This is a genomic window from Burkholderia sp. BCC0506 (genome assembly GCF_902833145.1).
Lineage (GTDB): Bacteria > Pseudomonadota > Gammaproteobacteria > Burkholderiales > Burkholderiaceae > Burkholderia.
On the sequence record NZ_CADFEN010000008.1, the window covers coordinates 113226 to 224875 of the forward strand.

The 111650-nt window shown below is 68.4% G+C and carries 101 protein-coding genes (2 of these 101 cut by a window edge); 60 read left to right on the forward strand and 41 right to left on the reverse strand.

Features of this window, described 5'->3' with window-relative positions:
• The 5 genes from HWX62_RS19655 to dapF all read right to left on the reverse strand — a co-directional run.
• Positions 1-813, reverse strand: the 5' portion of a protein-coding gene (locus HWX62_RS19655) for a LysR family transcriptional regulator (RefSeq protein ID WP_175985211.1). Its footprint begins 192 nt before the window's first position; 813 of the gene's 1005 nt are visible here — the first part of the coding sequence; its start codon is at positions 811-813; its stop codon lies off the left edge, out of view.
• A 111-nt stretch (positions 814-924) separates the two neighbouring features.
• Positions 925-1329, reverse strand: a complete 405-nt coding sequence (locus HWX62_RS19660) for a cupin domain-containing protein (RefSeq protein WP_175931127.1) — start codon at positions 1327-1329, stop codon at positions 925-927.
• A gap of 76 nt (positions 1330-1405) precedes the next feature.
• Positions 1406-1885 carry a carboxymuconolactone decarboxylase family protein gene (locus tag HWX62_RS19665; RefSeq protein ID WP_175931128.1) on the reverse strand — a complete coding sequence of 160 codons (480 nt, stop codon included), beginning with the start codon at positions 1883-1885 and terminating at the stop codon, positions 1406-1408.
• Positions 1886-2079: 194 nt separating this feature from the next.
• Positions 2080-2964, reverse strand: a complete 885-nt coding sequence (locus tag HWX62_RS19670; protein ID WP_175931129.1) for an RNA polymerase sigma-70 factor — start codon at positions 2962-2964, stop codon at positions 2080-2082.
• On the reverse strand, positions 2961-3773 hold the full coding sequence (dapF, locus tag HWX62_RS19675; protein WP_175931130.1) for a diaminopimelate epimerase: 813 nt from the start codon (positions 3771-3773) through the stop codon (positions 2961-2963). Before dapF ends, HWX62_RS19670 begins: the two co-directional genes overlap by 4 nt.
• A gap of 269 nt (positions 3774-4042) precedes the next feature.
• On the opposite strand from dapF, the gene HWX62_RS19680 reads away from it, so the two are divergent.
• The 3 genes from HWX62_RS19680 to HWX62_RS19690 all read left to right on the forward strand — a co-directional run bounded on the left by HWX62_RS19680 (position 4043) and on the right by HWX62_RS19690 (position 7169).
• Positions 4043-6121 carry a carbon starvation CstA family protein gene (locus HWX62_RS19680; RefSeq protein WP_175931131.1) on the forward strand — a complete coding sequence of 693 codons (2079 nt, stop codon included), beginning with the start codon at positions 4043-4045 and terminating at the stop codon, positions 6119-6121.
• Between the two features lie 12 nt (positions 6122-6133).
• Positions 6134-6340, forward strand: coding sequence for a YbdD/YjiX family protein (locus HWX62_RS19685; protein WP_011881067.1), 207 nt, complete (start codon positions 6134-6136; stop codon positions 6338-6340).
• A 208-nt stretch (positions 6341-6548) separates the two neighbouring features.
• Positions 6549-7169, forward strand: coding sequence for a hemolysin III family protein (locus HWX62_RS19690; protein ID WP_175931132.1), 621 nt, complete (start codon positions 6549-6551; stop codon positions 7167-7169).
• Positions 7170-7228: 59 nt separating this feature from the next.
• Here the strand turns inward: HWX62_RS19690 and HWX62_RS19695 are convergent, their stop codons facing one another.
• Both HWX62_RS19695 and HWX62_RS19700 read right to left on the reverse strand, forming a co-directional pair.
• Positions 7229-7654 (reverse strand): nuclear transport factor 2 family protein, encoded by a 426-nt coding sequence (locus HWX62_RS19695; RefSeq protein WP_175931133.1) that lies wholly within the window; start codon positions 7652-7654, stop codon positions 7229-7231.
• Positions 7655-7772: 118 nt separating this feature from the next.
• Positions 7773-8126 carry a DOPA 4,5-dioxygenase family protein gene (locus HWX62_RS19700; RefSeq protein WP_175931134.1) on the reverse strand — a complete coding sequence of 118 codons (354 nt, stop codon included), beginning with the start codon at positions 8124-8126 and terminating at the stop codon, positions 7773-7775.
• A 487-nt stretch (positions 8127-8613) separates the two neighbouring features.
• Between HWX62_RS19700 and HWX62_RS19705 the strand changes: the two genes are divergently transcribed.
• The 5 genes from HWX62_RS19705 (at position 8614) to HWX62_RS19725 (ending at position 12499) form a co-directional block, all read left to right on the forward strand.
• Positions 8614-8991, forward strand: coding sequence for a hypothetical protein (locus HWX62_RS19705; RefSeq protein ID WP_175931135.1), 378 nt, complete (start codon positions 8614-8616; stop codon positions 8989-8991).
• A gap of 223 nt (positions 8992-9214) precedes the next feature.
• A complete protein-coding gene (locus HWX62_RS19710; protein WP_175931136.1) occupies positions 9215-9694 on the forward strand; it encodes a hypothetical protein in 480 nt (159 codons plus the stop codon).
• Positions 9695-9851: 157 nt separating this feature from the next.
• Entirely contained in the window at positions 9852-10112 is a 261-nt protein-coding gene (locus tag HWX62_RS19715; RefSeq protein ID WP_175931137.1) for a hypothetical protein, read from the forward strand.
• Positions 10113-10485: 373 nt separating this feature from the next.
• Positions 10486-12129, forward strand: a complete 1644-nt coding sequence (locus HWX62_RS19720) for a tyrosinase family protein (protein WP_175931138.1) — start codon at positions 10486-10488, stop codon at positions 12127-12129.
• Positions 12130-12139: 10 nt separating this feature from the next.
• Positions 12140-12499 carry a hypothetical protein gene (locus HWX62_RS19725; RefSeq protein WP_175931139.1) on the forward strand — a complete coding sequence of 120 codons (360 nt, stop codon included), beginning with the start codon at positions 12140-12142 and terminating at the stop codon, positions 12497-12499.
• Positions 12500-12604: 105 nt separating this feature from the next.
• On the opposite strand, the gene hpnH is transcribed toward HWX62_RS19725, so the two are convergent.
• Both hpnH and ispH read right to left on the reverse strand, forming a co-directional pair.
• Positions 12605-13765 (reverse strand): adenosyl-hopene transferase HpnH, encoded by a 1161-nt coding sequence (hpnH, locus tag HWX62_RS19730; RefSeq protein ID WP_006480287.1) that lies wholly within the window; start codon positions 13763-13765, stop codon positions 12605-12607.
• A 12-nt stretch (positions 13766-13777) separates the two neighbouring features.
• A complete protein-coding gene (gene ispH / locus HWX62_RS19735) occupies positions 13778-14719 on the reverse strand; it encodes a 4-hydroxy-3-methylbut-2-enyl diphosphate reductase (protein ID WP_175985213.1) in 942 nt (313 codons plus the stop codon).
• A 402-nt stretch (positions 14720-15121) separates the two neighbouring features.
• On the opposite strand from ispH, the gene HWX62_RS19740 reads away from it, so the two are divergent.
• Complete coding sequence (locus HWX62_RS19740) at positions 15122-16309, forward strand: glycosyltransferase (protein WP_175931141.1); 1188 nt, start codon at positions 15122-15124, stop codon at positions 16307-16309.
• 110 nt (positions 16310-16419) lie between these two features.
• Here the strand turns inward: HWX62_RS19740 and HWX62_RS19745 are convergent, their stop codons facing one another.
• Positions 16420-17811, reverse strand: coding sequence for a phage tail protein (locus tag HWX62_RS19745; protein WP_175931142.1), 1392 nt, complete (start codon positions 17809-17811; stop codon positions 16420-16422).
• Positions 17812-17919: 108 nt separating this feature from the next.
• A complete protein-coding gene (gene hpnA / locus HWX62_RS19750; protein WP_014900809.1) occupies positions 17920-18927 on the reverse strand; it encodes a hopanoid-associated sugar epimerase in 1008 nt (335 codons plus the stop codon).
• Positions 18928-19079: 152 nt separating this feature from the next.
• Between hpnA and HWX62_RS19755 the strand changes: the two genes are divergently transcribed.
• The 3 genes from HWX62_RS19755 to HWX62_RS19765 all read left to right on the forward strand — a co-directional run bounded on the left by HWX62_RS19755 (position 19080) and on the right by HWX62_RS19765 (position 21824).
• Entirely contained in the window at positions 19080-19376 is a 297-nt protein-coding gene (locus HWX62_RS19755; RefSeq protein WP_050013378.1) for an acylphosphatase, read from the forward strand.
• Positions 19377-19392: 16 nt separating this feature from the next.
• Complete coding sequence (rarD, locus tag HWX62_RS19760) at positions 19393-20292, forward strand: EamA family transporter RarD (protein WP_175931143.1); 900 nt, start codon at positions 19393-19395, stop codon at positions 20290-20292.
• A gap of 407 nt (positions 20293-20699) precedes the next feature.
• On the forward strand, positions 20700-21824 hold the full coding sequence (locus HWX62_RS19765; RefSeq protein ID WP_175931144.1) for an OpgC domain-containing protein: 1125 nt from the start codon (positions 20700-20702) through the stop codon (positions 21822-21824).
• A gap of 43 nt (positions 21825-21867) precedes the next feature.
• On the opposite strand, the gene HWX62_RS19770 is transcribed toward HWX62_RS19765, so the two are convergent.
• Together HWX62_RS19770 and HWX62_RS19775 are read right to left on the reverse strand one after the other, a co-directional pair.
• A complete protein-coding gene (locus tag HWX62_RS19770; RefSeq protein WP_175931145.1) occupies positions 21868-22074 on the reverse strand; it encodes a hypothetical protein in 207 nt (68 codons plus the stop codon).
• Positions 22075-22194: 120 nt separating this feature from the next.
• Positions 22195-23715, reverse strand: a complete 1521-nt coding sequence (locus tag HWX62_RS19775; protein ID WP_175931146.1) for a peptide MFS transporter — start codon at positions 23713-23715, stop codon at positions 22195-22197.
• A gap of 498 nt (positions 23716-24213) precedes the next feature.
• Here HWX62_RS19775 and HWX62_RS19780 point away from each other — a divergent pair, with 498 nt between their 5' ends.
• From HWX62_RS19780 to HWX62_RS19810, 7 genes are all read left to right on the forward strand, one after another.
• Positions 24214-24792 (forward strand): cupin domain-containing protein, encoded by a 579-nt coding sequence (locus HWX62_RS19780; RefSeq protein WP_011548888.1) that lies wholly within the window; start codon positions 24214-24216, stop codon positions 24790-24792.
• A 179-nt stretch (positions 24793-24971) separates the two neighbouring features.
• Complete coding sequence (locus HWX62_RS19785; protein ID WP_175931147.1) at positions 24972-26585, forward strand: peptide ABC transporter substrate-binding protein; 1614 nt, start codon at positions 24972-24974, stop codon at positions 26583-26585.
• A gap of 11 nt (positions 26586-26596) precedes the next feature.
• Positions 26597-27535: an ABC transporter permease subunit gene (locus HWX62_RS19790; RefSeq protein WP_175931148.1), complete on the forward strand. Its 939-nt coding sequence runs from the start codon at positions 26597-26599 to the stop codon at positions 27533-27535.
• 13 nt (positions 27536-27548) lie between these two features.
• Entirely contained in the window at positions 27549-28451 is a 903-nt protein-coding gene (locus tag HWX62_RS19795) for an ABC transporter permease subunit (RefSeq protein WP_175931149.1), read from the forward strand.
• Position 28452: 1 nt separating this feature from the next.
• Positions 28453-29445 carry an ABC transporter ATP-binding protein gene (locus HWX62_RS19800; RefSeq protein ID WP_175931150.1) on the forward strand — a complete coding sequence of 331 codons (993 nt, stop codon included), beginning with the start codon at positions 28453-28455 and terminating at the stop codon, positions 29443-29445.
• Entirely contained in the window at positions 29442-30464 is a 1023-nt protein-coding gene (locus tag HWX62_RS19805) for an oligopeptide/dipeptide ABC transporter ATP-binding protein (protein WP_175931151.1), read from the forward strand. The genes HWX62_RS19800 and HWX62_RS19805 overlap by 4 nt, the downstream gene beginning before the upstream one ends.
• 160 nt (positions 30465-30624) lie before the next feature.
• Entirely contained in the window at positions 30625-32094 is a 1470-nt protein-coding gene (locus HWX62_RS19810; RefSeq protein ID WP_175931152.1) for an OprD family porin, read from the forward strand.
• 54 nt (positions 32095-32148) lie between these two features.
• On the opposite strand, the gene HWX62_RS19815 is transcribed toward HWX62_RS19810, so the two are convergent.
• From HWX62_RS19815 to HWX62_RS19825, 3 genes are all read right to left on the reverse strand, one after another.
• Positions 32149-33141 (reverse strand): DedA family protein/thiosulfate sulfurtransferase GlpE, encoded by a 993-nt coding sequence (locus HWX62_RS19815; protein ID WP_175931153.1) that lies wholly within the window; start codon positions 33139-33141, stop codon positions 32149-32151.
• 154 nt (positions 33142-33295) lie between these two features.
• Entirely contained in the window at positions 33296-33565 is a 270-nt protein-coding gene (locus HWX62_RS19820) for a hypothetical protein (RefSeq protein ID WP_006480304.1), read from the reverse strand.
• Between the two features lie 273 nt (positions 33566-33838).
• Positions 33839-36166: a phospholipase C, phosphocholine-specific gene (locus HWX62_RS19825; protein ID WP_175931154.1), complete on the reverse strand. Its 2328-nt coding sequence runs from the start codon at positions 36164-36166 to the stop codon at positions 33839-33841.
• Between the two features lie 584 nt (positions 36167-36750).
• On the opposite strand from HWX62_RS19825, the gene HWX62_RS19830 reads away from it, so the two are divergent.
• Together HWX62_RS19830 and HWX62_RS19835 are read left to right on the forward strand one after the other, a co-directional pair.
• Entirely contained in the window at positions 36751-37251 is a 501-nt protein-coding gene (locus HWX62_RS19830; RefSeq protein ID WP_175931155.1) for a GNAT family N-acetyltransferase, read from the forward strand.
• Positions 37252-37510: 259 nt separating this feature from the next.
• Entirely contained in the window at positions 37511-39106 is a 1596-nt protein-coding gene (locus HWX62_RS19835; RefSeq protein ID WP_175931156.1) for a thioredoxin family protein, read from the forward strand.
• Positions 39107-39145: 39 nt separating this feature from the next.
• Here HWX62_RS19835 and HWX62_RS19840 read toward each other — a convergent pair whose 3' ends face one another.
• Entirely contained in the window at positions 39146-39397 is a 252-nt protein-coding gene (locus HWX62_RS19840; protein ID WP_175931157.1) for a DUF4148 domain-containing protein, read from the reverse strand.
• A gap of 367 nt (positions 39398-39764) precedes the next feature.
• Positions 39765-41168 carry a GntP family permease gene (locus HWX62_RS19845; protein ID WP_175931158.1) on the reverse strand — a complete coding sequence of 468 codons (1404 nt, stop codon included), beginning with the start codon at positions 41166-41168 and terminating at the stop codon, positions 39765-39767.
• Between the two features lie 316 nt (positions 41169-41484).
• Here HWX62_RS19845 and HWX62_RS19850 point away from each other — a divergent pair, with 316 nt between their 5' ends.
• The 5 genes from HWX62_RS19850 to HWX62_RS19870 all read left to right on the forward strand — a co-directional run bounded on the left by HWX62_RS19850 (position 41485) and on the right by HWX62_RS19870 (position 47235).
• Positions 41485-42972 carry a sigma 54-interacting transcriptional regulator gene (locus HWX62_RS19850; protein WP_175931159.1) on the forward strand — a complete coding sequence of 496 codons (1488 nt, stop codon included), beginning with the start codon at positions 41485-41487 and terminating at the stop codon, positions 42970-42972.
• Between the two features lie 54 nt (positions 42973-43026).
• Complete coding sequence (locus HWX62_RS19855; RefSeq protein ID WP_175931160.1) at positions 43027-43554, forward strand: BON domain-containing protein; 528 nt, start codon at positions 43027-43029, stop codon at positions 43552-43554.
• 61 nt (positions 43555-43615) lie between these two features.
• Complete coding sequence (locus tag HWX62_RS19860; protein WP_012493616.1) at positions 43616-43888, forward strand: hypothetical protein; 273 nt, start codon at positions 43616-43618, stop codon at positions 43886-43888.
• Between the two features lie 104 nt (positions 43889-43992).
• Complete coding sequence (locus tag HWX62_RS19865) at positions 43993-44298, forward strand: H-NS histone family protein (protein ID WP_175931161.1); 306 nt, start codon at positions 43993-43995, stop codon at positions 44296-44298.
• 579 nt (positions 44299-44877) lie between these two features.
• Entirely contained in the window at positions 44878-47235 is a 2358-nt protein-coding gene (locus HWX62_RS19870; protein WP_175931162.1) for a GNAT family N-acetyltransferase, read from the forward strand.
• A gap of 652 nt (positions 47236-47887) precedes the next feature.
• Here HWX62_RS19870 and HWX62_RS19875 read toward each other — a convergent pair.
• Both HWX62_RS19875 and HWX62_RS19880 read right to left on the reverse strand, forming a co-directional pair.
• Positions 47888-48439: a hypothetical protein gene (locus HWX62_RS19875; protein ID WP_175931163.1), complete on the reverse strand. Its 552-nt coding sequence runs from the start codon at positions 48437-48439 to the stop codon at positions 47888-47890.
• A 174-nt stretch (positions 48440-48613) separates the two neighbouring features.
• A complete protein-coding gene (locus HWX62_RS19880) occupies positions 48614-49435 on the reverse strand; it encodes an IclR family transcriptional regulator (protein WP_175931164.1) in 822 nt (273 codons plus the stop codon).
• Positions 49436-50097: 662 nt separating this feature from the next.
• On the opposite strand from HWX62_RS19880, the gene HWX62_RS19885 reads away from it, so the two are divergent.
• Entirely contained in the window at positions 50098-50946 is an 849-nt protein-coding gene (locus tag HWX62_RS19885) for an ureidoglycolate lyase (RefSeq protein ID WP_175931165.1), read from the forward strand.
• A gap of 189 nt (positions 50947-51135) precedes the next feature.
• Here the strand turns inward: HWX62_RS19885 and HWX62_RS19890 are convergent, their stop codons facing one another.
• Positions 51136-51519: a VOC family protein gene (locus tag HWX62_RS19890; protein WP_175931166.1), complete on the reverse strand. Its 384-nt coding sequence runs from the start codon at positions 51517-51519 to the stop codon at positions 51136-51138.
• Between the two features lie 257 nt (positions 51520-51776).
• On the opposite strand from HWX62_RS19890, the gene HWX62_RS19895 reads away from it, so the two are divergent.
• Positions 51777-52430, forward strand: a complete 654-nt coding sequence (locus tag HWX62_RS19895; RefSeq protein WP_175931224.1) for an ABATE domain-containing protein — start codon at positions 51777-51779, stop codon at positions 52428-52430.
• 15 nt (positions 52431-52445) lie between these two features.
• Here HWX62_RS19895 and prpR read toward each other — a convergent pair whose 3' ends face one another.
• Positions 52446-54428 carry a propionate catabolism operon regulatory protein PrpR gene (prpR, locus tag HWX62_RS19900; RefSeq protein WP_175931167.1) on the reverse strand — a complete coding sequence of 661 codons (1983 nt, stop codon included), beginning with the start codon at positions 54426-54428 and terminating at the stop codon, positions 52446-52448.
• A gap of 170 nt (positions 54429-54598) precedes the next feature.
• Here prpR and prpB point away from each other — a divergent pair, with 170 nt between their 5' ends.
• The 5 genes from prpB to HWX62_RS19925 all read left to right on the forward strand — a co-directional run bounded on the left by prpB (position 54599) and on the right by HWX62_RS19925 (position 61977).
• Positions 54599-55492 carry a methylisocitrate lyase gene (gene prpB, locus HWX62_RS19905; protein WP_175931168.1) on the forward strand — a complete coding sequence of 298 codons (894 nt, stop codon included), beginning with the start codon at positions 54599-54601 and terminating at the stop codon, positions 55490-55492.
• A gap of 38 nt (positions 55493-55530) precedes the next feature.
• Entirely contained in the window at positions 55531-56703 is a 1173-nt protein-coding gene (gene prpC / locus HWX62_RS19910; protein ID WP_034205934.1) for a 2-methylcitrate synthase, read from the forward strand.
• Between the two features lie 85 nt (positions 56704-56788).
• Positions 56789-59383, forward strand: a complete 2595-nt coding sequence (gene acnD / locus HWX62_RS19915; RefSeq protein WP_175931169.1) for a Fe/S-dependent 2-methylisocitrate dehydratase AcnD — start codon at positions 56789-56791, stop codon at positions 59381-59383.
• A 27-nt stretch (positions 59384-59410) separates the two neighbouring features.
• On the forward strand, positions 59411-60601 hold the full coding sequence (prpF, locus tag HWX62_RS19920; protein ID WP_175931170.1) for a 2-methylaconitate cis-trans isomerase PrpF: 1191 nt from the start codon (positions 59411-59413) through the stop codon (positions 60599-60601).
• 323 nt (positions 60602-60924) lie between these two features.
• Positions 60925-61977, forward strand: coding sequence for a CaiB/BaiF CoA-transferase family protein (locus tag HWX62_RS19925; RefSeq protein ID WP_175931171.1), 1053 nt, complete (start codon positions 60925-60927; stop codon positions 61975-61977).
• 123 nt (positions 61978-62100) lie between these two features.
• Here HWX62_RS19925 and HWX62_RS19930 read toward each other — a convergent pair whose 3' ends face one another.
• The gene (locus tag HWX62_RS19930; protein WP_175931172.1) at positions 62101-62544 is read right to left on the reverse strand and encodes a PaaI family thioesterase; all 444 of its coding nucleotides are present in this window, start codon (positions 62542-62544) and stop codon (positions 62101-62103) included.
• A 327-nt stretch (positions 62545-62871) separates the two neighbouring features.
• Here HWX62_RS19930 and HWX62_RS19935 point away from each other — a divergent pair, with 327 nt between their 5' ends.
• Positions 62872-64491 (forward strand): methyl-accepting chemotaxis protein, encoded by a 1620-nt coding sequence (locus HWX62_RS19935; RefSeq protein WP_175931173.1) that lies wholly within the window; start codon positions 62872-62874, stop codon positions 64489-64491.
• Here the strand turns inward: HWX62_RS19935 and HWX62_RS19940 are convergent.
• Positions 64464-65573 carry an AGE family epimerase/isomerase gene (locus HWX62_RS19940; RefSeq protein ID WP_175931174.1) on the reverse strand — a complete coding sequence of 370 codons (1110 nt, stop codon included), beginning with the start codon at positions 65571-65573 and terminating at the stop codon, positions 64464-64466. The two genes, HWX62_RS19935 and HWX62_RS19940, sit on opposite strands and share 28 nt — an antisense overlap.
• Before the next feature lie 115 nt (positions 65574-65688).
• Between HWX62_RS19940 and HWX62_RS19945 the strand changes: the two genes are divergently transcribed.
• The 4 genes from HWX62_RS19945 to HWX62_RS19960 all read left to right on the forward strand — a co-directional run bounded on the left by HWX62_RS19945 (position 65689) and on the right by HWX62_RS19960 (position 68830).
• The gene (locus HWX62_RS19945) at positions 65689-66387 is read left to right on the forward strand and encodes an MgtC/SapB family protein (protein WP_175873154.1); all 699 of its coding nucleotides are present in this window, start codon (positions 65689-65691) and stop codon (positions 66385-66387) included.
• Positions 66388-66479: 92 nt separating this feature from the next.
• Positions 66480-67853 (forward strand): flagellar hook-length control protein FliK, encoded by a 1374-nt coding sequence (locus HWX62_RS19950; protein ID WP_175931175.1) that lies wholly within the window; start codon positions 66480-66482, stop codon positions 67851-67853.
• 174 nt (positions 67854-68027) lie between these two features.
• Positions 68028-68183, forward strand: coding sequence for a hypothetical protein (locus HWX62_RS19955; RefSeq protein ID WP_167361908.1), 156 nt, complete (start codon positions 68028-68030; stop codon positions 68181-68183).
• 167 nt (positions 68184-68350) lie between these two features.
• Positions 68351-68830 (forward strand): GNAT family N-acetyltransferase, encoded by a 480-nt coding sequence (locus tag HWX62_RS19960; protein ID WP_175931176.1) that lies wholly within the window; start codon positions 68351-68353, stop codon positions 68828-68830.
• A 150-nt stretch (positions 68831-68980) separates the two neighbouring features.
• On the opposite strand, the gene HWX62_RS19965 is transcribed toward HWX62_RS19960, so the two are convergent.
• The gene (locus tag HWX62_RS19965; RefSeq protein ID WP_175931177.1) at positions 68981-71779 is read right to left on the reverse strand and encodes a heavy metal translocating P-type ATPase; all 2799 of its coding nucleotides are present in this window, start codon (positions 71777-71779) and stop codon (positions 68981-68983) included.
• Positions 71780-72271: 492 nt separating this feature from the next.
• On the opposite strand from HWX62_RS19965, the gene HWX62_RS19970 reads away from it, so the two are divergent.
• Together HWX62_RS19970 and HWX62_RS19975 are read left to right on the forward strand one after the other, a co-directional pair.
• Positions 72272-73708 (forward strand): DUF1254 domain-containing protein, encoded by a 1437-nt coding sequence (locus HWX62_RS19970; protein ID WP_175931178.1) that lies wholly within the window; start codon positions 72272-72274, stop codon positions 73706-73708.
• A gap of 152 nt (positions 73709-73860) precedes the next feature.
• A complete protein-coding gene (locus tag HWX62_RS19975) occupies positions 73861-77688 on the forward strand; it encodes a DUF748 domain-containing protein (RefSeq protein ID WP_175931179.1) in 3828 nt (1275 codons plus the stop codon).
• A 69-nt stretch (positions 77689-77757) separates the two neighbouring features.
• Here the strand turns inward: HWX62_RS19975 and HWX62_RS19980 are convergent, their stop codons facing one another.
• A complete protein-coding gene (locus HWX62_RS19980; protein WP_011548933.1) occupies positions 77758-77979 on the reverse strand; it encodes a hypothetical protein in 222 nt (73 codons plus the stop codon).
• 250 nt (positions 77980-78229) lie between these two features.
• Between HWX62_RS19980 and HWX62_RS19985 the strand changes: the two genes are divergently transcribed.
• Complete coding sequence (locus HWX62_RS19985) at positions 78230-79906, forward strand: alkaline phosphatase family protein (RefSeq protein WP_175931180.1); 1677 nt, start codon at positions 78230-78232, stop codon at positions 79904-79906.
• A gap of 124 nt (positions 79907-80030) precedes the next feature.
• Here the strand turns inward: HWX62_RS19985 and HWX62_RS19990 are convergent, their stop codons facing one another.
• From HWX62_RS19990 to HWX62_RS20000, 3 genes are read right to left on the reverse strand one after another with little or no spacing between them, the layout of a single operon-like run.
• Positions 80031-80210, reverse strand: a complete 180-nt coding sequence (locus tag HWX62_RS19990) for a hypothetical protein (protein WP_175931181.1) — start codon at positions 80208-80210, stop codon at positions 80031-80033.
• A complete protein-coding gene (gene cydB / locus HWX62_RS19995) occupies positions 80182-81189 on the reverse strand; it encodes a cytochrome d ubiquinol oxidase subunit II (protein ID WP_175931182.1) in 1008 nt (335 codons plus the stop codon). Before cydB ends, HWX62_RS19990 begins: the two co-directional genes overlap by 29 nt.
• A gap of 29 nt (positions 81190-81218) precedes the next feature.
• On the reverse strand, positions 81219-82631 hold the full coding sequence (locus HWX62_RS20000) for a cytochrome ubiquinol oxidase subunit I (RefSeq protein WP_175931183.1): 1413 nt from the start codon (positions 82629-82631) through the stop codon (positions 81219-81221).
• 481 nt (positions 82632-83112) lie between these two features.
• On the opposite strand from HWX62_RS20000, the gene HWX62_RS20005 reads away from it, so the two are divergent.
• The 3 genes from HWX62_RS20005 to ltaE all read left to right on the forward strand — a co-directional run bounded on the left by HWX62_RS20005 (position 83113) and on the right by ltaE (position 85132).
• Positions 83113-83439: a hypothetical protein gene (locus HWX62_RS20005; RefSeq protein WP_175931184.1), complete on the forward strand. Its 327-nt coding sequence runs from the start codon at positions 83113-83115 to the stop codon at positions 83437-83439.
• Between the two features lie 13 nt (positions 83440-83452).
• Positions 83453-84001 carry a hypothetical protein gene (locus HWX62_RS20010; RefSeq protein ID WP_175931185.1) on the forward strand — a complete coding sequence of 183 codons (549 nt, stop codon included), beginning with the start codon at positions 83453-83455 and terminating at the stop codon, positions 83999-84001.
• A 117-nt stretch (positions 84002-84118) separates the two neighbouring features.
• Positions 84119-85132 carry a low-specificity L-threonine aldolase gene (gene ltaE, locus HWX62_RS20015; protein WP_175931186.1) on the forward strand — a complete coding sequence of 338 codons (1014 nt, stop codon included), beginning with the start codon at positions 84119-84121 and terminating at the stop codon, positions 85130-85132.
• A 102-nt stretch (positions 85133-85234) separates the two neighbouring features.
• On the opposite strand, the gene HWX62_RS20020 is transcribed toward ltaE, so the two are convergent.
• The gene (locus HWX62_RS20020) at positions 85235-85447 is read right to left on the reverse strand and encodes a DUF1059 domain-containing protein (RefSeq protein WP_175931225.1); all 213 of its coding nucleotides are present in this window, start codon (positions 85445-85447) and stop codon (positions 85235-85237) included.
• 163 nt (positions 85448-85610) lie between these two features.
• On the reverse strand, positions 85611-86516 hold the full coding sequence (locus HWX62_RS20025; protein WP_175931187.1) for an HTH-type transcriptional regulator ArgP: 906 nt from the start codon (positions 86514-86516) through the stop codon (positions 85611-85613).
• 307 nt (positions 86517-86823) lie between these two features.
• Between HWX62_RS20025 and HWX62_RS20030 the strand changes: the two genes are divergently transcribed.
• The gene (locus tag HWX62_RS20030; protein WP_175931188.1) at positions 86824-87894 is read left to right on the forward strand and encodes an MBL fold metallo-hydrolase; all 1071 of its coding nucleotides are present in this window, start codon (positions 86824-86826) and stop codon (positions 87892-87894) included.
• A 124-nt stretch (positions 87895-88018) separates the two neighbouring features.
• Positions 88019-88678: a glutathione S-transferase family protein gene (locus tag HWX62_RS20035; RefSeq protein ID WP_175931189.1), complete on the forward strand. Its 660-nt coding sequence runs from the start codon at positions 88019-88021 to the stop codon at positions 88676-88678.
• Between the two features lie 102 nt (positions 88679-88780).
• Here the strand turns inward: HWX62_RS20035 and HWX62_RS20040 are convergent, their stop codons facing one another.
• Together HWX62_RS20040 and HWX62_RS20045 are read right to left on the reverse strand one after the other, a co-directional pair.
• Positions 88781-89473 (reverse strand): phosphatase PAP2 family protein, encoded by a 693-nt coding sequence (locus HWX62_RS20040; RefSeq protein ID WP_175931190.1) that lies wholly within the window; start codon positions 89471-89473, stop codon positions 88781-88783.
• Between the two features lie 427 nt (positions 89474-89900).
• Positions 89901-91139, reverse strand: a complete 1239-nt coding sequence (locus tag HWX62_RS20045; RefSeq protein WP_175931191.1) for an MFS transporter — start codon at positions 91137-91139, stop codon at positions 89901-89903.
• Positions 91140-91240: 101 nt separating this feature from the next.
• Here HWX62_RS20045 and HWX62_RS20050 point away from each other — a divergent pair, with 101 nt between their 5' ends.
• Positions 91241-92224: a LysR family transcriptional regulator gene (locus HWX62_RS20050; RefSeq protein ID WP_175931192.1), complete on the forward strand. Its 984-nt coding sequence runs from the start codon at positions 91241-91243 to the stop codon at positions 92222-92224.
• Positions 92225-92253: 29 nt separating this feature from the next.
• Here the strand turns inward: HWX62_RS20050 and HWX62_RS20055 are convergent, their stop codons facing one another.
• Both HWX62_RS20055 and HWX62_RS20060 read right to left on the reverse strand, forming a co-directional pair.
• Positions 92254-92892: a 2-hydroxychromene-2-carboxylate isomerase gene (locus tag HWX62_RS20055; RefSeq protein ID WP_175931193.1), complete on the reverse strand. Its 639-nt coding sequence runs from the start codon at positions 92890-92892 to the stop codon at positions 92254-92256.
• Positions 92893-93037: 145 nt separating this feature from the next.
• Positions 93038-93856 carry an IclR family transcriptional regulator gene (locus HWX62_RS20060; RefSeq protein WP_175931194.1) on the reverse strand — a complete coding sequence of 273 codons (819 nt, stop codon included), beginning with the start codon at positions 93854-93856 and terminating at the stop codon, positions 93038-93040.
• 171 nt (positions 93857-94027) lie between these two features.
• Here HWX62_RS20060 and HWX62_RS20065 point away from each other — a divergent pair, with 171 nt between their 5' ends.
• The 4 genes from HWX62_RS20065 (at position 94028) to HWX62_RS20080 (ending at position 98807) form a co-directional block, all read left to right on the forward strand.
• Positions 94028-95014, forward strand: a complete 987-nt coding sequence (locus HWX62_RS20065; RefSeq protein WP_175931195.1) for a hydroxymethylglutaryl-CoA lyase — start codon at positions 94028-94030, stop codon at positions 95012-95014.
• The gene (locus HWX62_RS20070; protein ID WP_175931196.1) at positions 95011-96303 is read left to right on the forward strand and encodes a CaiB/BaiF CoA-transferase family protein; all 1293 of its coding nucleotides are present in this window, start codon (positions 95011-95013) and stop codon (positions 96301-96303) included. The genes HWX62_RS20065 and HWX62_RS20070 overlap by 4 nt, the downstream gene beginning before the upstream one ends.
• A gap of 82 nt (positions 96304-96385) precedes the next feature.
• A complete protein-coding gene (locus HWX62_RS20075; protein WP_175931197.1) occupies positions 96386-97690 on the forward strand; it encodes an MFS transporter in 1305 nt (434 codons plus the stop codon).
• A 1-nt stretch (position 97691) separates the two neighbouring features.
• Positions 97692-98807 (forward strand): amidohydrolase family protein, encoded by a 1116-nt coding sequence (locus HWX62_RS20080; RefSeq protein ID WP_175931198.1) that lies wholly within the window; start codon positions 97692-97694, stop codon positions 98805-98807.
• Positions 98808-98822: 15 nt separating this feature from the next.
• Here HWX62_RS20080 and HWX62_RS20085 read toward each other — a convergent pair whose 3' ends face one another.
• From HWX62_RS20085 to HWX62_RS20095, 3 genes are all read right to left on the reverse strand, one after another.
• A complete protein-coding gene (locus HWX62_RS20085; RefSeq protein ID WP_175931199.1) occupies positions 98823-99299 on the reverse strand; it encodes an SRPBCC family protein in 477 nt (158 codons plus the stop codon).
• Between the two features lie 119 nt (positions 99300-99418).
• Positions 99419-99904, reverse strand: coding sequence for an SRPBCC family protein (locus HWX62_RS20090; protein WP_175931200.1), 486 nt, complete (start codon positions 99902-99904; stop codon positions 99419-99421).
• Positions 99876-100241 carry a metalloregulator ArsR/SmtB family transcription factor gene (locus HWX62_RS20095; protein WP_175931226.1) on the reverse strand — a complete coding sequence of 122 codons (366 nt, stop codon included), beginning with the start codon at positions 100239-100241 and terminating at the stop codon, positions 99876-99878. The genes HWX62_RS20090 and HWX62_RS20095 overlap by 29 nt, the downstream gene beginning before the upstream one ends.
• Positions 100242-100444: 203 nt before the next feature.
• Here HWX62_RS20095 and HWX62_RS20100 point away from each other — a divergent pair, with 203 nt between their 5' ends.
• Positions 100445-100975 carry a GNAT family N-acetyltransferase gene (locus HWX62_RS20100; RefSeq protein WP_175931201.1) on the forward strand — a complete coding sequence of 177 codons (531 nt, stop codon included), beginning with the start codon at positions 100445-100447 and terminating at the stop codon, positions 100973-100975.
• 162 nt (positions 100976-101137) lie between these two features.
• Positions 101138-101716 carry a hypothetical protein gene (locus HWX62_RS20105; RefSeq protein ID WP_175931202.1) on the forward strand — a complete coding sequence of 193 codons (579 nt, stop codon included), beginning with the start codon at positions 101138-101140 and terminating at the stop codon, positions 101714-101716.
• Positions 101717-101763: 47 nt separating this feature from the next.
• Here the strand turns inward: HWX62_RS20105 and HWX62_RS20110 are convergent, their stop codons facing one another.
• Positions 101764-102348 carry a TetR/AcrR family transcriptional regulator gene (locus tag HWX62_RS20110; RefSeq protein ID WP_175931203.1) on the reverse strand — a complete coding sequence of 195 codons (585 nt, stop codon included), beginning with the start codon at positions 102346-102348 and terminating at the stop codon, positions 101764-101766.
• A 347-nt stretch (positions 102349-102695) separates the two neighbouring features.
• Between HWX62_RS20110 and HWX62_RS20115 the strand changes: the two genes are divergently transcribed.
• Positions 102696-103400 (forward strand): SDR family oxidoreductase, encoded by a 705-nt coding sequence (locus HWX62_RS20115; protein ID WP_175931204.1) that lies wholly within the window; start codon positions 102696-102698, stop codon positions 103398-103400.
• Between the two features lie 58 nt (positions 103401-103458).
• On the opposite strand, the gene fabV is transcribed toward HWX62_RS20115, so the two are convergent.
• On the reverse strand, positions 103459-104661 hold the full coding sequence (gene fabV, locus HWX62_RS20120) for an enoyl-ACP reductase FabV (protein WP_175931205.1): 1203 nt from the start codon (positions 104659-104661) through the stop codon (positions 103459-103461).
• A 163-nt stretch (positions 104662-104824) separates the two neighbouring features.
• On the opposite strand from fabV, the gene HWX62_RS20125 reads away from it, so the two are divergent.
• From HWX62_RS20125 to HWX62_RS20150, 6 genes are all read left to right on the forward strand, one after another.
• Complete coding sequence (locus HWX62_RS20125; protein WP_011548968.1) at positions 104825-105358, forward strand: MarR family transcriptional regulator; 534 nt, start codon at positions 104825-104827, stop codon at positions 105356-105358.
• An 88-nt stretch (positions 105359-105446) separates the two neighbouring features.
• A complete protein-coding gene (locus HWX62_RS20130) occupies positions 105447-106769 on the forward strand; it encodes an SDR family oxidoreductase (protein WP_175931206.1) in 1323 nt (440 codons plus the stop codon).
• Positions 106766-107236: a DUF2269 domain-containing protein gene (locus HWX62_RS20135; RefSeq protein ID WP_175931207.1), complete on the forward strand. Its 471-nt coding sequence runs from the start codon at positions 106766-106768 to the stop codon at positions 107234-107236. Before HWX62_RS20130 ends, HWX62_RS20135 begins: the two co-directional genes overlap by 4 nt.
• Positions 107237-107324: 88 nt before the next feature.
• Entirely contained in the window at positions 107325-108194 is an 870-nt protein-coding gene (locus HWX62_RS20140; RefSeq protein WP_175931208.1) for a DUF393 domain-containing protein, read from the forward strand.
• The gene (locus HWX62_RS20145; protein ID WP_175931209.1) at positions 108191-109690 is read left to right on the forward strand and encodes a TIGR01777 family oxidoreductase; all 1500 of its coding nucleotides are present in this window, start codon (positions 108191-108193) and stop codon (positions 109688-109690) included. Before HWX62_RS20140 ends, HWX62_RS20145 begins: the two co-directional genes overlap by 4 nt.
• A gap of 72 nt (positions 109691-109762) precedes the next feature.
• Positions 109763-110386 carry a glutathione S-transferase gene (locus HWX62_RS20150; RefSeq protein ID WP_175931210.1) on the forward strand — a complete coding sequence of 208 codons (624 nt, stop codon included), beginning with the start codon at positions 109763-109765 and terminating at the stop codon, positions 110384-110386.
• Between the two features lie 78 nt (positions 110387-110464).
• Here the strand turns inward: HWX62_RS20150 and HWX62_RS20155 are convergent, their stop codons facing one another.
• A protein-coding gene (locus HWX62_RS20155; RefSeq protein ID WP_175931211.1) for a serine hydrolase crosses the window boundary here: on the reverse strand, positions 110465-111650 show its 3' portion. 236 nt of this gene lie beyond the right edge of the window; the window shows 1186 of its 1422 coding nt (coding positions 237-1422); its start codon lies off the right edge, out of view — the gene reads right to left on this strand; it ends in the stop codon at positions 110465-110467.

Below are 111650 nucleotides of genomic sequence, written 5' to 3' on the forward strand. Positions count from 1 at the left end.
GTCGGCGAGCAGGTCGCACACCTGGTACGCGGGCAGTTGCGCGATGCCGAGCCCGTCGAGCGCCGCGCGCACGACGAGGTCGATGTCGTTGAACGTGTGATGCGCGGCGAGCTGGCGCTGTTGCGTCACCCCGTCGATCCTGAATTCCCATTCCGTCACGCGGCCCGATGCGGTGCACAGGTTGATGCAGCGATGCTGCATGAGGTCGTCGACGTGGCGCGGCAAGCCGTGCCGGTGCGCGTACGACGGCGATGCGCAGACGATCATCTGCATCGGAATCAGCCGGCGCGCGACGATTGCGCTGTCCTCCATGCGGCCGTCGCGAAACGCGACGTCGATGCAGTCGGCGGAGAAGTCGGCCGGGCGGTCGTTCAACAGCAGGTCGAGCGTGATGTCCGGATACCGCGCATGGAAATCGCGCAGCAGCGGCGCGACGACCTTGCGGCCGAAGCCCGGCGTCGAACCGATGCGCAGGTGTCCGCTGGGCGGCCCGCTGCGCAGCTCGCGCATGTCCTCGAGCGCCTGCGCCAGATGCTCGATGCCGGGCCGGCAGTTCTCGTAGAAGAGCTCGCCTTCGCGCGTCAGCGACATGCTGCGTGTGGTGCGCTGGAACAGGCGTGCGTCGAGCCGGTCCTCGAGCCGTTGCACGTGGCGGCTGACCGACGAGCGCCCGACGCCGAGACGATCGGCGGCGCGCGCGAAGCTGCCCTCGGTGACGACGGCGAGGAACGTGACCACGCCGGCATAGCAGGTCGAGAAGCTGCGCGCGAACGGGTCGTCGGCGTCGGGGCGGCGGATGGAGGTATCAGACATGGAGGCGCTGGAATCGTGGTGTCCGTATGCGACTAGACGTTTCAGCGCTGCCGCCTGTGACACCGCCCGCCGCATTTCTTCAAAAAAAGGGCGTGGCGGCGTGCGAGCCGGTTATTTTTCCGGCACGAGCACGGGCGCGCCCTTGTCCTTCAACAGCAGCACGATGAACTTCGCGGGCCGCGTCCGGCTCGCGTTGCGTCCGACCGTGTGCAGGTCGTTCGGGCCCTCGTAGAAGGTCTGGCCCGGTTTCAGCGTGACGGGCGCGCCGCCCTTCACCTGCATCACGATCGACCCTTCGACCACATAGACGAACGCGTCGGCGTGGTGACGGTGGACCGGGTCGACCGCGCCGGGCGGATACTCGACCGAGATCATCGTCGCTTCCTTGCCCGGGTACGCGTCGAGCGGCTTCGTCATCAACGGCGTGACGATGGCCGAGGGCGCCGCGCGAACGGCGCCGGTCGCGGCGCCCGCGATGACGAGCGCGGACGCGATCAGCTGTTTCATGCGAATCATGGTGGTGGCTTCCGGTGGGCCGCCGGCCGACGGCCGGCAGCGAGGGAGGGGCGTGGCCTGCCGTCGGGCGCGCCCGTCAGGCGAGATTGGCCTTGTCGAGGCCGAACGCCTTGTCGGACGAGCCTGGCACGGTCCGGAACGCGACATTGGCGCGGTTCCAGCCGTTGATCGCCACCACTTCGAACGTCAGGTCCGACAATTCCTGCTCGGAGAACTGGCCGCGCACGCGGTCGTAGAGGTCGTCCGGCACGCCGTGCGCGGGCAGGGTCGTCAGCACCTCGGTCCACGCGAGCGCGGCCCGTTCGCGCGGCGAGAAGAGCGTCGATTCGCGCCACGTCGCCAGATGATGCAGGCGCAGCTCGCGCTCGCCGTGGATGCGCGCCTCCTTCACGTGCATGTCGACGCAGAACGCACAGCCGTTGATCTGCGAGGCCCGGACGGACACGAGATCGCGGATCGATTCCTCGATCGCGCTGTTGCGCAGCAGGTTGCTCAGTTCGAGGAATTTCCGGAACAGCTCGGGCGACTGTTGAATGTAGTTGAGACGCTGCGTCATGATTTCTCCTGGCGACGAAGAGGCTGGCCCGCGTGGCGCGGGTGTCGTGGGCGGCAGGGCGCCGCGCGAAATCATCTTAGGAGTGTGCACCGGGGCGCGGTAGCCACGCACAGGGACGCATCGTGTTGCGCGCGCTGCACCAATCCGGGCTCGACGGCGAGCGCGGCCAGCGCCGGCGCGCGGCGATGCGCGAGTCAGCCGGCGGCGCAGGCGCTCGCGATCCGGGCGAGCTTCTCCGGGTTGCGCTGCACGAGAATCCGGCCGATGCGCGTGCCGTCGGTGTCGAACGACATCGCCGCTTCGAGTTGCCCGTCGATGAAACGCAGCAGCGCCCACTGGCCGTTCAGCACGACCGGCCGCATCTCGACACCGCTGCCGCAGCGCAACCAGGTCGCATAGAACAGTTGAGCGATCCGCCGGCCGCCGACCATCGGTTTCGGGAAGCTCTGGACGTGACCGCCGCCGTCGCCGATCAGCATCGCGTCTTCGGCGAGCAGCGCCTGGATCGACGGGAAGTCGCCTTGCGCGAGTGCATGCGTGAACGTCTGCAGCAGCCGGCGATGCGTTTCGTGCGGCACCGCGTGCCGCGGCTGGGTATCGTCGCGCAGCCGCGCGCGGGCCCGGCTGACGAGCTGACGGCACGCGGCTTCGGTCTTGCCGATCGCGTCGGCGATCCGGTCGTAGTCGAATTCGAAGATTTCATGCAGCAGGAACGCCGCGCGCGCTTCCGGCGTCAGCCGTTCGAGCAACAGCAGGTACGCGACCGATACGTCGTTCGCGCGCTCCATCATTTCCTCGGGCGTCGCGGGCGATTCGCCAAGCTCCGGTTCGGGCAGCCACATACCCGTATAGTGCTCGCGCCGGAGCTTCGCCGCGCGCAGGCGATCGATCGACGTCCGCGTCGTGACCGAGACGAGCCACGCCTCCGCGTTCTCGATACCGTCGTGCGCCGCGTCGTGCCAGCGCAGCCATACGTCCTGCACGATGTCCTCGGCATCCGCGACGGAGCCGAGCATCCGGTACGCGATCTTCTGCAGGCGCGGACGCAGCGCGTGGAAGATTTGTGCGTCGTCGGTCATGACAGCCACACCCCGCTGAACCCGAACGTCACGGGCCCGCTCAGGAACACGCTGCCGGCGCCATGCCATCGAACGACGACGTCGCCGCCGTCGCATGTCACGCGCACGGTCTCGTCGAGCAGCCCGCGCCGGATGCCGTTGACCACCGCGGCGCACGAACACGAGCCGGAGCCGAGCGGCACGCCGCCGCCGCGTTCCCAGATACGCAGACGAATGTGCGTGCGATCGATCACCTGAACGACATGCACGTTGGTTTTCAGCGGAAACAGCGGATGCGTTTCGGTCGACGGACCGAGCGCTTCGAGGTCGACCGCCTCGGCATCGTCGACGAAGAACGTGCAATGTGGATTGCCCATGCTGCACGCGGCCGGCGCGCCGGGCAGCGGCAGCGCGAGCGTATCGACGGCTTCCGAGACCGGCACGTCCTGCCAGTCGAGCCGCGGCGCGCCCATTTCGACCTGGATCAGCCCGTCTGCCTCCTGCGCACAGTGCAGGCGCCCGCGATTCGTGCGCAGCACGACCGACGCCGCGCCGGTTTCCCGCATCAGCTTCCACGCGACGCCGCGTGTCGCGCTGCCGCAGGTATCGAGCGCCGAGCCGTCCGGGTTCCGGAATGCGACGCGGGCCGCCGCGTCGTCGCAGTCCGAGATCACCGCGAGCTGGTTGAAGCCGATGCCGCGATGCCGATCGCCCATGCGCCGCGCGAGGTCGCGATCGATGCGCTGCGCGGGATCGTGTCCCTGCCCGCGCAGGTCGACGATGACGAAGTCATCGCCATTCGCGTTCATCTTCTGAAATGCGAGCGGCATGGCGGTTCCGGAGTGGGGGCAGGCGAATACTGTACGTGGCTCGCCGGTCGCGGGCAATCGTCGCCCGACGAGGCGCGCGCGCCAACGATCTACGTAATTCTACGTAGATCCTCATACGTAGTTATCCGCTTGTAAGCGGCCCCCGTCGCGCGGAATACTACGGCCCATCGTCGCGGCTTCTGCGAGGCCGCGGCACGACGCATCGACGTCACGCGGGTTCGGCCCCTCGCCGCATCCACTCAAAAACACATTGGAGACCAGGAGACGCCATGAATCGGGCTTCCAGTACCCTGCTCTGGATCGCGGTCGCGCTGCTCGGCGCGTTCGCATTCGGCACGATCGCACTCGCGCACGGCGAGCGCGTCAGTGCCCTCTGGATCGTGATCGCCGCAGTCTGCGTGTATCTGATCGCGTATCGCTTCTACAGCCGTTTCATCGCCAGCAAGGTCATGCAGCTCGACGGGCTGCGGATGACGCCGGCGGTCAAGTACAACGACGGCCTCGACTACGTGCCGACCAACAAGTACGTGCTGTTCGGCCATCACTTCGCCGCGATCGCCGGCGCTGGTCCGCTCGTCGGCCCCGTGCTCGCCGCGCAGATGGGCTACACGCCGGGCATGCTGTGGATCCTCGCCGGCGTCGTGTTCGCCGGCGCGGTGCAGGACTTCATCGTGCTGTTCATCTCGACGCGCCGCGACGGCCGCTCGCTCGGCGATCTCGTCAAGATGGAGCTCGGTACGGTGCCCGGCGTGATCGCGCTGTTCGGCGCGTTCCTGATCATGGTGATCATCCTCGCGGTGCTCGCGCTGATCGTCGTGAAGGCGCTGACCAATTCGCCGTGGGGCACGTTCACCGTCGCCGCGACGATTCCGATCGCGCTGTTCATGGGCGTCTATACGCGCTACATCCGCCCGGGCCGCATCGGCGAAGTGTCGATCATCGGCTTCGTGCTGCTGATGGCGTCGATCGCGTTCGGCCAGACCGTGCACGATTCGCCCGCGCTCGCCGCGTGGTTCACGTTCAGCGGCACGCAGCTCACGTGGATCCTGATCGGCTACGGCTTCGTCGCGTCGGTGCTGCCGGTGTGGCTGCTGCTCGCGCCGCGCGACTACCTGTCGACGTTCCTGAAGATCGGCACGATCCTCGGCCTCGCGATCGGCATCCTGGTCGTCGCGCCGGAACTGAAGATGCCCGCGCTGACGAAGTTCGTCGACGGCACGGGCCCGGTGTGGTCGGGCAACCTGTTCCCGTTCCTGTTCATCACGATCGCGTGCGGCGCGGTGTCGGGCTTCCACGCGCTGATCTCGTCGGGCACGACGCCGAAGCTGATCGACAACGAAACCAACGCGCGCTTCATCGGTTACGGCGCGATGCTGATGGAATCGTTCGTCGCGATCATGGCGCTGGTCGCCGCGTGCGTGATCGAGCCGGGCATCTACTTCGCGATGAACGCGCCGGCCGCCGTCCTCGGCTCGACGCCGGAAGCGGTCGCGAACACCGTCACGCAATGGGGCTTCGTGCTGACGCCCGACATGCTGACGCAGACGGCCAAGGCCGTCGGCGAAACGACGATCATCGCGCGTGCGGGCGGCGCGCCGACGCTGGCCGTCGGCATGGCGCACATCCTGCACCAGGTGATCGGCGGCGAAGCGATGATGGCGTTCTGGTATCACTTCGCGATCCTGTTCGAGGCGCTGTTCATCCTGACGGCCGTCGACGCGGGCACGCGTGCGGGCCGCTTCATGCTGCAGGACCTGCTCGGCACGTTCCACCCGGCGCTCAAGCGCACCGAGTCGCTGCCCGCGAACCTCGTCGCCACCGCGCTGTGCGTGGCCGCATGGGGCTACTTCCTGTACCAGGGCGTGGTCGATCCGCTCGGCGGCATCAACACGCTGTGGCCGCTGTTCGGCATCTCGAACCAGATGCTCGCGGCGATCGCGCTGGTTCTCGGCACCGTCGTGCTGTTCAAGATGAAACGCGAGCGCTATGCGTGGGTGACGATCGTGCCGACCGCGTGGCTCTTGATCTGCACGCTGACGGCCGGCTGGCAGAAGATTTTCGACGCGAACCCGAAGGTCAGCTTCCTCGCGCACGCCGCGAAGCTGCAGGCCGCGGTGGACGAGGGCAAGGTGCTCGCGCCGGCGAAGTCGATCGCGCAGATGAAGCGGATCATCTTCAACGACTACATCGATGCGGCGCTGGCCGGGTTGTTCATCTTCGTCGTCGTGAGCATCGCGGTGTACGGCCTGCTCGCCGTGCTGCGCGCGCGCCGCGAGTCGAAGCCGACCGTGCGCGAGACGCCGTACGAAGCGATGCCGGCCGCGCAGGCGCTCGGCAGCGGACGCTAACGGGAGGCCGCGATGTTCACCGATCTCGGTAGCGACTTGCGCAGTGCGGGGCGTTACCTCGGGCAGGCGTTGCGGCTGATGGTCGGCCTGCCCGACTACGATACCTACGTCGCGCACATGCGCGACACCCATCCGGACCGCGAGCCGATGACGTACGAGGAATTTTTCCGCGAGCGTCAGAATGCGCGGTACGGGTCGGGCGCCGGGAAGTGTTGCTGAACCGGGCCGTTTCAATGACCTGACGAATCGGTTCGGTTATCGAACGGGAAGCGCCGCGACGGATGTCGCGGCGCTTTTTCTTTGGTGGCGCCGGCGGCACACCTCGCACGGCGGCTGGGCGCCGTTTGCCCGGGCGCAGCACGGCGATATCCGGCCGCCGGTATCATGGAGCTCCCTCTTTTTCCGATGGACCGCAGGAGAACACGTCGTGCATGTCGGTGAGCGTTTCAACAGTATTTCCCATCTCGTCGGCGCGGTGCTGTCGGTGGCCGGCCTCGTCGCGCTCGTGACGATGGGCGCGCTCGAAGGCGACCCGTACAAGGTGGTGAGCTTCAGCGTGTATGGCGCGATGCTGATCCTGCTCTACGCGATCTCGACCGCATATCACAGCGTGCGCAACCCGCGCCTGAAGGCGATCCTGCAGAAATGCGACCATTCGGCGATCTACCTGCTGATCGCCGGCAGCTATACGCCGTTCACGCTGGTCACGTTACGCGGCCCGTGGGGCTGGTCGCTGTTCGGCGTCAGTTGGGGGCTCGCGGTGTTCGGTATCGTGCAGGAGCTCACGCTCGGGCGCCGCACGCGCCTGCTGTCGATGATCCTGTACGTGCTGATGGGCTGGCTCGCGCTCGTCGCCGTGCGGCCGCTGCTCCATGCGCTGCCGCCAATCGGCACCGCGTGGCTCGTGGCCGGCGGCGTGATCTACAGCGCGGGGATCTACTTCTTCGTCAACGACGAACGCATTCGCCACGGGCACGGCATCTGGCATCTTTTCGTGCTGGCCGGCAGCCTGTGCCAGTTCGTCAGTGTCGCGATGTATGTCGCGTGAGCGGCGTGGGGCGATGAGCCTGTCATGCTCCGCGCGTGGCGAGTCGGCCGGAGAATGCGCTACTGACGCGCGACGGCCCGCAGCGCGCTGAACCCGATCCACCCCCAGTAAACGCGATGATGCGCGATCAACCCGTCGCGCAGGTCCATCACCTCGACGAGATCCACCTGGTCGCCGTTCGGCGTTGCGCGCGGGTATTCCCAGACGAGCTGGCGACCGTTCGAGAAGAACAGCCCGGTCCGGTACCAGCGTCCGAGCTTGTTGTCCGGATTGCGCAGGCCGGCCGCGAAGAACGCGCCGATCGCGGCCTTGCCGTGCAGCACGCCCGAGCCGTGCGCGGGCAGCGTGGCGACGACGAGCGGGGTTTCGAGCACCGCGTCGTCGGCATACAGCGACATCAGTGCGTCGAGGTCGCGGGCGACGACGGCTGCGTGCCAGTCTTCATGGATGCGCCGGGCGTCGGCGTTGGTGTCTGCGGCTGTCATGGCGGGTTTCCGGAAATCGATCACGGAAACCACTGTAGGAGCGCGCCGCCGCGAGACGTTTCACGTCGACCCGAAACGTGGATGCACCACCGCGGTGGAGGCGGTCGGCCGTCGGCCCTTAGCCGGTCAGCGCGTCGAGATTCAACACATATGACTTGCCGATCCATACCGCGCAATCGCGATGGTCGCGCAGTTCGTCGTGCGTATTCGGATGCAGGAAGATGTCGAGCCCGCCGTGGTTCAGCACGAGCCACGGCACGATCTCGTCGAATCGCGCGGCGTCGAACGCGATCTGGTACGACCAGGCCGGGTGCGGGCCGACGAGGCGTTCGTGAAAGCGGCCGAGTTCGATGACCGCGCCGAAGCGCGCATCGACGACCTGGCGAAATGCCCAGGCCGCGTCGCGGCTCGCCGCATCGAAGTAGACGTGCGCGTGCCAGCTGTCGATGGCGGTATTGTCGAGGGCGACCATGGAGAGGCTCGGTTAAAAATGAAAACGCATGAGATGCCGTGCGAAACGGCCGATGCGTGATTATCGCGCGTCCTTGTCGCTTGCGTCGTGTCGCAATTCGGCAAGCCGATGCGGATGATTTGTCCGGCATCGGAAGATCTGATGATCCGATGAAACCGTTTCGGCGCTGTCCGCGTGCGCGATATCACGACGAAAGCCTTGCCGGCAGGCGCGCGGGCCGCAATCGCGCCGGCAACACGTCATTTCGGAAATTGAAAGAGCGCAGGCGCGCCCCATCGGATCGCCGGTAAAAATCCGATCATATCGTTGAATGAAATAAAGAAATTCCGTTTCGAAGGGATGCGCGAATGACGCGGCTCGTACGCCGAATGCACGGCTGAAAATAACAATTGCGGATTCGGCTATTCAAGCGGGATGCGGCCCGACATACGATGATTTCAACGCATCGATGCTGGATCGATGCGGGGACAACCATCTGGAGGCCATTATGCGATCCCTCGTTCCCGTTGCCGTTCTTTCCTGCGCACTCGTTGCGCTGCCCGCCGTCAGCTTCGCGCAATCGATCGGCGCTGGCGACACCCCGAATGCCACGCCGTTGACCTGGTCGGCGGCGCGTGCCGAAACCGACGCGCAACTGATGCAGATGACGCGTGCCGGTTATCGGGCGACGACGGCCGGCAACCAGAACTATCCGCTCGCGATGCAGCGTGCGCTCGAGCGCGTGTACAACCCGGTGCCCAACCGATGGCCCGAAGAGAAGGCCGCGATGGAAGCGCGGGCAGCCCGCGACGCGCAGAGCGGGCATCCGGTGAAGGCGTTCTTCGTGAAAACCGCGTACTACCTGAAGGGCGAGAACACGTTTTGAGGCAGGAGGCGAACATGGCATGCCCCAACCGATCGGCCGGCGCGTGGCGTGCGTCGGCGATACGCAGGCTGCCGGAAGCGGGCGCGATGCGACGGCGCGCCGATTTGCACGGCATGCGGCGCCGGACGCACGCCCTGCGCGACGCGGGCCGCAGCGCCGTCGTGTGCCGCGGCGCGTGGCCGGGGTCGGCGGAGGACGACGCGCCTGCGAGCGAGGGCGAATCGTGAAAGCGGCCCGAAAAGGCCCGCGTCATCCGCCTTTGACGCGCGAATGGCTGCTGCCGCTGCCGCCGGCGCATGCACGCGACATCTCGCTGAAATGCCACATGGCGCTGGTCGCGCTGCGCGGCGAGCACGGCAGCGAAACGCTGCTGATGCGGCTGCGCACGAGCGTGTATCTGGTCTTCCTCGCGCTCGACGATGCGGTCGCTCCCGACGCGACCATCGACCTGTGCGTCGACGCGGAGCGCGTGCTCGACGCGAGCATGGCACGCGCGGCGGAAAGCGGCGCATGGACGCTGCATGACGACGAATGCGCGGTGCTCGAACGCATACTGGCCGCGAACGACGCGTGCGTCGCGACGCTCACGCGGCATCGGCTGGCCGAGCTGTGGCGCCATGTCTGCACGTTTGCTTCCGCCGAACAGCCGGGGCTGGTCGCGCAGGCCGCGGCGAAGATGCGGGAGCCGGGCCGGCTGCACTGAACCGTTGCAGTACGACCGGCCGCGGGCCGCGTTTCATACGTGTCCAATTCCCGGGCCGGACTCCGGACGGCCAATATCATCACAGGAGCCGGACGGGTTCGGTCGACGACGATCGTGCGTGTCGGCGCGAACGCATTCGTTTTGGTCAGGAGGAGCGATGGCGCTATACAAGATCGGCGGCTACTTTACGTGCGGAAGTGGCCGCGCCTTCAGCGAGACGCTGCCGCCCGGCAGCGAAGTGACGGTCGCGGGTATCTATCGATGCATCGTATGCGGCGACGAGATCGGCATTGCGAAGTGCCAGACGCTGCCGTCCGAGGACGCGCATCGGCACGATTTCGATGCGCCGTCCGACCCGCTGCTCGGCCCGCGGCCGACCGGGTGGCAACTGATTGCGGCGGCGGAATCGCGGCACTAGGCGAACGGTGCTCGCGCGCGCATCGAGCGATACGCTTTCGATTATTTCATTGTTTCGATACGTCGAACGATAATGGCGAGCGTTGATTTAATGATTCATCGATAAATGCGTTGAGCCTGATTTTCATTAATCAGGTCGTGGCGATATTGATTTTTGTAAATCTCAAAATTACTATCGAAAAAATCGTATTTCGTCGATCGGGATAGTCGTCGGATAAGCCGGGTACGAAAACGAATCCGAAAGGTTCGAATCATGCATGCGTTGGCGTTTCAGAAGTGCTGTGGCACGGAGTGCGCCGGATTCCGAAAGGGCGCATAGGCAGCAGCTGCGGTCGCGGCTGCGGCTCTCATGAAAAAACCAGGAGGATGACCACATGTCAGGCTATACACGGCGGAATTTCCTGACGACGGCCGCGGCTGCCGTCGGTGCTTCGATGCTTGCGCTGGACGGCAAGCGCGTGTTCGCGGAAGACGCCGCGAGCACGGCGGCACGTTACCGACGCTATAACGTGACGAGCCCAGAAGGGCGGCAAATGTTGCGCAGCTATGCACGCGGCGTCAGCGCGATGCTGCGGTTGCCGGCGAATCACCCGCAGAACTGGTTTCGCAACGCGTTTATTCACATGATGGATTGTCCGCACGGAAACTGGTGGTTTTACGTGTGGCATCGCGGCTATATCGGCTATTTCGAGCAGACCATCCGGGCCTTGAGCAACGATCCGCAATTCGCGTTGCCTTATTGGGACTGGACGCAATTGCCGGAAATTCCGCAGGACATGTTCGAAGGCGTGCTCACGCCAACCGATGCCGCGTATCAGCCGTATACCGGTAATCTCGCGCGGTTCACGGCGTTCATCCAACCAGCACTGCAAGCGTACTGGAATACGCTGAGCAGCCCGCAGCGCGAGCAGCTGAAGCTGCGCGGCTACTCGACGTTCGATCAGTTGTGGAACGACGTGACCGGCTACGATCCGAGCCAGGACGCCGGTATCTCGGGCAACATGGCCTACGCGATCACGTGCGGCTCACGCTATCTGTCGCGCGACAATCCGAAGCTCGATCCGAAGACGGCCTACGATGTGTCGGCACCGGTCATTCGCGCCGGTTTGCAGCCGAGGCTCTACAACAGCCCCGACATCACGTTGAGCTTTACCAGCTCGCGCACGCAGTCGCACGTGACCCAGCCGAACAAGGCGACCCAGTTCTCGATCCTCGAAGGCTTGCCGCACAACAAGGTGCACAACTACATCGGCGGTGTCGGACCGGTCTCACCCGGCCCGTTCGGCAACATGACGAACTTCCTGTCGCCGATCGATCCGATTTTCTTCCTGCACCACGCCAACATGGACCGGCTGTGGGACGAGTGGACGCGCAAGCAGATCGCGCTGGGCCTGCCGTCTCTGCCGACGGGCGCGGACTGGACGGCATTCGCGTCGGAACCGTTCCGTTTCTACGTCAGCGGAAGCGGCCAGTACGTGTCGGGCACGGCGGGCAACTACGTGAACATGGCCACGTTCGACTACGACTATCAGCGCCCGTTCGCCACCGACGCGCTGCCGGCGCAGCAGCCGCACGACGGGGCGATGCGCGAGACGCTCAGCATCAAGGGCGCGGCGAGCGCGGCCGGCGCATCGGTCGTAGTGCCGGCCCGGCTGATCCACGCGCTTCTGGAGGACGAGTCGCGGCCGGCCCTGGTCGCGAGCGTCACGGTGCCGCGTCCGCAGGGACTGTCGACCGCGCGCGAGTTCGATATATTGGTGAACGCGCCCGCCGACGTGACGCGGGTCGACGCGAACAGCCCGTACTACGCGGGGACGATTGCGTTCTTCGGTCCGGCGATGCACGGGATGGCGATGTCCCACGACGCGGCGTTCTCGTTGCCGTTGCCGCGAACGCTCGGCGCGTTCGCGAACGTCACCGGCGAGAATGTGACGCTGAACGTCCGCGTGGTGCCGTCGGACGTGGGCGTCGCGCCGCGCGCGGTGCCGCTGCGCGCGCTGTCGGTGCATGCGTTCTAGGCGCACACCCATGGCGCCGGCGCTGCTCGCGCTGGCGGCCATGTGCGCGGCGGCCGGCGGGCGCGACGTCACGCTGGTGCTGCCGCGCGCGCCGCGCGCGGGCGATACGGTGTTCGTCGAAGTCGACGTCGGCGCGATCGGGGCGGGACAGGAGATCGACGTGCAAACGTCGTCCGGTGAGCGGCTCGGGACGATCTCGCCGTACGGCGTGAAGTCCGGCCGCGCGGCGGGTACCTATACGCTGCCGGTGCCGGCGGATGCCGTGTGCGGCAGGCGGCTCGCGCTTCGCATCACGATCACGCGGGCGAGCGGAGGCGCACGGGCGCCGGAGCCGCGCGAAGTGCCGGACATCAGGGCAGTCCTGCACTGACAGACGGATGGACGAAACGCAAAAAGCACGAGGGCGCTCCGGATCGTTCCGGAGCGCCCTCGTGCGGTGCGGCGCGGGATGGCCCGCGTCGCCGCGGGCCGATCGTCAGGCCGCCGTTGCCGACTTCGCCGGCTTCTGCAGCTTGCCCTTGCCGGCGCGCTGGATTTCCTCGAGCTTGATCTCGACGTGGCGCGAGAACACGTACTCGGCCGGACGCTGCTTCGCGATCGAGATGTCCGGTGCGAACGGGCCGTCGGTCTTGATGCCCTTGCGGCTCACGCGCAGCGCCTTCAGCGGGTTCGAGATCGTGTCCATCACGGCCGTCGCCTCGAAGCCGCAGTGGACCATGCAGTCCGCGCACTTCTCGTAGTTGCCGACGCCGTAGTTGTCCCACTCCGTCGTTTCCATCAGTTCCTTGAAGGTCTTCACGTAACCTTCGCCGACCAGGTAGCACGGCTTCTGCCAGCCGAACACCGTACGCGCCGGGTTGCCCCACGGCGTGCACTTGTACGTCTGGTTGCCGGCCAGGAAGTCGAGGAACAGCGACGACTGGCTGAACGACCAGCGCTTGCCGCCTTCGCCGCGCTTCAGAATCTCGCGGAACAGGTTCTTCGTCTTGTCGCGGTTCAGGAAGTGCTGCTGATCCGGCGCGCGCTCGTACGCGTAGCCCGGCGACACGGTGATACCGTCGACGCCGATCGGGCCCAGCGTGTCGAAGAACTTCGCGACGCGCTCGGGGATCGCATCGTTGAACAGCGTGCAGTTGATGTTCACGCGGAAGCCGCGGCGCTTCGCTTCCTTGATCGCCGCGACCGCCTTGTCGTACACGCCTTCCTGCGACACGGAATGGTCGTGCATGTCCTTGTCGCCGTCGAGGTGGACCGACCAGACGAAATACGGGCTCGGCTGGTAGTCGTCCATCTTCTTTTCCATCAGGAGCGCGTTCGTGCACAGGTACACGAACTTCTTGCGCTTCATGATGCCCTTGACGATTTCCGGCATCTCCTTGTGGAGCAGCGGCTCGCCGCCGGCGATCGACACGACCGGCGCGCCGCACTCGTCGACGGCCTGCAGGCATTCCTCGACGGACAGGCGCTGGTTCAGGATCGGATCCGGATAATCGATCTTGCCGCAGCCGTTGCACGCGAGGTTGCAGCGGAACAGCGGCTCGAGCATCAGCGCGAGCGGATAGCGTTTGTTGCCGGACAGGTGCTGGCGCACGATGTAGGCGCCGACACGGACTTGCTGGAGCAGCGGAATAGACAAGGGATGTCCTCCTTAAACTTCGCGGGCGACAGCTTGCGTGAGCTTCGCCGGCAACTTGAATTCGACTTTTTCTTCACGGCCCGCCATCGTCGCGACCTCGACGGGCCCCAGCGCGCGCAGCGCGCCGATTACATCCTCGACCATTTCCTCGGGCGCCGACGCGCCGGCGGTCAGGCCGACCGTCTGCACGCCCGCGAACCATTCGGCCTTCACTTCCGAGCCGTCGGCGACGAGATAGCTCGGCACACCGCTTTCGGTGCCGATCTCGCGCAGGCGGTTCGAGTTCGAGCTGTTCGTCGCACCGACGACGAGCAGCACGTCAACCTGTTCGCTCAGCTCGCGCACGGCGGCCTGGCGATTCTGCGTGGCATAGCAGATGTCGCGCGTGTCCGGGCCGACGAGGTCGGTGAACCGGCGCTGCAGCGCTTCGATGATGCCGCGCGTGTCGTCCACCGACAGCGTGGTCTGCGTGATGTACGCGACCGGCGTATCGACCGGCAGCGTCAGCGTAGCGACTTCGGCCTCGCTCTGCACGAGGATCACCTCGGCCGGAATCTGGCCGATCGTGCCCTCGACTTCCGGATGGCCCGCGTGGCCGATCAGGATCAGCCGGCGGCCCGCCGCGACGTACTGGCGGCCCTGCACGTGCACTTTCGTGACGAGCGGGCAGGTCGCGTCGAGCACGTCGAGCCCGCGCGTTTGCGCGTCGCGCTCGACCGTCTGGGCGACACCGTGCGCGCTGAAGATCGCGACAGCGCCGTGCGGCACCTCGTCGAGCTCCTCAACGAATCGTGCCCCTTTATTACGCAGATTTTCGACGACATGCCGGTTGTGCACGATCTCGTGACGCACATAGACCGGCGCACCGTGCTGTTGCAGCGCGCGATCGACGATCTCGATCGCACGGACAACCCCCGCACAAAAGCCGCGGGGCTGGGCAAGGATGACTCGCATAGGTGAGCGAACTCCGACGACAGACGCCGGGGTTCGAGGCGCTGGCACACGCTTGCTCGCCCCGGCTTGATGTTATTAAGGCAGGAACGAACCGGCCGGCCAGGCCCCGGAACCCCGAATTAATCGCGCATTTTAACCCTATCGGGCCGTCCTTGCTTCGGTGCCGTGTCGGCCCTGTTGCAATTGCGGGATAGCCGCGTCGGCGCTGGCGCGCGCGGAACCCGGTAAACTGCGCGGTTTCGCGGGCGGCCGCTCCGGCTGCCCGCCATCGCGCTCATTTCAAGGCCATTCGATGACCGTCGATTCTTACGCGTATTGCCCGTCCGTCCGTGCGGTGTCGGGTGTTTTGTTCCCGACCCCCATTCATGCCCGACGGGCCGGCGCCCGGCAGGAGGCAGGCCGATGATGCTGGCGATCGCTTTCCTGGTGTCCGGCCTGTCGCTGGTGATCTGGATCGTGCTGCTCGTCGCGCGCGGCGGCTTCTGGCGCGCGCAGCCCGCGCGGCCGCTGCCGCCCGACGCGCGCGGCCCGGCGGCCGAGGCCGGCTGGCCGGCCGTCGTGGCGGTCGTGCCGGCGCGCAACGAAGCCGACGTGATCGCCCGCGCGGCGACTTCGCTGCTCGAGCAGGACTATCCGGGCGAATTTCATCTGATCATCGTCGACGACCACAGCGACGACGGCACCGCCGACGCCGCCCGCGCGGCCGCGCTCGCGATCAACCGCGCCGACCGGCTGACGGTGCTGAGCGCGAAGCCGCTGCCGGCCGGCTGGTCGGGCAAGGTGTGGGCGCAATCGCAGGGGATCGCCGCCGTGCGCACGCTCGGCCTGCCGGCCGACTACCTGCTGCTGACGGATGCCGACATCGGCCATCCGCCCGACGCCGTCGCGCAGCTCGTCACGCGCGCGCAGGCCGAGCAGCGCGATCTCGTGTCGCTGATGGTGCGGCTGCGCTGCGACTCGTTCTGGGAAAAGGCGCTGATCCCGGCGTTCGTGTTCTTCTTCGCGAAGCTGTACCCGTTCTCGTGGATCAACAATCCGCGCAACCGGACGGCCGGCGCCGCCGGCGGCTGCATGCTCGTGAAGCGTTCGGCGCTCGAGGAAGCGGGCGGCATCGAATCGATTCGCGGCGCGCTGATCGACGACTGCAGCCTCGCCGCGCAGATCAAGCATCGCGGCGGCGGTCGCCATCCGATCCGGCTCGATCTCGCCGATCGCAGCGTGTCGCTGCGCCCGTACGACAGCTGGCGCGACATCTGGAACATGATCGCGCGCACCGCGTTCACGCAGCTGCGCTATTCGCCGCTGCTGCTGGCCGGCACGCTGCTCGGGATGACGATCATCTATCTGGTGCCGCCCGTCGTCGCGCTTGCCTACGGCGCGCGCGCATGGCCCGCGTGGCTCGCGTGGGCGTCGATGTGCGCCGCGTATGCGCCGATGCTGCGCTACTACCGGCGCTCGCCGCTGTGGGCGCCCGCGCTGCCGCTCGTCGCGCTGTTCTACGTCGGCGCGACATTCGCGTCCGCGTGGCGTTACTGGCGCGGCAAGGGCGGCCAGTGGAAGGCGCGCGTGCAGGCGCCGGTGGAGCGCTGAGCGTATTCCGGGAGGCGTGCCTCCCGGCAGCCGGAAAGCAAACAGCCCGATCGGTGCGAACCGGTCGGGCTGTTTCGTTTTCGGCGGTGTCGTGCGCCGATGCCGGCGTTTTACCGCTGCGTCAGCATCATGTACATCTGGACCACGACGTCCGGCGAGAACGTGAACGGCACCCAGCCGTAGCCCGTGTGGCGGGCGACCAGCAGGCGATCGCCGTTGGACTGCTTCTGCACGGCCATCATCGGGTTCTTCGTCGTCACGAAACGCCAGCCGGCCGGAATGCCGGGCGGCGGCTCCGGCTGCATCGACGCGCGCGCGTGCGCGAGTTCCTCGATCAGCAGGCCCAGTTGCTCCGGATGCAGCGTGACCGACTGACCGCCGATGGTCAGCGTGAGTTCGTTCTGGGAAGGGCGCGAGACGTGCAGCGTTGCCTTGTCGGCCGGCGCGGCGGCGGTTTCGGCTTCAACCGTGGAATCGGCTTGCGCCGCCGGGACGATCGCGGTTTCGGCGTCGGCGGCCGTGGTCGACACCTCGGCTGCTTCGGCCGCCACCGGTGCGACTGCGTGCGCGGCCGGCGCATCGGCCGGTGCCGGCTCGACGACGTCGGCCGTCACGGCGGAGGCGGCAACCGCGCTCGTCGCGGCTTCCTTGACGACGGCCTCGACCAGCGCTTCCGCGTCGGCGATGGCCTTCGCGTGATGCTGCGCGGCCGCTTCCGCGTGGGCGATCGCCTCGGTGTGGCGTTGCGTGATGGCTTCGGCCTCGGCGGTTGCTTCGGCGTGGCGTTGCGCGGCGGCTTCGGCCCGGGCGATCGCTTCGGCGTGACGTTGCGTGATGGCTTCGGCCTCGGCGGTCGCTTCGGCGTGACGCCGGGCGGCGGCCTGCGTGTCGGCGAGCGCCTGCGTGTGACGCTGGGCGAGCGCCTCGGCCTCGGCGATCGCGGCCATGTGGCGCTGCGCGGCGGCCTCGGCTTCGGCGGTCGCTTCCGCGTGGCGCTTCGCGGCGGCTTCGGCTTCGGCGGTCGCCGCGGCATGACGTTGCGCGGCCGCTTCGGCTTCGGTCGCGGCGGCGTGATGACGCTGCGCGGCGGCCTCGGCCTCGGCGATCGCCGCCGCGTGACGCTGCGACGCGGCTTCGGCATCCGCGTGACGTTGCGCGAGCGCTTCGGTCAGCGCGGTGGCTTCCGCATGGCGCTGGGAAGCGGCTTCGGCTTGCGCGGCGGCATCCGTATGACGTTGGGCGGCCGCTTCGGCGATGGCAGTGGCATCGGCGTGGCGCCGCTGCGCGGCTTCGGCGTCGGCTGCAGCGGCCGTGTGGCGCTGCGCGGCGGCCTGCGCTTCGGCTTCCGCCGCCGCATGACGCTCGGCCGCGGCCCGTGCTTCCGCCGCCGCGGCGCGCGCGAAGGCTTCCGCGCTGCGAGCCGCCTGCTGGGCGGCGTGGTGATCGTGGAGGAGCTGATCGACGCCCGTGGCGAGCGAAGCGATCTGATCGTTCAGGTTCATGCGTGTCTTCTCTGCGTAAGACCCGCGATTTTAACCGCTGCGCCGATGCCGGTCCGCGCGCGACGTGTAACAAAGTGCGCAAAGCGGCGCGACGCGCGCCGCTTTGTGTTACTTCAGGTAGCCCGCCGAGCCGAACCAGTCGAGCGCGTCGCGCAGCCCTTCGCGATACGGGCGCGCACGGTAGCCGAGCTCGCGCTCGGCCTTCGCGGACGTGAAATACATCTTGTTCTTCGACATCCGCAGCCCGTCGACGGTGACGAACGGCTCCTTCTTCGTGAACTTCGCGACCGCTTCGGCGCCGACCGCGAGCGGATACAGCGGCCAGCGCGGCAGCGCGATCGTCGGCGCCTTGCGGCCGGTCATCTGCGCGATGTCCGCGAGCATCTGCTGCAGCGGCAGGTTCTCGCCGCCGAGGATGTAGCGCTCGCCGATCCGGCCGCGCTCGAGCGCGAGGAAGTGGCCGTGCGCGACGTCGTCGACGTGCACGAGGTTCAGCCCCGTGTCGACGAACGCGGGAATCTTGCCGAGCGCGGCCTCGACGATGATGCGGCCCGTCGGCGTCGGCTTCACGTCGCGCGGGCCGATCGGCGTCGACGGATTGACGATCACGGCCGGCAGCCCGTCGTCGGCGATCATCCGTTCGACCGCGCGCTCCGCAAGCACCTTGCTGCGCTTGTAGACGCCGATCGCCTGCTCGGCCGTGAGCGGCCGGTTCTCGTCGGACGGGTCGCCTGCGCTCGTCACCTTCAGCGTCGCGACGCTGCTCGTGTAGACGATCCGCTCGACGCCTTCCGCGCGGGCCGCGCGCATCGTCGCGACCGCGCCTTCGAGGTTCGCGCGCTCGATCTCGTCGGGATCGGGCGCCCACAGCCGGTAGTCGGCCGCCACGTGCAGCAGGTAGCGCACGCCGCGCAGCGCGGCGCGCATCGACGCCTCGTCGCGCATGTCGCCGGTGACGATCTCGGCATCGAGATCCGCGACGTTCGTGCGCGGGCTGGTCGGGCGCACCAGCACGCGCACCGCATAGCCTTTCTGCTGCGCGATGCGCGCGACGGCCGAGCCGACGAAACCGGACGCACCGGTGACGAGAACGAGATCGCGGGAAGTATCAGTCATGCGTTTCCTTCAGGGCCGCGCGGGCGGCGCGGCGGTTGGGCATCGGCGAGATTGTACGTGGTCGGCGTGCGCGGCGACGCCCGGGCAGCGCGTGTGCGAAGCGGCCGACGCGACTACAATGCCGGGCTTGAATGCAACCGGAGGGCGACGCGATGAGCCGCAATGAACTGGACGAACGGATCGAGACCTACTACGTGCGGGTGCGCGGCGTCGTGCAGGGCGTCGGCTTTCGTCATGCGACGGTGCGCGAAGCGCATGCGCTGAAACTGCGCGGCTGGGTCGCGAATCTCGAGGACGGCACCGTCGAGGCGATGATCCAGGGGCCCGGCGCACAGATCGACCGGATGCTCGCGTGGCTGCGTCACGGGCCGCCCGCCGCGCGCGTGACCGAGGTGACGTTCGAGGAACGCCCGACCGAGAAGCGCTTCGAACGTTTCCAGCAGCAGTAAGAGGCACACAACGATCATGACGGGGTATCCGGAGGCGGGGCGCGGCCTCATGCTGTCGGTGACGGCGTCGACGCTGTTCGCGCTGATGTCGGCTTACGCGAAGCTGCTCGCGCCGCTCACGGGGCTCGACATCTTCGCGTGGCGCGTGGTGTGGACCGCGCCGGGCGCGCTCGCGTTGATCGCGCTGCGCGGCCGCTGGCCGGCGCTCGTCGAACTCGCGCGGCGCGGTGCGCGCGACTGGCGCCTGCTGATCGCGCTGCCGGCGAGCGCCGCGCTGCTCGGCCTGCAGCTGTGGCTGTTCCTGTGGGCGCCGCTGCACGGCCGCATGCTCGAAGTGTCGCTCGGCTATTTCCTGCTGCCGCTGACGATGGTGCTCGTCGGCCGCTTCTACTATCACGAACGGCTCGACCCGCTGCAATGGGCGGCGGTCGCCTGTGCGGCGATCGGCGTCGCGCACGAGGTGTGGGCGACGCGCGCGTTCGCGTGGCCGACGCTGGTCGTCGCGCTCGGCTATCCGCCGTATTTCGTGCTGCGCCGGCGGATCAACGCCGATTCGCTGGCCGCCTTCGCGATCGAAATCACGCTGCTGTGCCCGATCGCGTTGGCGATGGTCGCGACGAGCGCGACGCGCGTCGCGGGCCTTCCGCTGCTGTGGGCCGCGCTGCTGCCGGGGCTCGGCATCCTCAGTACGCTCGCGCTCGCGAGCTACCTGAAGGCGAGCCGGATGCTGCCGATGGCGCTGTTCGGAATTCTCGGCTACGTCGAGCCCGTGCTGCTCGTCGTGGTGTCGCTGCTGCTGCTCGGCGAAACGCTGAGCGTCGGGCAGCTCGCGACGTACGGGCCGATCTGGGTCGCCGTCGCGCTCACCGCGTGGCACAGCGCGATGCTGATGCGGCGCCTGCCCGTGCGCGGATGACCGCTCATCGCGATGGGCCGGCCGTGCGGAACGTGGCGCGCATCGCGCTTCATCCGAGCGTCGGACACCGCGCGTTCCACTGCCGAACGCCTCGATGCTGACCGCCGACTGGCGCCGCGCTGACGCGAATCTGGCGCGGCTGCCTGCTTCGCCGCGCGACGCTCGCGCCTGTAATCGAAGAGAAGATTCGGTTGCACTTTGTTACTTAGGGTCTCCCCTGATCGGCCATTAGACTGACCTGACCGACTTCCCTTCGTATGCAGCTTCTCAATGAACGGTCATCTCCGTGCGTGGCGAGCCGGGTTGGCGCGATGCGGGCATACGCGTATCGCCGCCGACCGCGCGCGTCTTCTCTTTCCCGATCCTTTCCCCGGTGCGTGCCGCACCGCCGTCGTGCAGGTGCGCTCATGTCGTTGAGCCCGCCGCGTTCCGCCGTGGTGCAGCCGTCGCGCAGCGGCCGCCTGATCGAAATCGACTTCTTCCGCGGGCTCGTGCTGTTGATGATCGTCGTCGATCACATCGGCGCGAGCGTGCTGTCGCGCGTGACGCTGCACGCGTTCGCGCTGTGCGACGCGGCCGAGGTGTTCGTGTTCCTCGGCGGCTTTGCGACCGCGAGCGCGTACGGCGCGATCGCCGAGCGGCACGGCGCGCGGGCCGCGCAGCAGCGGTTCGTGCGGCGCGCGATGCAGATCTACCGCGCGTTTCTCGCGACGTCGACGCTGATGCTCGTCGTGTCGGCCGTGCTCGACCACTTCGGCATCGACGCGCCGAACCTCGCGCTCGACGACGTCAGCGTGATGCTCGCGTCGCCGCTCACGGGGCTTGCCGAACTGTTGACGTTCCAGCGCCAGCCGTATCTCGCGTCGGTGCTGCCGATGTACGTGCTGTTCGCGCTCGCGTCGCCGGTGCTGGTGCCGTTCGCGCGGCGCCATCCATGGCTGCTGGTCGTGCTCAGCGCCGCGTCGTGGCTCGCGGCGGGCTGGCTCGGCCCGGAACTGCTCGACACCGACGGCTTCCGCTGGAGCTTCAACCCGTTCGCGTGGCAGCTGATGTTCGTCGCCGGCGTGCTCGCGCGCTGCCAGCCGTTCTACCGGCGCGTCGCGCTCGGCCGCTGGGGCGCCGCGGCGACCGGGCTCGCGTGCGCGATCGTGCTCGGCTGCGCGAGCTACAAGCTGTTCTCGGGGCTGCCGCTGCCCGAAGGCGTGCTCAAGCGCGATCTCGCGCTGCCGCGCGTCGTCAGCTTCGCGGCCGTCGCGTGGCTGATGGCCGATTGCGTGCGCTTCGGCTGGATCGCGCGGATCGCGCAGGGCGTGCGGCCCGTCGTGGCGGTCGGCCAGCGCGGGCTGATCTGCTTCGTCGCCGGCGCGGCGATTTCGCTCGTGATCGATTCGCTGCTGCATCCGGTCGTGCGCGGCGCCGATCTGCGGCATGTCGGCGTGGGCCTCGTGGCCGACGCGTGCGCGCTCGGGCTGATGATGGCGGTGGCCGGTTCGGGAACGTGGATCGCGCGATGGCGCGGCGCGACGGCGTAGGCGCGCGCAGGAGGGGGTGCGGCGCGGCGGGCGCCGCCCGGCGTCAGTGAGGTGAGCCGATACGGGAGCGGGGCGGGGTGGCGGCGTCGTCGGATTCGGCGTCGTCGCGTTCGTCCTGCGCCGGCTCGTCGCGCTCCGCGAGGACCGCATCGGCTTCGGCCGCGGCCCGGGCGGCGCGCATCGCGGTGCAGCGCTGCGCGTGCCGGATGTCGGACAGGATTCTCAAAAGCCGCGTCGTCTTGCTTTTCATCGTGTTCTCCCGCCAGTGCGCATCTCGCGAAGCGGATGCGGTGCCTGCAACCAGTGTAGGACGCGTTCGCGTATCTGGCGGGAGAATGTGGCGTGCAAGCCGCACGCCGAGGGATAGTCCTTACTGTGCGGCGGCGACGCCCTGCGCCTGCAGCGCTTCTTCGCGTCGCTCTTCCGCGCAGCGCTGATGCTGGCGCGACAGCCGGTTCATCAGCGGCAGCAGCAGCAGCGCGAGCAGCATGCCGATCGCGGCGAGCCAGCCGAGCTTCTCGAACAGCGACAGGTAGAGCGGCAGCGATTCGGTGGCCGGCAGTTCGTGCGACGGCATCTGCGCGAAATTCGCGACGACGCTGCCCAGATACTGCGACACGCCCGTCGCGACGAAATACGCGCCCATCATGAAGCCGCTCATGCGCGCCGGCACGTAGCGGGCGATCATCGCGAGGCCGAGGCCGCTCACCAGCAGCTCGCCGAGCGAGTACAGGCCGTAGCCCCACACCATGAACCACGACGACACGCGGCCGTCGACCGCGTAGCGCCCGCTGATCGTGAACACCAGGTAGCCCGCGGCGACCGCGCCGAAACCGAGCGCGTACTTCGCGGCGACCGGCAGATCGCGCCCGCCCTTCGCGACGGCGTTGTAGACCCACACGAGCACCGGGCTCAGCAGCATGATCCAGATCGGGTTCAGCGCCTGGAACTGCGCGGCGCTCCACGTGAACAGCGTCGTGCCGAACAGCATGAAGCGCGGATCGACGTTGCGCAGCGCGAACAGCGTCAGCGACGTCGACATCTGCACGTAGAAGATGAAGAACAGGATCACCTGGCCGATCAGCACGAGCGCCGCGATCAGGCCCGCGCGCTCCGAACGCTCCGACTTCGCGATCATGTACGCGAAGATCGCGAGGATCGCGAACGCCGCCGTCCACACGCTGGCGACCGCGAGCTGCTTGTGCTGCAGCACGTACAGCGTGATCAGCGCGAGCGCGACGCCGCCCGCCGCGACCGCACCGAGGCGCTTCCAGCGGATCGGCTCGTCGTCCGGCTGCGAGCCGACGTGCGCGAGCGTGCGGTGCATCAGCGCGAAGTTGAGGATCGCGAGCAGCATGCCGCCGCAGCAGACCGCGAACGCGGTGTGCCAGCCCCAGTGATCCTTGATCCACGGCGTCGCGAGCATCGACACCGTCGAGCCGATGTTGACCGCCATGTAGTAGATCGTGAACGCGCTGTCGATGCGCGCGTCGTCGCCTTCGTAGATCCGGCGCACGAGGTTCGCCGCGTTGGCCTTGAACAGGCCGTTGCCGACGACGATCACGCCGAGCGACGCATACATGTACGCCAGGTGGTCGTTCGGCACCGCGAGCATCAGGTAGCCGGCGCACAGCACGGACGCGCCGATGATCATCGTGCGGCGGGCGCCGAGCACCTTGTCGCCGATCCAGCCGCCGATCGACGGCGCGGCGTAGACGAGTGCGGTGAAGGCTCCCCAGGTCAGGTTCGCGTGGCTGTCGGTGAAGCCGAGCCGGTCGACCATGAAGAGGACCAGGAGCGCGGCCATGCCGTAGTAGCCGAAGCGCTCCCACATTTCGATGAGGAAGACCGTCGTAAACGATCGGGTCTGTGAAACAGGTGCGTGCATCATCAATCTCGTTTGAAACGGACGGCGCGGATCGCGCGTCGCCTTGAGGGTCGAACTGGCGCCGGAGCACGGTGGCCGGGTAGGCTTGGCGTCGGCGATGGAGCAGTCGGGCGGTTAGCCCGGGCCGGGATCGGACTCCGCCCGAAAAGGCGGAGCGCGGCCCCGACCGGCGCGCGAATGGTAACGTTTGCCGGTCCGGTGCGTCAGGTCCGCGCCACTTAGGGAAACTCCCGATATGGCAGCAGCTTTCAGGAATATTTGTCTCATCATCTCGTTGTAAGCTTCGCGCCCGTTCTCCGAAAATTCCCGGAGAGCCGCTTGCAGCTTGCCTGTGAAGACGGCGAGTCTGGCAAGATAGCGCGTCGTTTCGCTCGCTTCGGGCCCTGTTTAGTGCACCGGGCTCAACGCCGAAGGCGTGTGCGAACCCGAAGATTAAGCTATCTCCAATTAACTTAGTTACTTTCCATCAAACATTTTTTGACGACCACTTTTCGGCCTGCTATGGTTCCCCCCACTGAAAACTCGCGATCGGCAGACGCTGTCGCACTGGGCAGCAAGATTCGCGCGTTGCGCCAACGTCTGAAGCGCACGCTCGACGACACCGCTACCGCCGCGGGGATTTCGAAGCCGTTTCTGTCTCAAGTCGAGCGCGGGCTCGCGTCGCCGTCGTTGACGTCGCTGGCCGGTATCGCCCACGCGCTCGGTGTGACGGTGCAGTACTTCGTGGATACGCCGAGCGAGGAACGCTCGGTGTGCCGAGGCGATCAGCTGCGCTTCTTCGGGTTTGCCGATTCGGCGAACCTGTTCGCGCGACTGACGAACGTGTCCGAAGGGCGCCAGCTGGAGGCGATTCTCGTGAGGATGCCGCCGGGGCAGAAGCGGTCGGAGGTGACGACACATGCAGGAGAGGAGTTCCTGTACGTGATTGAAGGGGAAGTGTCGCTGACGCTGGAAGGCAAGACGTTCGTCCTGCAGGCCGGCGACAGTTCGCACTATCAGTCGACGGTCCCGCACAGCTGGGTCAACACCGCGAAGATCGAGTCGGTGGTGGTCTGGGTCGGTACGCCGCGACTGTTCTAACGCACGGGTATTCCTTCGTTTCTTCGACGGGGATGCCCGTCGAAAGAAATGTAAGGAATACTAATATGCAATACGAGAACCACGGGCCTCCTCGATCGCTGTACCCGTCAGCGTCTCACGCGTAATCCGCGGCATCCGCCGCGCGACGCTCACCGAACAACCTTCTCAAGACTGCCACGATGAAATCCTTGCATGCCATGTCGGCCGTGCTGGCCGCGCTCGCCCTGACGGCGCCCGCCGCCCACGCCGTGACCGTTCCGTCGAACGTCGCGCTCGCCCCCCAACAGGACCTGACGCGACAGGTGCCCGCCGAAGTCGAGTCGCTCGACCCCGCGCACATCGAATCGTGGACCGGCAACACGATCGGCCTCGATCTGTTCGAAGGGCTCGCGCGCATCGACGCGGCCGGCCAGGTCGTGCCGGGCGTCGCGCTGTCGTGGGAGCGCAAGACGCCGCAGACGTGGATCTTCAAGCTTCGCCACGACGCGAAGTGGAGCAACGGCCAGCCGGTGACGGCCGCCGATTTCGTCTATTCGTGGCAGCGCCTCGTCGATCCGAAGACGGGCTCGAAGTACACGATCCTCGTCGAGTTCATCAAGAACTCGAAGGACATCATCGCGGGCAAGGCCGCGCCGACGACGCTCGGCGTGCGCGCCGTCGACCCGTACACGCTGGAAGTGACGACCGACGTGCCCGTCGCGTTCTTCCCCGAACTGACCGCGATGGCGCCGCTCGTGCCGGTGAACAAGGACGTGGTGACGAAGTTCGGCGATGCGTGGACGCGCCCGGGCAACCTCGTCAGCAACGGCGCATACCAGCTCGTCGACTGGCAGCCGAACAACCGCATCGTGATCTCGAAGGATGCGAAGTACTGGAATGCGCCGAAGGTCGTGATCAACAAGGTCACGTACCTGCCGATCGAAAGCGACGAAACGGCGATGCGCATGTACCAGGCCGGCCAGATCGACTACAGCTACTCGATCCCGTCGGGCATCTTCCAGCAGGTCAGCAAGCAGTTCGGCGCCGAGCTGCGCCCGGGCCTGCAGCTCGCGACCTACTACTACTACCTGAACAACAGCGACGCGGCGCTGAAGGACAAGCGCGTGCGCCAGGCGCTGTCGATGGTGATCGATCGCGACGTGCTGACGTCGAAGCTCACGCAGGCCGGCGAGAAGCCGATGTACGGGCTGATGCCGAACGGCACGAAGGGCGTGCAGCCGTTCACGCCGGAATGGGCGTCGTGGCCGATGGCCAAGCGCATCGCGACCGCGAAGGACCTGCTGAAGCAGGCCGGCTATTCGGACGCGAAGCCGCTGTCGTTCACGCTCACGTACAACACCAACGACCTGCACAAGAAGGTCGCGCTGTTCACCGCATCGGAATGGCGCACCAAGCTCGGCGTCACCACGAAGCTCGAGAACGTCGAGTTCAAGGTGCTGATGAAAGAGCGGCATGACGGCAAGGTGCAGATCGCGCGCGACGGCTGGTTCGCCGACTACAACGACGCGATGACCTTCTTCGACCTGATCCGCTGCGGCAGCTCGCAGAACACCGTCGGCTACTGCAACAAGCAGGTCGACGCGCTCGTCGAGGAAGGCAACCAGAAGCTCGACGACGGCGCGCGCGCCGCGCTGCTCACGCAGGCGCACGACACGGCGATGAAGGACACGCCGATGGTGCCGCTGTTCCAGTATTCGGCCGATCGTCTCGTGAAGTCCTACGTGGGCGGCTATTCGCTGAAGAACGTGATCGACATGCGTGCTTCGCAGGACATGTACCTGATCAAGCACTGAGCGGAGCGATCATGCTGGCCTACGCACTGAGGCGCACGTTGTGGGCGGTGCCGACGATCCTCGCGGTCATCACCGTCTGCTACCTGCTGCTGCATTTCACGCCCGGCGGCCCGTTCGATACGGAGAAGCAGTTGTCCGCCGCGACGCTCGCGAACCTGAACGCGAAGTACCACCTCGACGAGCCGCTGTGGAAGCAGTACCTGCTGTATCTCGGCTCGCTGCTGCACGGCGATCTCGGCCCGTCGTTCCGTTACGTCGACTGGTCGGTGAACGATCTCGTGAAGAAGGCGCTGCCCGTGAGCCTCGGCGTGGGCGGCGTGTCGATCCCGATCTCGATCGTGCTCGGCGTGCTGCTCGGCACCGTCGCGGCCGTGCGCCGCGACAGCGTGATCGACCGCTTCGTGATGCTGATCGGCAACTTCGGCAACGTCGTGCCGCCGTTCGTGCTCGGTCCCGTCATGGTGTGGATCTTCGCGATCCTGCTGAAGACGTCGGAAGGCAACGGCTGGCTGCCGGCCGGCGGCTGGGGCGACGGCGGGTGGCGGTACCGGCTGCTGCCGATCGCGCTGCTGACCCTCATCAACGTGTCGCTGCTCGCCCGCGTGATGCGCGGCTCGATGATCGAGACGCTGTCGAGCAACTACATCCGCACCGCACGCGCGAAGGGCCTGCCGGGCTCCACCATCGTGCTGCGCCACGCGCTGAAGCCCGCGCTGATGCCCGTCGTGTCGCTGTTCGGCACGGTCTGCATCACGTCGATCACGGCGGCCGTCGTCACCGAATCGGTGTTCGCGCTGCCGGGCCTCGGGCAACTCGTCGTGAACGGCGCCATCAACCGCGACTACACGCTGGTGCTCGGCCTCGTCGTGCTGACGACCGTCTGCGCGGTGCTGTTCAACCTGCTGGTCGACCTCGCGTACGCGTGGCTCGATCCGCGCATCCGTTATTGAGCGAGGCACAGCGATGACTCCGACCACTCCCGTCGTCGGCCTGCCCGTGCAGACCGATTCGCCGCCGCGTTCGCGCTCGCCGCTCGAGCTCGCGTTCGCGCGCTTCCTTCACAACCGCGCGGCGCTGTTCAGCCTCGTGCTGCTCGCGCTGATCACGCTCGCGTGCTTCGTCGGCCCGTGGCTGCTCGCGGCCGATCCCGCCGCGAGCGACTGGGGCGCGATCAGCCTGCCGCCGACCTGGGCGAACCAGCACTGGTTCGGCACCGACGAGCTCGGCCGCGACCTGCTCGTGCGCACGCTGATCGGCGGCCGCGTATCGATCGAGGTCGGCCTGCTCGGCACGCTCGTGTCGGGCCTGTTCGGCGTCGCGTGGGGCGCGACCGCGGGCTTCGCGGGCGGCCGCGTCGACTCCGTGATGATGCGCATCGTCGACATGATGTACGCGATCCCGTACCTGCTGATCGCGATCCTGATGATGACCCTGTTCGGCCGCTCGTTCATGCTGGTCGTGCTGACCATCAGCGCGTTCTCGTGGATCGACATGGCGCGCGTCGTGCGCGGCCAGACGCTGTCGCTGCGCAACCGCGAGTTCGTCGATGCGGCACGCGCGATCGGCGTGTCGCCGGCGTCGATCGTGCTGCGCCACGTCGTGCCGAACCTGCTCGGCGTGGTCGTCGTGTACGCGACGGTCTCGGTGCCGAACATCGTGCTGACCGAATCGGTGCTGTCGTTCCTCGGCCTCGGCGTGCAGGAACCGATGACGAGCTGGGGCGTGCTGATCCAGGACGGCGCGCAGAAACTGGAATCGATGCCGTGGCTGCTGCTGGCTCCGGCCGTCATGCTGTGCGTGACGCTCTACTGCGTGAACTTCGTCGGCGACGGCCTGCGTGACGCGCTCGACCCGAAGGATCGCTGAAATGGCTGCTTTGCTGGAAGTGGAAAACCTCGGCGTGCGCTTCACGCGCAAGGATGCGCCGCCGATCGACGCCGTCAACGGCGTGTCGTTCTCGCTCGAAGCCGGCAAGACGCTCGGCATCGTCGGCGAATCGGGCTCGGGCAAGAGCCAGACCGTGATGGCGCTGCTCGGCCTCCTGGCCGGCAACGGCACGACGACGGGCACCGCGCGCTACCGCGGCGACAACCTGCTCGACATGGATACGCGCGCATTGAACGCGGTGCGCGGCGACCGGATCGCGATGATCTTCCAGGATCCGATGACGTCGCTCAATCCGTTCCTGACGATCGAGCGGCAGATGACCGAGACGCTGCAGCTGCATCGCAAGCTGTCGCGCAAGGAAGCGATCAAGCGCGCGATCGAGGCGCTCGAATCGGTGCGCATTCCCGACGCGGCGCGCCGCATCCGCATGTATCCGCACGAGTTCTCGGGCGGCATGCGGCAGCGCGTGATGATCGCGATGGCGCTGCTCTCCGAGCCGGAAATCCTGATCGCCGACGAGCCGACCACCGCGCTCGACGTGACCGTGCAGGCGCAGATCATCGACCTGCTGCGCGAACTGAACCGCGAGCGCGGCACCGCGATCGTGCTGATCACGCACGACATGGGCGTGGTCGCCGGCCTCGCGGACGACGTGATGGTCATGTACGCGGGCCGCACCGTGGAATACGCGCCGGCCGACTCGATCTTCGCGGCGCCGTCGCATCCGTACACGATCGGCCTGCTCAACGCGCTGCCGCGCCTGACCGACGCGGACGATGCGCCGCTCGTCGCGATTCCCGGCAACCCGCCGATGCCCGGCACCGCGCCGGCCGGCTGCGCGTTCGCGAAGCGCTGCACGTATGCGGAAGAACGCTGCGGCGCCGCGCGCCCGGCGCTCGAAACCTATGGCGCCGCGGGCGCGGTGCGCGCATGCCACCGCCCCGTGGCCGATCTGACGGGAGGCCTGCGATGAGCGTCGATGAACGCCGCGAAGCCGGCGGGACGGACGACACGCTGCTGTCCGTCGAGAATCTGAAGGTGCATTTCCGCGTGCCGCTCGGCGGCTATCCATGGTCGCCGAAGGGCACGTTGCGCGCCGTCGACGGCGTGTCGTTCGACGTGAAGCGCGGCGAGACGGTCGGGCTCGTCGGCGAATCGGGCTGCGGGAAGTCGACGCTCGCGCGCGCATTGATCGGCCTCGTGCCGATGACGGACGGCACCGTGAAATGGCGCGGCCAGGCCGTGGCGCCCGATCACCTGCGCGGTACCGCGATGCGGCGCGAAGTGCAGATGATCTTCCAGGATCCGCTCGCGTCGCTCGATCCGCGCATGACGATCGAGCAGGTCGTCGCCGAGCCGCTCGTCACGCACCAGGCCGGCCTCGGCCGCGCCGAAGTGCGCCGCCGCGTGGTGACGATGCTCGAACGCGTGGGCCTGAACGCGCATCACCTGCTGCGTTATCCGCATGAATTTTCCGGCGGGCAGTGCCAGCGCGTCGGCATCGCGCGTGCGCTCATCAGCGAGCCGAAGCTCGTGATCTGCGACGAACCCGTATCGGCGCTCGACGTGTCGATCCAGGCGCAGATCGTCAACCTGTTGCGCGATCTGCAACGCGAACTGTCGTTGTCCTATCTGTTCGTCGCGCACGACCTGGCGGTGGTGAAGGCCATCAGCCAGCGCGTGCTCGTGATGTATCTCGGCCGCGTGATGGAGTTCGGCACGCGGCATGACGTGTACGGCGTGCCGCAGCACCCGTACACGAAGGCGCTGCTCGATGCGGCGCCGACGCCGGAGCCGGCGCGCGAGCGTGCTCGCCGTCCGATGCTGCTGGCGGGCGAGATGCCCTCGCCGCTGAACCCGCCGTCCGGCTGCGCGTTCCGCACGCGCTGCCCGGTCGCGATCGACGCGTGCGCGCAGGACGTGCCGCTGCCGGAAGTGCGGCAGGGGTCGGCTGCGCGCGTCGCATGCATCCGCGCGGGCGCGGCGTGCTGAAGTGACACAGCAAATATAACCAAGGCAGGTCAACAGGGGTAGGTGCGGCGCGAACGATCTTCGCGCCGCGGGTACAGGCGCGTCCTTAGCGGGGCTCGCCGGGGGGCCGGGAGCGGATCGCAACCGGTGTGGACGATATCAACACAAGACGAGAATTACGATGAAAAAGCAGAAAAAGATCGGGCCGGCATCGAAGATGCTGCTTGCCTGGGGACTGCCGGCGCTCGCCGGTGTATCGCTGACGGGCGTCGCGCACGCCGACGACGCGGCCCCCGCGCCGCTGACGGTCGCGCAGGCCGCACCGGCTTCGACCGGCACGACGGTTGCGCAGGCAACGACCCCGAACGCCATTATCAACGCGGAAGCGACCCAGGCCGTCACGCCGCCGGACGAACCGTCGGCCCAGTCGAAGTCGAACGGCTTCATCGCCGACAGCCATCTCGACTTCCTGTTCCGCAACTATGCGGACGTGCTCGACGCCAAGGGCGGGCCGCATCGCCACGCGTGGGTCCAGGGCGCGATGGCGAACTTCGAGTCGGGCTACACGACCGGCCTGATCGGGATCGGCTTCGACGCGTCGTTGTATGCGGCGCTGAAGCTCGACGGCGGCCAGGGCGCCGGCAGCATGGTGCACATCGCGAAGGGCGGCGGCGGCGGCAACCAGCTTGCGTGGGCCTATCCGGGCATCTACGACGTCAAGGCGCGCATCTCGAACACGGTGGTCAAGTACGGTCTGCAGGCCGTCGACAACCCGTTCATGGAGCAGCACGACAACCGTGCGCTGCCGCCGACGTTCCTCGGCGCGACGCTCGTCAGCAATGAATTCAAGAACGTGATGCTCGAGGCCGGCAGCTTCACGAAGACCGACGCGCGCGGCCATACGACGCTCACCAACCTGACGACGCAATACGGCGGCACGCGCATCAATCGCCTGTCGTATGTCGGCGGCACGTGGGACTACTCGCCGAACGGCGAAGTCGCGCTGTACGCGAACCAGGCCGACGACGTGTGGCACCAGTACTACGCGTCGGTGAAGCACAGCATCGGCAGCCCGCAGACGATCAAGTGGACGGGCTTCGGCAACGTCTACTCGACGCACGACACGGGCGATGCACTGCAGGGCAAGATCAACAACAACGCGTACAGCCTGTCGCTGGCCGCGCAGCACGGCCCGCACGAGCTGCTGCTCGGCTTCCAGCAGGTGCTCGGCGACCAGTTCTTCGACTACCTGAACGAAACGAACGGCATCTTCCTGACCAACTCGATGGACGTCGACTACAACGCGCCGCACGAAAAATCGCTGCAGCTGCGTTACACGTTCTACGGCAAGGAAGCGGGCCTGCCGGGCTTCAAGGCGATGGTGTGGGGCGTGACCGGCTGGGGCGCGGACGGCAGCGCGGGCGCGGCGAACGACCCGAGCAAGTCGAGCATCTACTGGAGCAACGGCGCGCCGGTGCAGGGCCGTCACCACGAGTTCGGCTTCATCCCGTCGTACACGTTCCAGAGCGGCAAGCTGAAGAACACGAAGGTCACGTTCATCGCGATGTGGCACAACGGCTCGGCACACTACTCGGACGCGTCGAACACCGAGTACCGTCTGGTCGTGAACCTGCCGCTGCACGCGTTCTGACGGAAGGGGGCGCAAGGCCCCCTGTCGCGCACGGCCGGCCTGCGATCGGTGCGATCAGGCTGGCTTGTGCCATCCCGCGACCGGATCGTTCGCCGCGGGTGGTTCTTCCACGAGCGACGTGAGCTGGCGGCCCGTATCGCGCCATGCGTCGAGGCCGCCGCGCAATGCGAGCGCATCGGTGAAGCCTGCATCGAGCAGGCGCTTCGCCATCAGCGCGGCCGTCACTTCGTTCGGGCACGAACAATACACGACGAACTTCTGCGTGAGCGGATAACGCGCGACGATGTCGCCGATCTGGCGCTCGTCGGCGAACTGCGCACCGGGAATCGTGAACGGGTCGAGCTTGCGATGTTCGGGCGAGCGGACGTCCAGCACCACCGGGGCGGCGGCGTCGCGCAGCATCACGTCGAGTTCGTCGACGCCGATCCGCGCGTTCGCGAGCTGGCGGATCAGCGCGCGGCGGCGCATCCACCGCACGGCCGCATAGATCGCGAGCAGCGCGACGATGACCAGCAGCACCGCGCGGCCGAGGCGGCTCGCGCCGGCGAACAGCCAGTCGATCTGCCGGTAGAACACGAGGCCGGCCAAGAGCCCGACGATCGTCCACAGCGCGGCGCCGAGCGCGTCGTAGCCGGCGAACGTGCGATAGCGCGTGCCGAGCGCGCCGGCCATCGGCACCGACACCAGCGACAACCCCGGAATGAAACGCGCGACCGCGAGCACGCGCACGCCGTAGCGGCCGAAGAAGCGCTCGGTCTTTTTCACGCAGGTATCGCGCGACAGCGACAGCCGGCAGATCGTCTTCAGCGTCGTGCCGCCGTAACGCCGCCCGGCGACGTACCAGACCGTGTCGCCGATCAGCGCGCCGAGCACCGACAGCGCCACCACCGTCACGAGCTGCGAGCCGATCATCGCCGGATGCATCGCGGACATCGCGCCGAACAGCACGAGCGTCGGCATCGCCGGCACCGGCAGGCCGATGGCCGCGGCGAGCACGTTGGCGAACACGAGAAGCGGCCCGTATTGGGCGACGAGGTCACGGAGCATGACGGCTGGCCGAAAAGGAAACGCGTGGGCAGGGAAAGCAGATGGGCCGATTATCGGCCTTTTTCAAGACAGCGGCGGGAATGACGCGAAGCGCCTGACGGCGGCAGGGGGATACAGGTGAGCCGGCGCGTTGCACGCGGCTCACCGTTCGACATCAGGAGGGCGTGCGGGCGAGCGAGGCGGCGCCGTGGTTTTCGCCGGGCAGCTCGGCGCCGTGCGAGCGGATCGCCGCGATCAGTTCGGCCGGGGTGATCTCGTAGCGGACCTCGCGGTGGATGCCGGGCTTGCGTTCGTCAATTTCGATCAGCAGCACGCTCTTGCCGTCGCCGGTCGCTTCCAGCCGGAGCGAGCGCAGTTCGCGGCCGTCGGCCGCGTCGTGTTCGGTGAGCAGGGTCATTGCCCCGGATGAGCCGGTAGTGCGCATCGAACCTATCCTCGTATCGTGTCGTGGATGCCGGAGCGGCAAAGATGTCTTTGTTGAATACAGCTTGATGCAGTTTAACGCGAACGGGCCGCGACACGGAGCATTTTCGTCGGTGCGAAATGAGGGCTGCACCACCGATCCTTCTGATGTTTGAGCCGCGCCGGGCGGGCGTCTCCGCCCGCTCGGGCACCGGCCGAAACCGGTGCCCGAGCGGCGTTCGGGGCCACGCCGGCGCGGGCGGCCGCACACGTTGCGCCGCGCGTCGCCGCGGCGTCAGAAGCGGTCGGCGAGCCCCATCGCCGGGTCGCTGACCGAGTGGCGGCCGGTTTCCACGCGGCCGGCCACGCGGCGCGAAAAGCTCGCGTCGCTGTCGGCGGTGACGATGAAGTCATACCAATGGCCGGTCGAATCGAGCTTCCAGTGCAGTTCGGACTGGTCGCCGGCGCGTACCGTGACGCTCCACGTGGTGCCGGCGCCGGTGCCGTGACCGTTTTCGTGGCCATGACCGTGATCGTCGTTCCCGCCGCGCGCGGACAGCGGCCCGTACACCTGGTTCGACTTCACCGTGAAGCGCACCGTGCCGCCGCCGTCGTTGCGCAGCCGCAGGTGGAGGTTGCCGCTCGCGCCCGCATAGCCGACGCGTACTTCCGGATGCGGCGCGCCCGCCCCGGCCACGCGGCTCAGGTCGCCGGTGAAGCGGCGGTGATAGCCGTTCGGGCCGAGCACCCACAGGTCATATTTACCGCCGTCGTCGGCGCGCGCGGCCCAGTCGCCGTGCAGCGTCTTGCTCGGCTCGACGACGTAGCGCCGCGGCAGCCGGTCGAGATGCAGCTTGTCGTAGACGTGAAACACGGCGGCGGCGCGACCCGTGTTCGCGAACTTCAGCGTGACCGTGCCCGCGCCGGCATCGGTGCGCGCGCTCGCGTGCAGTTCGTACGGCAACGCGCGCGACGGGCGCACGCCGGCCGCCTGCGTCGGCAGCGCGGGCGTGGCGGGCGGCACGATCTTCGGCGCGGCTTGCTGCGCGGCGCTCAGCGCGTCGACCTGGCTTTTCGTCGTCCGGCCCGCGAGCGTCGGCAGCGGCTCGTCGTTCGGCGTGCGGAAATTGAACGCGCTCGTCAGGTCGCCGCACACCGCGCGGCGGTACGCGCCGATCTGCGGCTCCGCGACGCCGAAGCGCTGCTCGAGGAAGCGCAGCGTCGACGTATGGTCGAACACTTGCGAATTGACCCAGCCGCCGCGGCTCCACGGCGACACGATCCACATCGGCACGCGCGGGCCCGGGCCGTACGGACGGCCGTCGATGGCCGGCTGGCTCGACGTGGCCGGCGTGAAGTCGTGGTACTCGACCGCGACGTCGGCGGCCGACAGCGTATGGCCGCCCGCGAGCGTGCCGTCGGCGTTGCGCGACGGCGCGGCCGGCGACGGCATGTGGTCGAAGAAGCCGTCGTTCTCGTCGTAGTTGACCAGCAGCACGGTCTTGCTCCAGACCTCCGGGTTCGCGGTCAGCGCGTCGAGCACGGCCTGCACGTACCAGCCGCCCTGCGCGGGGCTCGACGGGCCCGGGTGTTCGCTGTACGCGGACGGCGGGATGATCCACGACACTTCCGGCAGCTTGCCGTTGCGGATGTCGTCGCGCAACGTTTCGAGAAAGCCGTACGGCATCGTGTTGCCGAAGCCTTTCGCGAGCGGGCTCAGCGGGTCGTCGATCGCCGGGTCGTAGAACGCGCCGGCCGCCGTCACCGGCTGCGTGATGTCGGTCGACGCGACGTACGCGGGCCGGCGCGCGGCCGGCATCTGCTCGATGGCCGCGCGCCAGTGGCGGAAGCTCATCATCTCGTTGCAGCCGAAGTTGTCGATCAGGCTCTGATAGACCTTCCAGCTCACGCCGGCCTGTTGCAGCCGGTCGGCATAGGTCGTCCAGGTCCAGCCCTGGCTCGACGGGCCGATGTCGTTGCCGCCGTTGAACTGGTTGTTCAGCGCGGCGATCTTCACGCGATTGCCGTCGGCCGGGCTGATGCCGTTCGGCCCGTTGGTGCCGCTCCAGTAGAACAGGCGGTTCGCGATCGTGCCCGTGTGCATCCCGCAGTGGTAGTGGTCGCACAGCGTGAACGCATCGGCGAGCGCGCGCTGGAACGGCACTTCGGCCGCGTCGTAATAGCCCATCGACAGCGGCGTCTTCGCGTCGGGCCAGCGGTTCATCCGGCCGTGGTCCCACGCGGCCTGCGCGTCGGCCCACGTGTGCGGCGTGCCGCCCGCGCGCTGCGCGTTGCCCTGACGCGCGTCGAGGTGATACGGCGTCACGGTCGCGGCGGGCGTCGCCTTCGTGTACGTCTGGTAGAACACGTCGCGGCCGTTCGGCGACGGCACCGCGAAGCGGTCGCCGTAACCGCGCACGCCCTTGAACGTGCCGAAGTAGCTGTCGAACGCGCGGTTCTCCATCATCAGCAGCACGACGTGCTTGACGTCCTGGATGGTCCCCGCCTCGTGGAAGGCGGGAATGGCCAGCGCGCGGCGGATGCTCGGCGGAAACGCGGACAGCGCGGCGGCGGCGAGGCCGGAACCGGCGGTCTGCTGAAGGAATTTGCGGCGTGACGTCATGGCGGTCGGATCCTGTGAGGGTGGGAGCGTTCGTGCGTTCGTCTGGCGGTGCCCGGGGCGCCGTCCCGTCTCGGGACGATCCGCGATGCGTGCGCGTGCGGGGCATCGGCCGCGTGTCGCGGGCGGTGCGCGTATCGCGCCCGACGCACGACGTCGCGCGGATGCTGCGGCCTCGTCGTCGCGATCCACGCGCCGCGCGCTCGTGACGCGCGGGGCAGGTGTCGGCACACACCGGCCGGCGCATGCCGGGCCGGGGCGGCGCCCAGTCTAGGGGCGCGACATGACGGTGGCGTGATGAAGCAATGACATCGCATGTCGCGCACGTGACGTTGTGTGCGCAACGATTCGTTCACGTGCGGATGCGAGGTTGAAGGCGGTAAGAAATTACCGATCGGCGCAGGCGTGACCGGTCGGAATTTTCCGGATTTTCAGAGGCGGCGCGAGCGCGTTTCGTTGCGGATGCAACCTGACGTCAACCGGCGTGACACCCGTGTTTCAAATGCGTGAAATCGGCTAAGCTCGATGCGTTGCCGCGCGCCCGCGCGGTTCGCGCCCCGGCGCGACTTTTCGGAACCGGCCCACCCATGACCGATATCACGATCCGGCACAGCGAGACGCACGACGTCGACGCGATCCGGCAGATCGCCGCGCATCCCGCGGTGTACACGAATACGTTGCAGCATCCGTTTCCGTCGCTCGAAAAATGGCAGAAGCGGCTCGACCACGTGCGCGAGCACGGCGTGAGCCTCGTCGCCGAAATCGACGGCACGGTGGTCGGCCATCTCGGCCTGCATCCCGAGCCGAACCCCCGCCGGCGCCACGCGGCGGCGCTCGGCATGATGGTCGACGCCGCGCGCCACGGGCACGGCATCGGCGGCCGGCTGCTCGCGGCCGCGATCGATCTCGCGGAGAACTGGCTGAACATCTCGCGTCTCGAGCTGACCGTGTTCACCGACAACCGTGCGGCGATCGCGCTCTACGAGAAACACGGTTTTCGTATCGAGGGAGAAGCGCCGGATTACGCGTTGCGCGACGGCGTGCATGTGTCCGTGTATCACATGGCGCGGATCAAGACGCGGCAATGAAGGGCCGGCCGTCACGGACGTGACGGCACGCGCGGCCGCGGCGCCGCACGTCATATCCAATCGAGAATTCGTTCGTTTTCCTTCGGCGGTACCCGTCGTATCGTCGAACGATTTGCCGGTCGTTGCGGCCGGCTTCGCTTTTCCGTATCGATGCATGCGCGGCGCGACATGTCGGCCGGCCTCGTCGTTATCGCTTCACGGCCTTCGTTGCGTGCGCGGCATCGCCCTGAAACCGTCTTTTTCAACGGAACCCGCTTCGATGAAAACCGTTCTCCGCAATCTCGCCGCCGCCTGCCTGTTCGCCGCCGCCGGTGCGGCGCTTGCCGCTGCCGCGCCCGCGGGCGCGCCGGTGGCGAGCGCATCGTCCGACGGCGCGCGTCTGCCGCCCGGCATCGCGTGGCAACACGGCGACGTCGATGCCGCATTCGCGCTCGCGAAGCGCGAGGGCAAGCCGCTGCTGCTGTACTGGGGCGCGGTATGGTGCCCGTCGTGCAACCAGGTGAAGTCGACCATCTTCAGCCAGCAGGCATTCAAGACGCGCTCGTCGTTCTTCGTGCCCGTGTATCTCGACGGCGATACCGAGAGCGCGCAGAAGCTCGGCGAGCGCTTCAAGGTGCACGGCTATCCGACGATGATCCTGTTCCGCCCCGACGGCACCGAAGTGACGCGGCTGCCGGGCGAAGCCGATCTCGATCGCTACATGCAGGCGCTGTCGCTCGGGATGACGGCCGCGCATCCGGTGCGGCAGACGCTCGCGACGGCGCTGAAGAACGGCGCGTCGCTGACACCGGACGAATGGCGCCTGCTGGCCGACTATTCGTGGGATACCGACGGCGCGTTGCCGGTGCCGGCCGATCGCGTTGCCGAGACGCTGCAGTCGCTCGCGCAACGCGCGCGGGCGGCCGGTGCGAAACCCGAAGCGGCGCGCTTCGCGTTGAAGTCGGCGGTGGTCGCCGCGTCGGACGACCCGACGCAGGCCGGTGCGCTCGACAAGGCCGCGCTGGCCGATTCGCTGCGCACGGTGCTGCACGATCCCGCGCTGTCGCGGGCCGATTCGGACGTGCTGGTCGCGGCGCCCGCGCGCGTGGTCGCGTATCTTGGCGGCGACGATGCCCAGCGCACGCGGTTGCGCGGCGCGTACGACACGGCGCTGGCGCGCCTGTCGACCGACACCACGCTGTCGTCGATCGACCGGCTGATGGCGCTGCACGGCCGCGTGCTGCTCGCGCGCGGCGACGCGCGCAAGGGCACCGCGCCCGCCGCACCGGCGCTGGCCGACACCGCGCGCAGGCAGATCGCCGCGTCGGTGCAGGGCGCGGCGAACGCGTACGAGCGGCAGGCGCTCGTCAGCGAAGCCGCGGACACGCTGACCGACGCCGGACTGTACGACGAATCCGATGCGTTGCTGAAGGCCGAGCTGCCGCGTTCGTCCACGCCGTATTACTTCATGTCCGGGCTGGCCGCGAACGCGAAAGCGCGCGGCGACAAGGCGGCGGCGCTCGACTGGTATCGCAAGGCGTACGATGCGGCGAGCGGGCCGGCGACCAAGCTGCGCTGGGGCGCGACCTACTTCGCGAATGCGGTTGAACTGGCGCCGGACGATGCGGCGCGCATCGAAGGGATTGCCGCCCGTGTGCTCGCGCAGGCCGACAAGACCCGCGACGCGTTCTACGGCGCGAACCTGCGCGCGCTCACCAAGGTCGTCACGCAACTGAACCGCTGGCGCAGCAGCGGCGCGCACGAAGCGTCGGTCAAGGCGGTCGTCAAGCAGTTCGACGGCGTGTGCGGGAAGCTGCCTGCCGGCGATCCGCAGGCAGCGGCTTGCGCGAAGCTGATCCAGCCCGTGAAGGCGTAGCGATACGCGGAGGCATCGCAGAGCGGGCGGGGCGAGCCGTTACCGGCCCGATTCCGACGATGCACCGCGGTCGCTGCCGTATCCGGCGTCGTGCTGGCGGGCGATCTTCGCTTCGGCGGACACGATGCTGGCCGGATAGAACCAGTCGCTCGGCTGGAAGCCGGCCTGCTTGAGCGCCTTGACTTCGGCGTGGACCTGCGCGCGCGTGAGCGGCGGGTTCGACTGGGCCTGTGCGGCGAACGGGGCCGAGACGGCCAGGGCGATGGCAACGGCTTGGATCAGGCGCTTCATGATCGGGACTCCACGATTTTGGTGAATCGCGGCGCTTCGTTCGTCGAAGCGCCGCGAGACGCTGAAATCAGTGTAGGCCGCGGCGGACGCGCGAAAAATGCGATCGCGCCCAACGCAGTGTTTTGCTGCCGGTAACAATGGGGGCGCACGGGCCGACGCCGCGTAATGGCCCGGGTGGACCCGGGGCCCAAGGCGGCCGCCGCCCACGCGCGTGCAAGCGCGGCGGCATGGATCTGGCCTGATTCGGCGGGCGGGGAAATGAAATCGGACCGGATGCGCATGCCGGAATCCGTTCCGGCGCGCATGCGGTCCGATTTTTCGAAAGGCGAGGCAGGCGGCGCATGAAGCGCCGCCTCGATGCCGAGGCTTACACGAGCCCCGTCGCGTAGTAGACGGCGATCACGAAGAACACCGCGAGCGTCTTGATGACGGTCACCGCGAAGATGTCGCGATACGACTCGCGGTGCGTGAGGCCCGTGACCGCGAGCAGCGTGATGACCGCGCCGTTGTGCGGCAGCGTGTCCATGCCGCCGCTTGCCATCGCGACGACCCGGTGCAGCACGTCCATCGGGATGTTGGCTGCCTGTGCGCCCTTGATGAACAGATCCGACATCGCGGCGAGCGCGATGCTCATGCCGCCCGACGCCGAGCCCGTGATGCCGGCGAGCGAGCTGACCGACACGGCCGCGTTGACGAGCGGGTTCGGGATGCTCTTCAGCGCATCGCTGACGACGAGGAAGCCCGGCAGCGCGGCGATCACGCCGCCGAAGCCGTATTCCGACGCGGTGTTCATCGCGGCGAGCAGCGCGCCGGCGACAGCGGCCTTGGAGCCGGTCGCGAAGCGGTCGCTGACACGCTTGAATGCCGTCAGCACGACCAGCACGATACCGAGCAGCAGCGCGGCCTCGACCGACCAGATCGCGACGACGGTCTTGATCGACGTCGTGACCGGCGCGTGCACGCCCGGCAGCACTTCCGGCGCGACCGTGTACGACGCGGCGCCGTACCACTGCGGAATCAGCTTCGTGAACGCGAAGTTCGACACGCCGACGAGGATCAGCGGCAGGATCGCCAGCGCGGGATGCGGCAGCGCCTTCGCCTCGACGCGTTCCGGCTCGTTGACGAGCGACGTGCCGTAGCCTTCGCCCTTCGCCATCGCCGAACGGCGGCGCCATTCGAGATACGCGAGGCCGACGGCGATGATGAACAGCGAGCCGATCGTGCCGAGCGCGGGCGCGGCCCAGGCGGTCGTCTTGAAGAACGTGGTCGGGATGATGTTCTGGATCTGCGGCGTGCCGGGCAGCGAATCCATCGTGAACGAGAACGCGCCGAGTGCGATCGCGCCCGGCATCAGCCGTTTCGGGATGTTGCTCTGGCGATAGAGTTCGGCCGCGAACGGGTAGACCGCGAACACCACGACGAACAGCGACACGCCGCCATAGGTGAGCAGCGCACACACCGCGACGATCACCGCATTCGCGCGCGAGCGGCCGATGTAGCGGATCGCCGCATGGACGATCGACTCGGAGAACCCGGACAGTTCGATCACCTTGCCGAACACGGCGCCGAGCATGAAGACCGGGAAATACAGTTTGACGAAGCCGACCATCTTCTCCATGAAGATGCCGGAGAAGACCGGCGCGACGGCGGCGGGTTCGGTCAGCAGCACCGCGCCGAGCGCGGCGATCGGCGCGAACAGGATCACGCTGTAGCCGCGATACGCGGCGAACATCAGGAACGCCAGCGCGGCGAGGACGATCACGAAAGACAAGGGAGTCTCCTAATGGCTTTGGTTGTTGTTCGATCGCGCGACGCGCCGCGGACCGGCTCAGGTTCGTGCAGGTTTCGTGCCATCGGCCGGATTGCGCCGCCGGACATGGGCCCGCCGACGGCCGGCGGGCCCGCGCCGGTGCAGGTCTGACGATTCTACATAAAACGTCTCCATCCGGAGACGTTTCGGCCATCCGGTCGACCCTCGAAATCGTGCAGGGCTTTCCCGGACATCGCATTGCGGCGTGTCTCCGGAGTGAGATAATCCGTCTCGTTCCGGAGACATCCGGCCGACGATACATGGAGACGAAGACACGATGATGAACGACTGGGCCCGCCTGCCCGTCAACTACGGCGACGTGCTGCGGCGCGCGGCCGAGTCGCTGTTCCGGACCTTCGAGGATTCGAGCGCGGGCACGGTGGTCGTCGATCGCGACGCGCGCGTCGTGTGGATGAACGAGCGTTACGCGGCACGCTTCGGTTTCGCCGACCCGCAGCAGGCCGTCGGCCTCGATTGCGAGGCCGTGATCCCGAACAGCCTGATGCGGGAGGTCGTGTCGACCGGGCAGCCGATCCTGCTCGACATCATGGAGACGGGCCGCGAACCGCTTGTCGTCACACGCCTGCCGTTGAAGAACGAGGCGGGCGAGACGGTCGGCGCGATCGGCTTCGCACTGTTCGACCAGTTGAAGACGCTCACGCCGATTTTTTCCCGCTACGCGCAGCTTCAGCAGCAGCTGATCGCGACGCAGCGCTCGCTCGCGCAGGCGCGCCGCGCGAAATACACGTTCGCGAGCTTCGTCGGCACCAGTGCCGCGAGCCTCGAGACCAAGCGCCAGGCGCGCCGCGCGGCGCAAGTCGATTCGCCGGTGCTGCTGCTCGGCGAGACGGGCACCGGCAAGGAACTGCTCGCCCATGCGATTCACGCGGCGTCGGCGCGTGCGCTCCAGCCGCTCGTGACCGTCAACGTCGCCGCGATTCCCGACACGCTGCTCGAAACCGAATTCTTCGGCGCGGCGCCCGGTGCGTATACCGGTGCCGATCGCAAGGGACGCGTCGGCAAGTTCGAGCTGGCCGATCGCGGCACGCTGTTTCTCGACGAGATCGGCGACATGCCGCTGCCGTTGCAGGGCAAGCTGCTGCGCGTGCTGCAGGACAAGGAGTTCGAGCCGGTCGGCTCGAACCGGATCGTGCGCGCGGACGTGCGCATCATCGCCGCCACGTCGGCCGACCTGCCGGCGCTCGTGGCGGCCGGGCGTTTTCGCGCGGATCTCTATTACCGGCTGAACGTGCTGACGATCCACGCGCCGCCGTTGCGCGAACGCGCGTCCGACATCGCGGCGCTCGTCTACGCGACGCTCGAGGAGCTGGCCGCCCAGCACGGGCGCGCCGCGCACTGCGAGCTGACCGACGATGCGTTGCGGATGCTGTGCGCGTATCCATGGCCCGGCAACGTGCGCGAGTTGCGCAATACGCTCGAACGCGCGCTGATGCTGTCGGATCGTTCGGTGATCGACGCGCGCGCGCTCGCGCCGTTTCTCGGGCCGGTGCGTGTCTCGCCGGACACCGCGGCACCCGCGCAGCGAGCGGGCGCGGTGCCGGCCGAGCAGCGCGCGGGCGACGCAGTGACGGCATCCGGTGCACCGGCCGCTTCGTATGCCGATGCACTGGCGGCGTGGGAGCGCCAGTTCCTGACCGATGCGCTGGCGGCTTGCAATGGAAAGGTGGTCGAAACGGCTGCGCGTATCGGCATCGGCCGCGCGACGCTGTACAAGAAGCTGGCGGCGCTCGGTATCGACCGGTAGGCCGACCGGCGATGCCGATGCGGCTCGATGTAATGCATCGAACAGGAGACTGCGATGAAGCGGATCGGCATGGCAGGGTGGCTGACCATGTTGCTGGCGAGCGCCGCGCTCGCGCGGGCCGGCGATACCGACGCACCCGACGCGCGACGCAACTGGTACAACGATCCGTTCGTCGCGCTGTCGCAGGACGTGGCCGAATGCCCGTTGCCGCTCGGCCCGTGGATGACGCGCGCCGAGATGACGGACGATGCGCACTACCGCGCCGAACGCGGGACGACCTGCTGGCTCGCCCATCGCTGCACGAAGCCGAACTCGTATATGTATGACGCGTCGATCGCCGATGCGGCGAAGGCGCACTTCGCGGCCTCCGATCGCTTGCGCGGCACGAGCCTGTGGATCACCGTGCAGCGACGGTTCATCTACGTCGAAGGATGCGCGGACAGGGCGTTCGATCGCCAGGCGCTGCAACGCGAATTCGAGGCGCTTCCGGACGTCGAGCAGGTTTTCATTCGCATCACCGACGATCCGCGCAAGCGCTTGCCATACAAGGCGCGCGGGCAACCCGATCGCACGCCGGACTGACGGCCGAAGGGCGGCCCGTGGCATACTCGCTGCATTCAAAAAAAGGTTGACGGGAAGAACAATGAAACACATGCTTGCGTCGGTCTGTCGGTGGCCTCGGGCGGCCGTGATGTTGGCTCTGGTTGCAGGGCTCGGCGGATGCGGTGGCGGTGCCCCGCTGTTCACTTCGGACGGGCGTCCGACCACTCAGGTGCAATGCACCGGCAGCGACTGGAGCAATTGCACGGACAATGCCCGGGCCATGTGCAACGGGGATTTCGACGTGATCCAGCAATCGACGGATGACGCCGTGCGAAATCTTCTCTTCGCATGCAAGAAGAAGAGCGGTTATTGATCCCGAAATGACCGGCTGAGGAGACCACGATCGGGAGAAGCGCTTTTCCGCTTGCTTTGAGTCACTTGTTTTTTCACGAATAACACTCATGGAGTCCCATCCATATGGCGACCTACAGGCAACTGACCGCGCAGCTCGAACGGCTTCAGCAAAAGATCGACAAGGAACGTGAAAAGGCGATTGCCGACGCGATTGCGACTATCCGCGCGAAAATCGACGAATACGACATTACGCCGGAAGAGCTCGGTTTTCGCCCGGCAGGATCGGCCTCCGCCGCTGCCGCCGCGAAGCCCAAGCGGACCTTGCCGCCCAAATACCTGAACCCGAAGACGGGCGAAACCTGGAGCGGCCGCGGACGGGCGCCGGCGTGGCTCGGCAAGAATCGCGGACGTTTCCTGATCAAGGACTGACTCCCGAAAATCCTCACCTTTCGTATGTCGACTGACGGTGCGAACGGCCATGCGGCCTTCGCACCGTTTTGTTTTCATGCGATCGCCCTGCGATTTTCCCCGGCGAATTGAAGTGCAATGCCGCGCAATTAACGGATCCTGTTTTGCGAATTCGCCGCGATCCGGCCGCATATTGCGGGGAATTTCCGTAAACAGCGGCGTAATCGCGCCATGCATGCATATGGGCATTCGTGTTTTTCGCGGTGCATGCGTGACGCGGATTTTCATCACCGTTCGCGCATTGCCGCAGTGTGTCGTGCGATTCCCGAAGATACTCACCATGGCTCCTGTAAATCCTCACCTTTGAGAGCGCGGCTGCGGTCGAGCCGCGTTGTGTGCCTCGTGCGAGCGACGCTTCGATGCCGGGCCGCATGTGTTGCATGCCCATGGTGCGAGTATTGACGTCCGTCGAATAGTCGGCCGTTCGGCATATAGGCAGCCGCAGGCGCTTCACCTATGCTTGGAGTTCGCGTCGATCGGCGCCCGGCCCGCCCGGCCGCATGCCGATCGAGTCGTCTTTCGTCATCGCAGGGAGTCGATGTGACCGTTCGCCATCTCGATGCGTTGTTCCAGCCCAGGTCCGTTGCGATCGTCGGCGCTTCGTCGCGCGCAGGCAGTATCGGCGCGATGGTATGGTCGCGCGTGCTCGACGGCGCGTTCCAGGGGCCCGTGTGGCCGGTCAATCCGAAATATCGAGAGCTGGACGGTCATAAGGTCGTCTCCGATGTCGACCGGTTGCCCGCGCCGCCGTCGGTTGCCGTGATCTGCACGCCGCCCGCGACCTGGGCCGGCATCGTGCGCAAGCTCGGTGAGCTCGGCACGCGTGTCGCGGTGATCGTCGGCGAGGCGCGCACCGATGCCGATCGCGCCGCGGTCGATCGCACGCTGAAGGCGGCGAAGCCGTTCGTGCTCCGTATCGTCGGGCCCGGCAGCCTGGGCGTGCTGTCGCCGGCGCGGCACGCGCATTTCGGCGCGCCGGCGTATACGGCGCGATCGGGCGGCGTCGCGTGGGTGTCGCAATCGAATGCGTTGACGAATGCGGTGCTCGGCTGGGCCGACGCACGCGGCCTCGGCTTTTCGCATGTCGTCGCGCTCGGCAGCGAATCCGACGTCGATGCGGGCGACGTACTCGACTACCTGGCGAGCGATCCCGGCACACGCGCGATTCTGCTCGAGCTCGATACCGTGCGCGCCGCGCGCAAGTTCATGTCGGCGGCGCGCGCGGCCGCACGCAACAAGCCGGTGCTCGCGCTGCGTACCGGCCGAGCCGATCCCGGCGACGCACTCTACACGGCGGCGTTCCAGCGCGCGGGCATGGTGCGCGTCGATGCGCTCGACGATCTGCTCGACGAAATCGAGACGCTCGGCGTCGGCCGCGTCACCGCACGGGGGGCGGCGACGCTCGTGACGAGCGACGCGGGCGTGGCGAAACTCGCGGTCGATGCGGTGGCCGAGGTGCGCGACGTGCTGACCGACTGGTCGCCCGCGGCAACGTCGGCCGTCGCGGCCGCGCTGCCGCATCTCGCGGCGCCCGGCAATCCGCTCACGCTGGGCGACGATGCGCGCCCCGAGCACTTTGCCGCGGCGATCAAGGCGCTCGCGCCGTTTCCGCAGACGGGCACGCTGTTCGTCGTTCATTCCACTTCGCACAGTGCGCCGGCCGATGCGGTCGCACGCACGCTGATCGACTCGCGGCAGTACGCGCAGCGCGGCATCCTCGCGTGCTTCTTCGGCGCGGTCGACGCGGCGACGCGCGACGCGCTGCACGCGAACGGCATCCCGGTGCACACGACGCCGCAGCGGCTCGCACGCGCGTATGCGCGTCTCGTCGACTACAACCTCGGGCGTCAACTGCTGATGCAGACGCCGGAGGGCACGCCGCCGCAGCCGGCCGAGTGCGTGGCGTCCGCCCAGGCCGACGCGCACCGCATGGTCGAAGCCGGTCGGCATGAACTGACCGACGAAGCCGCGCTGCGCTGGCTGTCCCATTTCGGTCTGCAGGGCGAGCAGCCCAACGAGCCTGCGGGCAAGCAGGTCGTCGATATCACGGTCGACATGTACGACGATTCGAACTTCGGTCCGGTGTTTCGCTATGCCGTGCCGCCGGCGGATGGCGTATCGGCGCCGTTCGTCGTCTACGGCCTGCCGCCGCTGAACACCGTGCTCGCCCGCGCGGTGATGGAGCGCTCGCCGTATGCGCGCGGCACGCCCGTCGAGCCGACGCTCGATGCGCTGACGGCACTGTCGCAGGTCGTCTGCGACGTGCGCGAAGTCGTTGCGATGTCGGTCACGCTGCGCGTGCTGTCCGACCGCGCACGGGTGGTCGCGCCGCGCATCACATTGGCCTCGGGGCGCAGCCGGCTCGCGATCATGCCGTATCCGCGGCATCTCGAGCAGACGCTCGAGTGGCGTGGCGAGACGGTGACGATCCGGCCGATCCGTCCGGAGGACGAGGCCGCGCACAACGAACTGCTCGGCGCGATGACGCCGGAAGATCTGCGGATGCGTTTCTTCGGCGCGGTGCGCAGCTTCGATCATTCGCAGGTGGCGCGCATGACGCAGATCGACTACGACCGTGAAATGGCCTTCATCGTGTCGTTTACCGATGTGTCGGGGCGCGACCACACGCTCGCGGTGGCGCGTGCGGTCGCCGATCCCGACAACGAGACGGCGGAGTTCGCGATCGCGGTACGGCCCGACCAAAAGGGCAAGGGGCTTGGCCGGCTGATGATGAACCGCATCATCGACTACACGCGCTCGCGCGGCACCGCGTGGATGGTCGGCGAGGCGCTGCGCGAGAATTCGGCGATGATCTCGCTCGCGAAATCGTGCGGTTTCGAGGTGTCGACGACGGAGGAGCCCGGCGTCGTGGGTTTCAGGATGAAGTTGCAGCCGTAGGCGTCGGCCCATGGTTTGACGCCGGGGTGGCGCGTGGCGGCGATGCTGCAATGTCTCGCCATGGCGCCATTTCCATCAGGAATCCAAATAAGTTGAAAACAGCCTCCCCGATGCAGCGCTTGCCAGCGTGTCGGGCCCGCCGATCGTGGCGATATCGCGACGCACGCATGACGTCCGGAGAGTCACGCCGGCATGCGGCGATATTCATCCTGCGCGGTCGTTTCACGCGAGGTGCTTGCACGCATTCGTGGCCGTATTCGGACCTCGTACATTCGAGTCCAGCACCAAGGTGAGACTTTTCGGGAGCAGAGGGTGAACTTTTCCGGGGCGGCATGGTGAGCCGATACGGGAGCGTTCGGTGAGCCTTCCCGGGAACAGCGGGTGAGTACCTGCGGGAGAGGCTGGTGAGCCTTTCCGGGACGCCTCGGTGAGCACTTGCGGGAGCGATCGGTGAGGAGGTTCGGGAGGCGTCAGTGAGCGTCTCCGGGAGCCTTGGGTGAGACTTTACGGGAGGTCACGGTGAGGGCTTGCGGGATGCTCGGGTGAGCTTTTTCGGGAGCATGTGAACGCACGGCTCCCATCGGCGCCGCGCCGGCCAACGCCGGCGTGACGCACCGGTACGGACACGCACGAACCGTGCCCGTGACGACACTTACGCAGCGAGTTTCGACGCCGCGTCGTTTACCTGCTCGCGCGAAATCGCGAGTTCCTCGAGGTGCGGATCGGCATAGACCGCACCGGTTTCGCGCTCGAGGCGCGCGATCGTCAGCGCACAGCGCGCGGTGTCTTTCGGCATCGCGATGAAGCGCTTGACCGATTCGCCGGACGTGAACGCGTCGAACAGTGCGCCGCGCACGTCGTCCGGAAGCGTCTTGGTCCACTGGTACGGCTTGCCGTTGAACGTGATCGACGGCGGCAGCGTGCGTTCCTTCTTGGTCGCCGTGATGAGCCCGTAGGTGCGGGCCGCGTCGCCGATCTGCTCCGGCGAGAAGAGTTCGTCAGGCGTGATGTCGAACTGCTCGATGTAGTTCTCGATCGCCTGCATCGCGGCGGCCCGGTCGTCGCGCTTCTTCTGCGCGCGCGCGACGATATCGCGCAGCTCGTCCGCTTCCTCGGGCGTGATCGTGAAGCTTGCCTGCTTCTGCTGAAGTTCGGAGAAACGCTGGAATTCTTGATCGTTCAGAAGTTTGGCCATGACATCCATCGGACACGACGGCCGCGACAACCGGCCGCCGTAGTTTTTGAGAGGGCCGCTATTCTAGCGTAGCGCCGCGGGTACCCGATGCGACGTCGCGCATCGGGTACCGCACGGGCGTCGCGCGCAACCGGAGCCGGCGCGCCGTGCCGTGCCCGGTCCGCCGTGCCCGGAAGCGGCACGTCAGCAGGTCTCGGTGCGGCACATCGACAGATGGGTGGCCGTGTCGCGCAGTGCGCCGACGACCACGTCGACGGACGGTGCCATGTGTGCATCGATCCGGCGCATGTACGGGCACGTCAGCACCGCGATCGCGTGGCCGGCCGGCCCGAGGATCGGCACGGTCAGGTCGGTCACGCCGTACGCCTGGCGGCTGTCCTGGCGCAGGTAGCCGGACTGCCGGATCGACTGGCACGCATTCGCGAGCTCCTGCTCGTTCAGCGGCGCCTCGCCCTTGACCTTGCGGTGCTCGGCCAGCATGTGCGCGCGTTGCTCGGGGCCCTGGAACGCCAGCATCATGCGCCCCGATGCCGTATCGGCGAGCCCGACGCGCGAGCCGAGCCGGACCGACACGCCCCACGGGCCGGGCCCGTCCACCTGCGCGATCACGAGCAGGTTGCCGCGATCGTAGACGGACAGGTGGCACGACTGTTCGGCGGCATCCGCGAAGCGCTGCATCGGCGGCAGCGCTTCGGCGATCAGCCGATTCATCGGCGGATGCCGGTGTGCCAGCGCGAACAGCTTGAGGCTGAGCGTGTAGCGGTCGCCGCCGGTCGAACGCATCACGTAGCGGCGCGCGACGAGGCGTTCGAGCATCCGGTAGATTTCGCTCGCGTTACGGCCGAGCTCCTTCGTGATTTCGGTGCGGGTGAGTCCTTCCTTCTGCTCGGACAGGAGTTCGAGAATGTCGAGGCCCTTGTCGAGCGCGGGTGCGCGATAGCGGTCGGTAGCGGCCATCGATTCCCGTGCGTCGCAGCCGGGAAGCGGGTCGTTGTTTGTCTGCATTGTCGATGTGAGGTTGGGGGATTACCGTCGATCGGTCGGCGACGCACGCTGGCCGGTTCTGCACGCGTAGAGGGCGGCCCCGCGTATGGCAATGAAAGCCAACCGCATGAGCTTAGCAATAAACATACAGTGTGCAATGCAGCGTCTTTTTACCGATCATTACCGGTCAAGAACGGATTGGCAAACGTTTTCGATGACAGAGGCACCCCGAATAGCCAGTATTCATGCACCGATGGCAGGCGCTGCCGCGAACGCCGGCCGATCGCCCGACGCCGATGCAGCGCATGCTGCGCCGCAGCGTCGGCAGGCGCACCAATAGTCGGTATCCGCCGCGCGTCATTTCATGGCGCGCGGCCGATGGTACAAAGGCTGGCGGGCCAGCGACGGTGCGGCCGCGCGTGGAGCCGGTCGGCAGGGGCCGGTACGCGCGCGGATGCCGGGCCGTCGTTGCCGATGCGCAGACCGGCGGCCGCCCGTTCGATGCGCGCCGTACCGTCGTACGGCGCCGCGATCGCTGCGCCCGCGCGACCCGCGCGCGTCGACGGCATGCCGCGTGCGGCGCCGACGCGTGCAATCGACGATCGACGATCAGGCCGGCGCGCGGCTGCGAAAGGCCGCGGCGGCCGGTATTCTGTCCCATTCGACAACAGAGGTTAAGCACGATGAAACTGCTTCGCTATGGCCCGTCCGGCCAGGAAAAGCCCGGCATCCTCGACGCGGCCGGCCGGATTCGCGACTTGTCCGCGCATGTGCCGGATCTTGCCGGCGATGTGCTGTCCGACGCGGGTCTCGCGCGGCTGCGCGCCATCGATCCGGCCACGCTGCCGCTCGTGTCCGGCGAGCCGCGCATCGGCGCGTGCGTCGGTCAAGTCGGCAAGTTCATCGGCATCGGCCTGAACTATGCCGACCACGCAGCCGAAGCCGGCATGCCGGTGCCGAAGGAGCCGGTCGTGTTCGGCAAGTGGACGAGCTCCATCTGCGGCCCGAACGACGGCATCGACATCCCGAAGGGCTCGGTGAAGACCGACTGGGAAGTCGAGCTGGGCGTCGTGATCGGCGCGAAGTGCAAGGACGTCGACGAAGCGCGCGCGCTCGATTACGTCGCGGGCTACTGCGTCGTCAACGACGTGTCCGAGCGCGAATGGCAGATCGAGCGCGGCGGCCAGTGGGACAAGGGCAAGGGTTTCGACACGTTCGGCCCGATCGGCCCGTGGCTCGTTACGCGCGACGAAGTCCCCGATCCGCAGCGTCTCGACCTGTGGCTCGAAGTCGACGGCCACCGTTATCAGAACGGCAACACGCGCACGATGGTGTTCACCGTCGCGCAACTGATCGCGTATCTGTCGACCTGCATGACGCTGCAGCCGGGCGACGTGATCACGACCGGTACGCCGCCGGGCGTCGGCATGGGGATCAAGCCGTCGCCGGTCTTCCTGAAGGCCGGCCAGACGGTGCGCCTCGGGATCGACGGGCTCGGCGAGCAGTTGCAGCGCACGCGCAACGCGCAATAAGCGGGTGCGCGGCGCGGGCCCGCTGGAGGATGTCGCCACGCGCGCGCCGGCCAGGCTGCCCGACACGCCGGCATGACCGCCGCCGGTGACCGGCGTGCACCGAACGACGATGTAGCCAAAACCACGGGCCCGATTCCGCGCGATGCGGAATCGGGCCCGTGCCGCTTGTCGGCATCCGTACGAGGCGAATCACACGACGTTGTCGAGTTCGCAGTGCGCTTCGAGCCGATATCCGTCGGGGTCGACGACGAACGCCGCGTAGTAGCCCGGGCCGTAGTGCTCGCGCTTGCCGGGCCCGCCGTTGTCCTTGCCGCCGTGCTCGAGCGCGGCGCGGTAGAACGCGTCGACCTCGACCGGCGACGCGGCCTTGAACGACAGGTGCATCCCCGACTCCGGATCGGCGACGACGGGGCGAGCCGCATGCTGCAACCACAGCTCGGGCTCGGTCGTGCCGTACCCGATGGCACTGTCGTCGCTATACAGGCGCTTGTAGCCGAGTGCGCCGAGCGCGCTGTCGTAGAAGGTGCGGCTGCGGTCGATGTGGGCAACGCCGAACGAAAGGTGATCGATCATCTGTGGCTCCTTTGAACTGAAGGGGGACGTCAGTCAGTGCGGCAAACCTGTTACAGGCACCATGCCAGCCGTTTGTAGCGCAGCGCGCCGAGCGCGATGTCGCCGTACCCGCGGCCGGTGGCGGTGTGGATAACGCCGAACGAAAAACGATCGAACATCTGTGTCTCCTTGAATTGAAGGGGGCGTCAGTGCAATCAACCTGTTTTTAACCACCATGCTGGTTATGTTAGAAATCGCTCCGGCGCTTGTCAACCGGCATGGTGGTTAGATACGATCGCGTCATGAGCAAAATGCAACCTTCCGTCACGACGGACTGCCTGATTCCGGCGCCGCCCGATACGCTGAGCGTCGATTTCGCGAACACGCTGTACTGGCGCGGCAGCGATCCGCCGACGGAAACCTTCGGCACCCTGGACGACCTGCTGGCGTGGTGCCGCGAACAGGCCGGCGTGCCGGCCAGCCTGACCGACGCATGTCGCGTGCCCGACAAGGAGCAAGAGAAGGGCGACGAGCCGGCGACGCTCGCTCGGGCGCTCGCGTTGCGCGAGGCGCTGTATCGGCTGTTTCATGCGCAGGCGGAGCAGCGCGAGCCGCAGGATGCCGATCTCGCGCTGCTCGGCGGCTTCCTGGCGGAAGCGTCGCCGCGCATTGCGCTGGCGCGCGTCGACGGCCGCTATGCGTGGCGCATCGATGCGTCGGGTGCGACGCTCGCGCGGCTGTTGAGCCCGGTGCTGTGGTCGGCGATCGACCTGCTCGGTGGCGCGCGGCTCGCGAAGGTCAAGCGCTGCGCGAATGACGCATGCCAGTGGCTGTTCATCGACGACAGCAAGAACGGCAGCCGCCGCTGGTGCTCGATGTCGTCGTGCGGCAATCGCGCGAAAGCGTATCGCCACTATCACAAGGCCGAATGACGGGGCGGCCCGAGCCTATTTCGCCGACAACTTCCGCCACAGCGTCGTCTTGCTGATGCCCAGCATCGCGCATGCGCGATCGCGGTCGCCGCCGCACGCGTCGAGCACCGCGCGGATCTCGTCGGCTTCGGCGCGACGGCGGCGTGCCTGCAGGGTTTGCGCGTCGTCGGCGTCGGCCGCGTCGGGCGGCGCCGCGAACAGCTCGGGCGCGATCACGTGCAGCGCGCCGGGATCGAGCGCCGCGCACGCGGCGGCCGGATCGCGCTCGTCGACTTCCTCGGCCAGTTCCACCGCGATCCGCTCGACCACGTTCTGCAGTTCGCGCACGTTGCCGGGCCAGCGGTAGCGCGCGAGCGTCGCTTGCGTTGCGTCGAGCACGCGCAGCGCATCGGCGGTGTCGCGCACGCGTTCGGCGAGCCGCGGCTCGCGCCGCGCGGCCTGCACGAGCAGCGTCGCCGCGAGCGCGGGAATGTCGGCCGCGCGCTCGCGCAGCGGCGGCAGCCCGATGTTCAGGATGTTGAGCCGGTAATAGAGATCCGCGCGGAACGTGCCGGCCTCGACGGCCGCGAGCAGCGGCCGGTGCGTCGCGGCGATCACGCGCACGTCGATGCGGATCGGCTCGGTCGAGCCGAGACGAATCACCTCGCGTTCCTGCAGCACGCGCAGCAGCCGGCTCTGCAGCGACGGCGGCATCTCGCCGATTTCGTCGAGAAACAGCGTGCCGCGGTGCGCGGCCTCGAACAGGCCGGTCTTGCCGCCGCGCCGCGCGCCGGTAAACGCGCCTTCTTCATAGCCGAACAGCTCGCTCTCGAGCAGCGCCTCCGGAAACGCGCCGCAGTTGACGGCGACGAACGGGTAGCCGCGCCGCGCGGACAGCGCATGCAGGCTCTGCGCGATCATTTCCTTGCCGGTGCCGCTTTCGCCGAGCACGAGCACGGTCGCGTCGGATTTCGCGTAGCGGCGCACGAGCTCGCGCACGCGCGTCATCGGCGCCGACGCGCCGACCACGTCGTCGAGCGCATAGCGGGCGGCGAACTGCTGCGTGGTCGGCTGCGAACGCAACGCGCGATCGAGCCGTTCGACCGCGCGCGACTCCTGGAACGTCAGCACGCTGCCCGATGTGACGCCGCGATCGACGAGCGGCCCGCGATGCACGACGTAGCGCACGCCGCGCACGGTGGCGAGCGCGTCGCCGTCCTCGCCGCGCAGCGTGCGCAGTTCGGGCCGCAGGTCGACGAGCGCGCGGCCGACGGCCGCCGCGGGCTCGACCCCGAGCGCCGACGCGAGCCGCTCGTTGATCGCCTCGATGCGGCCGTGCGCGTCGAGCGCGACCACGCCGTCGCGCAGATGCTGCAGCAGCGTGTCGAGCCGCTGGCGGCGGAACGCCTCGGCGTGCGTCGCATACGCGACTTCGAGCGCCGTCTCGACGGCCTTGCGCACCGACGCATGCGAATACAGGAACACCGCACCCATGCCGGCGCTGGCCGCGAGGTCGGTGACGAGGCCCGGGCCGACGATCGTTTCGATACCGCGATCGCGCAGGTCGTGCACGCAGGCTTCCGCTTCCTGCGCGGACTGATATGACGCAAACTGCACGTCGAGGCCATACGCGGCGACGAAGCGGCGCACTTCGGGCGGCGTCTCGCCGGCGCTCACGAGCGCGATCCGCGCGGCGTCGCGCCGCGCGCGGGCGAGCGCCTGCATCACGTCGAAGCCGGTCGGCGACACGACCACCACCGGTACCGGCGCCCGCGTTTTCAGGAAGCCGCCGTTCGAGCCGGCCGCGACGATCACGTCGGGCCGCGCGGTGCCGGCCTCGGCGATCGCGCCGAGCGCATCTTCATAGGCGCGCGTGACGATGCGCACGTCGGCGCGTTCGTCGAATTCGCCGGCGATCTCGCGAAACAGGTCGCGCAGCCGGCTGATGCCCATCGCCCAGATGCGCGGGCGCACCGTGCGGTCGGCCGGGCCGACGGGCTTGGTCGAAGAGAGGTCCATGACGGCCGATTATGCGCGCGCGATTTCATTTTTGAAACATGAAATTGCCGAATTGAAATCGAACGGCGATGCTCCGGCCGGGCCGGTCGCTTAATAATCAGTGGGTTAGCGACGTGTCGCAAGCTGGCCCGGTCCTTGCTGTTATCGGGCATTCCATCAGGAGGCCGTTCATGAGCAACACGCATCTTCAGAGCGCCGGCGCGAAATTCCGCGCGGCAGTCGCGGCCGAGCAGCCGCTGCAGGTGGTCGGCGCGATCACCGCGTACGCGGCCAAGATGGCGCAGGCCGTCGGCTTCAAGGCCGTGTACCTGTCGGGCGGCGGCGTCGCCGCGAACTCGCTCGGCATCCCCGACCTCGGCATCAGCACGATGGAAGACGTGCTGATCGACGCGACCCGCATCACCAACGCGACCGACCTGCCGCTGCTGGTCGACATCGACACGGGCTGGGGCGGCGCATTCAACATCGCGCGCACGATCCGCTCGTTCATCAACGCCGGCGTCGCGGCCGTGCACCTCGAGGACCAGGTCGGCCAGAAGCGCTGCGGCCACCGTCCGGGCAAGGAAGTCGTGCCGACCGAAGAAATGGTCGATCGCGTGAAGGCCGCGGTCGATGCGCGTACCGACGACCAGTTCGTGATCATGGCGCGCACCGATGCGGCCGCCGCCGAAGGGATCGACTCGGCGATCGAGCGCGCGGTCGCGTACGTCGAAGCCGGCGCGGACATGATCTTCCCGGAAGCGATGAAGACGCTCGACGACTACCGCCGTTTCAAGGCGGCCGTGAAGGTGCCGATCCTCGCGAACCTGACCGAGTTCGGCTCGACGCCGCTGTTCACGCTCGACGAGCTGCGCGAGGCGAACGTCGACATCGCGCTGTACTGCTGCGGCGCGTATCGCGCGATGAACAAGGCCGCGCTGAACTTCTACGAAACGCTGCGCCGCGACGGCACGCAGAAGGCGGCCGTGCCGACGATGCAGACGCGCGCCGAGCTGTACGAGTTCCTCGGCTATCACGAATACGAGCGCAAGCTCGACGAACTGTTCGCGCAGGGCAAGAAGTAACGCGGCCCGGCCCCCGATACCCATTGGAGAAGGAAAACATGAGCGAGACGAAAGACGCAGCAGCACCGGCCGCCGCAGGCGCATTCAAGCCGAAGAAGTCGGTGGCGCTGTCGGGCGTGACGGCCGGCAACACCGCCTTGTGCACGGTCGGCAAGACCGGCAACGACCTGCACTACCGCGGCTACGACATTCTCGACGTCGCCGAATCGTGCGAATTCGAGGAAATCGCGCACCTGCTGGTGCACGGCACGCTGCCGAACCTGACCGAACTGGCTGCGTACAAGGCCAAGCTGCGCGCGCTGCGCGGCCTGCCGAGCGCGCTGAAGGCGGCGCTCGAGCAGATCCCGGCGTCCGCGCATCCGATGGACGTGATGCGCACCGGCGTGTCGGTGCTCGGCACCGTGCTGCCGGAGAAGGACGACCACAATCTGCCGGGCGCGCGTGACATCGCCGACCGCCTGATGGCGTCGCTCGGCTCGATGCTGCTGTACTGGTATCACTTCTCGCACAACGGCAAGCGCATCGAGACGGAAACCGACGACGACTCGATCGGAGGCCACTTCCTGCACCTGCTGCACGGCAAGACGCCGTCGAAGTCGTGGGTCGAGGCGATGCACACGTCGCTGATCCTGTACGCGGAACACGAATTCAACGCGTCGACGTTCACCGGCCGCGTGATCGCGGGCACGGGCTCGGACATCTATTCGGCGATCACCGGCGCGATCGGCGCGCTGCGCGGGCCGAAGCACGGCGGCGCGAACGAAGTCGCGTATGAAATCCAGAGCCGCTACAGCTCGCCGGACGACGCCGAAGCCGACATCCGCCGCCGCGTCGAGAACAAGGAAGTCGTGATCGGCTTCGGCCATCCGGTCTACACGATCTCCGATCCGCGCAACAAGGTGATCAAGGGCGTCGCGCACAAGCTGTCGAAGGAAGCCGGCGACCTGAAGCTGTACGACATCGCCGAGCGTCTCGAATCGGTGATGTGGGACGCGAAGAAGATGTTCCCGAACCTCGACTGGTTCAGTGCGGTGTCGTATCACATGATGGGCGTGCCGACCGCGATGTTCACGCCGCTGTTCGTGATCTCGCGCACGTCGGGCTGGAGCGCGCACATCATCGAGCAGCGCATCGACAACAAGATCATCCGCCCGAGCGCGAACTACACGGGCCCGGAAGACCTGCAGTTCGTGCCGATCGAGAAGCGCTGATCGCTGCGCCGCGCGCGCCGGCGCCCGCGACGCGGGCCGCCGCCGGCGCGTGCGGCATGTCTCACCCCGAATTCCGCCCCACATCATGAATACCGCCTACCGCAAACCCCTGCCCGGCACGTCGCTGGACTATTTCGACGCGCGTGCCGCGGTCGATGCGATCGCGCCCGGCGCCTACGACACGCTGCCGTATACGTCGCGCGTGCTCGCCGAAAACCTCGTGCGCCGCTGCGATCCGGCGATCCTCGCCGATTCGCTGAAGCAGATCGTCGAGCGCAAGCGCGAACGCGATTTCCCGTGGTTCCCGGCGCGCGTGGTGTGCCACGACATCCTCGGGCAGACGGCGCTCGTCGATCTCGCCGGCCTGCGCGACGCGATCGCGGACGGCGGCGGCGACCCGGCGAAGGTGAACCCGGTCGTGCCGGTGCAATTGATCGTCGACCACTCGCTCGCCGTCGAATGCGGCGGCTTCGATCCGGACGCGTTCGCGAAGAACCGCGCGATCGAGGATCGCCGCAACGAGGATCGCTTCCACTTCATCGAGTGGACGAAGAAGGCGTTCGAGAACGTCGACGTCATCCCGCCGGGCAACGGCATCATGCACCAGATCAACCTCGAGAAGATGTCGCCGGTGATCCAGGCGCAGGACGGCGTCGCGTACCCGGACACCTGCGTCGGCACCGACAGCCACACGCCGCACGTCGATGCGCTCGGCGTGATCGCGATCGGCGTCGGCGGGCTGGAAGCCGAGAACGTGATGCTCGGCCGCGCGTCGTGGATGCGCCTGCCCGACATCGTCGGCGTCGAGCTGACCGGCAAGCGCCAGCCCGGCATCACCGCGACCGACGTGGTGCTCGCGCTGACCGAGTTCCTGCGCAAGGAAAAGGTGGTCGGCGCGTACCTCGAATTTCGCGGCGAAGGTGCGGCGAGCCTCACGCTCGGCGATCGCGCGACGATCTCGAACATGGCGCCCGAATACGGCGCGACGGCCGCGATGTTCTTCATCGACGGCCAGACGATCGACTACCTGCGCCTGACCGGCCGCAGCGACGAGCAGGTGAAGCTGGTCGAGACCTATGCGAAGACGGCGGGCCTGTGGGCCGACACGCTGAAGCGCGCGCAGTACGAGCGCACGCTGACGTTCGACCTGTCGAGCGTGGTGCGCAACATGGCCGGCCCGTCGAACCCGCACAAGCGGCTGCCGACGTCCGATCTCGCCGCGCGCGGGATCGCCGGTCGGTGGGACGAGAAGCCGGGCGAGATGCCCGACGGCGCGGTGATCATCGCCGCGATCACGAGCTGCACGAACACCAGCAACCCGCGCAACGTGATCGCGGCTGCCTTGCTCGCGCGCAACGCGAATGCGAAGGGCCTCACGCGCAAGCCGTGGGTGAAGAGCTCGCTCGCGCCCGGCTCGAAGGCGGTCGAGCTGTATCTGCAGGAAGCGAACCTGCTGCCGGAACTCGAGAAGCTCGGCTTCGGCATCGTCGCGTTCGCGTGCACGACCTGCAACGGGATGTCGGGCGCGCTCGACCCGAAGATCCAGCAGGAGATCGTCGATCGCGACCTGTACGCGACGGCCGTGCTGTCCGGCAACCGCAACTTCGACGGGCGCATTCACCCGTATGCGAAGCAGGCGTTCCTCGCGTCGCCGCCGCTCGTGGTCGCGTATGCGATCGCCGGCACGATCCGCTTCGACATCGAGAAGGACGTGCTCGGCCACGACCAGGACGGCCAGCCCGTCACGCTGAAGGACATCTGGCCGACCGACGAGGAAATCGATGCGATCGTCGCGTCGAGCGTGAAGCCCGAGCAGTTCCGCAAGGTCTACGAGCCGATGTTCGCGCGCACGGCCGATGCGGGCGAGCGCGCGGCGCCGCTGTACGACTGGCGCCCGCAGAGCACGTATATCCGCCGTCCGCCGTACTGGGAAGGCGCGCTGGCCGGCGAGCGCACGTTGCAGGGCATGCGTCCGCTCGCGGTGCTCGGCGACAACATCACGACCGACCACCTGTCGCCGTCGAACGCGATCCTGCCGGACAGCGCGGCCGGCGAGTACCTCGCGAAGATGGGCCTGCCGGAAGAAGACTTCAACTCGTACGCGACGCACCGCGGCGACCACCTGACCGCGCAGCGCGCGACCTTCGCGAACCCCACGCTCGTCAACGAGATGGCGGTCGTCGACGGCGCGGTGAAGAAGGGCTCGCTCGCGCGCGTCGAGCCCGAAGGCAAGGTCGTGCGGATGTGGGAAGCGATCGAGACGTACATGAATCGCAAGCAGCCGCTGATCGTGATCGCCGGCGCCGACTACGGCCAGGGTTCGTCGCGCGACTGGGCCGCGAAGGGCGTGCGGCTCGCGGGCGTCGAGGCGATCGCCGCCGAAGGCTTCGAGCGGATCCATCGCACGAACCTGATCGGGATGGGCGTGCTGCCGCTCGAGTTCAAGCCGGGCACGAACCGGACGACGCTCGGCATCGACGGCACCGAGACCTTCGATGTGGTCGGCGCGCGCACGCCGCGCGCCGAGCTGACGCTCGTGATCCACCGCAGGAACGGCGAGCGTGTCGAGGTGCCGATGACGTGCCGGCTCGATACGGCCGAGGAAGTGTCGATCTACGAAGCGGGCGGCGTGCTGCAGCGGTTCGCGCAGGATTTCCTCGAATCGTCGCAGGCGGCCTGACCCGGTCATACAGGGACAACACACAACATGGCTCACATTCCTCAAATCAGGATTCCCGCGACCTACATGCGCGGCGGCACCAGCAAGGGCGTGTTCTTCCGGCTGCAGGACCTGCCCGACGCCGCGCAGGCGCCGGGCGCCGCGCGCGACGCGCTGCTCTTGCGTGTGATCGGCAGCCCCGATCCGTACGGCAAGCAGATCGACGGGATGGGCGGCGCGACGTCGTCCACGAGCAAGACGGTGATCGTGTCGAAGAGCACGCGGCCGGGGCACGACGTCGATTACCTGTTCGGCCAGGTCGCGATCGACCGTGCATTCGTCGACTGGACCGGCAACTGCGGGAACCTGTCGGCGGCGGTCGGCCCGTTCGCGATCGGCGGCGGCCTCGTCGATGCGTCGCGCGTGCCGCGCGACGGCATCGCGACCGTGCGGATCTGGCAGGCGAACATCGGCAAGACGATCGTCGCCCATGTGCCGATCGTGAACGGCGCGGTGCAGGAGACGGGCGACTTCGAGCTGGACGGCGTCACGTTCCCGGCTGCCGAAGTGCAGCTCGAATTCATGGACCCGGCCGCCGAGGAAGAAGGCGCGGGCGGCGCGATGTTCCCGACCGGCAACCTCGTCGACGATCTGGCCGTGCCGGGCATCGGCACGCTGAAGGCGACGATGATCAACGCGGGCATCCCGACGATCTTCGTCGACGCGGAAGCGATCGGCTATACGGGCACCGAGCTGCAGGACGCGATCAACGGCGATGCGAAGGCGCTCGAGAAGTTCGAGACGATCCGCGCGCACGGCGCGCTGCGCATGGGCCTGATCGACACGCTCGACGAAATCGCGACGCGCCAGCACACGCCGAAGATCGCGTTCGTCGCGAAGCCGGCCGATTACGTCGCGTCGAGCGGCAAGCGCGTGAAAGCGGGCGACGTCGACCTGCTGGTGCGCGCGATGTCGATGGGCAAGCTGCATCACGCGATGATGGGCACGGCGGCGGTCGCGATCGGCACGGCCGCGGCGATCCCCGGCACGCTCGTCAATCTCGCGGCGGGCGGCGGCGAACGCAATGCGGTGCGTTTCGGGCATCCGTCGGGCACGCTGCGCGTCGGCGCCGAAGCGCGGCGCGAGCACGGCGAGTGGACCGTCACGAAGGCGATCATGAGCCGCAGCGCGCGCGTGCTGATGGAAGGCTGGGTGCGGGTGCCGGGGGATGCGTTCTGATGCCCGGCGGTTGGCGCGTGCAGCCCGGCGCCGTCGGTCCTTGAGCGATCCCTGCGTAGCCGACGTGCTGCGCGGGGATTTTTTGTTTGGCGTATGCGTGACGGCGGCAATTCGGTTTGCAAGATGCCGGCCGGAGTTCGTCACGAAGCGCGGACGGCGGCCGACCGCGCTGTATGGGATCCGCGCAAGCGCCAAAGCGCCAACGCTGACCGACCGCGAAGCATGGGACCAGCGCAAGCGCTAAAGCGCTGACGCTGGTCGACCGCGAAGCATGGGACCAGCGTAAGCGCTAAAGCGCTAACGCTGGTCGACAGGAGAACCGCATGTCACTTGCGGCGCCGCTTTCCGGCATCCACATCGTCGAATTCGAAGGTCTCGGCCCCGGCCCGCTCGCCGGCTGGATGCTCGCCGGCATGGGCGCGCGCATCACGCTGGTCGCGCGCCCGTCCGGCCGCACCAGTGCGCCGGACGCGCTGCGGGCCCGCGACGGCGATCTGCTGCGCGAAGGCAAGACGATCGTCGAACTCGACCTGAAGGCACCGGCCGGCCGCGACGCCGCGCTCGGCCTGATCGCACAGGCCGACGCGCTGATCGAGGGCTTGCGGCCCGGCGTGATGGAGCGGCTCGGCCTCGGGCCCGACGCTTGCGCGCGCCGTAACCCGAAGCTCGTATACGGGCGCATGACGGGTTGGGGCCAGCACGGCCCGCTCGCGGCCGCGGCCGGACACGACCTGAACTACGTCGCGCTGACCGGCCTGCTGTCGCTGGCCGCGCCGCGCGACGGCCGACCGGGCGTGCCGCCGACCGTCGTCGGCGATGCGGGCGGCGCGCTGGGGCTCGCGTTCGGCATCGTCTGCGCATTGCTCGACGTGCGCGGCGGCGGGCCGGGGCGCGTGGTCGACGGCGCGATCGTCGACATCGTGTCGATGCTCGGCTCGCTCGCGCTGTGGGCCCGCGCGAACGGGCAGCTCGACGGCGCGCAGCCGAGCCTGTTCCACGACGCGCCGTTCTACGACGTGTACCGCTGCGCGGACGGCGAATGCGTGACGATCGGCGCGCTCGAACCGCCGTTCTATGCGCTGCTGGTCGAACGGCTCGGGCTGACCGACGTCGATCCCGCGTCGCAGTACGACCCGGCGCGCTGGCCGGCGCTGAAGGCGCGCTTCGCGGCGGTGTTCGCGCAGCAGCCGTCCGCGCACTGGCGCGCGCTGCTCGAAGGCACCGACGCGTGTTTCGCGCCGGTGCTGAGCGTGGCCGATGCGGCCGTGCATCCGCACAACGCGGCGCGCGGGATCTATCGGACGGACGAGCACGGGAACGTGAGGGCGCGGGTGGCGCCGCGGTTTTTGCCGTTGGCAGGGGATGACGCCGGTTAGGGCTGTCTTTCAGGAGGGTGCTTCCGTTCGTCGACGGTCGAGTGCCGAGTGCATCAGCGTGTCAATTTGCAATGAAACGCCAGCGCGGCACGCGTCGAGGCATCAACGCCCGGCCTCGGACGCTCACGCCGTTTCCTCCCGCGCATCCGGCATCTTGCCGTCGCCGACGCGGTTGATCGTGCCTTGCGCGATCGCGACGAGCCGCTCGTGGTCGCCGTCGATGACGAACACATGACATTGGCAGGTCGCCTGGTGCCGGCCCGCGTAGACGAGCTTCGCGCGGGCGACGAGCGTGCCGTTCACGGCCGGGCGCAGGTAGTTGATCTTGTATTCGGCGGTGATCACGCGCGGGCCGAGCACGAGCGCGCCGGCGAACGTCAGCGCGTTGTCCGCGAGATAGCTGATGACGCCGCCGTGCACGAAACCGTGCTGCTGCCGCAGTTCGTCGCGCACCGGCAGACACAGCGACACTTCGTTGTCGCCGATATGCATCAGCTCCGTGCCCAGCAGCATGCTGAACGGCTGCGCACGCAATGCGCCGCGCGCGTGGTCCGTGATGTCGGTCATCAGTCGCTCCGAGAAACCCCGTCCTTCAGGACGAGGGAGGACGTCAACGAACTTCCTTCGAAATGAGTGCCCGCTTGCGCTGAACTCTAGGAAGGGGGGGGCGGATAAGCAAGGAAATTCGTCCGTGTTTCGTGCAAATCCCGGTGCGAGGCGACCCGATTATTGCGTCGAATGCGCAAGATCTCCGCGTTCGCGGGCGATTCGACGCGAATGCGCGAGCGAAGCGCGCGATTGACCTGCGTGGCCGGCGATTCCGCCTAAAGTCCGACGAAGAAATGCCGCTAATGCCGGGGCATTGCCTCATCGTCCGCTCTCCAGGAATCCCCCATGTTCGGAAAAATCAAGCTCGCGTCGGGTCTGCTCGGCGTGTTGACCGTGTTCTGTCTCTTCCTGTTTGCGATCGAGGCGCTCGGCTTCTGGGCGCTCACGTCGACGCGCAGCGGCGTCGACGATCTGTCGAACGTCGCGATCGCGCAGGTCGATGCGGCCAGCCGGGCGACCGAGCAACTGCTCGACGCGCGCATCAACCTGTCGCGTGCCGGCACGCGGATGGTGCGCGGCGGGCCGAAGCCCGAAGACATCATTCGCCATGCGGGCGCGTCGCTCGCGGAAGCGGACAAGGCGTTCGCCGTGCTGACGGCCGCGCAGGCGGTCGAGGACACCAACCGCGCGCGCGTCGCGGCGCTCGCCGAGCGCTATCGCGCGCTGCGCGGCGCGCTGGGCGAACTCGTGCAGTTCCTCGACGCCGACAACATCCAGGCGTTCCTCGACCAGCCGACCCAGGGCTTCCAGGACGCGTACATCGCCGAGCTGCATCGCTTCACCGACTATGGCGGCACGTCGAGCCGCGCGGCGCTCGACACGATCGACGGCGGCATGCTGTGGTTCAAGTCGGTCGGCATCGTGCTGCTGGTGGCGATGCTCACGGCGAGCGCGGCGATCTACGCGGCCGCGCGGCGCGCGGTCGTCGCGCCGCTGGAGCAGGCCGGCCGCCATTTCGAGCGGATCGCGCAAGGCCGGCTCGACGAAGCCGTGCAGGCGGGCGGCGTATTCGAGATCGACCGGATGCTGCGCGGCCTCGCCGCGATGCAGACGAGCATCGCGGGCACCGTGCGCACGGTGCGCCAGGCATCCGACGCGATCCACCTCGGCGCGGGCGAGATCGCGGGCGGCAACGCCGATCTGTCGGCGCGTACCGGCACGCAGGCCGCCTCGCTCGAGGAAACCGCCGCGAGCATGGAGGAATTGACCGCGACCGTCCGGCAGAACACCGACAGCGCCCGCGCGGCGAGCGCGCTGGCCGACGCGGCGCTCGAAGCGACGAGCCACGGCGGCGGCGTGGTCGACAGCGTGATCGACCGGATGCGCGGCATCGCGCAGAGCTCGGGGCGCATCGCGGAGATCATCTCGGTGATCGACGGCATCGCGTTCCAGACCAACATCCTCGCGCTGAACGCGGCGGTCGAGGCCGCGCGGGCCGGCGAACAGGGGCGCGGCTTCGCGGTGGTGGCGGGCGAAGTGCGCTCGCTCGCGCAGCGCAGCGCGCAATCGGCGAAGGAGATCAAGGCGCTGATCGAGGATTCGGTCGCGCAGATCAACGGCGGCGCGGAGCTCGTCGAGCGCGCCGGCGATGCGATGCGCACGGTGTCGGCATCGATCACGCGGGTCGTGCAGACGATGTCCGAGATCACCGCGGCATCGGTCGAGCAGAGCGTCGGGATCGAGCAGGTGAACCAGGCCGTCACGCAGATGGATCAGCTCACGCAGCAGAACGCGGCGCTGGTCGAGGAAGTCGCGGCGGCCGCCGCGTCGCTGAACGACCAGACCGCGCACCTGATGCAGGCGGTATCGGTGTTCGAACTGGGCGACGGGCGCGCCGCACAGGGCGGGCGCGCTGCGCCGTCGTTCGCCGCGGCGGGTTACGAACCGGCCGGCAGCGCCGCGTAGGCGGTCGCGAGGTGGTAGGGCGTCGTCGACGGCATGTCGGCGCGCGACACCTGGCCATCCGCCGTCTTGCACTCGAACCAGCCGCGCGGTTGCAGGAAGCGCGCGGCGAACCGCTCGATCTGGCGCGCGAGCGGCGCGGAGGCCGGCGTGCCGCCGTGCGTCGCGAGCGCGCGCAGGTATTCGGTCTGCGCCCAGATCCGCTGCGTGCCGTCGATGCACGCGCCTTGCGCGTCGAGCGCTGCGCACACGCCGCCCGTCCGCGGATCGACGCCGTATTGCTCGGCGAACGCGAACGCCCGCGACAGCGCGGCGGGGAGCCCGGTCTGCGCAAGCCGCGCACCGGCCGCATCGACCAGATAGAACCACTCGAACTGATGGCCGGGCTCGAAACGGTTGTCGGCCGCCCCGAGCGGCAGCTCGGCCACGCAGCCGGTCGCCGCGTCGACGAACGTGTGCTCGACGGCCTGCGCGGTGCGCGCGAGCGCATCGTCGAACGCCGTATCGCCGAACGCATCGGCAGCCGCGAGCCACGCTTCGGTCAGATGCATCAGCGGATTCTGCAGCGCACCGCTGCCGGACGACGAGAAATCGGCGTGGCGCGCGGCATCGAGCAATGCGTCGCCGTGGCGCGGCGCGAAGCGCGCCTGGATCAGCGCGGCGGTTTCTTCCGCCGTCGTGCGCGCGGCGGCGTCGCCCGACGCCGCATGCCACGCAGCGCACGCGAACACGATGAACGCGTGCGTATAGAGATCCTTGGTCGTATCGAGCGGCGCGCCCTGCGTGTCGACGCTGTAGATCCAGCCGCCGTGGCGTGCGTCGCGAAAATGCCGGCACAGTGCATCGAACAGCAGGGCCGCGTGCGCGGTGTCGCCGGCCTGCGCGAACACGAACAGTTGCCTCGCGCACGCCATTGCGCGATAACGGGTCGCGGGCAGCGGCGCGTGGGTGGCCGGATCGACGGCCTCGAACGGCAGTTGCAATGCTGGGTCGAACCCTGAACCCCGCCAGATCGGCAAGACGACGTGCGCGAAATGGTGGCGCAGCTGGGCGGCCTGGGCGGAAGCGGAGTCGGAAACGGGCATGACGGGGTTGAGCGCTTGGATCGAAACGTGTCGGCGCGGCCCGGAGAATCGGCGCGGCCGGGGCCAAGGATAAAACATTCCGCGCGGCCGGCACCAAAAAAAGGAGATAAATCGGATGCTCAGCAACCTGGAACTCGTGATGCGGCTCGTTCTCGCGGCGGCGCTCGGCAGCGTCATCGGCTTCGAGCGCGAGCGCCTGTCGTGGGCCGCCGGCCTGCGCACGCACATGCTGGTGTGCGTCGGCTCGACGCTGATCATGATCGTGTCGGCGTTCGGTTTCGCCGACGTGCTCGGCACCAGCGACCACGTCGTGCTCGATCCGTCGCGGATCGCCGCGCAGGTCGTGTCGGGCATCGGCTTCCTCGGCGCGGGCTCGATCCTGCTGCGCGGCGAGATCGTGCGCGGGCTGACGACGGCCGCGAGCCTGTGGTCGGTCGCCGCGATCGGCCTCGCGGTGGGCGGCGGGCTCTATGTCGCGTCGATTTCGGCGACGATCATCATCCTGATCATCCTCGCCGGCATCAAGCCGCTGGAGCGGCGCTATTTCACGGTGCGCCAGCGGCGCCAGCTCGCGTTGACGGTCGCGAGCGGCACGCTGACGTTCGATTCGCTGCACGCGGCGCTCGGCCCCGACAGTGCGCGCGTGAAGCAGTTCATCGTGCAGCGCGCCGACGATACGGGCGAGCAGGACGAGGTGCGCATCGCGCTCGCGCGGGTGTCGGAGCTCGAATACAAGGCGATCTGCGACAAGCTGCGCGCGCTGCCGGGCGTCACGCGCTTCGACGGCGGGAACGGGCTGGGTGGCGACGAATAGCGTGAGTCGGTTGCGGGGCGTGCGACAATGGCTGGCCACCGATTCCGTTCGACATCCGGGTCCGTGCCCGCGGGCCCCGCTATCCGATTTCCATGACCGAATCCGTTTCCACGCCTCGTTCCCGCTCCCGATCCACCCGTTCGTCGGCCCGTTCGCGCCCGCGCTCGGCCGCTGCCGCAGGCAGCACGTCCGCCAGGGCGACGGCACGATCCGGCAGCGCGCCGGCCGGCGATGCGCCGCGGGACGAACGGACGCTCGACCTGTTCGGCGATCCGGTGCTGGAGCCCGGCGAGCGCCTGCCGGTCGCGGCGCACGACGACACGATCGTGGAAGCCGATGCGGCGGCCGGTGCCGACGACGGGCGCCAGGCTACGCTGGACGGGTTTAGCCCGCCGGCGGATGCGGCTGCGGCAAGGCATGCGGAAGCTGAAGGTACGGCGACGACGGATGTGGAGAACGAGGCCGTTTCGACGCCTGAAGGCGACATGGCCGCGAACGTCGACTGCGCATCTGCGGAGGGTCTTGCAACGAAGGCAGCCGATTTGCCCGCGGGCGACGGCGTCGTCACGCAGATCGATGTGCCCGTGACCGACGGTGCCGCGAAGGCGGCGACGAAGCCGCGAGCGTCGGATGGCGCCGCGGCGCGGGCGGCCGAATCGCAAGCGGCGGACGCCGAAGGGGTGAAGCCTGCGGTCGAGGGGGCGGCCGTGAAATCCCGCGAAGGGAAATTTTCCGGTGATGCCGCGAAGGAACGCCGCTCGTCGTCGGGCGGCAGGCGCAGGGCGGCTGCCGGTGCAAACGAGGCGACGGCAACGCAAGCCGTGCCGGTCGCGCCGGGCGTCGACTCGAAGCCGGATGCGGTTGAATCGAGCCCGTCATCGGTCGCCGCCGCGCCGGTCGAGCCGCAGATGCCGGCACGGCCGACACAGTCGACGCAGTCGCCCGAACCGGCAAGCACCGCGCATGCCGCGAAGCCGCGCGACACGGTCCGGCAACCCGACGCCGCGCCGTCGCGGGCTGCACAGCCGGTGGCATCCGCCGCATCGTTCGTGACCAAGCCGTCGTCGGAGCGTCCGCAACCGGCCGCGCCGGCCTTCGATCCGGACACGCACCTGCGCCCGCTGACCGACCGGATCGCCGCGCTGCAGTCCGACGTGGACGGCCTGACGCGCTCGGCCGATCGCGAGATGCGTCGCGTCAACCGCTTGCTGCTCGCACTGGCCGTCGTCGTGCTGGCGGGGCTCGTCGCGCTGGTGCTGCAAACGCGGCAAATCGCGCACCTGAAGCAGGACGTGGCCGCCAAGCAGCAACGGATCGATCGCCTCGCCGCCGATCTGTCGACGCAGCAAGCCACGCTGATGACGCTCGAGGAGCACCACGAAGCGCTCCTGTCGCAAGTCGACCGGCTGCAGCGCAACGCAAACCGCGAGGCGGCCGTCGCGAAGCGGGTTCGTCGCACGCGTTAATCGTTTCGACCCTATCCTGGAAGGCCGACGCGGCAAGGATCGCGGTTCCGCACCGGCGATCGGCTGCCGCGCGCGTGCGGCAAACCGATGCAGTCGCTGGCAGAGTTCAGGGAAAACCCTTAGAATGGAGGTCATCTAAGGGAAAACCCTAGCCACATCTGTCAGGAGTCTCACATGAGCTTCATCTTCGCCCTGCTGCAAAAAATCGACGACCTGTTCGTGTCCCCGCACCTGCCGCTCGACGCCGAATACTCGTACGCCGCGCGTCGCGCCGAAGCCGAGCGCGTACGCCGTGCGCACCTCGTGCCGATCGTCCTGTACCGTCGCTGATTCGCTGATTCGCTGATTCGCTGATTCGCTGATTCGCTGATTCGCTGATTCGCTGATTCGGCGCGGCGTCCGCCGCACCTGCCCGCCCGTTTTCCACCGCCGCATCGCGCGCCGGTGCGACTGTCCCGCTACACTGGGAGTCCGATTCCGTTCACGGCGACCGGGCCATGCTGCAGATGCGGCCGATGACGGCCGGCGAATTCCACGCGTACCGCACGCGAGCCATCGACGGCTACGCGCGCGATCTCGTTTCCTCCGGGCAGAATGCTGCCGAAAACGCGGCCGATCGTGCGCGTGCCTGTTTCGACACGCTGCTGCCGGACGGCCTGCTGACCGCCGGTCAGACTCTCGTCACGCTCATCGACGGCGCCAGCGGCGACACGGTGGGCGACCTCTGGTACGCGATCGTCCCCGAAGGGCCGAACCGCACGCTGTTCATCTACGACCTCGACATCGTCCCGTCCCGGCGTCGCCAGGGCTGGGCCACGCGCACGCTCGACGCACTCGACGCCGAGGCGCGCCGGTACGGCATCACCGAAATCGGGCTGTCGGTGTTCAATCACAATGCGGCGGCGCGTGCGCTGTACCGTGCGTGCGGCTTCGCGCCGATCACCACGACGTTGATCAAACCGGTCGTGTCGAACTGAGTCGCCGGCCGGCGAGGCGTCGTCACATGCCGGCGGTTCGGCGCACCGCTTCGGCGGCCCACGCAGGCACGCTTCCCGATCCTTCCTGTCGGCCGGACGTTCGAACGCCGAACGGCCCGTCCGGCCATCCGGCATTCGCCGCCTGCCGCGTCAACGCGCGCGGCCTTTCCATCTGCGCAGCAGCAACGCGTTGGTCACGACGCTCACGCTGGAAAACGCCATCGCCGCGCCCGCGATCACCGGGTTCAGCAAGCCGAGCGCCGCGAGCGGCACGCCGACCAGGTTGTACACGAACGCCCAGAACAGGTTCTGCTGGATCTTGCGGTACGTGCGCTTGGAGATGTCGATCGCGTCGGCGACGAGCGCCGGGTCGCCGCGCATCAGCGTGATGCCGGCCGTGTGCATCGCGACGTCGGTGCCGGTCGCCATCGCGATGCCGACATCCGCCGCGGCGAGCGCCGGTGCATCGTTGATCCCGTCGCCGACCATCGCGACGACTCCGCCGTGCGTGCGCTTCAGCTCGGCGACGACGCGCGCCTTGTCGTCGGGCAGCACCTGCGCGTGTACTTCGCCGATGCCGAGCGTCGCCGCGACGGCTGCCGCGCTGCCGCGGTTGTCGCCCGTCACCAGGGCGCTGGCGACGCCACGCGCCGACAGCGCCGCGATCGCGTCGCGGGCGCCCGGCTTCACGGTATCGCCGAATGCGATCAGCGCGAGCACCGCCCGCGGCGCATCGGCACGCATCAGCCACGAGATCGTGTTGCCGGCGCGCTCGAGCTCCGCCGCGCGGGCGTCGAGCGCCGGCGGCACCGCGATGCCGAGCTCGTCGCGCCAGCGCGTGCTGCCGAGCGCGAGTCGCTGCCCGCCGACCTGCGCTTGCACGCCGCGCCCGGCCACCGCGCGTGCATCGATCGCGGCCACCGGCTCGGCCGTGCCCCGATGTGTTGCCACGTCGGACTCATGCGCGGCGACCACCGCGCGGGCGAGCGGATGGTCGCTCTGCCGCTGCACGGCCGCCGCGAGCGCGAGTGCTTCGCCGCGCGGCACGTCGACGGCGTCGAACGCGGTCACGGACGGTTTGCCTTCGGTCAGCGTGCCGGTCTTGTCGAATGCGATCACGGTCGTGCGCTGCGCGAGCTCGAGCGCCTGCGCGTCCTTGATCAGCACGCCGTGCCGGGCCGCGACGCCCGTGCCGGCCATGATCGCGGCGGGCGTCGCGAGGCCGAGCGCGCACGGGCACGCGATCACGAGCACCGCGACCGCGTTGAGGATCGCGGTTTCCATCCCGGCGCCGGCGATCAGCCAGCCGATGAGCGTCAGCACGGCGATGCCGAGGATCGCCGGCACGAACACCTCGCTGACGCGATCGACGAGCCGCTGGATCGGCGCCTTCTCGGCCTGTGCGGATTCGACGAGGCGGATGATGCGCGCGAGCGTCGTCTCCGCGCCGATCGCGGTGGTTTCGACGACGAGCGCGCCTTCGCCGTTGATCGAGCCGGCCGTGACGGTGTCGCCGTCGTCCTTCGGCACGGGCAGGCTTTCGCCGGTGATCAGCGATTCGTCGATGTGCGAGCGGCCCGACACGATCCGGCCGTCGACGGGCACGCGCTCGCCGGGCCGGATGCTCACGCGCGTGCCGACGCGCACCTGCGCGAGCGGCACGTCGCGTTCGACGCCGTGCTCGACGATGCGCGCACGGTCGGGGCGCAGCGCGTTCAGTGCGCGGATCGCCTCGGTGGTCTGGCGCTTCGCGCGCGATTCGAGCCACTTGCCGAAGCGCACGAGCGTGACGATGACGGCCGACGCCTCGAAATACAGATGGCCCGGATGCGCGGGATCGCGCAGCATCATCCACAGGCTCAGCCCGTATGCGGCCGACGTGCCGAGCGCGACGAGCAGGTCCATGTTGCCGGTGCGCGCCTTCACCGCATGCCAGGCGGCGCGGTAGAAGCGCGCGCCGAAGCCGAACTGCACGATCGACGCGAGCACGAGCTGGAGCCAGCCGGGCAGCATCAGGTCGATGCCGAACGGCGCGGCGAGCATCGGCGCGACGAGCGGTGCGCTCAGCACGGCGGCCCCGATCACGAGGTTGCGCTCGCGAATGGCGTCGCGGCGCTTGCGTGCGTCGGGGTCCTCTGCGCGGCTGGTCGGTGGCGCGCCCGCGCCGGCCGTTGCGCCGGCGGACGGGGCGGCGGGAAGCGATGCGCGGTAGCCGGCTGTGGCGACTGCCGCGATCAGCGTGGCGGCGTCGAGTGCGCCGGCGCCGTGCACCGACGCGCGCTCGGTCGCGAGATTGACCGTCGCGCGCGCGACGCCCGGTACGGCGGCGAGCGCCCTTTCGACGCGGCCGGCGCAGGACGCGCAGGTCATGCCGCCGATGTCGAGTTCGACGTCGGTGGCCGAGGCGGGGGCGGCAGGCGTGGCGACGGCAGCCGGCGTCGCGCCGTAGCCGGCCTGTGTCACCGCGTCGACGAGCTGGGCGGCGGATACGTCGGCCGTGATGTCGACCGTCGCGCGCTCGGTCGCGAGATTGACCGACGCGCGCGTGACGCCCGGCACCTTGGCGAGCGCTTTTTCGACGCGCGACACACAGGACGCGCACGTCATTCCGTCGATGTCGAGTTCGATCGTCGCGGCGGCAGCCGGCGCAGGCGGTGCTGCCGCGGTTGGCGGGTGCGCCGAATGCGGGGCCGCGACGGCTTCGACCGCCGCTTCGCGCACCGCTGCGTGATAGCCGGCCTCACGGATCGCGTCGACGAGCCGGCCGGGCTCGACCGTCTCCTGCGCGGTGACCGTTGCCGCATGCGCATCGAGATCGACCGCCGCATCGACGACGCCCGGCACGGCGGCCAGCGCGCGCTGCACGCGGCCGGTACAGCCGCCGCAATGCATGCCGTCGACGGCCAGCTCGATCGTTTGCAGCGCCGCGGAGGCAAGTGGTTCAGTCATGTCGGATTTCCCAAAAGCGCGGTTCGTGCCGCGAATGGTTCCAGTATCAACATTCCCATGATGGTAAGGTCAAGCGTCGGCGACGATGCGACGCAGGTCGATGCGCACAGGGTGTCACAACACGGAAAAAGCGATCGCCCGGCTTCCGGACGGACAGCCGGGCGATCGTGCCGGGGTGGGAAAGTGTGCGCTCAGGCGCCGGGCTCATCGACACGCCTCGACTCCCCACCATTCCGGCGCGCCGGCACAGTTCCCGATTTTTGGCCAATCTCGCTGAATATTTCGGATTTTTTGATGGTTCGGCTAGCGTTCTACCCGCTATTCGGCATATTGGGGGATGCCCTTAGGCGCTATGATACCGGCCTGACATCAGCGCCCACCGTTACGAAACGTTGCGAAACGGTCATCCGGGTACGCTGGGGTGCCTTGTTTTCGCCGTTCGCGAGACGAACAGGGCGTTGACTGAAAAGAATGATATTCGGCCAGTAATCGATGATTGAAAACCAGCGAGAATCAGTTTCTCTGCGGCGCGCATGCGCGTCGCTGGCCATGGCGGCGCTGCTTGCGGGCTGCGCGTCGCAACCGGACGCGATCCAGCGGAAAACCGGCTGGATGCGGGCGGAAGTCGCCGACTCCTATATCTATGCGTATCCGCTCGTGCTGATGGACGTCGCGAAGGAAGCGGCCACGGGCGGCGATGGCGCGCAGCCGGGGCAGGCGCCGCTCAACACGCTGCGCCACGCGCAGGCGCTGCCGCCCGTCGGCGCGGTCAATCCGCCGCTGCCGGGCGTCGACACGCTCGACTCGACCGGCTGGCTCGACGTCGCCGCCGAACCCGTGATCGTCACGCTGCCCGACACGCGCGGCCGCTACTGGGATGCGCGCGCGCTCGACATGTGGACGAACGTGCTGTGGTCGTCGTCGAGCGTCGCGGCACGCGGCGCTCGTGGCGTCGGCCGGTCGCAAACGATTGCCTTCGCCGCGAAGGACTGGCAGGGCACGCTGCCGAAGGGCGCGCTGCGCGTCGACGTGCCGTCCGCCAATGCATGGCTCGAGGTGCGGCTGCAGACGAGCGGCGGGCGCGACCTGACGAACGTGAAGAAGCTGCAGCGCGCGATCCGCGTGGTGCCGCTGTCGGTCTACACGGGTGCCGAGCGTGGCGCATCGGTCGCGGTCCATGCGGGCAGCGCGCCGTCCGAAGCGGTGGGCGGCGGCACGCCGGCCGAGCAGGTGGCCGCGCTCGACCCGAAGGCGTTCTTCACGCGCTTCGCGCAGGCGCTGCAGGACAATCCGCCGCCGGCCGACGACGCGCACGCGCAGGAATCGCTCGCCGACATCGGCGTGACGGCCGGCTACCCGGTGCTGTGGACGGGCGACCGTCTGACGGCCGCGACGGCCGGCGTCGCCGAGGCGCGCGCACGGCTCGCGACGCCGCCGTCGAACCTGCTGAACGCGAACGGCTGGACCTGGATCGGCGATACGGCCGGCAAGTACGGCCAGGACTACGCACTGCGCGCATACGCGGCTTACACGCAGTTCGGCGCCGCGACGCGCGACGACGAAACGCTCGCGATCACCCGCGTCGACAGCGACGGCCATCCGCTGAACGGCGCGAACCGCTACGTGCTGCATTTCGCGCCGGGCGCGCTGCCGCCGGTGCGCGCGTTCTGGACGCTCACGCCGTACACGACCAACGGCGCGCTGCCCGACGTCGGGTCGGCGCGCCGCTCGCTCGGCGATCGCGACCGGCTGCGCCGCAATCGCGACGGCTCGATCGACGTCGTCGTGTCGGCATCGCCGGGCGGCACGCATGCGGCCAACTGGCTGCCGGCGCCGCGAACCGATTTCGCGCTCGCGTTGCGCCTGTACGCGCCGAAGCCGCAGGCGAGCGACGGGTCGTGGATGCCGCCCGTCGTCGTCCGGAAATGAACGGTTGACCGCCGCCGTTGTCCGACCGGCGGGCGCGGCGGCGGCGCCCGATCTCCGTTCCGTCCCCTCCTGAGCCTATACTTTCGGGATAGCGTGCGCGGCCGCACCGGTTGACCGGCGCGGCCCGGCATCCATTCCCGAGGCATTCAAGCATGGCAAGCGCAGACAAAGAAACCGTAACCTCGACCCTCCATGCCCTCGGCGGCGTTGCACGCTCCCGCCGGACCCGGCGTATCGGCATCGGCGTGCTGATCTTCGTCGTTTTATTCGGACTGCTCGGCTTCTTCGCGGCGCCGCCGCTGATCCGCCATGTCGCCGAACAGCAGTTGAGCAAGCAGCTCGACCGGCCGGCCACGATCCAGCGCATCGCGCTGAACCCGTACACGCTGAACCTCGAAGCCGACGGCATTCATCTCGGCGAGCGCGGCGGCCAGGGCGATTTCGTCGACATCGGCAAGCTCGTCGTGAGGCCGTCGTGGTCGTCGCTGTTCCGCGGCGCGCCGATCGTCAACGAAATCCGCCTCGATTCGCCGCGCTTTCACGTCATCCGCTACGACGCGCAGCGCTTCAACTTCACCGACCTGATCGAGAAGTTCTCGTCGCCGTCGCCGAAGCCGGACAGCAAGCCGACGCCGTTCTCGGTATCGAACATCCAGGTCAACGACGGCCGGATCGACTTCGACGACCGCCTGCTGAACGAAAAGCACGTGGTCGACAACTGGACGCTCGGCATTCCGTACATCGCGACGCTGGCCTCGAAGACCGACATCTTCGTCGAGCCGACGCTGCGCGCACGCTTCGACGGCAGCCCGATCTCGATCGACGGCAAGACCAAGCCGTTCGCGCAGTCGCGCGAATCGGAGATCGCGCTGAAGTTCGACCGTATCGACGTGCCGAAGCTGATTTCGTACGTGCCGGCGAAGCTGCCGGTGGCCGTGACGAGCGGCCTGCTCAGCAGCAACCTCACGGTCAATTTCGTGATGAGCGGCGAGACGCCCGCGCTGCGTGTGTCGGGCACCGTCGACCTGAACGACGCGAAGGTGACCGACCGCGCGTCGGCGCCGCTGTTCGCCGCGCGCGGCGTGCACGTCGCGGCGGCCGGCCTCGAGCCGTTGCGCAACGCGATGCACTTCGACGAGATCCGGCTCGACCAGCCGGTGGTCGATCTGTCGCGCGACAAGCAGGGCGTGCTGAACGTCGAGAAGCTCGTCGCGCAACCGGCCGCCGCGCCGAAGGCCGCGGCCGGCCAGCCGGTCGCGTCGGCCGCCGCCGTTTCCGGTGCGTCCGCCGCGTCCCGTACCGCCGTCGCCGCCGCCAGCGGCGCGAAGGCCGAAGGCAGCGCCGCCGCGAAGGTAGCACCGCCGCTCGACCTGACGATCCGCCACGTCGCGATCGACGGCGGCACGATCAACATCGACGACCGCGTGCCCGCGACGCCGACCGCGATGTCGCTGACGAAGCTCGCCGCGACGCTCGACGGCTTCTCGCTGCAGGGCAAGACGCCGGCGAAGTACACGCTGTCGACGTCGTTGTCGCGCGGCGGCGACGTGAAGGCCGAAGGCGCGTTCAACCTCGCCGCGAAGCAGGCCGACACGAAGCTGACGGTCGCCGCGCTCGCGCTGCCGGCGCTGCAGCCGTACCTCGGCGAGGCGACGCGTGCGCGCGTGCTCGACGGCACGCTCGGCGCGACCGTCAACGCGAAGACCGACTGGGGCAAGACGCCGCTCGCCGCGGAAGTCGCCGACAGCACGGTCAGCCTGAAGTCGCTGAAGATCGCCGCGCCGGACAACAAGGCGCCCGCGATCGCGCTGCCCGACGCGAATGCGAAGATCACGAAGGTCGACGTCGCCGCGCGCACCGCGGAGATCGCGAGCGTCGACGCGACGGGCCTCGCGCTCGACGTGAAGCGGCTGAAGGACGGCAAGATCGACCTCGCGGCGCTGGCCGAACCCGCTCAGGCGGCGGTGCCGGCGCGCACGGTCGCGCGCAAGGCCCAGGCCGCCGCGCCGACGTGGCACTACCGGATCGACGCGCTGAACGTGAAGGACGGGGCCGCGAACTTCACCGACCTGTCGACGCCGCGCCCGGTGAAGCTGGCGATCAAGCCGCTGGAGCTGTCGGTGCAGAAGGTGAGCGACGACCTGACGAAGCCGCTGCCCGTGCAACTGAAGGCGACGCTGAACCGCAAGGGCTCGCTGAACGTGACGGGCGACGTGACCGCGCAGCCGCTGAAGCTCGGCCTGAAGATCAACGGCAACCGCCTCGACGCGGCCGCGTTCGAGCCGTACTTCGGCAGCGCGCTGAACGCGACGATCGCGAGCGCGCTGCTCAACGCGCAGGGCAACCTGACGTTCGCGCAGGTGAAGGACACGCCCCGCGCGACCTACCGCGGCGACGTCGCGCTGGTCGACGTGCGGATGCTCGACAAGGCGACCTCCGACCCGTTCGCCGGCTGGCGCTCGCTCGCGCTGTCCAACCTGAAGGCGAACTACGACGAGAAGGGCACCGACGTCGACGCGGCGCGCGTGACGTTCTCGAACTTCTACGGCCGCGTGCTGCTCGACGCGCAGGGGCGGCTGAACCTGAAGGACGTGGTCGCGAAGGAGACGGGCCCCGCGCAGTCGCTCACGCGCGACGCGAGCAAGGGCGAGCCGGTGCCGCTGTCGCCGGGCGTGACGCCGCCGGCCGCCGCGCAGGCCGCATCGGCCGCGGCCGCGCAGCAGGCGTCCGTACCGGCCGCCGCGTCGGCGACGGTGGTCGTGAAGGCCGCGCCGCAGCCGCAGAACCCGGTGCGGATGCACTTCGGCGAACTGGTGCTGCAGAACGGCCGCGTCACGTACACGGACAACTTCATCAAGCCGAACTACACCGCGAACCTCGTCGCGATCAAGGGCACGGTCGGTGCGTTCGGCACGGATTCGACGACGTCCGCGCCGGTCGACGTCGCCGCGAACCTCGCGGGCAACGGGCCGATCTCGATCAAGGGCTCGGTGAATCCGCTGATCGAGAAACCGGCGCTCGACCTCACGGCGGTCGCGCACGATATCGAGCTGACCAACCTGACGCCGTATTCGGCGAAGTACGCGGGCTACCCGATCACGAAGGGCAAGCTCAACGTCGACCTGCACTACCAGCTCGCGAACGACCAGCTGTCGGCGAACAACCACATCTTCATCGACCAGCTCACGTTCGGCGATCGCATCGAGAACGACACGGCGACGAAGCTGCCGGTGAAGCTGGCGATCTCGCTCTTGAAGAACACGCGCGGCCAGATCGACGTGAACCTGCCGGTGTCGGGCTCGCTGTCGAATCCGGAGTTCAGCGTCGGCGGGCTGATCTGGCACGCCGTGCTGAACCTGATCGCGAAGGCCGTCACGTCGCCGTTCACGCTGCTCGCGAATGCGTTCGGCGGAGGCGGCGGCGAGGATCTCGGCTACGTCGAGTTCGCGCCGGGCTCGTCCGAACTGACCGACGCGCAGCAGAAGAAGCTCGACACCGTCGTGAAGATGCTGACCGAGAAACCGTCGATCCGCCTCGACCTGATCGGCCGGGTCGATCCGGCGCAGGACACGCCGGGGCTGCGCGACGCGTACGTCGAGCGGCTGGTGCGCCAGCAGAAGCTGAAGGACGTGGTCGGCCAGGGCGAGAGCATCGACCCGATGTCGGTGAAGGTCGACAAGGCCGAATACTCGAAGTACCTGACGCGCGCGTACAAGGCCGCCGACTTCAAGAAGCCGCGCAACCTCGTCGGCCTGCAGAAGACGCTGCCCGATGCGGACATGAAGCAGGCGCTCGCCGATCACGCGCCGGCCGACGACAACGCGCTGCGTGCGCTCGCGCAGCAGCGCGCGCAGGTCGTGCGCCAGTACCTCGACGGCAAGATCGATGCGAGCCGCATGTTCGTCGTCGCGCCGAAGCTCGACGCGAAGGGCATTTCGGACAAGGGCGCGACGACCCGCGTCGATTTCGGGCTGCAGTAAGCGCGACCGCCTTCCGTCATCCGACGCCGCGCCCGCACCCGCCGGGCGCGGCGGTTTTTTCAGCGTCCTTCAGCGCCCGGCGATCGCCGGTTCGCGCTTGTCCAGCTCCTTCCTCGCGGCCAGCGGCAGACGCGCGTCGTCCCACTGCGTCAGCCACTCGACTTCCTTCGCGGTGAACACCTGTCCGTAGTTGCGCAGTGCGTACTGCAGCGCGTCGACGACGTGATGGCGGATGATTTCGGGGGTACGTGCATCGTCCAGCACGAACCGGAGGGCTTCCAGGGTCGACATACTCGTGCTCCGGGTCAGGGAAAACCCTTTATCACACACCAATAGTCGCGGGCCAAGCCGAAAAAAAATCCCGCTGCACGGCGGGCGCACGCGATGACCGCCGATTGCGACCGCTTCGTGTCATTTGCGATTGGTTACGTTTGACAGAGAACAGAAAGCCCCGCTTCATCCGAGCGCCGCACGATCCGGCGATATTTTGTGCGCCTGATGGCAGGTCACGCAGTTCAACATCAATCGGTGAGGTGGGGTGATGATTTCCAGGTTCGTCAAGCAACGGAAAATGGCGGTGATGGTGGCGGGCGCGCTGGCGCTCGCCGGCGCGGGCGTGCATGCGGCGCAACAGGACGGCAACGCTCAGGGCGAGGGCAACGGGCGGGCGAGCCGCGTCGTGAAGCACGTGCTGCTGCTGAGCATCGATGGCCTGCACGAGCAGGATCTCGCGCGCTGCATCGGCGCAAATACGTGCCCGAACATCGCGGTGCTCGCGAAGAGCGGCGTGACGTACGCGAATGCGTATACGCCGGGCCTGTCGGATTCGTTCCCGGGCCTCGCCGCACTCGTGACGGGCGGTTCGCCGAAGACGGCCGGCCTGTTCTACGACGTGTCGTACGACCGCAACCTGTACGCGCCGAGCGACACGACCTGCTCGGGCAAGCAGGGCTGGAACGTCGTGTTCGACGAGACGACCGGCATCGATGCGCTCAACGGCGGCGCGCTCGTGCACCTCGACGGCGGCGGCGCGTTCAATCCGCAGGCGATCCCGCATGCGAAGGTCAACGGCCAGTGCGTGCCGGTCTACCCGCACAACTACGTGAAGACCAACACGGTGTTCGAGGCCGTGAAGGCCGGCGTGCCGAACGCGCGCACCGCGTGGGCCGACAAGCACGCGTGGGGCTACGACTGGCTGAACGGCCCGTCGGGCACGGGCGTCGACGACCTGATGCGCACCGAGATCAACTCGATCGACCCGGCGACCAACACGGCCTACACCGACGTCTACTCGCACACCGCGCGCTTCGACAACCTGCACGTGCAGGCGCTGATCAACCAGATCGGCGGCCGCGATTCGACCGGCACGAAGAGCGCGCCGGTGCCGACGCTGTTCGGCGCGAATTTCCAGACGCTGAGCGTCGCGCAGAAGGCGCCGGTCGCGAAGGGCGGCGGCTATCTCGACGCCGACTTCACGCCGAACGGGCAGGTCGCGAACGCGATCACGTATGTCGACGACGCGATCGGCCGCGTCGTCGCGGCGCTGAAGCAGGCGAACCTGTATACGTCGACGGCCGTGATCGTCACGGCCAAGCACGGCCAGTCGCCGAGCGATCGCACGAAGCTCGTGAAGAACGGCGACACGCTGACGAAGCTGCTCGAAGCGAACAACTTCCTCGACCCGAACGGCAACTTCGGCCAGAACAATACGGCGACGGGCAACCTGAACGACGGTTCGGGCCTGGTCGGCACGGGCTTCGTGCAGACCGACGACGTCGGGCTGATCTGGCTGCGCGACCGCAGCCAGCGCACGGCGGTGGTGCAGACGCTGAAGGCGAACCTCGGCTGCAACGCGCCGGGAATCTGCGCGGACGGCCCGCAGGCGTACGTGCTGTACGGCGCGGCGCTCGCCGATCGCTTCGGCGATCCGGCCAACGGCCGCACGCCGGACATCGTCGTCCAGCCGAATCCGGGCGTGATCTACACGTCGAGCACGAAGAAGGACGAGGAGCACGGCGGCAACGCGCCGGACGACAGCCACCTGGGCCTGCTCGTGTCGTATCCGGGCATTCATCGTGCGCGCACGGTGAACGATCTCGTCGGCACGAAGCAGGTCGCGCCGACGATCCTCGCGCTGCTCGGCGCCGACCCGCGCCTGCTGCAGGCGGTCGTGGCCGAGAACACGCACGTGTTGCCGGGGCTCGGTATCGGGCGTTGAGCGTGGGGAAGGGCAGTGCGCCTGCGGCATGACCGGGGCGCATCGAACGGTAGAACCTGGCGAATCGGCCGGCGATATGAAAACAGCCGCTGCGATCGTCGTTCGATCGCAGCGGCCGCTTCGCCTACTTCACCGCAAACAGCGTCAGGTTCATGAAGATCTTGAACGCATAGCCGAGCGTGACGGCGCCGACCACGCCACCCGCCCACAAGACGACGAACCACATCCAGCCGCGCATTCGCGGCCGCGGCGCGCCGGGCTGGCCGGCAGAGGAATCAGTGGTGGTAGTAATGCTGGTCTTCATGGCGCACCTTGCCTCGGAATACCCAGTAACCCATCGTCGTGTAGGCGATGATGATCGGGAGGATAACCGCTGCGCCGACCAGCGTGAAGGTCTGGCTCGAACGCGGCGCCGCCGCTTCCCAGATCGTCATCGTCTGCGGAATCGCATACGGGAACAGCGTGACGAGCAGGCCGACGTAGCCGAGCAGCACCAGCGCCAGCGCGAGCACGAACGGCGTCATGTCGTGCCGGTCGCGCACCGCGCGGCGCATCCACACCGCGCACGCGGCCACCAGGAACGGCACCGGCAGCAGGCGCCAGAACAGCCCCGAATCGAACCAGCGCTGCGCGATGGCCGGATCCTGCAGCGGCGTCCACAGGCTGACGACCGCGATGAAGCCGAGCAGCACGACGGTCAGCGGCCACACGACGCGATGCAGGCGGCGCTGCAGGTCGCCTTCGGTCTTCGCGACGAGCCAGCAGCAGCCGAGCAGCGCGTACGTGACGATCAGGCCGAGGCCGGTCAGCAGGCTGAACGGCGTGAGCCAGTCGAATGCGCCGCCGGCGTATACGCCGTCCTTCACGTCGATGCCTTGCAGGAATGCGCCGAGCGCGATGCCCTGGAACAGCGTCGCGCCGGCCGAGCCGCCGATGAACGCGAGATCCCACAGCTGCTTCGTGCGCCGCGCCTTCGCGCGAATCTCGAACGACACGCCGCGGAAGATCAGGCACACCAGCATGAAGATCAGCGGCAGGTACAGCGCCGACAGCACGGTCGAATAGACGACCGGGAACACCGCGAACAGCCCGGCGCCGCCGAGCACGAGCCACGTCTCGTTGCCGTCCCACACGGGCGCGACCGTGTTCATCATCAGGTCGCGTTCCTTCTCGTCCGGGAAGAACGGGAAGACGATGCCGATGCCGAGGTCGAAGCCGTCGAGCACGACGTACATGAAGAGCCCCAATGCGATGATCGCGGCCCAGATTACGGTGACGTCCATAGGTTTTCTCGTATGCGAAGGGAGGGGGCTCAGACGGTCTCGATCAGCTCGTCGACGGCCGACATCGGGCGGCGCGCGGTGTGATCGGGGCGCGTGTCCGGCTTCTCGTCATGTGCGACGTCGGGCAGCGCGGGGCCGGCCTTCATCAGCTTCAGCATGTAGTACACGCCGGTACCGAACACCAGGAAGTACACGATCACGAACGTCATCATCGACAGGCTGACCTGCTGCACCGACAGCGGCGACACGGCCTGCGCGGTGCGCATCACGCCATACACGACCCACGGCTGGCGGCCGGCTTCGGTCGTCACCCAGCCCGCGAGCAGCGACACGAAGCCGGTCGGGCCCATCGCGAGCGCGAAGCGCTGGAACCCCTTCGATTCATACAGGCGGCCGCGGCGGCGCAGCAGCCAGGCGAGCGCGGCCAGGCCGATCATCGCGAAGCCGAGGCCGACCATGATCCGGAAGCTCCAGAACACGACCGTCGAGTTCGGGCGGTCTTCGGGCGGGAAGTCCTTCAGCCCGCGGATCTCGCCGTCCCAGCTGTGCGTGAGGATCAGGCTGCCGAGGTGCGGCACTTTCACCGCGTAGCGGGTCGTTTCCGCCTTCATGTCCGGGATGCCGAACAGGTTCAGCGCGGTGCCGCCCTTTTCGGTTTCCCACAGCCCTTCGATCGCGGCGATCTTCGCGGGCTGGTGCTTCAGCGTGTTGATGCCGTGCTGGTCGCCGATCACGGCCTGCAGCGGCGCGAGCACGAGCAGCAGCCACAGCGCCATCGAGAACATCTTCTTCACGCCCTTGTCGCGGCGGCCCTTGAGCAGGTGCCACGCGCCCGTCGCGGCCACCACCAGCGCGGCGACGATGAACGCGGCGATCGCCATGTGGAACAGGCGGTACGGGAACGACGGGTTGAAGACGATCGCGAACCAGTCGGTCGGCACGACGCGGCCGTCGACGATCTCGAAGCCCTGCGGCGTCTGCATCCAGCTGTTCGACGCGAGGATCCAGAACGTCGAGATCAGCGTGCCGATCGCGACCATCAGCGTCGCGCCGAAGTGCGCGCGCGGGCTCACGCGGTTCCAGCCGAACAGCATGATGCCGAGGAAGCCGGCCTCGAGGAAGAACGCGGTCATGACCTCGTACATCAGCAGCGGGCCGGTGACGGCGCCGGCGAAGCTCGAGAAGCCCGACCAATTGGTGCCGAACTGGTAGCTCATCACGACGCCGGACACGACGCCCATCCCGAACGCGACCGCGAAAATCTTCGACCAGAACAGGCAGAGCGTTTTGTAGTACTGCTTGCCGGTCTTGAGCCAGCGGTATTCGAGCACGGCGATGAAGCTGGCGAGGCCGATGCTCAGCGCCGGAAAGACGATGTGAAAGGAGACGGTGAACGCGAATTGCAGGCGGGCCAGATCGAGGGCCGAAAGTGCGGTGTCCATACCAGATGACCGAGGCTGACGATACCCGCCGGCGGGTGCCGGCGGACCCCGGCGGACAGGCGTCGGGGTTGGCTGGAGTATGGGCCGCGATGTTGCACCGCGAAATGCGCCAACTCGTCGCAGATGTCCAGACCGTCGCGCGCCCTTTCCGGATAAATCGTTGATTCGTATCAAGAAGGGCGTTCGCGGTACGCATCGCCGCGGCGTGGCGGTCTGACGCACGTGCGTCAATATGGCGCGTCGCGTCATCGGAACGGTTTTGCGCAGGAGCCAGGCAGCGGGCAGGGAGGCGATTCGTTTCGGTGCGTTAAACGCGTAACGCGATCGTCCGGACCGCGCGAGCCGTCGGCGGGCCGTCTGTCACACGGGTAACGTCGCGCAACATTCGCGCGTTCGCCCGTAATGGAAGCCAGACCGCGCGCGGCGTAGCGTTCCGGATGTCGGGTTCGCATCGACGAACCGGCCTGCCGGAGAACGTGACGTGAATGGATTGAAGCTCGCGCTGGGCGCGGCCACCGCGGTGGCGGTCGCGACGGGCGGCGTGGCGCATGCCGCCCGGGTCGGGGTCTATGTCGGCCCCGGTTACCCGTATTACGCCCCTGTCGTCCCTGTGCCGTACTACTACCCGCCGCCCGTCGTCGCGGTGCCGGTCGCTCCGCCGCCGCCGCCCGAGTATGTCGAGAAGGGGCAGCCACAGGACAACGGCGACGCGAACCTCTGGTACTACTGCGACGCGTCGAAGCATTACTACCCGCATGTGAAGACCTGTGCGTCGGGCTGGCGACCGGTGCCGGCGCGGCCGCAGTGACGGAGGCACGACGATGAAGACCGTATTTCGACCGCTGCGCGTGCCGGCCGCGCTGGCGCTGGCCGGGCTGCTCGGGGCATGCGCGTACATGCCGACCGGGCCGAGCGTGATGGCGCTGCCGGGCACCGGCAAGTCGTTCGACCAGTTCCGCGCGGACGACGGCAGTTGCCGTCAGTACGCGTTCGAGCAATCGGGCGGCGTGAGCGCCGGGCAGGCGTCGACCGCGAGCGCGGTCGGCAGCGCGGCCGTCGGCACCGCGCTCGGCGCGGCGGCCGGCGCCGCGTTCAACGGCGGCGCCGGCGCGGCGGTCGGCGCGGGCGCGGGGCTGCTCGCGGGCAGCGTCGTCGGCGCGGGGGCCGCGCAGGGCTCGGCGTACGACGTCCAGCGCCGCTACGACTACGCGTATCTGCAGTGCATGTATGCGACCGGCAACCGTGTGCCGGTGCCGGGCGGGATGAGCGGCGGCGGTGGCGCGTATGGCGGTGGCGGATACGGCGGTGCGCCGCGCGCGGCGCCGCCGATGCCGCCGGCCGGCATCCAGCCGCCGCCGCCGCGATATTGATCCGCACGATCGCGCGCCTCCATCGGCACGCGCGGCGTGAATTGCGTACACTCTGAGTCTCGTTTTCGGCAGGGCCGGACGCTGGGATGCCGGCTCGCGTTTACTCAGGGCACAGCGATGATCGATTTACGCAGCGATACCGTGACACGTCCGAGCCAGGCGATGCTGGCCGCCATGACCGTCGCCGAAACCGGCGACGACGTCTGGGGCGACGACCCGACCGTCCTGCGCCTGCAGGCGGCGACGGCCGAGCTGGCCGGCAAGGAAGCCGGCCTGTTCTTTCCGAGCGGCACGCAGAGCAACCTGGCCGCGCTGATGTCGCATTGCGAGCGCGGCGACGAGTACATCGTCGGCCAGCTCGCGCACACCTACAAGTACGAAGGCGGCGGCGCGGCCGTGCTCGGCAGCATCCAGCCGCAACCGATCGAGAACGCGCCGGACGGCACGCTGCCGCTCGCGAAGATCGCCGCGGCGATCAAGCCGCTCGACAACCACTTCGCCCGCACGCGCCTGCTCGCGCTCGAAAACACGATCGGCGGCCAGGTCTTGCCGGAAGGCTATGTGCAGGAAGCCGTCGCGCTCGCGCGCAGCCGCGGGCTGTCCACGCACCTCGACGGCGCGCGCGTATGCAATGCGGCCGTCGCGTCGGGTCGTCCGATCGCGGCGCTGTGCGCGCCGTTCGACACCGTGTCGATCTGCTTCTCGAAGGGGCTCGGTGCGCCGGTCGGCTCCGTGCTGGTCGGCAGCCGTGCGCTGATCGAGCGCGCGCAGCGCTGGCGCAAGGTGCTGGGCGGCGGGATGCGGCAGTCGGGCATTCTTGCGGCGGCGTGCCTGTATGCGCTGGATCACAACGTCGAGCGGCTCGCGGACGATCACGCGAATGCCGCGCACCTCGCGGAAGGGCTCGCGCGCATCGATCCGGTGAAGGTGCTGTCGCAGGCGACGAACATGGTGTTCGCGCAATTCCCCGAAGCCGATTGCGCGCCGCTCGAGGCGTGGCTCAAGGCGCGCGGGATCCTCACGCAGATGCTGTACGCGTCGCGCTTCGTCACGCATTGCGACGTGTCGCGCGCGGACATCGATACCTTCATCGACGCGGTCGGCGCGTATTTCGCGCAGCGTCGCGCGTAACGCGGAGTGCGCCGGCCGGCGGCGGGCCGGCGCGACGCGGCATGACGCAAGACACGGAAGGGGCGCGGCGCGTTCGCGGTCGATCCTTGCCGTGCCGGCGGATTACGCTTGCGGCGGCGTGTCGACGGGCGGCGTGCCGTCGTGGAACAGCGATTTCAACTGCGTGCGCAGTTCGGCGCTGTCGGTGTGCTGGTGCACCGAGACCGCGTGTTGCACGGCGGCTTCCAGCAGTTCGGTGTCGGAGTCGGCGGCAATGGCGACCGAGCAATGCGTCGCGCTGGGAAACTCGCGGCAATCGATATAGCGGCGGGACATGATGTTCTCCTCACAGGAAAGGGAACGGCCGGACCGGGATGAGCGGCCGCGCGGCGCGTTTGCGAGGCCGGTGGAAAAAGTATAGGCGGCGCGGCCGAGTTTCTCGTCGCAGTGCTTGCCGCGCCGGCCGGCCGTGTCGATCACCGTCGCGGCTGCCAGCGCGTCACGGCAACGGGGCGAGCAAGCGGCGCGCCGCTTCGACCACGCGCTCCGACAGCGATGCCATCGTCGGCGACTGCACGGCCCACGCGTGCCAGTACAGCGTGACGTCGGTCGGATGCGCGGGCGCCAGATCGACGAGCCCCTGCACGTCGAGCGGCGTGGGGCCGATCAGCGGCTCCGGCACCATCGCGTAGCCGAGCCCGTGCCGCACCGCCGCGAAGTGCGAATGGGTGCCCGGCACGTAGTGGCACGGGTACGCGCCGTCCGGCAGGCCGAACTTCTCCTTCAGGAACGACGACTGCAGCGTGTCGCGCCGCGAATACGCGACGACGGGCGCGTGGCGCGCGCTCGTGCGGTTCAGCCCGCGCGGAAACCAGCGCACCGCGAACGCGGCGGCCGCGAGCAGCCGGTAGCGCATCGTGCCGAGCGGCGTCGCGATGCAGCCGCGCATCGGCTTCGGCTCGGTCGTCACGCAGCCGACCGCCATCCCGCTTTCGAGCAGCGCGAACGTGTGGTCCTGATCCTCGACGATCAGCTCGAACAGGATCCGCTCGCCGGCGAGCACGGACGTCAGCGCGGGCAGGAACCACGTACCGAGGCTGTCGGCGTTCAGCGCGATCGTCACGGAGATCGGCGATTCGCGCTCGGCCGCGAGCGTGCTCTGCAGGTCGGCCTGCAGCAGCGCGACGCGGCGCAGGTGCTGCAGCACGCGCTGCCCGGCCACCGTCGGGCGGCACGGCCGCGTGCGCAGCACGAGCGGCGTGCCGAGGCTCGCTTCCAGCGCGCGCACCCGCTGCGTGACGGCCGACGCGGTCACGTGCAGGCGCACGGCCGCCTGCTCGAAGCTGCCGGTATCGGCGACGGCCAGCAGCGCGGCGGCCTGCTTCGGATCGATCGTCATCGACATGTCGGGGGCATTCCTGTGGGCGGAGACGAAAACAGGCCGTAGTGTAAGGCAGCGTGCCCTGCCGTCCCGGCGCGGCGGATCGTCCCGCCGTGGGATTCGTCGTCGGAATCGGTTGCCGCGAATGGGCGGCGCGGCGGCGCGGGCGTTTTGATCTACGCTGTATGCATGCGCGAAACGCGGCGGCGCGATGCCGCCCGAGCGGCGGCGATGTCGTCATGCCGATGCCGATGCCGGTGCCCGACGACCACAGACGGCACACGAGCCCGGCTACACTCCACTGAAGAACAAGCGACGGAGCAACCGAGCCATGATCTTCCGGCAACTTTTCGATCCGCAATCGTCGACGTACACGTATCTGCTCGCCGATAGCACATCGCGCGAAGCGCTGCTGATCGATCCCGTGTTCGAGCAGGTGCGCCGCGACGCGGCGCTGCTCGACGAACTCGGGCTGCGGCTCGTCGCGACCGTCGACACGCACGTGCATGCCGATCACGTGACGGGCGCGTGGCTGCTGAAGCAGCGCACGGGCAGCGCGATCGCGATCTCGGCCGCGAGCGGCGCGCAGGGCGCCGACCGTTACCTGAACGACGGCGAGCGCTGCGCATTCGGCTCGCGCTACCTCAGCGTGCGCGCGACGCCCGGCCACACGAGCGGCTGCATCAGCCTCGTGCTCGACGACGAATCGATGGCGTTCACCGGCGATTGCCTGCTGATCCGCGGCACCGGCCGCACCGACTTCCAGCAGGGCGACCCGCGCGCGCTGTACCGCGCGGTGCACGGGCGGCTGTTCACGCTGCCGGCCGCGTGCCTGCTGTATCCGGCCCACGACTACCGCGGGCTCACGGTGACGAGCGTCGGCGAGGAGCGGCGCTTCAACCCGCGCCTCGGCGGCGATCTCAGCGAAGACGATTTCGCGGGTTACATGCGCAACCTCGGCCTCGCGCATCCACGCCAGATCGACGTCGCGGTGCCGGCGAACCTGCAGTGCGGTGTCGCGGCGAACGCGCCCGATGCGCAGGCGGCCCCCGACTGGGCGCCGCTCGTCTATACGTTCGCCGGCTTCTGGGAAATCGATCCGCAATGGCTCGAGGATCATCTGCCGGCCGTGCAGGTCGTCGACGTGCGCGAGCCGGACGAATTCACCGGGCCGCTCGGCCATCTGCCCGGCGCGACGCCGATCCCGCTCGGCGAACTGGCCGCGCGCATCGGCGAGATCGCGCACGACCGGCCGGTCGTGACCGTGTGCCGGGCCGGCGGGCGCTCCGCGCAGGCGACCGTGATCCTGAAGAAGGCCGGCTTCGACGCGGTCGCGAATCTCGGCGGCGGGATGCTGCGCTGGCGCGCCGAAGGGCGCGTCGTGATGGATGGCCGGTCGTAGCGGCCAGCGCAGGCTCGAAAAAAATTCCGGACCGATGTCGAAACGGCCGGGCGCCGTTCGTCGTCCAGGTATCCGATCATGTGGCGCCGCATGACGCGGCGCCGAAAACCCGGGAGCCCCCACGATGATGCCGATGCTGTACGCCCATCCTTTTTCGTCTTACTGCCAGAAGGTGCTGACCGCGCTGTACGAGAACGGCACGCCGTTCGAGTATCGCGTGCTCGCGCACGACGATCCGAAGCCGATGCAGGAACTGGCCGCGCTGTGGCCGCTGAAGCGCTTCCCCGTGCTGGTCGATGCGGGCCGCACGGTGATCGAGGCGTCGATCATCATCGAGTATCTCGGCCTGACCCGTCCGGGCCCCGTGCGCCTGCTGCCCGACGATCCGCGCGCCGCGCTCGAGGTGCGGACGATGGACCGTTTCTTCGACAACTACGTGGCGACGCCGCAGCAGAAGGTCGTGTTCGACGCGCTGCGGCCGGAAGCCGAGCGCGATGCGCGCGGGGTGGCCGATGCGCGCGCGATGCTGGAAACGTCGTATGCGTGGCTGGACAAGACGATGGCCGATCGCGAATGGGCGGCCGGCGACCGGTTCAGCCTCGCCGATTGCGGCGCGGCGCCGTTCCTGTTCTACGCGGACTGGACGCACCGGATCGATCCGGCGTTCGCGAACGTGATCGCGTACCGCAAGCGTCTGCTCGCGCGGCCCTCGTTTGCGCGCGCGGTCGACGAGGCGCGGCCGTATCGCTCGTTCTTTCCGCTCGGCGCGCCCGATCGCGACTGACGGACGCGGCCGTCGCTCCGCGCGCCGCCGCCGCGCATGGCCGGCACCGCGCGCCGGGGCGACGGAACGACAGCAGCAGCGGCAGCATCGCGCGGGTGCCCGTCACATCGTGCGCGTGGCCGACTGCGCGAGCGTCAGCAGTTCGTCGAACTGCGTGATCAACTCGAAGCACAGCAGGAACGCGAGCGTATAGGCCGGCGCGGGAAAGCGCCGGATCATCTCCAGCACCTGCGGCGCGAAGCGCGAGCGGATCGCGTCGCGCGTCAGCACCCACGCGATCGCGATGCCGATCGCGGCGCCCGCGATCAGGTCGGTCGGATAGTGAAAGCCGAGATACGCGCGCGGCAGGCAGATGAACACGACCGAATACAGCAACGCGACGATGCCGACGCGGCGCGCGATGATGAAGATGCCGGTCGCGATCGCCATCCACAGCATCGCGTGATCGCTCGGAAACGAACTCCATGTCTGCAGCGTCGCCGCGCGCAGTCCGGCCGACGGAAAGTGCAGGTGCAGCTCGGGGTTGTAGATCGGCCGCACGCGGAACGGCAGCACCTGCGCCAGCACGCGGCCGACGGCGAGCGCGACGAGCCCGCTCGCGACGGTGGCGATGACGCGCTCGCGTTGCTGCTCGCGATGGGGGCCCGGCTGGAACCATAGCCAGCAGAGCACGGGAATGAGCACGAAGCCCTTGAACGTGTAGAGGCCCGCGATCACGCGGATCGCGTGATTCATCAACGGGCCGAACGTCACGTGGGTGAGGAAGATCTGGATCGTCGTGTCGAAATCGTTCATGTCCTGTGCGACCCGGGCGGACGCGCAGCGCATGACAGGCGGCCGGCTGGATCGGAAAGCGCGCTCGCGCGGAGCGCAACGGGGGGCAAGTATGTCACCCGTTATTTCGAAGAAAATGCAAAAAAATACCGGGATTCCCCTGATAAGCCGCAGCTGTGTGGTGGGGCCGGATGGCAGGGCGCCGTGCGGTGCGGCAGGGCCGAATCGTCCGACGTTTGCGTGCGGCCGTACACGGATGCCGGAAAAAATATTTTGGTGAACTGGATAATTCGGCAGGGCGGTGCGGACCTTGCGCCGGATGAACGATTGCCGTGCCGGAACGGCGCGAATCTGCCGGGCGACGCAGCGCCATGCGTGCCGATCAAAAAAATAAAAAAAGCGGGCAGACCTCGTGGGCCTGCCCGCCAGCGTTGCGCGATGCCGGACTTCAGTGGCGCCACACCCGTACGACGAGCGCGGCCAGCGACGTCGCGACGGCCAGCGCGGTCACCGCATTCCAGCCTAGTTGCGCGAGCAACAAACTGCCCGCCGCGGCGCCGGCCGCCATCCCGATGAACATGCCGACGAACAGCACGGCGTTGAGGCGGCTGCGCGACGCGGGATCGATCCGGTAGACGATCGCCTGGTGCGCGATCAGCGTGGCCTGCACGCCGAGATCGAAGCCGATCGTCGCAACCGCGAGCAGCACGAGCTGCGCATGCGGCGACATCAGCGGCGCGGCGGCCATCGACGCGAACGATACCGCGGCGATGCCGATCCCGATGCGCGTGACGCGCTCCGGGCCGTGATGATCGGCCAGACGCCCGGCAATCGGCGCGGCCAGCGCGCCGGCGGCGCCCGCGAGGCCGAACGCGCCGGCGGCCGCGCTGCCGAGATGGAACGGCGCGCCGTGCAGCATCACCGCGAGCGTCGACCAGAACGCGCTGAAACCGACGGCCAGCAGCCCCTGCGCGAGCGCGGCGCGGCGCAGGGCCGAATGCGCGCGCCACAGCGCGCCGAGCGAGCCGATCAGCGCGCGGTACGGCAGCCGCGTGGTCGGCTCGAAGCGCGGCAACCCGCGTGCGGCCACGGCGCCGATCGCGGCGACGCTCACTGCCGCAAGCGCGAACATCGCGCGCCAGCCGGCCGTCTCGGCGATGAATCCGGCCACGACGCGCGACAGCAGGATGCCGAGCAGCAATCCCGTCATCACCGTGCCGACGATGCGGCCGCGATGTGTGTCGTGGGCGAGCGTCGCGGCGGCCGGCACGACGTCCTGCGCCATCGTCGCGGCGAGGCCGATCGCGAAGCTCGCGGCGAGCAGCAGCCCGAGCGACGGCGCGATCGACGCGAGCAGCAGCGCGACGACCAGCGCGGCGGCCTTGGTCACGATCACGCGGCGCCGGTCGAAGCGGTCGCCGAGCGGCGCGAGCAGCAGGATGCCGAGCGCGTAGCCGAGCTGCGTGAGCGTCGGCACGAAGCCGATCGCCCGCGCCGACGCGCCGAGATCGGGGGCGAGCGCGCCGAGCATTGGCTGCGCGTAGTAGAGCGGCGCGACGCCGAGGCCGGCGGCGGCCGCGAGCAGCAGCACGAGCCGGCGGTCGGGCATCGAATGAACGGCCGCGGCCGGACGGGCCGGAGCATGCGCCGCGCGGGGCGCGGCATCGAGACGGGTCGGGGTGGACATCGCGTACATCCTCGGTTGAAGAATGGGATGGACGCGAGTGTGGCGGCACACGGCCGGCAACGGTAGTGCCGCCTCGCGCAGATTTGTTATACGCTCCACGAATGACCGAAAAATCTTCTCTCTCTCCCGCTGCTGGCGGGTCTCGACGTATTCAGACGGTTCCGGTGGACGGCGCGGGCTATCGTTTCGAGCTGATGGAAACCTTCGTGCGCATAGTCGAGGCCGGCAGCCTGTCGGCGGCGGCCGTGCAGTTGCATACGACGCAGCCGACGGTCAGCCGGCGTCTGCAGGCGCTGGAAAGTTCGCTCGGCATGCGGTTGCTGCAACGCACGACCCACACGATGCGGCTCACCGTCGACGGCGAGCGGTGCTTCAAGCGGGCGAAGGAGCTGCTGGCGAGCTGGGCGGCGTTCGAGGCCGATTTGCGCGGCGCGCAGGAGGAGCCGGACGGGCTGCTGCGCGTCGCGGTGCCGCACGCGTTCGGCCAGCAGCGTTTCGTCGCGCCGCTCGCGCAGTTCCTGCGCGACTATCCGCGCGTGTCGGTCGAGTGGCTGCTGCAGGACGAGGTGCGCGATTTCGTCGGCAGCGGCATCGATTGCGCGATCCAGGTGGGCGAGCCGACCGATCCCGGCGTGGTAGCGATCCGGCTGACGAAGGTGCCGCGCTTCGTGGTCGCCGCGCCGTCGGTGCTGAACGGCGCCGACGTGCCGGCCGATCCGGACGCGCTTGCCGCGCTGCCGTGGCTCGCGCTGCGCACGTACTACCGCACCGAGCTCGCGTTGACGCATGCGGCCACCGGCGACACGCGGCGCATCGCGATCCGCCCGCGCATCACGACCGCGAACCTGTACGCGCTGCGCAGCGCGGCGCTGCTGGGCGTCGGCGCCTGTGTCGGATCGTCGTGGATGCTGGCCGACGATCTCGCGCGCGGCGATCTCGTGCACCTCGCGCCGGCGTGGCAGGCCGCGCCGCTGCCCGTCTACCTGACTTATCCGCATGCGCAGTTCTATCCGTCGCGGCTCGTGCGGTTTGCCGCGATGATGCGCGAGGCCGTGCCGGCGCTCGTCGAAGGGCGCGACGGCTAAAGCGGGCGGCGCCGGGCGGCGAGTCGCCGTCAGCCGCGCCGGATGCCTTCGGGCAGCGCGCTGATGCGGCGCACTTCGGGCGAGTCGAGCCATGCGCGCGACGTCGCGCAGTCGACGAACATGTCGGTCGCGTCCTCGCCCCAGAACAGGTCGCCGTCGAGCACGAAAGTCGGCACGCCGAACACGCCGTCGGCGATCGCGCGATCCGTGTTCGCGCGCAGCGCGTCCTTGACCGGCTGGGCGTCGACGGCCGTCACGCCCTCCGGAAAGCCGACGGCTTCGCACAGCGCGGCGAAGCCTTCCGGCGTCGATACGTCGTGACCGTCGCGCCAGATATGCCGGAAGATCCGCTGGATCGCGTCGAGTGAGCCGCCCATCGCGATCGCGAGGCGCAGCGGCTTGATCGGGTTGAACGGGTGCGCGGGCGGCATCCGGAATGCAATGCCGAGCTTGTCCGCGCGGTATTGCGCATGCCGATAGGTGAACACGCGCTTGGCCGCGATCTCCGCCGGCGCTTTCTGGCCCCAGTGCGTGAGCAGCGCGCCGAGCACGATCGGCCGCGGCTCGAACGCGGCGGCGGGCGGCAACCGGTCGAACCGTTCCTGTTGCAGGTAGGCGAACGGCGAAACGAAATCGAAATACCAGGTGGCGGTGCGCGCGGCGTTCATCGCGGGTGTCTCCTCGTGCGGGTCCGGTTGGCGGTTGCACGCGCGTGGCGTCGCCTGCGAACGGCGCGCTGCGTGCATCGGCGGCCAGTGTCGCATGCGGCGGCCTTTCGCGGGGCCGTGTCGCCTGCCGGGTGCAACCGGCGCCCTACGACCGGGCGGTGTCGTCCGGTGACGACGCGAGCCGCGCGAGACTGTCGCGCACGGCGGCCGCGTCGTAGCGCGCGCCCGCGCCGCCGAGTGCGACGGTCGCCTTCTGCGCGAGCGACAGCAGCAGCGCGAGCGCCGCCGTCATCGCCGGCGCGGCGGCGAGCCGCGATTTCGGGCCCGACACCGTCAACGCACCGACGCATTCGCCGGCCGCGCCGAACACGGGCACGGACGCCGATGCCGTCTCCGGGTCGCGCTCGCCGTACGACGCGGCCCACAGCTGTTCGCGCACGTCGTTCCAGCGCGCGTCCTGCGTGTCGGTGAAGGCCAGCAGCACCTTCCCCGATGCGCCCTGTCCGACCGGAAACTCCTCGCCGACGCGGATCGACACGCGTACCGCCCGCGCGGGCTCGACGCGATAGAGCACGGCGCGCACGTCGCCCTGGCGCACGTAGAACGATGCCGTTTCCCCGAGTTCGCGGCTCAGCGTCTCGAGGAGCGGCTCGACCACCGGCCCGACGCGGAACGAACGCTGGTACAGCGCGGCGAGCCGCAACGGTTCGTACCCGATCGCGTACTGGCCGTCGTCGAGCTTGCGGATGAATCCGCCATGCTCGAGCGCGGCGAGCAGGCGCAGGATCGTGCTCTTGTACAACCCGGTGCGGCGCGACAATTCGGCGAGCGACAGCCGGTCGTCGGTCTGGCCGAACGCGCGGAGGATCGCGAACGCGCGGTCGAGCACGGCGACGCCGCTGGACGCTTCTTCGATCGCCGGAGCGGGTGCGTCGCCGGCCTGATTTGCTGGATTCCTGGGCACTGCCTGCTTCCTTCAGATGACGGTGGTCGACTATATCGTTCTATCTGACAGAACTCAAGTTCCAAAAAAACGCAATTTCACGGGTATACCCCGCTTATCGCCCGTTCGATACGTGCCTAAAGTTCTATCAAACAGAACTATGTTCTTTCAGATAGAACGATGGAGTGTCGAATGAAGGTTTCCGAACATCCGAAAGTGCTGGTCAGCGAGGTCGGGCCGCGCGACGGGCTGCAGAGCATCAAGGCCGTGATGCCGACGGCCGGCAAGCTGCGCTGGATCACCGCGCTGGCCGCGGCCGGCCTGCGCGAGATCGAGGTCGGGTCGTTCGTGCCGGCCAGGCTGCTGCCGCAGATGGCCGACGTGCGTGACGTCGTGACGCACGCGCTCGCGATTCCGGGGCTGCACGTCGCCGCGCTCGCGCCGAACCTGCGCGGCGCCGAAGGTGCATTCGAGGCGGGCGTGCACAAGCTGACGCTGCCTGTGTCGGTCACGGAAGCGCATTCGCTGGCGAACATTCGCAAGACGCCCGCGCAGATGATCGACGAGGTGCGCGCGATCGTCGCGCTGCGCGACGCGCGGTTTCCGTCGGTGCAGATCGAGGCGGGCGTGTCGGTGGCGTTCGGTTGCACGATTGCAGGCGCGGTCAGCGATGACGAGACGATCGCGATGGCGGTGACGATGGCCGAATGCGGCGTCGACGAGATCGGCCTGTCCGATACCAGCGGCTACGCGAACCCCGCCCAGGTGCGCCGGTTGTTCACGCGCCTGCAGCGCGAAGTGGGCGACAAGGCCGGCGGCGCGCATTTCCACAACACGCGCGGGCAGGGGCTCGCGAACGTCGTCGCGGCGCTCGACGCGGGCGTGACGACGATCGACGCGAGCCAGGGCGGCCTCGGCGGCTGCCCGTATGCGCCGGGCGCGACCGGCAACGTCGTGACCGAGGATCTCGTGTTCCTGCTCGAAGCGATGGGATACGACACGGGCGTCGACGTCGACGCGTTGCTTGCCGCGCGCGCGATCCTGCATGCGGCGCTGCCGTCCGAGGCGCTGTACGGCCACGTGCCCGATGCGGGCTTGCCGAAGGGTTTCCGCTATGCGGACGGGCGTGCCCCGTCGGCCGCGCAACCGGAAGGATGCGTGGCGGGAGTCGCGCAATGAACGATCGCCAACCGGCCTGCCCGCTGCCGTATGCGGGCGTGCGCGTGATCGAGATGACGCACATGGTGATGGGCCCGACGTGCGGCATGCTGCTCGCGGATCTCGGCGCGGAAGTGATCAAGATCGAGCCGATCGCGGGCGACAGCACGCGGGCGCTGCGCGGCTCCGGCGCGGGGTTCTTCGGGATGTTCAACCGCAACAAGAAGAGCCTCGCGGTCGACGTGAAGGACCCGCGCGGGCTGGAAATCGTGCTGCGGCTCGTCGCGACGGCGGACGTCTTCAGCGAGAACTTCAAGAGCGGCACGATGGACCGGCTCGGCCTCGGCTACCCGGCGCTGGAATCGCTGAATCCGCGCCTCGTGTACGTGTCGCACAAGGGTTTCCTGCCGGGGCCGTACGAGCATCGCACTGCGCTCGACGAGGTCGTGCAGATGATGGGCGGCCTGGCGTACATGACGGGCCCCGAAGGGCGGCCGCTGCGTGCGGGCGCGAGCGTGAACGACATCATGGGCGGCATGTTCGGCGCGATCGGCGCGATGGCCGCGCTCGCGCAGCGCGAGCGCACGGGGCGCGGCCAGCAGGTGCAGAGCGCGCTGTTCGAGAACAACGTGTTCCTCGTCGCGCAGCACATGATGCAGTTCGCGGTGACGGGGCAGGCCGCGTCGCCGATGCCGAGCCGGATTTCCGCGTGGGCCGTGTACGACGTGTTCTCCGTCAAGGACGACGAACAGATCTTCCTCGCGGTCGTGTCGGACACGCAGTGGATGCTCTTCTGCGACGCGTTCGGCTTGACCGCGCTGAAGGAGGACGCACGCCTCGCGACCAACAACCTGCGTGTCCAGGCGCGCGAATGGCTGCTGCCCGAGCTGCGTGCGCGGCTTGCGCCGTACTCGGCGGCAGAGATCGGCGCGATCTTCGAATCGACCGGCCTGCCGTACGCACCGATCACGAAGCCGCAGGACCTGTTCGACGATCCGCATCTGCTCGCCACCGGCGGCCTCGAAGCCGTGACGCTGCCGGCCGACGCGAGCAGCGCCGGGCGGCCGGTCGACACGCGCACCGCGCTGCTGCCGCTGACGCTCGCCGGCGAGCGCCTGCGGCTGCGCTCGGCACCGCCCGCGCTCGGCCAGGACACGTGCGCGCTGCTCGGCGAACTCGGCTACACGCCGGACGATGCGCGTGCGCTGATCGATGCCGGCGTCGTGGCGGGCCGGTACGGCGCGGACGCCGCGGCGCACGGCGACGGGCCGGGCGGCGCGCCGTCGGCGAACGAAGTGGCGAGCGCGTAGCGCAACCGCGATTCATCGAACGAACGAAGGCATCCCGGCCGCGCACCGCGCGGGGAGGATCGCCGCATCCACGGAGACAACCATGACATCCGCTTCCCCGGCGCTCGCCGCCGATCGCGAGACCGACGCGTCGATCGAGCAGCGGGCCGTGCGCAAGGCCGCGTGGCGCTTCATTCCGCTGCTCGCGCTCGCGTATTTCTTCAACTATCTGGATCGCACGAGCGTCGGATTCGCGGCGCTCACGATGAACCGCGATCTCGGGCTGACCGCGACGCAGTTCGGCTGGGGCGCGGGGATCATGTTCGCCGGCTATTGCATGTTCGAAGTGCCGAGCAATCTCGCGCTGTACCGCTTCGGCGCGCGCCGCTGGCTGGCCCGCATCATGATCACGTGGGGGCTGATGGCGGCCGCGACCGCGCTCGCGACCGGGCCGACGAGTTTCTACGCGATCCGGCTGCTGCTCGGCATCGGGGAAGCCGGATTCTTTCCGGGCGTGATCTTCTTCCTCGCCGTGTGGTTTCCCGCGAGCTACCGCACGCGCGTGCTGGCGTGGTTCACCGTGTCGACGCCGCTGTCGTCGCTGATCGGCGGCCCGCTGTCGACGTGGCTGCTGCAGCTCGACGGCGCGCTCGGGCTCGCCGGCTGGAAGTGGATGTTCATCGTCGAAGGGCTGCCGGCGTGCGCGCTCGGTTTCCTCGTGCTGAAGCTGTTGTCCGATTCGCCGGAACAGGCGACGTGGCTGTCGGCCGACGAGCGTGCCGCGCTGCAACGCGCGTTCGAGCGCGAGGGCGCCGCCGGTCGCAAGAAGCGCTTCGGCGTCGCGCTGCGCGACGTACGCGTGTACGTGCTTGCGCTGATCTCGTTCGGCTTCACGATGGGCTCGTACGGGATCGGCATCTGGTTGCCGCAGATGCTCAAGGCGCACGGGATGTCGACGATGCAGACCGGCTGGCTGTCCGCGGTGCCGTACTTCTTCGCAACGGTCGCGCTGCTGTGGTGGGCGAAGCGGGTGGACCGGCGCGGCCGCCCGGTCGCGAACCTGGCGATCGGCTTGTTCATCGGCGCCGTGGCGCTCGGCGTGTCGACGCATTTCCTGACGCTCGGGCCGGCGCTCGTCGGCATCACGCTGGCGCTGATCGGCACGATTGCCGGCCGCACGATCTTCTACACGCTGCCGTCGCGCTTCCTGTCCGGCCAGGCCGCGGCCGGCGGGCTGGCGCTGATCAATTCGATCGGCGCGCTCGGCGGATTCGCGGGCCCCTATCTCGTCGGTTACCTGAAGGACAGCTTCGGCACCTTCACCGCCGGGATGCTCGGCCTCGCGATCGTCCTGGCGATCACGACACTGCTCACGCTGTCGCTGTACGCGTTCGAACGGAGCGAATGACATGACCATTTCGATCAAACGGCGCCGGTTGATCGGGGCGGCCGCCGCATCGCTCGCGCTGCCCGCGTTCGCCGACACGCCGGCCCACGATGGAGTTTCCCGCATGACGCAAAGCAACTACCTCCCGGTCCGCCCCGACTGGCTCGCGTCGGCGCTCGAGCCCGCGCTCGAACCCGACCTGCCGATCGTCGACGCGCATCATCACTTCTACGAGCGACCGGGCTGGATCTACATGCTCGACGACTATCTGCAGGATGCGCGCTCGGGTCACAACATCCAGGCGTCCGTCTACATGCAGGCGCAGACGCGCTATCGCGATTCAGGCCCGGTCGAACTGAAGCCGGTGGGCGAGACCGCCTATGTCGCGGGCGTGACCGAGCCCTTGCAGCATGGCCCCGTGGCCGTCGCGAAAGGCATCGTCGGCCATGCCGACCTGCGGCTCGGCGAACGTGTGCGCGACGTGCTGGAAGCGCATCTCGAAGCCGGGCGCGGGCGGTTTCGCGGCATTCGGCACCTGAGCACGTGGGATGCCGATTCGACGCTCGCCAATCCGCTGTCGGCGGTGCCGCGCGGGCTGCTGCTCGATCCCGCGTACCGGGCCGGTGTCGCGCAGCTTGCGCCGCTCGGGCTGTCGTACGACGCGTGGCTGTTCTTTCCGCAGTTATCCGAATTGTTCGATCTCGCGAAGGCGAACCCCGACACGCGGATCATCGTCAACCACTGCGGCGGCGTCGTGCGGATTGCCAGCTACGCGGACAAGCGGGAGGAGGTGTTCGCGCGCTGGTCGGCGTCGATGCGCACGCTCGCGCAATTGCCGAACGTGTACGTGAAGGTCGGCGGCCTCGGGATGCGCATCAACGGCTTCGATTTCGAGAAAGGCGCGAAGCCGCCGTCTTCGGCGCAACTCGCCGACGCGTGGAAGCCCTGGATGATGACCTGCATCGACGCATTCGGGCCCGGGCGCTGCATGTTCGAGAGCAATTTCCCGGTCGACAAGGGGTCGTATTCGTTCGTGAACGGCTGGAACGCGTTCAAGCGGCTGACCGCGCAGGCCAGCGCGGACGAGCGCGACGCGCTGTTCCGCGGCACGGCCACGCGGGTGTACCGGCTCGGTTGACGCGCTTGCGCGGCGTCATCCGGCTTCCACCAGCGCCGCGAGCTTCGCCAGCGCCATCTGCCAGCCGGTCTCGTTGTCGGCGGCCGGCACGCCGGGCGGGACGCCGTCGTGCACGGCATCCACGCGCGTGCCGCCCGCTTCGTCGGACAGCGTGATCGTGATCGTCATCGCGCCGCGCAGCATCGGGTCGTCGGTTTCGAATACATCGATCTCGACGATCCGCTCGTCCGGCACCAGCGTGACGAAGCGGCCGTGATAGGTGTCGGTGCGCGTGGTGGTCTTGCCCGCGCCGGCCGACGGCGCGTCGTAGCTCAGCGACACGCGCAGCGCGCCGCCTTCGCGCGCATCGTACGCATGCACGCGGCAGGTCATGCCGTCGGGCACTTTCCATTGCTCGACCGCGTGCGGGTCGAGCAGCGCGCGGTAGACGCGCCCGCGCGGGGCGTTCAGGTGCCGGCTGACCCGGGTCGAATGCGTGTGCGTGTGCAACATGTCGCCTCCCGCGAAGCGCGCGCGACGGTGCACGCCGGCGCCCGGCGTGTCGTCATGCTTCCTTCAGGAATCCTAGACGCGGCCGCGGCGGCATGCAATGACCGCACGCGAGGGGGCGTTCAGCCCAGGGTGGCGGCGAAGGCGTCGAGCTGCGTGATGCAGGTGTTCCAGCCCTCGAAAAAGCCGAGCGCCTCGTGGCGCTCGCGCGTCGCCGCGTCGGGATGCATCACGCGCGCCTCGTAGCGGCTGCCCGCGTCGTCGTCGGCCATCGTGACGATCGCCGTGAAGCCCAGCCACGGCGTCTGCGGCCGCCAGCCGCCCGCGAGCATCGACGTGAACGCGATGCGCGATTCCGGCACGATTTCGAGGAAGCAGCCGGGGTTGTCGCTCGTGCCGCCGTCGGGGCCGCGCATGAACGTATGGAAAGCGCCGCCCGGCCGCAGGTCGAACGCGCGCACCTCGGTGGTCCACGGCTTCGGGCACCACCATTCCTTCAGCAGTTCGGGGTCGGTCCAGGCGCGCCACAGTGCCCGGCGCGGGGCGCGCAACGTGCGCGTGATGACGAGATCGTGGGCTTCAGCGGGGTCGACGTGGCTGGCTGACATCTTGCTCCTCCTGGTGACGGCGTTCGACGAATTCGACGAGACGATCGGATCGCGCTTCCCACTGCGCGCGCTGGGCGGCGAGCCAGGCCTCGGCTTCGGTCAGCCGGCCGCCGACCAGCGCGCAGGTGCGCGAGCGGCCGGTTTTCCGGGTCTCCACGAGGCCGCTGCGCTCGAGCACGGCGACGTGCTTCATGAACGACGGCAGCGCCATGTCGAACGGCGCGGCCAGCGCGGAGACGGTCCGCTCGCCCTGGCCGAGCGCGCTGACGATCGCGCAGCGCGTCGGATCGGCCAGGGCATGGAACACGTCGCTGATGCGAGGGTGAAGGTTATCCATTTGGCTAAGTGTAGGCGATGTTGCAACCGCTGCAGCAAAAATTTTCGTCACGTACGATAGTGGGGCGGTAACGCACGCCGACCGGGCGCCGCGTTACCGGCGCCTGCCGCCGCCGAGCGAGCCTCGACGCGCGGCCGGCGTGCGTTCCGATTCCGGCCCATGCCGAACCCGTGCGTGCGGCCTACCTGACTACCGGAGAAGGCATGACCGAACCTGTTACCGTCCGCCGCGTCGGCGCGAGCGAGGCGAGCGCCTGTGTCGATGCGCTGGCCGACGTGCTGATCGATTGCGTCGAAGGCGGTGCGTCCGTCAGCTTCATGCTGCCGATCGAGCGGTCGACCGCCGTCGCGTTCTGGACGCGCGTGGCCGAAGGCGTGGCGAACGACGAGCGCATCCTGCTCGTCGCCGAGGATACGTCCGGCCGGATCGTCGGCACCGTGCAGGTCGTGACCGCGCAGCCCGAGAACCAGCCGCATCGCGCGGACATCGCGAAAATGCTCGTGTCGCGGTGCGCGCGCCGCCAGGGCATCGCCGCGCGGCTGATGGCGGCGGCCGAAGCGGCCGCGCGCGACGCCGGCAAGACCGTGCTCGTGCTCGACACGGTCACGGGCGGCGACGCCGAGCGGCTGTACGAGCGGGCCGGCTGGCAGCGCGTCGGCATCGTGCCGAACTATGCGCTGATGCCCGACGGCGCGCTGTGCGCGACGACGTATTTCCACAAGCAGCTCGCGTAACGGCAATCGCCATGATGCGCGGCATCGTTCCGGGCGTGTCGGGAGCCGCATCTCGCCCGGCAGCCAACCGTCAGGAATAGCAGGACCGGCGGCCGCTCCGGTCCGATATATTCGCGTTCTCGCAGCAGGACGCCGACAACACGCCACGCAACCGCCGCCTCGATGAAACGCTCCCATGTCGCTTTTGCCCTCACGGGCCTGCTCGTCGCGCTGCCGATTGCCGCGTATGCGCTCGTCAAGCCGCTGCGCGTCGTCGCGCCCGCGCTGATTCCCGGCGTATCGTGCCCGAGCGCCGACATCTGCACGGACGATGCCGCGCAGCTCGGCGTTGCACGGCAGCTCTATCGCGACGGCTACGCGCGCGCGGCGGCGGCCGTCGGCGCGTTCCGCGCCGCACCGCGCGTCGTGTTCTGCTCGACGCGCACGTGCGCCGATGCATTCGGCCTCGGCACGCGCGCGGCGCTGACGCTCGGCGATTTCGGCGTGGTGATCGCGCCGCGCGGCTGGCAGACCTACTTCCTTGCGCACGAGCTGATCCATCACCGCCAGGCGGAAGTGCTCGGCAACGTGGCGGTCGTGACGAAGCCGCGCTGGCTGATCGAAGGGATGGCGTATGCACTCAGCGACGATCCGCGCCATCCGCTCGCGCAGCCGTTCGAAGCGTGGCGCGCGCAATTTGCCGCGTGGAATGCGGCGCGCGGCGCGCAGCCGCTGTGGGATGCCGCACGGGCGATCGAATAACGCGACGACGACGCGGGCGCCGCGTCGAAGGGCGCGCCGTTACGCCATCATGCCGATGCGACCGAATCGCCGCCCCGGCCGGTCAGCGCGTCGCGCCCCGCGTCGAGAATTTCGTCGGCCAGCGCGGGATCGCTGCCGGCAATCGCGCGGGACAGTACGAGCGTACCGACCATCTGGCTGACGATCGCAAGCGCATCGCGACGTGTCTGCTCCGACGTGACGCCGTCGGCCGCCACCAGCCGTTCGAGCCGATCGAGATAGGCCGCGAGCCCGTGCGCGTAGCATGCGCGCGCCGTATCGGTCAGCCGCGGCGCATCGCCCGCGAAGCCGGACAGCGGGCACCCGGCCTCGACGTTGTCGCGATGCGCGGGCGACAGATATGCGGCGACCTGCGCGTCGAGACTGCCGGCGCCTGGCGAATCCGCGCGGTCGTGCATCGCCTTCTCCATGACTTCGGCGACCAGCGCGTCTTTCGACTTGAAGTGGTTGTAGAAGCCGCCTTGCGTGAAGCCGGCCTCCTTCATCAGTTCCGTCAGCCCCACCGCGTCGACGCCGCGCACGCGGAACAGCCGTTCGGCGGCCGCGACGATCGCGCTTCGGTTCTCGGCAGCCTGCTGCCTGGACACGCCCATCGATCTCTCCCTGATTGTTGCCCATCGCGTCGATTGAAAAACACAATGGTGGTCACCATTGACATACTCGGTCGCCGCGAACACAATGCGGCGCAAAGACAATGGTGATCGACATTGACATCGAGTGTAGCCGACCTGGCAGACAACGCAAAGCCCGGGCGGAGGCAGGAATGGCAATCGGTCGACGTCTTTGACGTCGCGGGCAACGGGCAAGCGGCAATGGACGGCTTGCCGTCCGCTGCTCGCGGCGCAATGGCCCGGTACGCGATGGCCACCTCGTTTCCCACCGGATCCCATGCGCGCGGCAGGCCGGCGCGCAGGCGATTCATCATGCGAAAGGAACGATCATGAAGATCGAAGGTGCAGTCGTTTTCGTCACCGGCGCGAACCGCGGGCTTGGCCTCGAGTTCGCGAGGCAGGCGCTCGACCGGGGCGCGCGCAAGGTCTATGCGGGCGCGCGCGATCCGGCCACCGTGACGCTGCCGGGCGTCGTGCCCGTGAAGCTCGACGTGACCGATCCGGCGGCGGTCGCCGCGGCGGCCGACGCGGCGCGCGACGTCACGCTGCTGATCAACAATGCCGGCATCGCGCGGCTCGGCAGCCTGACGGACGACGGCGCGCCCGACGCGCTGCGCGAGCACTTCGACACCAACGTGTTCGGGATGCTGGCGATGTCGCGCGCGTTTGCGGGAACCCTCGCGGCCCACGGCGGCGGCGCGATCCTCAATATCCTGTCGGTCGCGAGCTGGGTGAACCGGCCGATCCTGTCGAGCTACGGCGTGTCGAAATCGGCCGCATGGGCGCTGACCAACGGGCTGCGCCATTCGCTGCGCGAGCAGCGTACGCAGGTCGTCGGGCTGCATGCCGGCTTCATCGATACCGACCTGACGGCCGGCCTCGACGTGCCGAAGGCCACGCCGGCCGACGTCGTGCGCCAGGCGTACGACGCCGTCGAAGCGGGGGCGGAGGAAGTGTCGACCGACGAGTTCACGCGGCAGGTGAAGGCCGCGCTGTCGTCGGGGGTCTATCTGGACGAGCCGGCGCCGCGTTGACGCCGCCGGTCGTGCGAACCCGTCGCCCGCGCCATGAGCGCGGCGGCGGGCCGCCTCGTCAGACCGTCGTGTCGATGATGCCGGGGATCTTCACGTCCGGGTTCACGTCCGCGTCGTAGTCGACGCCGGCGATCTCGAAGCCGAACAAACGCAGGAACTCGGTCTTGTAGCCCGCGAAGTCCGTCATCTCGTACAGGTTGTCGTTCGTGACCTTGTCCCACATCGCGACGACCTTGTCCTGCACCTGCGGATCCAGTTCCTTGTAGTCCGCGCGCAGGCGGCCTTCTTCGTCGACGTGCGGCGTCGGGCCGTACAGGCTGTCCTTCAGGAGCCCGTACACCTGCTCGATGCAGCCTTCGTGCGTGCCCTTCTCCTTCATCACCTTGAACAGCAGCGACAGGTAGAGCGGCATCATCGGGATCGCGGAGCTGGCCTGCGTGACGACGGCCTTCAGCACCGACACGCGCGCATCGCCGCCGTGCGCGGCGAGCTTGTCGCGGATCGACAGCACCTTCTTGTCGAGATCCTTCTTCGCTTCGCCGATCGAGCCGTTCCAGTAGATGTCGTGCGTGATCTGCTCGCCGAGATACGTGAACGCGGTGGTCTTCGCGCCGTCGGCCAGCACGCCGGCTTCGGCGAGCGCGTCGATCCACATCTGCCAGTCCTCGCCGCCCATCACCGCGACGGTGCCGTCGATCTCTTCCTGCGTCGCCGGTTCGAGCGCCACTTCGCGGATCACTTCCTTGTCGGTGTCGAGGCCGCGGAACGTGACCGACTTGCCGACCGGCTTGAGCGTCGAGCTGATTGTCTCGCCCGTCTTCGGGTGCGTGCGGCGCGGCGCCGCGAGGCTGTAGACGACCAGGTCGACCTTGCCGAGATCCTGCTTGATCGTGTCGATCGTGATCTGCTTGACCTTGTCGGAGAATGCGTCGCCGTTGATGCTGCGCGCATACAGCCCCTTTTCGGCGGCGAATTTCTCGAACGCGGCGCTGTTGTACCAGCCGGCCGTGCCCGGCTTCGTCTCGCTGCCGGCGCGCTCGAAGAACACGCCGAGCGTGTCCGCGCCCGAGCCGAATGCGGCCGAGATCCGGGCGGCGAGGCCGTAGCCGGTCGACGCGCCGATCACGAGCACCTTTTTCGGGCCATTGGCGATCGGGCCGTGCGAAGTCACGTAGTCGATCTGTTCCTTGACGTTGGCTTCGCAGCCGACGGGATGAGTCGTCACGCAGATGAAGCCACGCACGCGCGGTTTGATGATCATGGAAACCTCTGTCTATCGGAAAGGCGGGGACGGCCTGAAATCGGAAAAATCCCGCGCATTGTAAAGGAAGCGGCCGATCGCGGGCGGGCGCGGCCCGAAGCTGCCCGATCGCCCGGTTATTTCTCTCTTGACAGAAATAACTGAAATGAATAAATTTCCCGACATGGAACTCACACCGATCGCCGAACGATTCATTCTCCACTGGGGCGAAATGGGCTCGCGGTGGGGCGTCAACCGCACCGTCTCGCAGATTCACGCGCTGCTCTACTTGGCCGGCCGGCCGGTGGCGGCCGACGAAATCGCCGAGACGCTCAACGTCGCGCGCTCCAACGTCAGCACGAGCCTGAAGGAGCTGCAGGCGTGGCGGCTCGCGAAGGTCGTGCACGTGCTGGGCGATCGCCGCGACCACTTCGAGACGTCGACCGACATCTGGGAGCTGTTCAAGCTGATCGTCGAAGGGCGGCGGCAGCGCGAGATCGAGCCGACGCTCACGGTGCTGCGCGATTGCCTGACGAGCCCGGAGATCGCGAACGAGAGCCGCGAGACCGAACAGCGCATTCGCGACACGCTGCAGTTCGTCGAGACGCTCACGACCTGGTCGGACGAGATGCTGCGGCTCAAGCCCGATACGCTGATGAAGGCGCTCGGCATCGGCGCGAAGATCAGCCAGACGGTCAGGCGCAAGCCGTCGAAGTAAGCAGGAACGGGGGAGCGGGCAGGCAGCCCGCTTTTTTTGGGGTGTTTATTTCTGTCTGTACAGAAATAACTGTAAATTGAGGATGAAAATGAACGCAGTCTTGCCGTCGACCTGTCAGCCCGAGCGCGCCGGCGCACGCGGCATGACCGTGCTCGTCTGCGGCGCGAACGGCTTCATCGGGCGGGCGCTGTGCGCGCAGCTCGAAGCCGGCGGGCACCGCGTGCTGCGCGGCGTGCGTCATGCGGCCGGCCCGCGCGACGTCGCGATCGACTTCACGCAGGACATCGACCCGCAAGCGTGGCTGGCGCGGCTGAAGGGCGTCGACGTGGTGATCAATGCGGTCGGCATGCTGGCCGATCGACGCGGCGCGACGCTCGACACCGTGCATCGCGCCGCGCCGTGCGCGCTCTTTACCGCGTGCTGTCGTGCGGGCGTGCGGCGCGTGATCCAGATCTCGGCGCTCGGCGTCGAACGCGGCGACACACGGTACTTCGCGAGCAAGCGTGCGGCCGACCGTTTTCTGCAGACGCTGCCGATCGATTTCCGTATCGTGCGGCCCGCGCTCGTCTACGGAGCGGCCGGCACGTCAGCACGGTTTTTCCGGATGCTCGCGAGCCTGCCCGTGCAGGTGTTGCCGGCAGGCGGCCATCAGCGGCTGCGCCCCGTGCATGTCGACGATCTCGCCGAAGTCGTTGCGCGGCTCGTCATCCAGGCGGGCGATTTGCCGTCGGCGGCAACCCGCCGCGTGATCGACGTGGTCGGCCACGACGAAGTCGAATACCGCGAGATGCTGGCCGGCTATCGCGCGGCGCTCGGATTTCCGCCGGCCGCCTGCGTGACGCTGCCGGGCCCGCTGGTGGGCGCGGCGGCCGCGCTGCTCGGCGCATGGCCGGGGGTGATGCTGACGCGCGACACGTGGACGATGCTGCGCGGCGGCAACACCGGCGATCCGGCGGCCACCGCGGCCGTGCTGGGCCGGCCGCCGCGCGGTATCGGCGGCTTCATCGGCGCGGAAGCCGCCGCGCTGCGCCGCGACGCGCTCGCGATGTGGCGGCGCCCGTTGCTGCGGGGCGCGCTCGCGGTCGTGTGGATCTGGACGGCGATCGCCAGCGCATTCATCCATCCGCTGGAGGCGAGCCTCGCGCTGCTTGCGCCCGCGCACCTGACGGGGCTGCCCGCGCTGATCGCGCTGTACGCGGCCAGCGCGCTGGACTTCGCGTTCGGCATCGCGACCGTCGTCGCGCCGTCGCGGCGCCTGTGGGCCGCGCAAGCGGCGCTGATCGTCGCGTACTCGGCGGTCATCGCGGTCACGATGCCGGGCCTGCTCGCCGAACCGTTCGGCCCCGTGCTCAAGAACGTGCCGATTCTCGCGATCCTGTTGATCCTCTTTTCAGAAGAAGAACACGCATGAATACCTATCTCGTCATCAAGGCGCTGCACATCCTGTCGTCGGTGCTGCTGGTCGGCACGGGGTTCGGCACCGCGTTCTACCTGTTCTTCGCGAACCGCACGCGGTCGGTGCCCGCGATCGCGGCCGTGTCGCGGCTCGTGGTGCGCGCGGACTGGTGGTTCACGACACCGGCCGTGATCTTCCAGCCGGCGTCCGGGCTGTGGCTCGCGCACACGGCTGGCTGGCCGTGGCATACGCCGTGGCTGCTCGCGTCGATCGTGCTGTACGCGGTTGCCGGCGCGTGCTGGTTGCCGGTCGTGTGGCTGCAGCTCGAACTTGCGGCGATGGCGCGGCGCGCGCACGCGAACGGCGACGCCGCGTTGCCGGCGCGCTACTGGCGCTATGCGAAGCGCTGGGAACTGCTCGGTTATCCGGCGTTCTTCGCGATGCTGATCGTGTATTTCCTGATGGTGGTCAAGCCGATGTAGGTCCGACGCCGTCGCGCGGGAGCGGCGGCATACGCGGGAAAGCAGTCGATCGATTCATGACGCTTGCGAAAAAAAAGGAGTGCAGAGCATGAACGCGAGTGAGCTGGTTCTCTACTTCGACGGGCGATGTCCGTTATGCGTCGCGGAAATCCGGCGTCTCGGCGAGCGCGACGCGCGGCACCGGCTGGCGTTCGTCGACATCGCCGAGCCGGGTTTCGACCCGACGCCGCTGGGCGTCGACCTGCCCGCGCTGAATCGCGAACTGCATGCGCGCCTGCCCGACGGACGCATGCTGACCGGCATCGACGGCATCGCGGCCGCCCATGCGTTGATTGGGCGTCGCTGGTTCGCGCGGCTGCTTCGCTCGCCGGCGATGCGTGCCGTGTCCGCGCCGCTGTATCGCCGCCTCGCACGCAACCGGTATGCGGTATCGCGCTGGCTCGGATATCGCACGGAAGCCGGTTGCGAAGGCGGCGCGTGCAGCATCGGCAGGAGCGCCGAAAACGCGGCGGCGAATCGGCCGCCGCGCGACAGCGCACGCCGCATCGTCGTGCGCTGTATGTACGCAGCCGCGATCGCGCACCTGCTCGTCGGTGTGGTGATGCCGTGGATTGCCGGCGCATCCTGGCTCGATGCCTATCACCGGAGCATCGAATCGCATTTCTGGACTGGAGCGGCGCCCGAAGCCGCGCGCGCCCAGCAGGTCTGGTGGGTGTCGCTGCTCGGCGCGACGGTGCAGTGCGCCGCGGTATGGATGCTCGCGCTCGTCCATCTCGGCAACCGGTTGCGGAACCGGGAAGTGTGGGGCTGGCTGCTGGCCGGCCTGTCGATCTGGGCGCCGCAGGACATGCTGTTGTCGTGGCAGGCGCAGGTGTGGGGGCACGTGGCGATCGACGTCGTTGCACTTGTCGCGATGGTGCCGCCGCTGGTCTGGCTGTGGAGGAGGGATACCGCATGAACACGTTGCCGGCTTTCGACTGGGCGCTCGACCTGCTGATCGTGCAGGGCGCGATGGGCGCATTCGATACGCTTTACCACCACGAACTCACGCAGGATCTGCCGCACAGCCCGCGCGCGCGGCTCGAACTGGCGATTCATGCGGTGCGGTCCGTGCTGTACGGCCTCGTGTTCGCGTCGATCGCGAACGTCGCGTTTCACGGCGCGTGGGTCGCGGCGCTTGCGGCGGTCGTGCTCGTCGAAGTAGGGCTGACGTTGTGGGATTTCGTCGTCGAGGACCAAAGCCGCAAGCTGCCGGCGACCGAGCGTGTGCTGCATACGCTGCTGGCCGTCAACGGCGGCGCGCTGTTCGGGATGATCGCAATGCAGCTCGCCGTGTGGGCGCACGAACCGACCGCACTGCACGCGCTCGACCTCGGCTGGCGCGGCCGGCTGCTCAGCCTGTTTGCCGTCGGCGTGACGGTGTCGGGCGTGCGCGACGGGATCGCCGCGTGCCGTATCGCGCGACGCACGCCGGCCGCCAACCCGTTCGCGGGACAGCCGCCGGGCAACGTGCTCGTCACCGGCGGGACCGGCTTCATCGGCGAAACGCTCGTCAACCAGTTGCTCGATGCAGGCCATACGGTCACGCTGCTGGCGCGCGATCCGCTGCGCGCGGCCTACCTGTTTCAAGGCCGCGTGCGCAGCGTGACGTCCGCTGAACAGTTGCAGCCGCACGAGCGCTTCGACACGGTCGTCAATCTCGCCGGTGCGCCGGTGCTGGGCGCCCGCTGGAGCAAGCGCCGGCAGGCGCTGCTGCTCGCCAGCCGCGTCGGCGTCACGCAGGCACTGATCCGCTGGGTCGAGACCGCCGAGGTCAAGCCGCGCACGTGGATCCAGGCGTCGGCGATCGGCTACTACGGCGTGCGGTCAGGCGACGAACGGCTCGACGAGCGTAGCCGCGCGGGCACCGGCTTCATGTCGGCGCTGTGCCGGCAGTGGGAAGCGGCCGCACAGCCGCTCGAACGCCACGGCGTGCGCACGGTGGTGTTGCGGCTGGGCATCGTGTTCGGCCCGGGCGGTGCGTTGCGCCCGATGCTGCTGCCGCACTACTTCGGGCTCGGCGGCCGATTCGGCGACGGCGCGCAGGTGATGAGCTGGATCCACCGCGACGACGTGCTGCGGATCGTCGCACGCGCGATGTCGCATGCCGGCATGCGGGGCGTCTACAACGCGGTCGCTCCGATGCCGCTGACCCAGCGCGCGTTCGTGCAGGTCGTGACGAAGGTGCTGCGCCGCCCCGCGTTGCTGCACGTGCCGGCCGCGCCGCTGCGCATCGCGATGGGCGAGATGGCCGAGCTGCTGCTGGACGGGCAGCGCGTGATGCCGGCACGGCTGCATCAGGACGGGTTCACGTTCCGCTTTCCGACGGCCGAGCACGCGCTGCGTGACCTGACGAATCGGCCGCACGCCGATTTCGCGCCCGCCGCCTGCCGTTTCCCGCGAGGTCGTGTATAAATTCGACGTGAACGCGTTCGGAGCGTGCCGTGCGCGCCGAACGCGCCGCACCCGACCTCACAAGGAGACTGCATGCTGCACGTCCTCGGCAAGATTCCGTCCATCAACGTCCGCAAGGTGCTGTGGCTGTGCACCGAACTGAACCTGCCGTTCGAACAGGAAGACTGGGGCGCGGGTTTCCGCACGACCCATGATCCGGCGTATCTCGCGCTGAATCCGAACGCGCTCGTGCCCGTCATCAAGGATGACGACTTCGTGCTCTGGGAATCGAACACGATCATCCGCTATCTCGCGAACCGCTACGGCGGCGATGCGCTGTATCCGGCCGAGCCGCAGGCGCGTGCGCGGGTCGACCAGTGGATCGACTGGCAGGGCTCGGACCTGAATCGCTCGTGGGTCGGCGCATTCCTCGGCCTCGTGCGCAAATCGCCCGACCATCAGGATCCGGACGGCATCGCGCAGTCGATCGCCGGCTGGACGAAGCACATGCACGTGTTGAATGCGCAGCTCGAAAAGACCGGCGCATATGTGGCCGGCAACACCTTCACGCTCGCGGATATCCCGATCGGCCTGTCGGTGAACCGCTGGTTCGGCACGCCGTTCGAGCATCCGGAGCTGCCGGCGGTGTCGCGCTATATCGAACGTCTCGCCACGCGTGAAGGGTTCAAGCAGTACGGAGGCAGCGCGAATCCGTAATGCCGCGCGGATCGCGCGTGAAGCGGCGGCATCGGCACGGCCGCCGCCGTAGCGCGTGCGGCGGGCAAGCGCCCGCCGTCACGCACCGGGCACCGGCACCGCATCGAGCACGCGCGCGAGAAACGCCTCGTGATTCCACGCGGCTTCCGGCCGCGACAGCCCGAGCCGCACGACCACCAGTTGACGGCTCGGTACCACGCTCACGAACTGGCCTTCATGGCCGACCGCATGAAACGCGTCGGCCGGCAACGTGTGCGCGTGCGGATCCGGATCGTTGAACGGCTCCGGCACCTTGACCCACAGCTGCGCGCCGAATGCCTGCCGCGACGATTGCGGTGTCGCGCGCGTCAGATAACGCACCCAGCCTTCCGGCAGCAGCCGCTGTCCGTTCCACACGCCGGCCTGCAGCAGAAACTGCCCGAAGCGTGCCCAGTCGCGTGCGCTCGCGTACATGTACGACGCGCTGACGAGCGTGCCCGACGCATCGGGCTCGAACACCGCGCTGCGCATCCCGAGCGGCGCGAACAGCGCGCGACGGGGGAGTGCGAGGTAGTCGCCGTCGCTGCCGCCCAGCGCTTCTCGCATCACGCGTGCGACGATCGCGCTCGTGCCGCTCGAGTACGACCACCGTGCGCCGGGTGTCGCGACAAGCGGCTTCGCCGACGCGAACCGCGCGGTATCGGGCTGCGTGAACAGCATCACCGCGACGTCGGACAGCGGATCGTCGTAGTCCTCGTTGAATTGCAGGCCGCTCGTCATCCGCAGCAGCTCGTCGAGCGTGATGGCCGCGCGCGGATCGCCGCTGCCGCGCCATTCGGGCAGCAGCGCCGCGGTGTCCGGCGACAGCTTGTGCTGCGCGACCAGCGTGCCGACCAGCGCGGCCGTGACGGTCTTCGTCATCGACCAGCCGGGCAGCGGCGTGTCGGCCGTGAAGCCGGGCGCATAGCGTTCGGCGATCACCTGGCCGCGCCACATCACGACGACCGCGCGCGTGCGGCGCGGCCGCGCCGGATCGGGTTCGTCGAACGCGCGGTCGAGTGCGGTCTGCAGTCTGTGCGCGTCGACGCCGGCGGGTGGCGTGGCCGGCGCGGGCGGATCGGGTTGCGCGGGAGGCGGATCGGGCAGGGGCGGCAACGCGGCGGGCAGGGTGGCCGCCGCCGCACCGGTCGCGGATCCGAGCGCGAGCGTGCAGCCGAGCCCGGGCCGGAAGTCGGCTTCGCGTTCGGCGAAGCCGGCGAAGGTCGCCACCGCGCGATGATGGTCG

What these genes read in the sequence shown, in the direction of transcription:
- HWX62_RS20010 (WP_175931185.1), top strand. Translation starts at nt 83,453, where the DNA reads ATGAAGACCGTATTTCGACCGCTGCGCGTGCCGGCCGCGCTGGCGCTG.
- HWX62_RS19765 (WP_175931144.1), top strand. Translation starts at nt 20,700, where the DNA reads ATGTCGTTGAGCCCGCCGCGTTCCGCCGTGGTGCAGCCGTCGCGCAGC.
- hpnA (WP_014900809.1), bottom strand. Translation starts at nt 18,927, where the DNA reads ATGACTGATACTTCCCGCGATCTCGTTCTCGTCACCGGTGCGTCCGGT.
- HWX62_RS19740 (WP_175931141.1), top strand. Translation starts at nt 15,122, where the DNA reads ATGATGCTGGCGATCGCTTTCCTGGTGTCCGGCCTGTCGCTGGTGATC.
- HWX62_RS19985 (WP_175931180.1), top strand. Translation starts at nt 78,230, where the DNA reads ATGATTTCCAGGTTCGTCAAGCAACGGAAAATGGCGGTGATGGTGGCG.
- HWX62_RS19950 (WP_175931175.1), top strand. Translation starts at nt 66,480, where the DNA reads ATGACCGAATCCGTTTCCACGCCTCGTTCCCGCTCCCGATCCACCCGT.
- HWX62_RS20045 (WP_175931191.1), bottom strand. Translation starts at nt 91,139, where the DNA reads ATGTCCACCCCGACCCGTCTCGATGCCGCGCCCCGCGCGGCGCATGCT.
- HWX62_RS20070 (WP_175931196.1), top strand. Translation starts at nt 95,011, where the DNA reads ATGAACGATCGCCAACCGGCCTGCCCGCTGCCGTATGCGGGCGTGCGC.
- HWX62_RS19830 (WP_175931155.1), top strand. Translation starts at nt 36,751, where the DNA reads ATGACCGATATCACGATCCGGCACAGCGAGACGCACGACGTCGACGCG.
- HWX62_RS19795 (WP_175931149.1), top strand. Translation starts at nt 27,549, where the DNA reads ATGACTCCGACCACTCCCGTCGTCGGCCTGCCCGTGCAGACCGATTCG.
- HWX62_RS19790 (WP_175931148.1), top strand. Translation starts at nt 26,597, where the DNA reads ATGCTGGCCTACGCACTGAGGCGCACGTTGTGGGCGGTGCCGACGATC.
- HWX62_RS19970 (WP_175931178.1), top strand. Translation starts at nt 72,272, where the DNA reads ATGATTGAAAACCAGCGAGAATCAGTTTCTCTGCGGCGCGCATGCGCG.
- HWX62_RS20130 (WP_175931206.1), top strand. Translation starts at nt 105,447, where the DNA reads ATGAACGCAGTCTTGCCGTCGACCTGTCAGCCCGAGCGCGCCGGCGCA.
- HWX62_RS19945 (WP_175873154.1), top strand. Translation starts at nt 65,689, where the DNA reads ATGCTCAGCAACCTGGAACTCGTGATGCGGCTCGTTCTCGCGGCGGCG.
- cydB (WP_175931182.1), bottom strand. Translation starts at nt 81,189, where the DNA reads ATGGACGTCACCGTAATCTGGGCCGCGATCATCGCATTGGGGCTCTTC.
- HWX62_RS19860 (WP_012493616.1), top strand. Translation starts at nt 43,616, where the DNA reads ATGAAACACATGCTTGCGTCGGTCTGTCGGTGGCCTCGGGCGGCCGTG.
- HWX62_RS19940 (WP_175931174.1), bottom strand. Translation starts at nt 65,573, where the DNA reads ATGCCCGTTTCCGACTCCGCTTCCGCCCAGGCCGCCCAGCTGCGCCAC.
- HWX62_RS19935 (WP_175931173.1), top strand. Translation starts at nt 62,872, where the DNA reads ATGTTCGGAAAAATCAAGCTCGCGTCGGGTCTGCTCGGCGTGTTGACC.
- HWX62_RS19930 (WP_175931172.1), bottom strand. Translation starts at nt 62,544, where the DNA reads ATGACCGACATCACGGACCACGCGCGCGGCGCATTGCGTGCGCAGCCG.
- HWX62_RS20065 (WP_175931195.1), top strand. Translation starts at nt 94,028, where the DNA reads ATGAAGGTTTCCGAACATCCGAAAGTGCTGGTCAGCGAGGTCGGGCCG.
- HWX62_RS19810 (WP_175931152.1), top strand. Translation starts at nt 30,625, where the DNA reads ATGAAAAAGCAGAAAAAGATCGGGCCGGCATCGAAGATGCTGCTTGCC.
- HWX62_RS19895 (WP_175931224.1), top strand. Translation starts at nt 51,777, where the DNA reads ATGGTGGTTAGATACGATCGCGTCATGAGCAAAATGCAACCTTCCGTC.
- HWX62_RS20140 (WP_175931208.1), top strand. Translation starts at nt 107,325, where the DNA reads ATGAACGCGAGTGAGCTGGTTCTCTACTTCGACGGGCGATGTCCGTTA.
- HWX62_RS19820 (WP_006480304.1), bottom strand. Translation starts at nt 33,565, where the DNA reads ATGCGCACTACCGGCTCATCCGGGGCAATGACCCTGCTCACCGAACAC.
- HWX62_RS19720 (WP_175931138.1), top strand. Translation starts at nt 10,486, where the DNA reads ATGTCAGGCTATACACGGCGGAATTTCCTGACGACGGCCGCGGCTGCC.
- HWX62_RS20020 (WP_175931225.1), bottom strand. Translation starts at nt 85,447, where the DNA reads ATGTCCCGCCGCTATATCGATTGCCGCGAGTTTCCCAGCGCGACGCAT.
- acnD (WP_175931169.1), top strand. Translation starts at nt 56,789, where the DNA reads ATGAATACCGCCTACCGCAAACCCCTGCCCGGCACGTCGCTGGACTAT.
- prpF (WP_175931170.1), top strand. Translation starts at nt 59,411, where the DNA reads ATGGCTCACATTCCTCAAATCAGGATTCCCGCGACCTACATGCGCGGC.
- HWX62_RS19745 (WP_175931142.1), bottom strand. Translation starts at nt 17,811, where the DNA reads ATGAACCTGAACGATCAGATCGCTTCGCTCGCCACGGGCGTCGATCAG.
- HWX62_RS20105 (WP_175931202.1), top strand. Translation starts at nt 101,138, where the DNA reads ATGAAACGCTCCCATGTCGCTTTTGCCCTCACGGGCCTGCTCGTCGCG.
- HWX62_RS19965 (WP_175931177.1), bottom strand. Translation starts at nt 71,779, where the DNA reads ATGACTGAACCACTTGCCTCCGCGGCGCTGCAAACGATCGAGCTGGCC.
- HWX62_RS19990 (WP_175931181.1), bottom strand. Translation starts at nt 80,210, where the DNA reads ATGAAGACCAGCATTACTACCACCACTGATTCCTCTGCCGGCCAGCCC.
- HWX62_RS20035 (WP_175931189.1), top strand. Translation starts at nt 88,019, where the DNA reads ATGATGCCGATGCTGTACGCCCATCCTTTTTCGTCTTACTGCCAGAAG.
- HWX62_RS19925 (WP_175931171.1), top strand. Translation starts at nt 60,925, where the DNA reads ATGTCACTTGCGGCGCCGCTTTCCGGCATCCACATCGTCGAATTCGAA.
- HWX62_RS20135 (WP_175931207.1), top strand. Translation starts at nt 106,766, where the DNA reads ATGAATACCTATCTCGTCATCAAGGCGCTGCACATCCTGTCGTCGGTG.
- HWX62_RS20090 (WP_175931200.1), bottom strand. Translation starts at nt 99,904, where the DNA reads ATGTCAGCCAGCCACGTCGACCCCGCTGAAGCCCACGATCTCGTCATC.
- HWX62_RS19700 (WP_175931134.1), bottom strand. Translation starts at nt 8,126, where the DNA reads ATGGTCGCCCTCGACAATACCGCCATCGACAGCTGGCACGCGCACGTC.
- HWX62_RS20055 (WP_175931193.1), bottom strand. Translation starts at nt 92,892, where the DNA reads ATGAACGCCGCGCGCACCGCCACCTGGTATTTCGATTTCGTTTCGCCG.
- HWX62_RS20050 (WP_175931192.1), top strand. Translation starts at nt 91,241, where the DNA reads ATGACCGAAAAATCTTCTCTCTCTCCCGCTGCTGGCGGGTCTCGACGT.
- HWX62_RS19880 (WP_175931164.1), bottom strand. Translation starts at nt 49,435, where the DNA reads ATGCAGACAAACAACGACCCGCTTCCCGGCTGCGACGCACGGGAATCG.
- HWX62_RS19805 (WP_175931151.1), top strand. Translation starts at nt 29,442, where the DNA reads ATGAGCGTCGATGAACGCCGCGAAGCCGGCGGGACGGACGACACGCTG.
- HWX62_RS19770 (WP_175931145.1), bottom strand. Translation starts at nt 22,074, where the DNA reads ATGAAAAGCAAGACGACGCGGCTTTTGAGAATCCTGTCCGACATCCGG.
- HWX62_RS19815 (WP_175931153.1), bottom strand. Translation starts at nt 33,141, where the DNA reads ATGCTCCGTGACCTCGTCGCCCAATACGGGCCGCTTCTCGTGTTCGCC.
- HWX62_RS20150 (WP_175931210.1), top strand. Translation starts at nt 109,763, where the DNA reads ATGCTGCACGTCCTCGGCAAGATTCCGTCCATCAACGTCCGCAAGGTG.
- HWX62_RS20000 (WP_175931183.1), bottom strand. Translation starts at nt 82,631, where the DNA reads ATGGACACCGCACTTTCGGCCCTCGATCTGGCCCGCCTGCAATTCGCG.
- HWX62_RS19695 (WP_175931133.1), bottom strand. Translation starts at nt 7,654, where the DNA reads ATGACAGCCGCAGACACCAACGCCGACGCCCGGCGCATCCATGAAGAC.
- HWX62_RS19665 (WP_175931128.1), bottom strand. Translation starts at nt 1,885, where the DNA reads ATGACGCAGCGTCTCAACTACATTCAACAGTCGCCCGAGCTGTTCCGG.
- HWX62_RS19840 (WP_175931157.1), bottom strand. Translation starts at nt 39,397, where the DNA reads ATGAAGCGCCTGATCCAAGCCGTTGCCATCGCCCTGGCCGTCTCGGCC.
- HWX62_RS19660 (WP_175931127.1), bottom strand. Translation starts at nt 1,329, where the DNA reads ATGATTCGCATGAAACAGCTGATCGCGTCCGCGCTCGTCATCGCGGGC.
- HWX62_RS19875 (WP_175931163.1), bottom strand. Translation starts at nt 48,439, where the DNA reads ATGGATGTCATGGCCAAACTTCTGAACGATCAAGAATTCCAGCGTTTC.
- HWX62_RS20125 (WP_011548968.1), top strand. Translation starts at nt 104,825, where the DNA reads ATGGAACTCACACCGATCGCCGAACGATTCATTCTCCACTGGGGCGAA.
- HWX62_RS20145 (WP_175931209.1), top strand. Translation starts at nt 108,191, where the DNA reads ATGAACACGTTGCCGGCTTTCGACTGGGCGCTCGACCTGCTGATCGTG.
- HWX62_RS19850 (WP_175931159.1), top strand. Translation starts at nt 41,485, where the DNA reads ATGATGAACGACTGGGCCCGCCTGCCCGTCAACTACGGCGACGTGCTG.
- HWX62_RS20080 (WP_175931198.1), top strand. Translation starts at nt 97,692, where the DNA reads ATGACCATTTCGATCAAACGGCGCCGGTTGATCGGGGCGGCCGCCGCA.
- HWX62_RS19670 (WP_175931129.1), bottom strand. Translation starts at nt 2,964, where the DNA reads ATGACCGACGACGCACAAATCTTCCACGCGCTGCGTCCGCGCCTGCAG.
- HWX62_RS20110 (WP_175931203.1), bottom strand. Translation starts at nt 102,348, where the DNA reads ATGGGCGTGTCCAGGCAGCAGGCTGCCGAGAACCGAAGCGCGATCGTC.
- HWX62_RS19885 (WP_175931165.1), top strand. Translation starts at nt 50,098, where the DNA reads ATGAAACTGCTTCGCTATGGCCCGTCCGGCCAGGAAAAGCCCGGCATC.
- HWX62_RS20075 (WP_175931197.1), top strand. Translation starts at nt 96,386, where the DNA reads ATGACATCCGCTTCCCCGGCGCTCGCCGCCGATCGCGAGACCGACGCG.
- HWX62_RS19715 (WP_175931137.1), top strand. Translation starts at nt 9,852, where the DNA reads ATGGCGCTATACAAGATCGGCGGCTACTTTACGTGCGGAAGTGGCCGC.
- HWX62_RS19980 (WP_011548933.1), bottom strand. Translation starts at nt 77,979, where the DNA reads ATGTCGACCCTGGAAGCCCTCCGGTTCGTGCTGGACGATGCACGTACC.
- HWX62_RS20085 (WP_175931199.1), bottom strand. Translation starts at nt 99,299, where the DNA reads ATGTTGCACACGCACACGCATTCGACCCGGGTCAGCCGGCACCTGAAC.
- HWX62_RS19975 (WP_175931179.1), top strand. Translation starts at nt 73,861, where the DNA reads ATGGCAAGCGCAGACAAAGAAACCGTAACCTCGACCCTCCATGCCCTC.
- ltaE (WP_175931186.1), top strand. Translation starts at nt 84,119, where the DNA reads ATGATCGATTTACGCAGCGATACCGTGACACGTCCGAGCCAGGCGATG.
- HWX62_RS20095 (WP_175931226.1), bottom strand. Translation starts at nt 100,241, where the DNA reads ATGGATAACCTTCACCCTCGCATCAGCGACGTGTTCCATGCCCTGGCC.
- prpB (WP_175931168.1), top strand. Translation starts at nt 54,599, where the DNA reads ATGAGCAACACGCATCTTCAGAGCGCCGGCGCGAAATTCCGCGCGGCA.
- HWX62_RS20025 (WP_175931187.1), bottom strand. Translation starts at nt 86,516, where the DNA reads ATGTCGATGACGATCGATCCGAAGCAGGCCGCCGCGCTGCTGGCCGTC.
- HWX62_RS19865 (WP_175931161.1), top strand. Translation starts at nt 43,993, where the DNA reads ATGGCGACCTACAGGCAACTGACCGCGCAGCTCGAACGGCTTCAGCAA.
- HWX62_RS19780 (WP_011548888.1), top strand. Translation starts at nt 24,214, where the DNA reads ATGGTTCCCCCCACTGAAAACTCGCGATCGGCAGACGCTGTCGCACTG.
- fabV (WP_175931205.1), bottom strand. Translation starts at nt 104,661, where the DNA reads ATGATCATCAAACCGCGCGTGCGTGGCTTCATCTGCGTGACGACTCAT.
- HWX62_RS19725 (WP_175931139.1), top strand. Translation starts at nt 12,140, where the DNA reads ATGGCGCCGGCGCTGCTCGCGCTGGCGGCCATGTGCGCGGCGGCCGGC.
- rarD (WP_175931143.1), top strand. Translation starts at nt 19,393, where the DNA reads ATGACGGGGTATCCGGAGGCGGGGCGCGGCCTCATGCTGTCGGTGACG.
- HWX62_RS19685 (WP_011881067.1), top strand. Translation starts at nt 6,134, where the DNA reads ATGTTCACCGATCTCGGTAGCGACTTGCGCAGTGCGGGGCGTTACCTC.
- HWX62_RS19775 (WP_175931146.1), bottom strand. Translation starts at nt 23,715, where the DNA reads ATGATGCACGCACCTGTTTCACAGACCCGATCGTTTACGACGGTCTTC.
- HWX62_RS20040 (WP_175931190.1), bottom strand. Translation starts at nt 89,473, where the DNA reads ATGAACGATTTCGACACGACGATCCAGATCTTCCTCACCCACGTGACG.
- HWX62_RS20115 (WP_175931204.1), top strand. Translation starts at nt 102,696, where the DNA reads ATGAAGATCGAAGGTGCAGTCGTTTTCGTCACCGGCGCGAACCGCGGG.
- HWX62_RS19855 (WP_175931160.1), top strand. Translation starts at nt 43,027, where the DNA reads ATGAAGCGGATCGGCATGGCAGGGTGGCTGACCATGTTGCTGGCGAGC.
- HWX62_RS19785 (WP_175931147.1), top strand. Translation starts at nt 24,972, where the DNA reads ATGAAATCCTTGCATGCCATGTCGGCCGTGCTGGCCGCGCTCGCCCTG.
- HWX62_RS19960 (WP_175931176.1), top strand. Translation starts at nt 68,351, where the DNA reads ATGCTGCAGATGCGGCCGATGACGGCCGGCGAATTCCACGCGTACCGC.
- HWX62_RS20100 (WP_175931201.1), top strand. Translation starts at nt 100,445, where the DNA reads ATGACCGAACCTGTTACCGTCCGCCGCGTCGGCGCGAGCGAGGCGAGC.
- HWX62_RS19755 (WP_050013378.1), top strand. Translation starts at nt 19,080, where the DNA reads ATGAGCCGCAATGAACTGGACGAACGGATCGAGACCTACTACGTGCGG.
- prpC (WP_034205934.1), top strand. Translation starts at nt 55,531, where the DNA reads ATGAGCGAGACGAAAGACGCAGCAGCACCGGCCGCCGCAGGCGCATTC.
- prpR (WP_175931167.1), bottom strand. Translation starts at nt 54,428, where the DNA reads ATGGACCTCTCTTCGACCAAGCCCGTCGGCCCGGCCGACCGCACGGTG.
- HWX62_RS19705 (WP_175931135.1), top strand. Translation starts at nt 8,614, where the DNA reads ATGCGATCCCTCGTTCCCGTTGCCGTTCTTTCCTGCGCACTCGTTGCG.
- HWX62_RS19825 (WP_175931154.1), bottom strand. Translation starts at nt 36,166, where the DNA reads ATGACGTCACGCCGCAAATTCCTTCAGCAGACCGCCGGTTCCGGCCTC.
- HWX62_RS19955 (WP_167361908.1), top strand. Translation starts at nt 68,028, where the DNA reads ATGAGCTTCATCTTCGCCCTGCTGCAAAAAATCGACGACCTGTTCGTG.
- dapF (WP_175931130.1), bottom strand. Translation starts at nt 3,773, where the DNA reads ATGCCGCTCGCATTTCAGAAGATGAACGCGAATGGCGATGACTTCGTC.
- ispH (WP_175985213.1), bottom strand. Translation starts at nt 14,719, where the DNA reads ATGCGAGTCATCCTTGCCCAGCCCCGCGGCTTTTGTGCGGGGGTTGTC.
- HWX62_RS19890 (WP_175931166.1), bottom strand. Translation starts at nt 51,519, where the DNA reads ATGATCGATCACCTTTCGTTCGGCGTTGCCCACATCGACCGCAGCCGC.
- HWX62_RS19680 (WP_175931131.1), top strand. Translation starts at nt 4,043, where the DNA reads ATGAATCGGGCTTCCAGTACCCTGCTCTGGATCGCGGTCGCGCTGCTC.
- HWX62_RS19835 (WP_175931156.1), top strand. Translation starts at nt 37,511, where the DNA reads ATGAAAACCGTTCTCCGCAATCTCGCCGCCGCCTGCCTGTTCGCCGCC.
- HWX62_RS20030 (WP_175931188.1), top strand. Translation starts at nt 86,824, where the DNA reads ATGATCTTCCGGCAACTTTTCGATCCGCAATCGTCGACGTACACGTAT.
- HWX62_RS19800 (WP_175931150.1), top strand. Translation starts at nt 28,453, where the DNA reads ATGGCTGCTTTGCTGGAAGTGGAAAACCTCGGCGTGCGCTTCACGCGC.